General features: G+C 65.5%; 102 protein-coding genes, 2 tRNA genes, 1 pseudogene and 1 riboswitch (2 of these 106 only partly in view). Of the genes and pseudogenes, 55 read left to right on the forward strand and 50 right to left on the reverse strand.

All coding sequences use genetic code 11. From position 1 onward, the window contains the following. From ACAD63_RS04045 to ACAD63_RS04080, 8 genes are all read left to right on the forward strand, one after another. Nucleotides 1-2,938: the 3' portion of a molybdopterin-dependent oxidoreductase gene (locus ACAD63_RS04045; RefSeq protein ID WP_195427250.1), read on the forward strand. 101 nt of this gene lie to the left of the window's left edge; the window shows 2,938 of its 3,039 coding nt (coding positions 102-3,039); the start codon falls outside the window, past its left edge; it ends in the stop codon at nt 2,936-2,938. A 26-nt stretch (nt 2,939-2,964) separates the two neighbouring features. Continuing rightward, nucleotides 2,965-3,690, forward strand: a complete 726-nt coding sequence (fdh3B, locus tag ACAD63_RS04050; RefSeq protein WP_133092492.1) for a formate dehydrogenase FDH3 subunit beta — start codon at nt 2,965-2,967, stop codon at nt 3,688-3,690. Then, a complete protein-coding gene (locus ACAD63_RS04055) occupies nt 3,687-3,923 on the forward strand; it encodes a hypothetical protein (protein ID WP_133092491.1) in 237 nt (78 codons plus the stop codon). Before fdh3B ends, ACAD63_RS04055 begins: the two co-directional genes overlap by 4 nt. A 64-nt stretch (nt 3,924-3,987) precedes the next feature. Further along, a complete protein-coding gene (locus ACAD63_RS04060) occupies nt 3,988-5,220 on the forward strand; it encodes a formate dehydrogenase subunit gamma (protein ID WP_135705789.1) in 1,233 nt (410 codons plus the stop codon). A gap of 36 nt (nt 5,221-5,256) precedes the next feature. Then, nucleotides 5,257-5,643 carry a hypothetical protein gene (locus tag ACAD63_RS04065; protein WP_434033450.1) on the forward strand — a complete coding sequence of 129 codons (387 nt, stop codon included), beginning with the start codon at nt 5,257-5,259 and terminating at the stop codon, nt 5,641-5,643. Nucleotides 5,644-5,707: 64 nt separating this feature from the next. Then, nucleotides 5,708-6,538: a formate dehydrogenase accessory sulfurtransferase FdhD gene (locus ACAD63_RS04070; protein WP_195427252.1), complete on the forward strand. Its 831-nt coding sequence runs from the start codon at nt 5,708-5,710 to the stop codon at nt 6,536-6,538. A 122-nt stretch (nt 6,539-6,660) separates the two neighbouring features. Then, the gene (dcd, locus tag ACAD63_RS04075; protein ID WP_029046089.1) at nt 6,661-7,227 is read left to right on the forward strand and encodes a dCTP deaminase; all 567 of its coding nucleotides are present in this window, start codon (nt 6,661-6,663) and stop codon (nt 7,225-7,227) included. 159 nt (nt 7,228-7,386) lie between these two features. Continuing rightward, nucleotides 7,387-9,657 (forward strand): arginine/lysine/ornithine decarboxylase, encoded by a 2,271-nt coding sequence (locus tag ACAD63_RS04080; protein WP_135705784.1) that lies wholly within the window; start codon nt 7,387-7,389, stop codon nt 9,655-9,657. Between the two features lie 53 nt (nt 9,658-9,710). Here the strand turns inward: ACAD63_RS04080 and ACAD63_RS04085 are convergent, their stop codons facing one another. The 6 genes from ACAD63_RS04085 to ACAD63_RS04110 form a co-directional block, all read right to left on the reverse strand. After that, nucleotides 9,711-10,094 (reverse strand): type II toxin-antitoxin system VapC family toxin, encoded by a 384-nt coding sequence (locus ACAD63_RS04085; RefSeq protein WP_434033962.1) that lies wholly within the window; start codon nt 10,092-10,094, stop codon nt 9,711-9,713. Between the two features lie 132 nt (nt 10,095-10,226). Continuing rightward, nucleotides 10,227-11,948: a TRAP transporter large permease gene (locus ACAD63_RS04090; protein ID WP_195427255.1), complete on the reverse strand. Its 1,722-nt coding sequence runs from the start codon at nt 11,946-11,948 to the stop codon at nt 10,227-10,229. A 12-nt stretch (nt 11,949-11,960) separates the two neighbouring features. Then, complete coding sequence (locus tag ACAD63_RS04095; RefSeq protein ID WP_133092484.1) at nt 11,961-12,560, reverse strand: TRAP transporter small permease subunit; 600 nt, start codon at nt 12,558-12,560, stop codon at nt 11,961-11,963. 283 nt (nt 12,561-12,843) lie between these two features. Continuing rightward, nucleotides 12,844-14,262 (reverse strand): argininosuccinate lyase, encoded by a 1,419-nt coding sequence (argH, locus tag ACAD63_RS04100; protein WP_135705779.1) that lies wholly within the window; start codon nt 14,260-14,262, stop codon nt 12,844-12,846. A gap of 120 nt (nt 14,263-14,382) precedes the next feature. Then, nucleotides 14,383-15,129 (reverse strand): anti-sigma factor, encoded by a 747-nt coding sequence (locus ACAD63_RS04105; protein ID WP_434033451.1) that lies wholly within the window; start codon nt 15,127-15,129, stop codon nt 14,383-14,385. Next, nucleotides 15,126-15,725, reverse strand: coding sequence for an RNA polymerase sigma factor (locus ACAD63_RS04110; RefSeq protein ID WP_135706304.1), 600 nt, complete (start codon nt 15,723-15,725; stop codon nt 15,126-15,128). Before ACAD63_RS04110 ends, ACAD63_RS04105 begins: the two co-directional genes overlap by 4 nt. Nucleotides 15,726-15,869: 144 nt before the next feature. On the opposite strand from ACAD63_RS04110, the gene ACAD63_RS04115 reads away from it, so the two are divergent. Continuing rightward, nucleotides 15,870-16,481, forward strand: a complete 612-nt coding sequence (locus tag ACAD63_RS04115; RefSeq protein ID WP_205751635.1) for a ferritin-like domain-containing protein — start codon at nt 15,870-15,872, stop codon at nt 16,479-16,481. 81 nt (nt 16,482-16,562) lie between these two features. Here ACAD63_RS04115 and ppc read toward each other — a convergent pair whose 3' ends face one another. Further along, nucleotides 16,563-19,661, reverse strand: coding sequence for a phosphoenolpyruvate carboxylase (gene ppc / locus ACAD63_RS04120; protein ID WP_434033452.1), 3,099 nt, complete (start codon nt 19,659-19,661; stop codon nt 16,563-16,565). A gap of 68 nt (nt 19,662-19,729) precedes the next feature. Between ppc and hemC the strand changes: the two genes are divergently transcribed. From hemC to ACAD63_RS04135, 3 genes are read left to right on the forward strand one after another with little or no spacing between them, the layout of a single operon-like run. Further along, complete coding sequence (gene hemC / locus ACAD63_RS04125; protein ID WP_135705773.1) at nt 19,730-20,758, forward strand: hydroxymethylbilane synthase; 1,029 nt, start codon at nt 19,730-19,732, stop codon at nt 20,756-20,758. Nucleotides 20,759-20,767: 9 nt separating this feature from the next. Next, nucleotides 20,768-22,948, forward strand: coding sequence for a fused uroporphyrinogen-III synthase HemD/membrane protein HemX (gene hemDX / locus ACAD63_RS04130; RefSeq protein WP_434033453.1), 2,181 nt, complete (start codon nt 20,768-20,770; stop codon nt 22,946-22,948). A 5-nt stretch (nt 22,949-22,953) separates the two neighbouring features. Continuing rightward, nucleotides 22,954-24,144, forward strand: a complete 1,191-nt coding sequence (locus ACAD63_RS04135) for a heme biosynthesis protein HemY (protein ID WP_133092477.1) — start codon at nt 22,954-22,956, stop codon at nt 24,142-24,144. 17 nt (nt 24,145-24,161) lie between these two features. On the opposite strand, the gene ACAD63_RS04140 is transcribed toward ACAD63_RS04135, so the two are convergent. Next, nucleotides 24,162-25,730, reverse strand: a complete 1,569-nt coding sequence (locus ACAD63_RS04140; RefSeq protein WP_434033454.1) for a cryptochrome/photolyase family protein — start codon at nt 25,728-25,730, stop codon at nt 24,162-24,164. A 141-nt stretch (nt 25,731-25,871) separates the two neighbouring features. Here ACAD63_RS04140 and ACAD63_RS04145 point away from each other — a divergent pair, with 141 nt between their 5' ends. The 7 genes from ACAD63_RS04145 to ACAD63_RS04175 all read left to right on the forward strand — a co-directional run bounded on the left by ACAD63_RS04145 (nt 25,872) and on the right by ACAD63_RS04175 (nt 31,503). Continuing rightward, the gene (locus ACAD63_RS04145; protein WP_195427263.1) at nt 25,872-26,579 is read left to right on the forward strand and encodes a 16S rRNA pseudouridine(516) synthase; all 708 of its coding nucleotides are present in this window, start codon (nt 25,872-25,874) and stop codon (nt 26,577-26,579) included. 124 nt (nt 26,580-26,703) lie between these two features. After that, on the forward strand, nt 26,704-27,276 hold the full coding sequence (locus ACAD63_RS04150) for a YqgE/AlgH family protein (RefSeq protein ID WP_041681585.1): 573 nt from the start codon (nt 26,704-26,706) through the stop codon (nt 27,274-27,276). Beyond that, nucleotides 27,269-27,694, forward strand: a complete 426-nt coding sequence (gene ruvX, locus ACAD63_RS04155; protein ID WP_133092474.1) for a Holliday junction resolvase RuvX — start codon at nt 27,269-27,271, stop codon at nt 27,692-27,694. The genes ACAD63_RS04150 and ruvX overlap by 8 nt, the downstream gene beginning before the upstream one ends. After that, complete coding sequence (pyrR, locus tag ACAD63_RS04160) at nt 27,691-28,227, forward strand: bifunctional pyr operon transcriptional regulator/uracil phosphoribosyltransferase PyrR (protein ID WP_434033455.1); 537 nt, start codon at nt 27,691-27,693, stop codon at nt 28,225-28,227. The genes ruvX and pyrR overlap by 4 nt, the downstream gene beginning before the upstream one ends. Before the next feature lie 98 nt (nt 28,228-28,325). Further along, nucleotides 28,326-29,297: an aspartate carbamoyltransferase catalytic subunit gene (locus tag ACAD63_RS04165; protein WP_135705764.1), complete on the forward strand. Its 972-nt coding sequence runs from the start codon at nt 28,326-28,328 to the stop codon at nt 29,295-29,297. Nucleotides 29,298-29,365: 68 nt separating this feature from the next. Then, nucleotides 29,366-30,673: a dihydroorotase gene (locus tag ACAD63_RS04170; RefSeq protein WP_434033456.1), complete on the forward strand. Its 1,308-nt coding sequence runs from the start codon at nt 29,366-29,368 to the stop codon at nt 30,671-30,673. After that, on the forward strand, nt 30,670-31,503 hold the full coding sequence (locus ACAD63_RS04175; RefSeq protein WP_195427267.1) for a lysophospholipid acyltransferase family protein: 834 nt from the start codon (nt 30,670-30,672) through the stop codon (nt 31,501-31,503). Before ACAD63_RS04170 ends, ACAD63_RS04175 begins: the two co-directional genes overlap by 4 nt. Before the next feature lie 35 nt (nt 31,504-31,538). Here ACAD63_RS04175 and ACAD63_RS04180 read toward each other — a convergent pair whose 3' ends face one another. Then, the gene (locus ACAD63_RS04180; protein WP_434033457.1) at nt 31,539-32,387 is read right to left on the reverse strand and encodes a symmetrical bis(5'-nucleosyl)-tetraphosphatase; all 849 of its coding nucleotides are present in this window, start codon (nt 32,385-32,387) and stop codon (nt 31,539-31,541) included. Nucleotides 32,388-32,617: 230 nt separating this feature from the next. On the opposite strand from ACAD63_RS04180, the gene rfbB reads away from it, so the two are divergent. The 14 genes from rfbB (at nt 32,618) to ACAD63_RS04250 (ending at nt 48,434) form a co-directional block, all read left to right on the forward strand. Next, on the forward strand, nt 32,618-33,682 hold the full coding sequence (rfbB, locus tag ACAD63_RS04185) for a dTDP-glucose 4,6-dehydratase (RefSeq protein WP_434033458.1): 1,065 nt from the start codon (nt 32,618-32,620) through the stop codon (nt 33,680-33,682). Further along, nucleotides 33,672-34,586 (forward strand): dTDP-4-dehydrorhamnose reductase, encoded by a 915-nt coding sequence (gene rfbD, locus ACAD63_RS04190; protein ID WP_434033459.1) that lies wholly within the window; start codon nt 33,672-33,674, stop codon nt 34,584-34,586. The genes rfbB and rfbD overlap by 11 nt, the downstream gene beginning before the upstream one ends. A 10-nt stretch (nt 34,587-34,596) precedes the next feature. Continuing rightward, entirely contained in the window at nt 34,597-35,475 is an 879-nt protein-coding gene (gene rfbA, locus ACAD63_RS04195; RefSeq protein ID WP_434033460.1) for a glucose-1-phosphate thymidylyltransferase RfbA, read from the forward strand. Continuing rightward, a complete protein-coding gene (rfbC, locus tag ACAD63_RS04200) occupies nt 35,472-36,023 on the forward strand; it encodes a dTDP-4-dehydrorhamnose 3,5-epimerase (protein ID WP_434033461.1) in 552 nt (183 codons plus the stop codon). Before rfbA ends, rfbC begins: the two co-directional genes overlap by 4 nt. A 56-nt stretch (nt 36,024-36,079) precedes the next feature. Further along, nucleotides 36,080-36,913 carry a glycosyltransferase gene (locus ACAD63_RS04205; protein WP_434033462.1) on the forward strand — a complete coding sequence of 278 codons (834 nt, stop codon included), beginning with the start codon at nt 36,080-36,082 and terminating at the stop codon, nt 36,911-36,913. Beyond that, the gene (locus tag ACAD63_RS04210) at nt 36,910-38,310 is read left to right on the forward strand and encodes a rhamnosyltransferase WsaF family glycosyltransferase (protein ID WP_434033463.1); all 1,401 of its coding nucleotides are present in this window, start codon (nt 36,910-36,912) and stop codon (nt 38,308-38,310) included. The genes ACAD63_RS04205 and ACAD63_RS04210 overlap by 4 nt, the downstream gene beginning before the upstream one ends. A 111-nt stretch (nt 38,311-38,421) precedes the next feature. After that, nucleotides 38,422-39,462, forward strand: coding sequence for a glycosyltransferase family 2 protein (locus ACAD63_RS04215; protein ID WP_434033464.1), 1,041 nt, complete (start codon nt 38,422-38,424; stop codon nt 39,460-39,462). Between the two features lie 10 nt (nt 39,463-39,472). Then, nucleotides 39,473-40,270, forward strand: coding sequence for a glycosyltransferase (locus ACAD63_RS04220; protein ID WP_434033465.1), 798 nt, complete (start codon nt 39,473-39,475; stop codon nt 40,268-40,270). Next, nucleotides 40,263-41,348, forward strand: a complete 1,086-nt coding sequence (locus ACAD63_RS04225; protein WP_434033466.1) for an undecaprenyl/decaprenyl-phosphate alpha-N-acetylglucosaminyl 1-phosphate transferase — start codon at nt 40,263-40,265, stop codon at nt 41,346-41,348. The genes ACAD63_RS04220 and ACAD63_RS04225 overlap by 8 nt, the downstream gene beginning before the upstream one ends. Nucleotides 41,349-41,460: 112 nt before the next feature. Next, nucleotides 41,461-42,243 (forward strand): ABC transporter permease, encoded by a 783-nt coding sequence (locus ACAD63_RS04230; RefSeq protein WP_434033963.1) that lies wholly within the window; start codon nt 41,461-41,463, stop codon nt 42,241-42,243. Nucleotides 42,244-42,260: 17 nt separating this feature from the next. Further along, the gene (locus tag ACAD63_RS04235; RefSeq protein WP_434033467.1) at nt 42,261-43,007 is read left to right on the forward strand and encodes an ABC transporter ATP-binding protein; all 747 of its coding nucleotides are present in this window, start codon (nt 42,261-42,263) and stop codon (nt 43,005-43,007) included. A 113-nt stretch (nt 43,008-43,120) separates the two neighbouring features. Continuing rightward, the gene (locus ACAD63_RS04240) at nt 43,121-45,451 is read left to right on the forward strand and encodes a glycosyltransferase (protein ID WP_434033468.1); all 2,331 of its coding nucleotides are present in this window, start codon (nt 43,121-43,123) and stop codon (nt 45,449-45,451) included. A 94-nt stretch (nt 45,452-45,545) separates the two neighbouring features. Then, a complete protein-coding gene (locus tag ACAD63_RS04245; RefSeq protein WP_434033469.1) occupies nt 45,546-47,177 on the forward strand; it encodes a hypothetical protein in 1,632 nt (543 codons plus the stop codon). A gap of 18 nt (nt 47,178-47,195) precedes the next feature. Further along, entirely contained in the window at nt 47,196-48,434 is a 1,239-nt protein-coding gene (locus ACAD63_RS04250) for a glycosyltransferase (RefSeq protein WP_434033470.1), read from the forward strand. 7 nt (nt 48,435-48,441) lie between these two features. Here ACAD63_RS04250 and ACAD63_RS04255 read toward each other — a convergent pair whose 3' ends face one another. The 12 genes from ACAD63_RS04255 to ACAD63_RS04310 form a co-directional block, all read right to left on the reverse strand. Further along, nucleotides 48,442-49,527: a glycosyltransferase family 4 protein gene (locus ACAD63_RS04255; RefSeq protein ID WP_434033471.1), complete on the reverse strand. Its 1,086-nt coding sequence runs from the start codon at nt 49,525-49,527 to the stop codon at nt 48,442-48,444. Continuing rightward, nucleotides 49,520-50,506, reverse strand: a complete 987-nt coding sequence (locus tag ACAD63_RS04260) for a class I SAM-dependent methyltransferase (RefSeq protein WP_434033472.1) — start codon at nt 50,504-50,506, stop codon at nt 49,520-49,522. The genes ACAD63_RS04255 and ACAD63_RS04260 overlap by 8 nt, the downstream gene beginning before the upstream one ends. 130 nt (nt 50,507-50,636) lie before the next feature. Beyond that, nucleotides 50,637-51,803: a glycosyltransferase family 2 protein gene (locus ACAD63_RS04265; protein ID WP_434033473.1), complete on the reverse strand. Its 1,167-nt coding sequence runs from the start codon at nt 51,801-51,803 to the stop codon at nt 50,637-50,639. After that, the gene (locus tag ACAD63_RS04270; protein ID WP_434033474.1) at nt 51,791-52,891 is read right to left on the reverse strand and encodes a DegT/DnrJ/EryC1/StrS family aminotransferase; all 1,101 of its coding nucleotides are present in this window, start codon (nt 52,889-52,891) and stop codon (nt 51,791-51,793) included. The genes ACAD63_RS04265 and ACAD63_RS04270 overlap by 13 nt, the downstream gene beginning before the upstream one ends. Before the next feature lie 65 nt (nt 52,892-52,956). Beyond that, nucleotides 52,957-53,589: a NeuD/PglB/VioB family sugar acetyltransferase gene (locus ACAD63_RS04275; RefSeq protein WP_434033475.1), complete on the reverse strand. Its 633-nt coding sequence runs from the start codon at nt 53,587-53,589 to the stop codon at nt 52,957-52,959. Nucleotides 53,590-53,816: 227 nt separating this feature from the next. Then, complete coding sequence (locus ACAD63_RS04280) at nt 53,817-54,233, reverse strand: GtrA family protein (RefSeq protein ID WP_434033476.1); 417 nt, start codon at nt 54,231-54,233, stop codon at nt 53,817-53,819. Continuing rightward, nucleotides 54,230-55,180 (reverse strand): glycosyltransferase, encoded by a 951-nt coding sequence (locus ACAD63_RS04285; RefSeq protein WP_434033477.1) that lies wholly within the window; start codon nt 55,178-55,180, stop codon nt 54,230-54,232. Before ACAD63_RS04285 ends, ACAD63_RS04280 begins: the two co-directional genes overlap by 4 nt. A 35-nt stretch (nt 55,181-55,215) precedes the next feature. After that, nucleotides 55,216-57,003: a DUF7657 domain-containing protein gene (locus ACAD63_RS04290; protein WP_434033478.1), complete on the reverse strand. Its 1,788-nt coding sequence runs from the start codon at nt 57,001-57,003 to the stop codon at nt 55,216-55,218. A gap of 79 nt (nt 57,004-57,082) precedes the next feature. Then, a complete protein-coding gene (locus tag ACAD63_RS04295) occupies nt 57,083-58,339 on the reverse strand; it encodes an oligosaccharide flippase family protein (protein WP_434033479.1) in 1,257 nt (418 codons plus the stop codon). After that, nucleotides 58,339-59,472 (reverse strand): glycosyltransferase, encoded by a 1,134-nt coding sequence (locus ACAD63_RS04300; RefSeq protein WP_434033480.1) that lies wholly within the window; start codon nt 59,470-59,472, stop codon nt 58,339-58,341. The genes ACAD63_RS04295 and ACAD63_RS04300 overlap by 1 nt, the downstream gene beginning before the upstream one ends. Next, entirely contained in the window at nt 59,472-60,794 is a 1,323-nt protein-coding gene (locus ACAD63_RS04305) for a sugar transferase (RefSeq protein WP_434033481.1), read from the reverse strand. The genes ACAD63_RS04300 and ACAD63_RS04305 overlap by 1 nt, the downstream gene beginning before the upstream one ends. Then, complete coding sequence (locus tag ACAD63_RS04310) at nt 60,791-61,930, reverse strand: glycosyltransferase family 4 protein (protein ID WP_434033482.1); 1,140 nt, start codon at nt 61,928-61,930, stop codon at nt 60,791-60,793. Before ACAD63_RS04310 ends, ACAD63_RS04305 begins: the two co-directional genes overlap by 4 nt. 331 nt (nt 61,931-62,261) lie before the next feature. On the opposite strand from ACAD63_RS04310, the gene ACAD63_RS04315 reads away from it, so the two are divergent. The 3 genes from ACAD63_RS04315 to waaA are packed head-to-tail and all read left to right on the forward strand — an operon-like array spanning nt 62,262 to nt 66,041. Beyond that, nucleotides 62,262-63,647, forward strand: coding sequence for a phosphomannomutase/phosphoglucomutase (locus ACAD63_RS04315; protein WP_434033483.1), 1,386 nt, complete (start codon nt 62,262-62,264; stop codon nt 63,645-63,647). Next, nucleotides 63,628-64,752, forward strand: a complete 1,125-nt coding sequence (gene waaC, locus ACAD63_RS04320) for a lipopolysaccharide heptosyltransferase I (RefSeq protein WP_434033484.1) — start codon at nt 63,628-63,630, stop codon at nt 64,750-64,752. The genes ACAD63_RS04315 and waaC overlap by 20 nt, the downstream gene beginning before the upstream one ends. Further along, nucleotides 64,752-66,041 carry a lipid IV(A) 3-deoxy-D-manno-octulosonic acid transferase gene (gene waaA, locus ACAD63_RS04325; RefSeq protein ID WP_434033485.1) on the forward strand — a complete coding sequence of 430 codons (1,290 nt, stop codon included), beginning with the start codon at nt 64,752-64,754 and terminating at the stop codon, nt 66,039-66,041. The genes waaC and waaA overlap by 1 nt, the downstream gene beginning before the upstream one ends. An 8-nt stretch (nt 66,042-66,049) precedes the next feature. Here the strand turns inward: waaA and ACAD63_RS04330 are convergent, their stop codons facing one another. Beyond that, entirely contained in the window at nt 66,050-67,093 is a 1,044-nt protein-coding gene (locus ACAD63_RS04330) for a glycosyltransferase family 4 protein (protein WP_434033964.1), read from the reverse strand. A gap of 311 nt (nt 67,094-67,404) precedes the next feature. Here ACAD63_RS04330 and ACAD63_RS04335 point away from each other — a divergent pair, with 311 nt between their 5' ends. Beyond that, on the forward strand, nt 67,405-68,235 hold the full coding sequence (locus ACAD63_RS04335; protein ID WP_434033486.1) for a DUF4377 domain-containing protein: 831 nt from the start codon (nt 67,405-67,407) through the stop codon (nt 68,233-68,235). A gap of 116 nt (nt 68,236-68,351) precedes the next feature. Here ACAD63_RS04335 and ACAD63_RS04340 read toward each other — a convergent pair whose 3' ends face one another. The 6 genes from ACAD63_RS04340 to ACAD63_RS04365 all read right to left on the reverse strand — a co-directional run bounded on the left by ACAD63_RS04340 (nt 68,352) and on the right by ACAD63_RS04365 (nt 76,328). Further along, nucleotides 68,352-69,857 carry a TolC family outer membrane protein gene (locus ACAD63_RS04340; protein WP_133092448.1) on the reverse strand — a complete coding sequence of 502 codons (1,506 nt, stop codon included), beginning with the start codon at nt 69,855-69,857 and terminating at the stop codon, nt 68,352-68,354. 114 nt (nt 69,858-69,971) lie between these two features. Then, a complete protein-coding gene (locus tag ACAD63_RS04345) occupies nt 69,972-70,295 on the reverse strand; it encodes a rhodanese-like domain-containing protein (RefSeq protein WP_063240539.1) in 324 nt (107 codons plus the stop codon). A 13-nt stretch (nt 70,296-70,308) separates the two neighbouring features. Continuing rightward, a complete protein-coding gene (locus ACAD63_RS04350) occupies nt 70,309-70,962 on the reverse strand; it encodes a protein-L-isoaspartate O-methyltransferase family protein (protein WP_135705722.1) in 654 nt (217 codons plus the stop codon). A 114-nt stretch (nt 70,963-71,076) separates the two neighbouring features. Continuing rightward, nucleotides 71,077-74,322: an efflux RND transporter permease subunit gene (locus ACAD63_RS04355; RefSeq protein ID WP_434033487.1), complete on the reverse strand. Its 3,246-nt coding sequence runs from the start codon at nt 74,320-74,322 to the stop codon at nt 71,077-71,079. A 36-nt stretch (nt 74,323-74,358) separates the two neighbouring features. Further along, complete coding sequence (locus tag ACAD63_RS04360; protein ID WP_434033488.1) at nt 74,359-75,480, reverse strand: efflux RND transporter periplasmic adaptor subunit; 1,122 nt, start codon at nt 75,478-75,480, stop codon at nt 74,359-74,361. Continuing rightward, entirely contained in the window at nt 75,477-76,328 is an 852-nt protein-coding gene (locus ACAD63_RS04365) for a TetR/AcrR family transcriptional regulator (protein WP_240745895.1), read from the reverse strand. The genes ACAD63_RS04360 and ACAD63_RS04365 overlap by 4 nt, the downstream gene beginning before the upstream one ends. Nucleotides 76,329-76,612: 284 nt before the next feature. Here ACAD63_RS04365 and ACAD63_RS04370 point away from each other — a divergent pair, with 284 nt between their 5' ends. The 3 genes from ACAD63_RS04370 to ACAD63_RS04380 all read left to right on the forward strand — a co-directional run bounded on the left by ACAD63_RS04370 (nt 76,613) and on the right by ACAD63_RS04380 (nt 78,501). After that, nucleotides 76,613-76,918 carry a YkgJ family cysteine cluster protein gene (locus ACAD63_RS04370; protein ID WP_434033489.1) on the forward strand — a complete coding sequence of 102 codons (306 nt, stop codon included), beginning with the start codon at nt 76,613-76,615 and terminating at the stop codon, nt 76,916-76,918. Nucleotides 76,919-76,969: 51 nt separating this feature from the next. Then, nucleotides 76,970-77,530, forward strand: coding sequence for a DUF1439 domain-containing protein (locus tag ACAD63_RS04375; RefSeq protein WP_133092442.1), 561 nt, complete (start codon nt 76,970-76,972; stop codon nt 77,528-77,530). Nucleotides 77,531-77,619: 89 nt separating this feature from the next. Then, on the forward strand, nt 77,620-78,501 hold the full coding sequence (locus ACAD63_RS04380; RefSeq protein WP_135706301.1) for an undecaprenyl-diphosphate phosphatase: 882 nt from the start codon (nt 77,620-77,622) through the stop codon (nt 78,499-78,501). 82 nt (nt 78,502-78,583) lie between these two features. On the opposite strand, the gene trmB is transcribed toward ACAD63_RS04380, so the two are convergent. After that, the gene (gene trmB, locus ACAD63_RS04385) at nt 78,584-79,372 is read right to left on the reverse strand and encodes a tRNA (guanosine(46)-N7)-methyltransferase TrmB (RefSeq protein WP_135705715.1); all 789 of its coding nucleotides are present in this window, start codon (nt 79,370-79,372) and stop codon (nt 78,584-78,586) included. 75 nt (nt 79,373-79,447) lie between these two features. Beyond that, nucleotides 79,448-79,522 (reverse strand) — tRNA-Gly (locus ACAD63_RS04390). 195 nt (nt 79,523-79,717) lie between these two features. On the opposite strand from ACAD63_RS04390, the gene ACAD63_RS04395 reads away from it, so the two are divergent. Further along, the gene (locus ACAD63_RS04395; protein WP_133092440.1) at nt 79,718-80,095 is read left to right on the forward strand and encodes a DUF5594 family protein; all 378 of its coding nucleotides are present in this window, start codon (nt 79,718-79,720) and stop codon (nt 80,093-80,095) included. 54 nt (nt 80,096-80,149) lie between these two features. Here ACAD63_RS04395 and ACAD63_RS04400 read toward each other — a convergent pair whose 3' ends face one another. Both ACAD63_RS04400 and ACAD63_RS04405 read right to left on the reverse strand, forming a co-directional pair. Continuing rightward, nucleotides 80,150-81,052 (reverse strand): aldose epimerase, encoded by a 903-nt coding sequence (locus tag ACAD63_RS04400; protein ID WP_135705713.1) that lies wholly within the window; start codon nt 81,050-81,052, stop codon nt 80,150-80,152. An 80-nt stretch (nt 81,053-81,132) separates the two neighbouring features. Beyond that, entirely contained in the window at nt 81,133-82,347 is a 1,215-nt protein-coding gene (locus ACAD63_RS04405; RefSeq protein ID WP_135705711.1) for a polyhydroxyalkanoate depolymerase, read from the reverse strand. 260 nt (nt 82,348-82,607) lie between these two features. Here ACAD63_RS04405 and ACAD63_RS04410 point away from each other — a divergent pair, with 260 nt between their 5' ends. Continuing rightward, entirely contained in the window at nt 82,608-83,261 is a 654-nt protein-coding gene (locus tag ACAD63_RS04410; RefSeq protein ID WP_133092437.1) for a glutathione S-transferase family protein, read from the forward strand. A gap of 13 nt (nt 83,262-83,274) precedes the next feature. Here ACAD63_RS04410 and ACAD63_RS04415 read toward each other — a convergent pair whose 3' ends face one another. Both ACAD63_RS04415 and ubiD read right to left on the reverse strand, forming a co-directional pair. Then, a complete protein-coding gene (locus tag ACAD63_RS04415) occupies nt 83,275-85,299 on the reverse strand; it encodes an acetoacetate--CoA ligase (protein WP_434033490.1) in 2,025 nt (674 codons plus the stop codon). Between the two features lie 121 nt (nt 85,300-85,420). After that, nucleotides 85,421-86,950, reverse strand: a complete 1,530-nt coding sequence (ubiD, locus tag ACAD63_RS04420) for a 4-hydroxy-3-polyprenylbenzoate decarboxylase (protein ID WP_434033491.1) — start codon at nt 86,948-86,950, stop codon at nt 85,421-85,423. A gap of 671 nt (nt 86,951-87,621) precedes the next feature. Here ubiD and ACAD63_RS04425 point away from each other — a divergent pair. Then, on the forward strand, nt 87,622-88,692 hold the full coding sequence (locus tag ACAD63_RS04425; protein WP_195427290.1) for a lytic transglycosylase domain-containing protein: 1,071 nt from the start codon (nt 87,622-87,624) through the stop codon (nt 88,690-88,692). Between the two features lie 85 nt (nt 88,693-88,777). Here ACAD63_RS04425 and ACAD63_RS04430 read toward each other — a convergent pair whose 3' ends face one another. The 12 genes from ACAD63_RS04430 to ACAD63_RS04485 all read right to left on the reverse strand — a co-directional run bounded on the left by ACAD63_RS04430 (nt 88,778) and on the right by ACAD63_RS04485 (nt 99,012). Then, nucleotides 88,778-89,962, reverse strand: coding sequence for a pyridoxal phosphate-dependent aminotransferase (locus tag ACAD63_RS04430; protein WP_135705705.1), 1,185 nt, complete (start codon nt 89,960-89,962; stop codon nt 88,778-88,780). Nucleotides 89,963-90,086: 124 nt separating this feature from the next. After that, nucleotides 90,087-90,614: a transcription antitermination factor NusB gene (gene nusB / locus ACAD63_RS04435; RefSeq protein WP_133092509.1), complete on the reverse strand. Its 528-nt coding sequence runs from the start codon at nt 90,612-90,614 to the stop codon at nt 90,087-90,089. Further along, nucleotides 90,607-91,104, reverse strand: a complete 498-nt coding sequence (ribH, locus tag ACAD63_RS04440; RefSeq protein WP_029045447.1) for a 6,7-dimethyl-8-ribityllumazine synthase — start codon at nt 91,102-91,104, stop codon at nt 90,607-90,609. The genes nusB and ribH overlap by 8 nt, the downstream gene beginning before the upstream one ends. A 97-nt stretch (nt 91,105-91,201) precedes the next feature. Next, nucleotides 91,202-92,311: a bifunctional 3,4-dihydroxy-2-butanone-4-phosphate synthase/GTP cyclohydrolase II gene (ribBA, locus tag ACAD63_RS04445; RefSeq protein WP_133092432.1), complete on the reverse strand. Its 1,110-nt coding sequence runs from the start codon at nt 92,309-92,311 to the stop codon at nt 91,202-91,204. 222 nt (nt 92,312-92,533) lie between these two features. Next, nucleotides 92,534-93,154 (reverse strand): riboflavin synthase, encoded by a 621-nt coding sequence (locus ACAD63_RS04450; protein ID WP_135705704.1) that lies wholly within the window; start codon nt 93,152-93,154, stop codon nt 92,534-92,536. Between the two features lie 143 nt (nt 93,155-93,297). Continuing rightward, nucleotides 93,298-94,413, reverse strand: a complete 1,116-nt coding sequence (gene ribD / locus ACAD63_RS04455; protein ID WP_133092430.1) for a bifunctional diaminohydroxyphosphoribosylaminopyrimidine deaminase/5-amino-6-(5-phosphoribosylamino)uracil reductase RibD — start codon at nt 94,411-94,413, stop codon at nt 93,298-93,300. Nucleotides 94,414-94,476: 63 nt separating this feature from the next. Next, nucleotides 94,477-95,013 (reverse strand): GspH/FimT family pseudopilin, encoded by a 537-nt coding sequence (locus tag ACAD63_RS04460; RefSeq protein ID WP_135705702.1) that lies wholly within the window; start codon nt 95,011-95,013, stop codon nt 94,477-94,479. Between the two features lies 1 nt (nt 95,014). Beyond that, on the reverse strand, nt 95,015-95,449 hold the full coding sequence (locus ACAD63_RS04465; protein ID WP_195427292.1) for a type IV pilin protein: 435 nt from the start codon (nt 95,447-95,449) through the stop codon (nt 95,015-95,017). Further along, a complete protein-coding gene (locus ACAD63_RS04470) occupies nt 95,446-97,251 on the reverse strand; it encodes a PilC/PilY family type IV pilus protein (protein ID WP_195427293.1) in 1,806 nt (601 codons plus the stop codon). The genes ACAD63_RS04465 and ACAD63_RS04470 overlap by 4 nt, the downstream gene beginning before the upstream one ends. Continuing rightward, nucleotides 97,248-97,790: a pilus assembly protein gene (locus ACAD63_RS04475; RefSeq protein ID WP_240745894.1), complete on the reverse strand. Its 543-nt coding sequence runs from the start codon at nt 97,788-97,790 to the stop codon at nt 97,248-97,250. Before ACAD63_RS04475 ends, ACAD63_RS04470 begins: the two co-directional genes overlap by 4 nt. 11 nt (nt 97,791-97,801) lie before the next feature. Then, a complete protein-coding gene (locus ACAD63_RS04480; protein WP_133092425.1) occupies nt 97,802-98,689 on the reverse strand; it encodes a PilW family protein in 888 nt (295 codons plus the stop codon). Between the two features lie 26 nt (nt 98,690-98,715). Beyond that, on the reverse strand, nt 98,716-99,012 hold the full coding sequence (locus ACAD63_RS04485) for a hypothetical protein (protein WP_434033492.1): 297 nt from the start codon (nt 99,010-99,012) through the stop codon (nt 98,716-98,718). A 201-nt stretch (nt 99,013-99,213) separates the two neighbouring features. Between ACAD63_RS04485 and ACAD63_RS04490 the strand changes: the two genes are divergently transcribed. After that, nucleotides 99,214-99,582, forward strand: a complete 369-nt coding sequence (locus ACAD63_RS04490; protein WP_195427294.1) for a type IV pilin protein — start codon at nt 99,214-99,216, stop codon at nt 99,580-99,582. 69 nt (nt 99,583-99,651) lie between these two features. Here the strand turns inward: ACAD63_RS04490 and nrdR are convergent, their stop codons facing one another. Both nrdR and glyA read right to left on the reverse strand, forming a co-directional pair. Then, the gene (gene nrdR, locus ACAD63_RS04495) at nt 99,652-100,116 is read right to left on the reverse strand and encodes a transcriptional regulator NrdR (RefSeq protein WP_133092423.1); all 465 of its coding nucleotides are present in this window, start codon (nt 100,114-100,116) and stop codon (nt 99,652-99,654) included. Nucleotides 100,117-100,269: 153 nt separating this feature from the next. Then, entirely contained in the window at nt 100,270-101,517 is a 1,248-nt protein-coding gene (gene glyA / locus ACAD63_RS04500; RefSeq protein ID WP_133092422.1) for a serine hydroxymethyltransferase, read from the reverse strand. Between the two features lie 133 nt (nt 101,518-101,650). Beyond that, a riboswitch (ZMP/ZTP riboswitch) is annotated at nt 101,651-101,752 on the reverse strand. A gap of 154 nt (nt 101,753-101,906) precedes the next feature. On the opposite strand from glyA, the gene ybgC reads away from it, so the two are divergent. The 11 genes and pseudogenes from ybgC to ACAD63_RS04555 form a co-directional block, all read left to right on the forward strand. Further along, a complete protein-coding gene (gene ybgC, locus ACAD63_RS04505; RefSeq protein WP_029045460.1) occupies nt 101,907-102,311 on the forward strand; it encodes a tol-pal system-associated acyl-CoA thioesterase in 405 nt (134 codons plus the stop codon). Next, nucleotides 102,308-102,991: a protein TolQ gene (gene tolQ / locus ACAD63_RS04510; RefSeq protein WP_195427295.1), complete on the forward strand. Its 684-nt coding sequence runs from the start codon at nt 102,308-102,310 to the stop codon at nt 102,989-102,991. The genes ybgC and tolQ overlap by 4 nt, the downstream gene beginning before the upstream one ends. Nucleotides 102,992-103,055: 64 nt before the next feature. Beyond that, nucleotides 103,056-103,499: a protein TolR gene (gene tolR / locus ACAD63_RS04515; protein WP_029045462.1), complete on the forward strand. Its 444-nt coding sequence runs from the start codon at nt 103,056-103,058 to the stop codon at nt 103,497-103,499. A gap of 92 nt (nt 103,500-103,591) precedes the next feature. Continuing rightward, nucleotides 103,592-104,680 (forward strand): cell envelope integrity protein TolA, encoded by a 1,089-nt coding sequence (gene tolA / locus ACAD63_RS04520; RefSeq protein ID WP_434033493.1) that lies wholly within the window; start codon nt 103,592-103,594, stop codon nt 104,678-104,680. Nucleotides 104,681-104,886: 206 nt separating this feature from the next. Continuing rightward, on the forward strand, nt 104,887-106,239 hold the full coding sequence (tolB, locus tag ACAD63_RS04525; protein ID WP_133092420.1) for a Tol-Pal system beta propeller repeat protein TolB: 1,353 nt from the start codon (nt 104,887-104,889) through the stop codon (nt 106,237-106,239). Nucleotides 106,240-106,254: 15 nt separating this feature from the next. After that, nucleotides 106,255-106,761, forward strand: coding sequence for a peptidoglycan-associated lipoprotein Pal (gene pal, locus ACAD63_RS04530; protein ID WP_135705691.1), 507 nt, complete (start codon nt 106,255-106,257; stop codon nt 106,759-106,761). A gap of 18 nt (nt 106,762-106,779) precedes the next feature. Continuing rightward, on the forward strand, nt 106,780-107,538 hold the full coding sequence (gene ybgF, locus ACAD63_RS04535; protein WP_135705690.1) for a tol-pal system protein YbgF: 759 nt from the start codon (nt 106,780-106,782) through the stop codon (nt 107,536-107,538). A 136-nt stretch (nt 107,539-107,674) separates the two neighbouring features. Continuing rightward, nucleotides 107,675-108,358, forward strand: a complete 684-nt coding sequence (gene queC, locus ACAD63_RS04540; protein WP_434033494.1) for a 7-cyano-7-deazaguanine synthase QueC — start codon at nt 107,675-107,677, stop codon at nt 108,356-108,358. Nucleotides 108,359-108,403: 45 nt separating this feature from the next. Then, nucleotides 108,404-109,519, forward strand: coding sequence for a YeeE/YedE family protein (locus ACAD63_RS04545; RefSeq protein WP_133092416.1), 1,116 nt, complete (start codon nt 108,404-108,406; stop codon nt 109,517-109,519). A 58-nt stretch (nt 109,520-109,577) separates the two neighbouring features. Beyond that, a tRNA-Lys gene (locus ACAD63_RS04550) sits at nt 109,578-109,653 on the forward strand. 304 nt (nt 109,654-109,957) lie between these two features. Further along, a pseudogene (locus tag ACAD63_RS04555) lies at nt 109,958-111,543 on the forward strand (EAL domain-containing protein); the annotation flags it as partial. Nucleotides 111,544-111,558: 15 nt separating this feature from the next. Here ACAD63_RS04555 and ACAD63_RS04560 read toward each other — a convergent pair. Both ACAD63_RS04560 and ACAD63_RS04565 read right to left on the reverse strand, forming a co-directional pair. Next, nucleotides 111,559-112,095, reverse strand: a complete 537-nt coding sequence (locus ACAD63_RS04560; RefSeq protein WP_133092415.1) for a DUF3318 domain-containing protein — start codon at nt 112,093-112,095, stop codon at nt 111,559-111,561. Further along, nucleotides 112,092-112,228, reverse strand: the 3' portion of a protein-coding gene (locus ACAD63_RS04565; protein ID WP_133092414.1) for a phage holin family protein. It continues 244 nt past the right edge of the window; only the last 137 of its 381 coding nucleotides appear in the window; its start codon lies beyond the right edge, outside the window — the gene reads right to left on this strand; its stop codon occupies nt 112,092-112,094. Before ACAD63_RS04565 ends, ACAD63_RS04560 begins: the two co-directional genes overlap by 4 nt.

Consider the following 112,228-nt stretch of genomic DNA (forward strand, 5'->3'; position numbering starts at 1 on the left):
ACGCCTCTCACAGCGGCTCGCCGCAAGCCTGGCCGGCGCCATGCCGACCATGGACCGCCGCAGCTTCCTCAAGCGCTCGGGCATCGGCGTCGGTGCCGGCCTGGCGGCGTCGCAACTGACGCTGCTGCGCAAGGCCGATGCCGCCGACGACAAGAAGGGCGCCGCCGATGGCAAGAGCGGCATCGTCGTGCGCCGCACCGTATGCGGCCACTGCTCGGTCGGCTGCGCGGTCGACGCGGTGGTGCAGAACGGCGTGTGGATTCGCCAGGAACCGGTGTTCGATTCGCCCATCAACCTGGGCGCGCACTGCGCCAAGGGCGCTGCGCTGCGCGAGCACGGCCACGGGGAATACCGGCTGAAGTACCCGATGAAGCTGGTCAACGGCAAGTACCAGCGTATCAGTTGGGACCAGGCGCTCGACGAGATCACCGCGAAGATGAAGGAGATCCGCCAGCAGACTGGCCCGGACTCGCTGTTCTTCGTCGGCTCGTCCAAGCACAGCAACGAGCAGGCGTACCTGCTGCGCAAGTGGGTTTCGTTCTTCGGCACCAACAACACCGACCACCAGGCGCGCATCTGCCACTCCACCACGGTGGCGGGCGTCGCCAATACCTGGGGCTACGGTGCGATGACGAACTCGTACAACGATATGCAGAACTCGAAGGCAGCGCTGTATATCGGTTCGAACGCGGCCGAGGCGCATCCCGTGTCGATGCTGCACCTGCTGCACGCCAAGGAAAACGGCTGCAAGGTGATCGTGGTCGACCCGCGCTACACGCGCACCGCGGCCAAGGCGCATCACTATGTGCGCATTCGCTCGGGTACCGACATCGCCTTCCTGTTCGGCATGCTGTACCACATCTTCAAGAACGGCTGGGAAGACCAGAAGTACCTGCACGACCGCGTCTACGGCATGGACAAGGTCAAGGAAGAGGTGCTGGCCAAGTGGACGCCCGACAAGGTCGAGGAAGTGACCGGCGTGCCCGAGGCGCAGGTCTACCTGGTTGCCGAGACCATGGCCAAGAACCGCCCCAGCACGCTGGTGTGGTGCATGGGCCAGACCCAGCACACCATCGGCAACGCGATCGTGCGCGCGTCGTGCCTGGTGCAGCTGGCGCTGGGCAATATCGGCGTGGCGGGCGGCGGCGCCAACATCTTCCGCGGCCATGACAATGTGCAGGGCGCCACCGACGTCGGGCCCAACCCCGACTCGCTGCCTGGCTACTACGGCCTGGCCACCGGGGCATGGAAGCACTACGCGGCGGTGTGGGGCGTGGACTATGAATGGATCAAGAAGCAGTTCGCCTCGCAGACGATGATGGAGAAGTCCGGCACCACGGTGTCGCGCTGGATCGATATCGTCACCGAGAAGAACGAGCTGATCGACCAGGACAACAACGTGCGCGGCGTGTTCTTCTGGGGCCATGCCCCGAACTCGCAGACGCGCGGCCTGGAGATGAAGAAGGCGCTGGACAAGCTCGACCTGCTGGTGGTGATCGACCCGTATCCGTCAGCGACCGCGGCCATGGCAAACATGCCGCCGGCCGAGGGCGACAAGGTCAACCCGAACCGCGCCGTGTACCTGCTGCCGGCGGCCACGCAGTTCGAGACCTCGGGCACGTGCACGGCCTCCAACCGCTCGCTGCAATGGCGCGAGAAGGTGATCGAGCCGCTGTTCGAATCGATGCCCGACCAAACCATCATGCAGGCGTTCGCCGACAAGCTTGGCTTTGGCAAGGAGCTGTCGAAGAACATGAAGCTGATCGAGGTCAAGCGCGCCGGCCGCACCTGGATGGAGCCGGAGCCGGAATCGATCCTGCGCGAAATCAACGCCAGCAACTGGACCATCGGCTACACCGGCCAGTCGCCCGAACGGCTGAAAGCGCATATGCGCAATATGCAGATGTTCGACGTCAAGACGCTGCGCTGCAAGCAAGGGAAGGACCCCGTCACGGGCTACGACCTGACCGGCGACTACTTTGGCCTGCCGTGGCCGTGCTACGGCACGCCGGAGCTGAAGCACCCGGGTTCGCCCAACCTGTATGACACCAGCAAGCACGTGATGGACGGCGGCGGCAACTTCCGCGCCAACTTCGGCGTGGAGCGCGACGGCGTCAACCTGCTGGCCGAGGACGGTTCGTACTCGCTGGGCGCGGAGATCACCACCGGCTATCCCGAGTTCGACCACGTGCTGCTGAAGAAGCTGGGCTGGTGGGACGAGCTGACCGATGCCGAGAAGGCCAAGGCCGAGGGCAAGAACTGGAAGACCGACCTGTCTGGCGGCATCCAGCGCGTGGTGCTGAAGAACCATGGCTGCCACCCATTCGGCAATGCCAAGGCGCGGGCGGTGGTGTGGAACTTCCCGGACCCGATCCCGCAGCACCGCGAGCCGCTGTACTCCACGCGGCCCGACATGGTCGCCAAGTACCCGACCCACGACGACAAGATGGCGTTCTGGCGGCTGCCGACGCTGTACAAGTCGGTGCAGCAGCGCAATATCGAGAACAAGGTCTACGAGAAGTTCCCGATCATCCTGACCTCCGGGCGGCTGGTCGAGTACGAGGGCGGCGGCGAGGAAACCCGCTCCAACCCGTGGCTGGCCGAGCTGCAGCAGGAGAACTTTGTCGAGATCAACCCGCGCGCGGCTTCCGATCGCGGCATCCGCAATGGCGACTTCTGCTGGGTCAGGACGCCGACCGGCGCCGCGCTGAAGGTGCGCGCGCTGGTGACCGAGCGGGTCGGGCCGGATACCGCCTTCATCCCGTTCCACTTCTCGGGCTGGTGGCAGGGCAAGGACCTGAAGGACTACTACCCGGAAGGCGCGATGCCGGTGGTGCGGGGCGAAGCCGTCAACACCGCCACCACGTATGGCTATGACTCGGTGACGATGATGCAGGAGACCAAGACCACCGTTTGCCAGATCGAGCGGTTTGCATAAGCCACAGGACAGAGCAGAGGAACATCATGGCACGCATGAAATTCATCTGTGACGCCGAGCGCTGCATCGAGTGCAACAGCTGCGTCACGGCCTGCAAGAACGAGCACGAGGTGCCCTGGGGTGTGAACCGGCGCCGCGTGGTGACCGTCAACGACGGCGTGGTCGGCGCCGAGAAGTCGATCTCGGTGGCCTGCATGCATTGCTCCGACGCACCGTGCATGGCGGTGTGCCCGGTCGACTGCTTCTACCGCACCGACGACGGCGTGGTGCTGCACGACAAGGACGTCTGCATCGGCTGCGGCTACTGCTCGTATGCCTGCCCGTTCGGTGCGCCGCAGTTCCCGTCGACCGGCACCTTCGGCGTGCGCGGCAAGATGGACAAGTGCACGTTCTGCGCCGGCGGCCCGGAGAAGAATGGCAGCGAGGCCGAATTCGAGAAGTACGGACGCAACCGGCTGGCCGAAGGCAAGCTGCCCCTGTGCGCGGAGATGTGCTCGACCAAGGCGCTGCTGGGCGGCGATGGCGATGTGATTGCCGACATCCTGCGCAACCGCGTGATCAAGCGCGGTACCGGCGGCGACGTGTTCGGCTGGGGCACCGCCTATGGCGTGCCCAAGGCCGCGCCAGGGGCGCCGGCAGCGCCGGCTGGTCCCGCCGCGCCGGATGCGCCCGGGGCCCGCTCCACGCCAGCCGCACCGGCTGCACCGGCTACCCCCGCCGCAACCGGCGTTCAGGGAGGGCAGACATCATGAGCCGCGCCTGCGCCATCGTCCTGCTGACACTGTGCGGCGCGCTGCTGGCCGCGTGCGGCGAAAAGCCGCAGACCATCAACCAGTCGCACCGCAAGGCCGACGCCCAGGCGTACCAGGGCGCGCCCGACGACCCCTTCGTGGCCAAGGGCTGGACCGCGGGCGACAAGACCAGCTGGCATAACCAGATCCGCCAGCGCAACCAGTACCAGAACGAGTACAACCGCGTGCAATGAATGCGCCGCAGTGGGCAGGCGCCGCGATCCGCGCGCATGCTCCCGATGACCTGAAGGAGGGCGTATGACGCCGTCGCACAATGCATGCCGCAGCGGGCAGGGCGCCGGGTGGCGCCGCTGGCTGGCGGCCGGCGCGCTGGCACTGATGGCCGTGGCCGGAAGCGCCGCGGCCCAGGCTCCCGCACCGGGGCCGTCGACCGGCCCGGCCACCGCCTCGGGCAGCGCCGATGCCAACAACCCGGCCACGCATCCGGCCCAGCCACTGGCCGGCATCGCATCGGAAAACATCTTCAACGTGCCGCGCCGCGACATCGCCGCCGAGGCCCAGTCGCAGCAGCAACGCACCGTCACGCAGCCCGGCAACAACGCGCCGGTCTGGCGCGAGGTCAACTCCGACCAGCGTCACTACAGCAGCCTGCCCGACAAGGAAGCCGGCGTGCTGATCCAGCGCACCGGCCAGCAATGGCGCCTGTTCCGCAACGGCGTGATCACCGTCTGGGGCGGCTGGCTGCTGCTGGTGGTGCCGCTGGCCATCCTGGGCTTCTACCTGTGGCGCGGCACCATCCCGCTGCGCGAGCCGCGCACCGGCCGCATGATCGAACGCTTCACGCCGCTGGAGCGCATCGTCCACTGGACCATGGCGATCTCGTTCGTGGTGCTGGCGGTGTCGGGCATCATCATGCTGCTGGGCAAGCATTTCCTCCTGCCGCTGATGGGGCACATGCTGTTCGGCTGGCTCAGCTACATCCTGAAGAACCTGCACAACGTGGTCGGGCCCATCTTCACGCTGTCGGTGATCGTCGCCTTCGTGGTGTTCGTGCGCGATAACCTGCCGGGCCGCGACGACGTGCGCTGGGTCACCAGCCTGGGCGGACTGGCATCCGGCAAGCACGTGCCGAGCGGGCGCTTCAACGCCGGCGAGAAGATGTGGTTCTGGGTCGGCGTGTTTATCTTCGGCATCGTGCTGTCGGCCTCGGGCTGGGTGCTCGACATGATCGTGCCGGGCATGGACTACTACCGCGCGACCATGCAGATCGCCAACGTGATCCACGGCATTTCCGCCGTGCTGATGATCGCGATGGCGTGCGGCCATATCTACATGGGCACGGTCGGCATGGAAGGCGCGTACCGCGCCATGCGCGACGGGTGGGTCGACGAAGCCTGGGCCAAGGAGCATCACGAGCTTTGGTACGACGACATCCAGTCCGGCAAGATTCCCGCGCAGCGTTCGACCGGTCCCGCCAGTCCGGATGCGGCGGCCGGGCGGGCCGCGCGGCATACCCCCGGCGAAGCTTGATCACGCAGGACACCAATACTTCGGGAAGCATCGACCATGACACGCACCCTGACGCTGATCGCCCTGGCCGCCGGGGCCACTTTGAGTGCCGGCGCGCTGGCCAAGCTGCCGCCACCCAGCGAAGCCCAGCAGGCCAAGGCCGCGGAGACCAAGGCCCGCGCCGCGTGGTCGGACAAGGTCGCTGCCTTCCAGCTGTGCCGTGCGCAGGACAAGATCGCGACACGCTACTACGCCGAACGCCAGGCACAGGGCAAGGACGCGCGCGCGGCGGTGCAGACCCCGCCGTGTACCGATCCGGGACCGTTCGTTGCGCCCGTGGCGGCGTCGGCCCCAGCGGCGCCGGCGCCCGCGGTCGCAAGCACCGGTGCCGACGCCAAACCGGTTGCGCCCGGCGCAGTACAATCTCCCGCAAAGGCACCATAACCGCAGCCCCGATGCTCGCCTGGACGGCACGGGGCACCTTCCAGCAGCCCTGAGCCTTCCTGTCATGACCCTGCGTCCCGAGCTTACCCAGGCAGCCGTTCCGCTGATCGAAGAGGTCGAAGTCGTCGACGAGCAGGGCCGCGTGCGCGCGGCCTACCTGCCGGGCGAGCGCCCGCTGACGGTCTACCTGGACAAGCGCGAACTGGTCACGCTGATGACGCTGGGCGGCGCGCCCGAGCACCTCGTGCTGGGCTACCTGCGCAACCAGCGGCTGGTCGAATCGATCGAGGACATCGCCGCGGTACAGGTCGACTGGGAAACCGAATCCGCCGCCGTCACCACCCGCACCGGCGTCGACCGCATCGAGGAGCGCACCGCGCGCCGCGTGGTGACCACCGGCTGCGGGCAGGGGACGGTGTTCGGCTCGCTGCTGGACGAGGTCGACAGCATCCGCCTGCCGGTCGATACGATCCTCGACCAGGACACCCTGTACGGCATCATCGACACTATCCGGCTGCAGCAGTCGGTGTACAAGCAGGCCGGCTCGGTCCATGGCTGCGCGCTGTTCAAGGGGACCGAGCTGTTGATGTTTGTCGAGGACGTCGGCCGCCACAACGCGGTCGATGCCATTGCCGGCCGCATGTGGCTGGAAGACATGAGCGGCGCCGACAAGATCTTCTACACCACCGGCCGCCTGACCTCGGAAATGGTCATCAAGGGCGCGCAGATGGGCATCCCGTTCCTGCTGTCGCGCTCGGGCGTGACGCAGATGGGATACCAGATGGCCACACGGGTCAACCTGACCCTGTTCGCGCGCTGCACCGGCAAGCATTTTCTGCTCTACACCGGGCGCGAACGGTTCCGTCATCGGATTCCCGAGGACGCCGTTGCTTGATTGTGGCTCAAGGGCCACTTCATCGCCTGTCGACGGATGCGGCGTTGTCTCAACGGAACGCGGGCGGAATGGTTGTACAATGCGGCGCACTCCGAGCCAGTGTGTCTACCTCCCCAACCTCTATGAGCATCAAATCCGACAAATGGATCCGCCGCATGGCGGAGCAGCACGGCATGATCGAGCCGTTCGAGCCAGGCCAGGTCCGGGAGGCCGACGGGCGCAAGATCGTGTCGTACGGCACCTCGAGCTACGGCTACGACATCCGCTGCGCCGATGAATTCAAGATATTCACCAATATCAACAGCACCATCGTCGACCCGAAGAACTTCGACGAGAAGTCCTTCGTGGACTTCAAGGGTGATGTCTGCATCATTCCGCCGAATTCCTTCGCGCTGGCGCGGACGATGGAATATTTCCGCATCCCGCGCAGCGTGCTGACCATCTGCCTGGGCAAGAGCACCTACGCGCGCTGCGGCATTATCGTCAATGTGACCCCGTTCGAGCCGGAATGGGAAGGCTATGTGACGCTGGAGTTCTCCAACACCACGCCGCTGCCCGCCAAGATCTACGCCGGTGAAGGCTGTGCGCAGGTGCTGTTCTTCGAGAGCGACGAAGTCTGCGAGACCTCGTACGCCGACCGGGGCGGCAAGTACCAGGGCCAGCATGGTGTCACACTGCCGAAGACCTGATCGCATTACAATGCCGGCGTTTGCCGGAACGGCCGCTCCGCGATAGCCGCGCGGGGTGCCAAGACCTGACGTGAGAGCCACATGTCGCCGTCGCAGGGGAACCCCTGCCGGCCATGTGGCTCAAGTCCTTTATGTCCTGCTTTCCATCAAGGATGCCCGATGAAATTCCGCTTCCCCGTCATCATCATTGACGAAGACTTCCGCTCCGAGAACATCTCCGGCTCGGGCATCCGCGCGCTGGCCGAGGCGATCGAGAAAGAGGGCATGGAGGTCATGGGGCTGACCAGCTACGGCGACCTGACGTCGTTCGCGCAGCAGTCCAGCCGCGCCTCGACCTTTATCGTGTCGATCGACGACGATGAGTTCGTGAGCAGCGACGATCAGCCGGAAGCTGCCGCGATCGAAAAGCTGCGCGCCTTCGTTGCCGAAGTGCGCCGCCGCAACTCGGACCTGCCGATCTTCCTGTACGGCGAAACCCGCACCTCGCGCCATATCCCCAACGATATCCTGCGCGAGCTGCACGGCTTCATCCACATGTTCGAGGACACCCCCGAGTTCGTGGCGCGCCACATCATCCGCGAAGCCAAGGTGTACCTCGATACGCTGGCGCCGCCGTTCTTCAAGGCGCTGATCGACTACGCGCAGGACAGCTCGTATTCGTGGCACTGCCCCGGCCACTCGGGCGGCGTGGCGTTCCTGAAAAGCCCGGTGGGCCAGGTGTTCCACCAGTTCTTCGGCGAGAACATGCTGCGCGCCGACGTCTGCAATGCGGTGGACGAACTCGGCCAGCTGCTCGACCACACCGGTCCGGTGGCCGCGTCCGAGCGCAATGCCGCGCGTATCTTCAACTCGGACCACATGTTCTTCGTCACCAACGGCACCTCGACGTCGAACAAGATGGTGTGGCACGCCAACGTGGCGCCGGGCGACATCGTGGTGGTGGACCGCAACTGCCACAAGTCGATCCTGCACGCGATCATGATGACGGGCGCGATCCCCGTGTTCCTGATGCCGACGCGCAACCACTACGGCATCATCGGCCCGATCCCGAAGAGCGAGTTCGATCCGGAAACGATCCGGCGCAAGATCGCCGCGCACCCCTTCGCCAGCAAGGCCAAGAACCAGAAGCCGCGCATCCTGACGATCACGCAGGGCACCTACGACGGCGTGCTGTACAACGCCGAGCAGATCAAGGAAATGCTGGCGGCCGAGATCGACACGCTGCATTTCGACGAAGCCTGGCTGCCGCACGCGGCGTTCCACGACTTCTATCACAACATGCACGCGATCGGTCGCGATCGCCCGCGCAGCAAGGACGCCCTGGTGTTCGCCACGCAGTCCACGCACAAGCTGCTGGCGGGCCTGTCGCAGGCTTCGCAGATCCTCGTGCAAGACTCCGAGACGCGCAAGCTGGACCGCTACCGCTTCAACGAGGCGTACCTGATGCACACCTCGACCAGCCCGCAGTACTCGATCATCGCCTCGTGCGACGTGGCGGCGGCGATGATGGAAGCACCGGGCGGCACCGCGCTGGTGGAAGAGAGCATCCAGGAGGCGATGGACTTCCGCCGCGCCATGCGCAAGGTCGAGGGCGACTACGATGCCGGCAACAACGGCGACTGGTGGTTCAAGGTGTGGGGCCCGGAGGCCCTGATCGAAGACGGCATCGGCGACCGCGAAGAGTGGATGCTCAAGGCCAACGAGCGCTGGCACGGCTTCGGCGACCTGGCCGATGGCTTCAACCTGCTCGACCCGATCAAGGCCACCATCATCACCCCGGGCCTGGACGTTGATGGCGAGTTCAGCGAGCGCGGCATCCCGGCGGCCATCGTCACCAAGTACCTGGCCGAGCACGGCATCATCATCGAGAAGACGGGCCTGTACTCGTTCTTCATCATGTTCACCATCGGCATCACCAAGGGCCGCTGGAACTCGCTGGTGACCGAGCTGCAGCAGTTCAAGGACGACTACGACCAGAACCAGCCGCTGTGGCGCGTGCTGCCGGAGTTCGTCGGCAAGTATCCGCAGTACGAGCGCATGGGCCTGCGTGACCTGTGCGATGCGATCCACAGCGTGTACAAGGCCAACGACGTGGCGCGCGTGACCACCGAGATGTACCTGTCGGACATGGAACCGGCGATGAAGCCGTCGGATGCGTGGGCCATGATGGCGCACCGCGAGATCGAGCGCGTGCCGGTCGATGACCTCGAAGGCCGCGTCACCGCGATCCTGCTGACGCCGTACCCGCCGGGCATCCCGCTGCTGATCCCGGGCGAGCGCTTCAACCGCACCATCGTGCAGTACCTGAAGTTCGCACGCGAGTTCAACAAGCTGTTCCCGGGGTTCGAAACCGATATCCACGGTCTGGTGGAGGACGAGGTCGACGGCAAGAAGGCTTACTTCGTCGACTGCGTGAAGCAGGTGGCCTGAAGCAAGCGAGTCCGGCACAGGAATGAGCCCCGCGCATGCGGGGCGTTTTCTTTCTAGCTGAACGGATTCAGCAACTCCACCCCCGTCCCGCTGAAATCCCCCACATTCCGCGTGATGATCGTCAGGTCATGGATCAGCGCCGTCGCGGCAATGAACTTGTCCAGCGCATGCTTCGGGCGCGGCACGCGTAGCCGCCCCCATATCTGGGCGACATCGGCATCGACCGGCAATACATGCCGGCCGAAGTCCTGCAGCACGGCCGTCAGCCATTGCTCCAGCGCCTCGGCCTGCGCCATGTCGCCGCGATGGCGGATCAGCGCAATGCCGCGCCGCAACTCCCCCACGGTCAGCGCGGACAGGTAGAGCGTCGAACCATCGCGCGCCGCCTGCCGGAAGAACGCAAGGCAATGATGTCCATGGGCACGGCTCCCTTGCAGGTGGGTGGAGGTGAGAGCAGTCTGCGCCGTGCCGGCATGCTGGTCGATAAGCCGATTCGCAATGCGCGAAAGAAAAAAGCCCCGCAGCGCTTGCGGGGCTTTTGGGCCTTGCGGATCCGAACGATGCCGGCTCTAGTTCTTCTTTTTCTCGAACTCGAACTGGGGCGCCGACGGCTCGCTCTCCGTAGCTGGCTGGGCCGGCAACTCCAGACCTTCGCCGCCGCCCGCTTGCCCGGCCGGGGCCGGCACCGACAGGCTCGGCGCCGATGGCCTGGGGCTGGCGCTGTCCAGGTCGATGCTCAGGTCGCGCGTCACGCTGCGGTCCTGGGCCTTGTGGCCGCCGGTGGTGACCAGGCCCGGGAAGACGATGATCAACGCCACCATGATCAACTGGATGACCACGAACGGCACCGCGCCCCAGTAGATATCGGCGGTCTTTACCTCGCGCGGCGCCACCGAGCGCAGGTAGAACAGCGAAAAGCCGAACGGCGGGTGCATGAACGAAGTCTGCATGTTCACCGCCAGCAGCACGCCGAACCAGATCAGGTCGATGCCAAGCTTGTCCGCCACAGGGCCAACCAGGGGCACGAGGATAAAAGCCAGTTCGAAGAAGTCGAGGAAGAACGCCAGCAGGAAGAACAGTACGTTCACCGCAACCAGGAAGCCGGCCTGGCCGCCGGGCAAGGCGGTCAGCAGGTGCTCCACCCAGACATGGCCGTCCACGCCGTAGAAGGTCAGCGAGAACACCCGCGCACCGATCAGGATAAAGATCACGAAGGCCGACAGTTTCAGCGTCGCCTCCATTGCCTGTCGTGTCAGCCCGAGGTCCAGGCGGCGCTTGAGCAGGGCGAGGATCAGCGCACCCAGTGCGCCCATGCCGCCGCCTTCGGTCGGCGTAGCGACGCCGATGAAGATCGTGCCGAGCACCAGGAAGATCAGCGCCAGCGGCGGAATCAGCACGAAGGTGACCTTTTCCGCCATCTGTGACAGCAGGTTCAGCTTGAGCGCCTTGTTGATGACCGCGAGCACGAAGGCGAACAGGATCGCAGCGCCCACCGAGATCACCAGGCGCTCGTCCAGCGGTGCCTCGGGCTTGTACAGCATGTCAACGGCCACGCCCACCGCGACGGACAGTGCGGTCAGCACCAGTACCGAAGCCGCGCCGCTCTTGCCGCTGGGCTCGCGGAAGGTGCGGGCCTCGATCGGCAGCGCGGGCACTGCGGCCGGCTTGATCAGCGAGATCAGCAGCACATAGCCCATGTACAGGCCGGTCAGCACCAGTCCCGGTACGAAGGCGCCCTTGTACATGTCGCCGACCGAGCGGCCCAGCTGGTCGGCCAGCACGATCAGCACCAGCGACGGCGGGATGATCTGCGCCAGCGTGCCCGACGCGGCGATCACGCCCGAGGCCAGCCGCTTGTCGTATTTGTACTTGAGCATCAGCGGCAGCGAGATCAGGCCCATCGAGATCACCGAAGCAGCCACCACGCCGGTGGTTGCCGCCAGCAGCGCACCGACGAAGATCACCGCATAGGCGAGACCGCCGCGGATCGGGCCGAACAGCTGGCCGATGGTGTCGAGCAGGTCCTCGGCCATGCCTGAGCGTTCCAGGATCAGGCCCATGAAGGTGAAGAACGGGATCGCCAGCAGCGTATCGTTCTCGATGATGCCGAACAGTCGACTGGGCAGCGCCTGCAGCAGTTCGGGAGGCAGCATGCCCAGCTCGATGCCGATGAAGGCGAAGAGCAGGCCATTGGCGGCAAGCGCGAACGCGATCGGGAAGCCCGACAGCAGGAATACGACCAGGGAGGCGAACATGATCGGGGCCATGTTCGCGATCAGGAATTGCGTCATCGTGCGCGCCTCTTATTGTTTTTCAGACGGGCCGGTCTGGTTGGCTTGCGCGATTGCGGCGATCTCCAGCGCCGGATCGACCGCGTGCTTGCGGAAGGCGGAGAACGGCAGTTCGCCCTTCAGGTAGGCAAAGCGCTTGATCAGCTCGGACAGACCCTGCAGGATCAGCAGGAAAAAGCCCGCTACGATGAGGAACTTGGCGGGCCAGCGGATCAGCCCGCCGGCGTTGCCGGACATCTCATGCCCGGCATACGACAGCCAGAAGTAAGGGATCGACAGCCACAGGATGATCAGTGAGATCGGCAGCAGGAACAGCAGGAAGCCGAAAATGTCGATCCAGACCTGAGTGCGTTCGGAGAAGCGACCGGCGATGACGTCGATGCGCACATGCTCGTCGCGCATCAGCGTGTAAGGGGCACCCAGCAGGAACACCCCCGCGAACATGTACCACTGCAGTTCAAGCCATGCATTGGAGCTGACGCTGAAGGTGTAGCGAATGATGGCGTTGCCTGCACAGACCAGTACGGCAAGCAGGATCAGCCATTTCGCCCAATGCCCGAAGAATTCGTTCACGGCGTCGATAAGCCGCGAGATCCTCATAAGGAAAGACATGTGATCGTCCTAGGGATTTTTGGGATACAGGGGTGGCGCGATAGTCTACGGCGCTACCCGCCCTGCATCTTTAGGGTGAATCCCCAGTGAATCACATTTTTCGGTGTTTTTGCACCAATCTTGTGCAAAAACGGCCCGAATTCGCCCTTTATGGCATGTCGAACGTAGCCTGTCGTTCCCTGCTTTGCGCAATAAACAACAGAAGTCGGTGCGTTGGCACACACAAACAAAAAAACGGGAGTTGTGCTCCCGTTTCGGCTTGCCGGTGCCCCCTCCGAAGTGGTTAGCCTTTCAGTGCCGTACGTGCGTCGGCAATGGCAGCGCGCACTTGGTCCGGCGCGGTGCCGCCGACATGGTTGCGCGCGGCGACCGAGCCCTCGAGCGTCAGCACGGCATGCACATCGTCGCCGATCAGCGCGGCTTTGTCGCCCAGGCCCGACACGTCGCGCAGCTCGGCCACGGTCAGGTCGGCCAGGTCGCACTGGCGGCTGTCGCAGGCACGCACGGCGTGGGCCACGGCTTCGTGGGCGTCGCGGAAGGGCAGGCCCTTCTTGACCAGGTAGTCGGCCAGGTCGGTGGCGGTGGCGTAGCCCTGCAGCGCGGCGGCGCGCATCGCTTCCGGCTTGACGGTGATACCCGGCACCATGTCGGCGAAGATGCGCAGCGTGTCCACCACGGTGTCGACCGTGTCGAACAGCGGCTCCTTGTCTTCCTGGTTGTCCTTGTTGTAAGCCAGCGGCTGGCCCTTCATCAGCGTCAGCAGGCCGATCAGGTGGCCATTGACGCGGCCGGTCTTGCCGCGCGCCAGCTCGGGCACGTCGGGGTTCTTCTTCTGCGGCATGATCGAGCTGCCGGTGCAGAAGCGGTCGGCGATGTCGATAAAGCCCACGCGCGGGCTCATCCACAGCACCAGTTCTTCCGAGAAGCGCGACACGTGCGTCATCACCAGCGCGGCGGCGGCGCAGAATTCGATGGCGAAGTCGCGGTCCGACACGGCGTCCAGCGAATTGCGGCAGACGCCGTCAAAGCCCAGCTGCTGCGCCACGAACTCGCGGTCGATCGGGTAGCTGGTGCCGGCCAGCGCGGCGGCGCCCAGCGGCAGGCGGTTGACGCGCTTGCGGCAGTCGGCCATGCGCTCGGCATCGCGGGTGAACATTTCCACGTAGGCCAGCAGGTGGTGGCCGAAGGTGACCGGCTGCGCCACCTGCAGGTGGGTGAAGCCCGGCAGGATGGTGTCGGCGTTCTTGTCTGCCAGGTCCAGCAGCGACACGCGCAGCGCGCCGAGCAGCGCGATGATGTTGTCGATCTCGCTGCGCAGCCACAGGCGGATGTCGGTCGCGACCTGGTCATTGCGCGAGCGGCCGGTGTGCAGGCGCTTGCCGGCATCGCCGACCAGCGCGGTCAGGCGCGCCTCGATATTCAGGTGGACGTCTTCCAGGTCCAGCTTCCATTCGAAGCTGCCGGCCTCGATCTCGCCCTTGATCTGGGCCATGCCGCGCTCGATCTCGGCGCGGTCGGCCTCGGCGATGATGCCCTGCTTGGCCAGCATGGCCGCGTGGGCCAGCGAACCCTGGATGTCGAACAGGGCCAGGCGCTTGTCGAAGAACACCGAGGCGGTGTAGCGCTTCACCAGGTCGGACATCGGTTCGGAGAAGCGGGCGGACCAGGCTTCGCCTTTCTTGGCAAGTTGGGAGGTGGACATGGACGTCGGCTGCATTTGGCTCGCGGCTGGCGGGCGCCGGGGCGCGAGGCAGTTGGAGAATTTGGGAAAAACGGGATTATATCGTCCGCCAGGGGCATGGCGGCGCCGGCCGGCCGCCGGTTACAGCGGGCTGTGGAGCACAGGCCCCTTGAACACCACCGGGCCGCTCGGCCCGTCGGCATTGGGCGAGCCGCCAGTCGGCTCGATGCTGACCGCCAGGGCCGGCACTGCGGCGGGGGGGGCTGCCATCGCCAGGCGGACCTGCGGCGCCCGGCCGATCACGCCGAGCGAGCGCGGCTTGCCGCCGGCGGGCAGGGCCCACAATTGCAGCACCTGTTGCTCGCTCAGCTTTACGTGATCCAGGCGCCTCACGATCAGGCTGCGCGCGCCCGCATCCCAGGACACCAGCATGGCGGGCTGGGCCTGGTCGTCGTTGAGCACGGCGATGACCGCGGCCGGCGCGGCCTCGCGCTGTTGCGCCACCTGCATGCCGATCCCGATCGACAGCACTGTCACCACGGCCATTGCCGCCGCGGCGCCGCGCCAGAACACCGGAGCCGACCACAGCCGCTGCCACCAGCCGGCCGCCGCGACTTCAGCGGGCCTGGCAGGCTTGAGGGCCTCAACGGGCGGCTTCCAGCCCAGCCGGGCTTCGATGCCGCACCAGACCTTGTCGACCGGTTCCGCTGTGGCCTGCAACTCGGACACGCCGGCCAGCCGGTCCTGCCAGCGCAGGATGGCGGCGTGCACCGCCGGCTCTTCACGCGCGAGGTGTTCCATGCGCCGGCGCGCGCCACCGCGCAGCACGCCAAGCGCGTACTGGGCGGCAAGGCGATCGAGCAGCTCGGGATGGGCGGCCAGTTTCATGTCGCCGCCTCCAGGCAGTGGCGCAGCCGCTCCAGGCCGCGGCGCACCCAGGACTTGACTGTGCCCAGCGGCACGCGCAGCCGTGCCGCCAGCTCGGCATGGCTCAGATCGTGCAGGTACGCGAGCACGATCGCCTGCCGCTGCGCCTGCTCCAGCCGTTGCAGGCAGCGGTTCAGCGCGCGCGCCTGCTGGCTGGCATCGGCCAGCTCGGCGGGGCCGGCGGCGTCATCGGCCAGCCACTCGCCCAGGTCTTCTTCCAGCTCGACGGTCTGCGCAACGCGCGCGGCGGCGGCGCGGCGCAGGCTGTCGAGCGCCCGGTTGCGCACGATCGCTGTCATCCAGGTCATCGGCGCGGCCAGATGCGGCCGATAGTCGCCGGCGTGGTGCCAGATGCTGACAAAGCTTTCCTGCACGACATCCTCCGCCCAATCGCGCCTGCCAGTGATACGCAGCGCGAGGCCAAACAGTTTCGTTGCGGTGAGGTCATAGAGGCCGCGCAGTGCCTGGCGGTCGCCCACGGCCACGGCCTGCAGCAGCGCCTCCAGCCGGTCGGGACCGGCGGGCGCGGCATAAGACGGCTGGGGGGAGGGCGGCACCGGGACGGGTCCTTGCAAGGGAGCTTTGCCGGATTATAGGTAGCGCCGCATCCAAACGCGCGGCGCGTGCGTAGAAGTGACAGGCGCAAGCCAGGCACCCCCGCCAACGGGGCGCCACGTTGTCATCCGTCACAGGAGAACACCATGGACCGCATGTCACAGAAACCCGCGCGCGAGGCCGGGACCATCGTCACGCTGCCGGATGCGCGCCGGCGGGGCTTGCTCAAGGCGCCCGGCCTGTTCGCGCTCGGCTCGCTGGCCGTCATCACGCTCGGCGAGTCGATGCCGGCGTGGGCGCAGACGCAGTCGGGCAGCACCAAGGACGACATCAATATCCTGAATACCGCTCTGGGGCTGGAGTACCAGGCGATTGCCGCCTACCAGGTCGGCGCCGAGAGCGGGCTGCTGCAGAAGCCGGTGCTCGCCACCGCGGTCAAGTTCCAGGACCACCACAAGGCCCATGCGCAGGTGCTGGCCGGGACGGTGTCGAAGCTGGGTGGCACGCCGGTGATGGCGAAGAAGGCGTCGGAATACAAGTTCCCGACCGAGAGCCTGAAGAACCAGGCCGATGTGCTGCGCTTTGCCGCGGGGCTGGAGAAGGGCGCGACCGCGGCCTACCTGGGCGTGCTGCCGAACTTCCACAACCGCGAGCTGACCAGGGCCGCTGGCAGCATCCTCGGGGACGAGGCAATGCACTGGGCGGTGCTGCTGCATGCGCTGGGTGAGGATCCGGTGCCGGGGGCGTTTGTCGGCTGAAGCGGGCAACGCTCGCCGATTGTTTGCTCCCCTCTCCCGCGAGCGGGAGAGGGGAGCAAACCGGCGGTCCCGCGATTGCCGTCAGCCAGTATTGCGCAACCCAGCCGCCACCCCATTGATCGTCAGGTGGATCCCCCGCCGTACGCGGATATCATCCCCGTCCTTGCCGGCCCGGTAGCGCTTGAGCAGTTCCACCTGCAAGTGGTTCAGCGGATCCAGGTAGGCAAACCGGTTCTTGATCGACCGCGCCAGCAGCGGGTTGTCCGCCAGCCGGTCCTGGTGCCCGGTGATCAGCGCCAGCATCTCGCTGGTCAGGTGCCATTCCTTGCTGATGCGGTTGAACACATTGCGGCGCAGCGCCGCGTCGTCGCACAGCTGCGCATAGCGCGAAGCCACCGCCAGGTCGGTCTTGGCCAGCACCATGTCCATGTTGGACAGCAGCGTGGAGAAGAACGGCCAGGTCTTGACCATGCGGCGCAGCGTGGTGACGGCGGACTTGCGTGCCTTGTCGTCCGGCGCGCGGTCCAGCAGCGACTTCACCGCGCTGCCAAAGCCGTACCAGCCCGGCAGCAGCAGCCGGCACTGGCCCCATGAGAAGCCCCACGGGATCGCGCGCAGGTCTTCGATGCGGCGGTGCTTCTTGTCCATCAGCTTGCGCGAGGCCGGACGCGAGCCCAGGTTCAGGTCGGCGATCTCGGTGATCGGCGTGGTGGCGAAGAAGTAGTCCTTGAAGCCCGGGGTCTCGTAGACCAGGTCGCGGTAGGCCGTGAAGGCGCGGTCGGACAGCTGCTGCATCACCGCCTCGAACATGTCGAGGTCCCTGGGCGCGTTCTGCTGCGGCAGCAGCGATGCTTCCAGCGTGGCCGCGACCACCGTCTCCAGGTTGCGCCGGCCGATCTCGGCGTTGGCGAACTTGCTGTTGATGATCTCGCCCTGCTCGGTCAGGCGGATCTGGCCGTTGACCGTGCCCGGCGGCTGCGACAGGATGGCGTCGTAGGTCGGGCCGCCGCCGCGGCCGACGGTGCCGCCGCGGCCGTGGAACAGGCGCAGCTTGACCTTGCGCTCCTCGAACAGCTGCACCAGCGCCAGCTCGGCCTTGTACAGCTCCCAGTTGGAGGTCAGGAAGCCGCCGTCCTTGTTGGAGTCCGAGTAGCCGAGCATCACTTCCTGCTCGACGCCATGGTGCGCAATCACCGAATCGAAGCCGGGCAGGTCCAGCAGCGACTGCATGATGCCGGCGGCGTTGCGCAAGTCCTCGATGGTCTCGAACAGCGGGATCACCATCAGTTCCATGCGCGCCGGATCGGTCTTGCTGCCCAGCGTGCCTTGCAGCATGCCGGATTCCTTCTGCAGCAGCATGACCTCGACCAGGTCGGACAGCGTCTCGGTGTGCGAGATGATGTAGTTGCGCGCGATGCGCTTGCCGTAGCGCTTGCGCAGCTCGCGCGCGGCGGCAAAGATCGCCAGTTCCTTGCGGGTCTGCTCGGAGTACTCGTGCCAAGGCAGCGTCAGCAGGCGCGGCTGGCGCAGCTCGGCCAGCAGCAGCTCCAGCTTGCGCTGCTCGGGCAGCGCGGCGTAGTCGGGGGCGATGCCGGCGGCGGCGAACAGCTCGGCGATGACGGCTTCGTGCACGTCCGACACCTGGCGCATGTCGACTGACGCCAGGTGGAAGCCGAACACGCCGATGGCACGCGCCAGCGCGTCGATGCGCGCACCTGCGAGCGCCTGGCCGTGGTTCTCGCGCAGCGAGTCGATCACCACCTGCACGTCGGCGGCGAAGGCTTCGGCGCTGTCATAGGGCTCGGCCGGCGCCACCGGGCGGCGCGGCGCGGCGTGGCCGGTCAGCGTCTTGCAGGTGGCGGCCAGGCGCGCGTAGATGCCGATCAGCGCGCGGCGATACGGTTCATCGGCGCGATGCTCGGAAATATCGGGCGAGCGCTCGGCCAGCGCCAGCAGTTCGGGGCTGGCATCGACCATCAGCGTCGACATCGACAGCTCGGCGCCCAGCGCATGGACTTCATCCAGGTACCAGTCCAGGATCATCTGGGCCTGCTGGCTGGAGGCGTGTTCCAGGGTCTCGGCGGTCACGTTGGGATTGCCGTCGCGGTCGCCACCGATCCACGAGCCCATCTGCAGGAACGGCGCCAGCGGCGTGGGCTGCGTGCCCGGGGTGCCCTTGCGCTTGCGCGTGGTCGGGAACACTGCGGCGATGTCTTCTTCCAGCTCCGTCATCAGCTGCGGGATACCGCGCAGGAAGCAGGTGCGGTAGTAAGACAGCGCGTTGTCGATCTCGTCGCCGACCGTCAGGCGCGCGTCGCGCAGCATGCGGGTCTGCCACAGCGTGGTGACCTTGGCGCGCAGCTGGGCGGTGTTGTGCTCGCGCTCGCGCGCGGTCGTCGGCAGGTCGCGCTCGGCCAGCAGGCGGGCGATCTCGCGCTCGGCGTCCAGGATGCTCTTGCGCTGGACTTCGGTCGGGTGCGCGGTCAGCACCGGCACGATCAGCGCCTCGTCCAGGAAGTTGCGCAGCTGCTTTCCAGTAACGCCGGCGGCGTCGATCTTCTCCAGCGCGTGCTGCAGGCTGCCGGCCTGCGGCGGCGAGCCGGCCAGCGCATGCACGCGACGGCGGCGGTTGTGGTGCTGGTCCTCGGCGATATTGGCCAGGTGCGAGAAATAGCTGAACGCGCGCACCACCTGGTTGGTCTGGTCGCGCGACAGGCGCTTGAGCAGGCGGTCCAGCTCGGCGCCGGCGGCACGGTCGTTCTCGCGGCGGAAGCGCACCGCGGTCTGGCGGATGGTTTCGACCACCTCGAAGGCGGCGTCGCCTTCCTGCTCGCGCAGGCATTCGCCCAGCAGGCGGCCCAGGAAGCGGATGTCCTCGCGCAGCGGCAGGTCTTTGTCAGGGGTGCGGCGGCCGACGGCGGCCGCGATGGTGGTTCCGTTGCTCGACACGATGGAAAGCTGGGGTTTGGAGACGCGCTTCGCGGTGCGTGAGGTGGCGCCGCTGCTGCCTTCGGTGCCGCTGCGGCGGCGGGCCGTGCGGGTCGGTTTGGTGGCGGATGCGCCGTTTGCTTCACCCAAGCCGGCGGCCGGATCCTTCGCGGCCGAAGCGCCGGCGGATGTGCCCGAAGCGCCCGAAGCGGCGGTCTTGCGGCCAGTGGGGCGCGCAGCGTGCTGCGTCATGCAATCTCCTCGTCTGCTTATCTATATTGGTGCGGAGCGGCTATTGGGTCGCGTGCTAACATTCACGGATGCAAGCATCCGCCATCCCGTCTTCCTCTACCGCTGTCGTGTCTAGCAACCTTCCGCAAAAGCTCGTCATTGCCTCCCGCGAGAGCCGTCTGGCCATGTGGCAGGCTGAACATGTGCGTGCTGCATTGCAACAATACTATCCCGCGTGTGACGTGTCCATTCTTGGCATGACCACGCGCGGAGACCAGATTCTAGACCGTACGCTGTCGAAAGTCGGCGGCAAGGGTCTGTTTGTCAAAGAACTGGAGTTCGCGATGGACGAAGGCCGCGCGGACCTGGCGGTGCATTCGCTCAAGGATGTGCCGATGGAACTGCCTCCCGGCTTCGCGCTGACCGCGGTGATGGAGCGCGAGGACCCGCGCGACGCACTGGTTTCGAACAGCTTTGCCTCGCTCGACGAGATGCCGCCCGGCACCGTGGTCGGCACCTCCAGCCTGCGCCGCGAGGCCTTGCTGCGCACCCGCTATCCGCACCTGGTGGTCAAGCCGCTGCGCGGCAACCTCGACACGCGGCTCGGCAAGCTTGACCGGGGCGAATATGGCGCCATCATTCTGGCCGCCGCGGGGCTCAAGCGCCTGGGCCTGAATGACCGCATCCGCGCGGTGATCCCCGTTGAGTCGTCGCTGCCCGCGGCCGGGCAGGGTGCGCTTGGCATCGAGATCCCGTCCAATCGCCCCGAGCTCGCCGCCTGGCTGGCTCCGCTCAACCACCAGCCGACGCTGCTGGCCGTGGCCGCTGAGCGCGCCGTGGCGCGCATGCTGAACGGTTCGTGCCAGGTACCGCTGGCGGCCCACGCATACTGGGACGGCGACCAGCTCAGGCTCGACGCCTTTGTCGGCATGCCCGACGGCACGCGCGGCCTGCGCGCCGCCGTTGCCGGCCCGGCCACCGACCTGCGCGCCGCGGAAGCCCTTGGCCAGGCCTGCGCGCGCGACCTGCTGGCGCAGGGCGCCGAAGCGATCCTCGCCGCGCTCGCCGATCCCGCCGCCGCCTCGCCCGGCACGCCCGGCACGCAACCTCCCGCCTGAGGCTGACCGATGCCCCGCCCGACCGTCGTTGTCACACGACCCGCCGGGCAGTCCCGGCAACTGACCGAGGCGCTGCAGGCCGCGGGTCTGGACGTGCTCAGCTTTCCGCTGCTGGCGATCGGCCCGGCCGCCGACGACGCGCCGCTGCGCGCGGCCCTGGCGCGGCTCGATCAGTTTGCGCTGGTGGTCTTTGTCAGTCCCAACGCCATTGCCCATGCGCTGGATGCGCTGGCCGGCGTGCAGGGTGCCGCCACGGCGCAATGGCCGGCGCAGGTGCCGGCCGCCGTGGTTGGTCCGGCCAGCGTGGCCGCATTGGCCGAGCGTGGCATCGCGCCGCCCACCTGCCGGGTGATCGCGCCGGCCGGCGCCGCAGGGAACGGGCAGGGCGCCGATGACGCCAGCGAAAGCGGCCATCACAACCACGACCCGAACCACGACGCCGAAGGCCCGCGCTTCGATTCCGAGGCGCTGTGGGCCCAGCTCGATCCCGCCACGCTCGCCGGCAAGCCCGTCCTGATCGTCCGCGGCAACGGCGGCCGCGACTGGCTCGGCGACCGCCTGCGCGAAGCCGGTGCCCAGGTCGAGGCCGTCGAGGCCTACCGGCGCACGCTGCCGGAGCCCGGCGCGATGCAATGGCAGGCCGTGCGCGACAGCGTGCAGGCCGGCGCGCCGCCCCATGTATGGCTGCTGACCAGCTCAGAGGCCGTGCGTAACCTCGACACGCTCGCGCGTCAACACCTTTCGCCGCGGGAAAATGCCGGCCTGCGGCAGGTGCAGTGCATCGCGCCGCATGCGAGAATCGCCGAACAAGCGCTGGCACTGGGCTTCAGCCATATCCTGCGTGCCGCGCCGGGCGATGCCGGCCTGCTCGCGGCGTGCCTGCAATGGGCCGATGCCCACGCCGGTCCGGTGCCGGTGGCGGCTGCGCCGGAAGCTGCCGGTGTATCGGGTGCATCCGGCCGCGCTGGCGCGATAACAGACACCAGCCCGGTGCGCGCCGGGGCACCGGCGCCAGCGCCGGCTGTCGCAGTCCCCGCAACGTCAACGAAGGTCGAACGCGTGACGCAAGAAACCACGTCCTCCTCCGCTACACCGCCGCCCGCTGCGGCCTCGGCGGCCTCCGCGCCCGCTCCGGGCCCCGGCGCCCCCGCTTCCTCCGCCGGCCAGCACGCTGCCGCGCGCAAGCCCGCGGCGCTGTGGGCCCTGGTGGCCGTGCTGGTGGTTGCCACCGCCGGCGGCTTCTGGTGGCTGCAGCAGCGCGTGGACCACCTGACCGGCGAACTGGCCCGGCGCCAGCAAAGCAACGACGCGCTGGTGCAGGAGTCGCGCGTGCTGACGCGCAATGCGCAAGACACCGTCAAGGAGCTGCAGGCCAAGGTCGGCGCGCTCGAAAACCAGGTCGGCGAGACCCGCGACAAGCAGGTGGCGCTGGAGCAGGTCTACCAGGATCTGATGCGCAACCGCGACGACTGGGAAATCGCCGAGATCCAGCAACTGCTGACCAACGCCGGCCAGCAGTTGCAGCTGACCGGTAACGTGCAGGTTGCGCTGGCCGCGCTGCAAAGCGCCGACGCGCGCCTGGCGCGCACCGACAAGCCGCAGTACAACCTGCTGCGCCGAGCCATTGCCCGCGACATCGCGCGCATGAAGGCCGTGCCCGACACCGACCTGACCGGCGCCGCGATCAAGCTGGACGAAGCCATCAACCAGGTCGACGCGCTGCCGCTGCTGTCCAGCGAACGCATGCTCGAACGCACCGAGGCCGATGCCCGCAAGGAGGGCGCGGCCGGCAAGGGCGGCGCCAGCGCCCCGGCGGCGGCTGCCACCAACGGCTGGTTCTCCCGCCTGTGGACCTACCTGCGCGACGAAATGGCGCAGGTAGTCCGCATCCGCAAGGTCGACGATGCGGAAGCGCTGCTGCTGTCCGGCGACCAGGGCTGGTTCCTGCGCGAGAACGTCAAGCTGCGCCTGCTCAATGCGCGGCTGGCACTGCTGTCGCGCAACGAGCCGGTGTTCCGCAACGACCTCGCCGCCGCGCAGGCGATGATCGGCCGCTACTTCGACACCAAGTCGCGCCGCGTGCAGGGCGTGCTGACCCTGCTCAGGCAGGCACAGGCAGGCGCGGTGACGGTGCAGCTGCCGACCATGTCCGAGAGCCTGGGCGCGTTGAACGCCCTGAAGAAGGAGTAAGCCCAATGCGCCTTCTGTTCTGGGTTGCGGTCCTGTTCGGCGGCGCCGTCGGGCTGGCGCTGTTCACGCAGTTCAACCACAGCAATGTGGTGCTGTTCTATCCGCCGTACCGCGTCGAGCTGTCGCTGAACCTGGCGCTGGCCTTGCTGCTGCTGGTGTTCTTCGTGGTCTGGACGGTGATGTCCACCATCCGACATCTGTCCGAAATGCCGCGCCGCGCCGCCGCCTACCGCGAGCGCAGCCGTATGAACAAGGCGCAGGCGGCGCTGCGCGAGTCGATCGAGAACCTGTTCGCCGGCCGCTTCGCCCGCGCCGAGCGCTGCGCGCGCGAGGCCCAGTCCTGGGAAGACCAGGCCCAGACCGCCGCGCTGATCGGCGCGCGCGCCGCGCACCGCATGCAGGAGACCGAGCGGCGCGATGCCTGGATGTCGCAGGTCACCGATCCCGAGCGCGAGCAGGCACGCCTGGTGTCGATGGCCGAACTGCTGGTCGATGCCCGCGACGCCGACGGCGCGCTGGAAACGATCGCCCAGCTGCAGGCACAGGGCGCGCGCCAGATCCATGTGCAGCGTATCGCGCTGCGCGCGCACCAGCACCTGAAGAACTGGTCCGAAGTGCTGCGCCTGGCGCGCTCGCTGGAGAAGCGCAACGCGCTGCATCCGGTGCTGGCGCTGCGGCTCAAGCAGATGGCGGTCGAGGCCATGCTTGACGAGCGCCGCCACGATGCCGACGCCCTCGGCGAATTCTGGCGCTCGCTGTCCGCCGACGAGCGCCGCGCCACGCGCATCGCCGAGCCCGCCGCGCGCTACTTTGCCGCGCTGGGCCGCCAGAACGAAGCCCGCCGCATCATCGAGGACGCGCTCAAGTTCAACTGGGACAGCCGCCTGGTGCTGCGCTACGCCGACTGCGCGGTGCCCGGCCATGCGCTGCCGCAGATCCAGCAGGCCGAGAAATGGCTGGCCGGGCATCCCGCCGATGCCGACCTCTACTACACGCTGGGCGTGCTGTGCCTGGGCGAGAAGCTGTGGGGCAAGGCCCAGTCCAGCTTCGAGCGAGCGCTGAAGTATGCCGATATCGACCAGCAGCGCCGGCTGCGCGTGCGCACGCACCTGGCGCTGGCGCGGCTGTTCGAGGAAACCGAGCGTTTCGAGGACGCGCAGCGGCACTATCGCGAAAGCGCGATGCTGGCGGCCTGAGCGGTCGCCTCCGGCGTTCACTCGTCCGGGTCGTCCTGTTCCATGCCGGCGGCGCTGCGCTTGCCGCCTTCCTTCACCACCCCATACCGCGCCAGCGTTTCCTTGCGCGCCACGTCATGCTGCACCAGCGGGCGCGGGTAGTCCTCGCCCAGTCGCACGCCGGCATCCGCCAGCACATGGTCGGGGGCGGTCCACGGCGCATGCAGGTACTTGTCGGGCAACGCCGCCAGCTGTGGCAGGTACTTGCGGATAAAGCGCCCCTGCGGGTCAAACTTCTCCGACTGAGTCACCGGGTTGAAGATGCGGAACCACGGCTGCGCGTCGCAGCCGGTCGACGCCGCCCATTGCCAGCCGCCGTTGTTGGCGGACAAGTCGAAATCATTGAGCAGGTCGGCAAAGTACTGCTCCCCGCGGTGCCAGTCCACGCCCAGGTCCTTGACCAGGAAGCTGGCCGTGACCATGCGCAGCCGGTTGTGCATATAGCCGCTCTGCCGGATTTGCAGCATGGCGGCATCGACCAGCGGATAGCCGGTGGCGGCATCGCACCAGGCGTGGAAATAGCGCTCACCGGTTTCGCCGTCCTGCCAGCGGATTTGGTCGTAGGCCGGGTGGAAGGCCGCGCCGCCGGCCACGCGCGGATGATGGTGCAGGATCATGAAGTAAAAATCGCGCCAGATCAGCTCGGACAGCCACACCGCCGCGCCCGCGCTGTCCGCGCCGCCGCGCAGCACCGCTTCATGCGCGGTACGCGCCAGCGTGCGGATCGAGATGGTGCCGAAGCGCAGGTGCACCGACAGGTAGCTGGGACCGCGCAGGGCAGGGTAGTCGCGGCGGCGGCCGTAGTCGCCGATGCGCCCGGTGAATTCCTCGAACAGCGCTTGCGCACCGGCGGCGCCGGTCGGCATGGCGATCTCGGCGAGGTTGCTGGTGCGGAAGCCAAGCTGTTCGAGCGTCGGCAACGGCTGGCGATATGCTGCCGGCGCGGGCGCCAGCGCATGCAGGTACGGGTCGATCGGATACGGGCGCAGGTCAAACGGCTGCACGGTCCGCAGCCAGGCATTCTTGTAGGGCGTGAACACCGAGAAGGGCTTGCGCTGCCCGTTCAGGATCTCGTCGCGCTCGAAGATGGCCTGGTCCTTGAACGTGAACAGCGCGCGCGCCTGCGCCGCCAGCGCCTGGCGCACGCTGTCATCGCGTGCCATGGCGGCAGGCTCGTAGTCGTGGTTGGCAAAGACCGCCTGGACGTCCAATGCTTGCGCCAGCGCGGGAACGGCGTCGACGGCGCGATCGTCCAGCACGATCAGCCCGCCGCCAGCCGCTGTCAGCGTCTCGGCCAGTTCCCGCAATGACTCGAGGATGAATTCGATGCGCCGGTCGGCCTGCAGGCCGCGCGCCAGAAGCGGGTCGAGGATGTCGCGGTCGAATACGAAGACGCACCACACCCGGGCACAATGCCTGAGGGCATAATGCAGCGCCGCGTGGTCGCTGGCGCGCAGGTCGCGCCGGAACCAGACCAGCCCGCGCTCGAAATCCTGGCCGATACGGTAATGTCTGCGGCCCGATGCCGAAGGGTCTGCTGGCTGCATGCGCGCTGCCTGACGGAGTCGAAGGAATGCGCGCAATGATGCCGGCAAATGGCTTGTCGCGGAGATGCGTCGCGCCAATACCCTAACATAGCGGTTCGGCACCGATCTGCCACCCAAACAACGATTACAGCAACAAAGCACATGACACTCGACCGTATTCTCCAATCCCAGGGCTTCGGCACCCGCCGCTACTGCGGCGACCTGGTCGCCGCCGGGCTGGTCGAAGTCAACGGCGCGCTGTGCGAGGATCCGCGCGCCCAGTTCGAGGTGGACGGCCTGCGCCTGACCGTCGATGGCGAGGAGTGGATCGCCTGCACCAAGGCCTACCTGATGCTGAACAAGCCCGCCGGCTATGAGTGCTCGCAGCGACCGCGCCACCATCCCAGCGTGTACAACCTGCTGCCGGTGCCGCTGCGCCAGCGCGAGGTCCAGGCCGTGGGGCGGCTCGACCACGACACCACCGGCCTGCTGCTGCTGACCGATGACGGCCAGTTCATCCACGCCCAGACCTCGCCCAAGCGCAAGGTGCCCAAGGTCTATGAAGTGACGACTGCTGAGCCGGTCACGCCGGAACAGGCCCAGGCACTGGTCACAGGCGTGCAGCTGCTGGACGAACCCGCGCCGATCGCCGCAGAAGCCTGCGAGATCACCGGCGAACGCAGCCTGCGCCTGACCCTCCTGCAGGGCAAGTACCATCAGGTCAAGCGCATGGTGGCCGCCGCGGGCAATCACGTCAGCGCCCTGCATCGCAGCGCGCTCGGCAGCCTGCAACTGGATCCGGAACTGGCGCAAGGGGAATGGCGCTGGCTGACGGCGGACGAACTCGCGGCGCTCACCCGCAAGGCATGACCAAAGGGCCGTATCATCGGTCCGTAATTCCCGGCAAGCGGCCCTGCGCGGGCGCCCATTGCTGCACTGCAACGCCCGCCAATCTTTTCCGGAAGACCCCCGGCGATTTGATAAAATGCAAGGCATGGCGAAGCCCGAAGCACCCATCAATCTGACCAATCAGTTCCTGATTGCCATGCCTGGCATGGCCGATCCGACCTTTTCGGGTTCCGTCGTCTATATCTGCGAACACAACGAGCGTGGCGCGCTCGGGCTGGTGATCAACCGGCCCATCGACATCGACATGGCCACGCTGTTCGACAAGATCGACCTCAAGCTTGAAATCCAGCCAGTGGCGCACCAGCCGGTCTATTTCGGCGGCCCGGTGCAGACCGAGCGCGGCTTCGTGCTGCACGACCCGGTCGGCGTCTATGTCTCGTCGCTGGCGGTGCCGGGCGGGCTGGAAATGACCACCTCCAAGGATGTGCTGGAAGCCGTGGCGAACGGCAGCGGCCCGCACCGCTTCCTGCTGACGCTGGGCTATTCCGGCTGGGGTGCCGGCCAGCTGGAAGAAGAACTCAGCCGCAACGGCTGGCTGACCGTCCAGGCCGATCCCGAGATCATCTTCAGCGTGCCGCCCGAAGGGCGCTTTGCCGCGGCCATCGGCCTGCTGGGCGTCGACGTCAACATGCTGTCGGGCGAGGCCGGGCATGCCTGACGCCGTGGGGCGCGAACTGCCCCGCGACGGCACGGTCCTGGCATTCGACTACGGCGAGAAAAAGATCGGCGTCGCGCTGGGCAACTTCATCACGCGCGAGGCGCGTGCGCTGACCATCCTGCCCAATATTACCGTTGAAGGCCGCTTCGAGGCCGTGGGCGCGCTGATCCAGGAATGGAGCCCGGTGCAGCTGATCGTCGGCATGCCGGTCAACCCGGACGGCGAAGAGCAGCCGATGATGCGGTTGGCGCGGCGCTTCGGCAACCAGCTCAACGGGCGCTTCAACCTGCCGGTGGAATGGGTGGACGAGCGCTATTCCTCGCGCGCCGCCTCGATGGCCGGCGCGCGCCGCGGCGAACTCGACGCCGAAGCCGCGCGCATCATCCTGCAACAGTATTTCGACCAATTCCCGCTATGACGCAGATTTCCGCACCCGACGCCGAGGCGCTGTACCGCAAGCTGCTGGACCAGGCCCGCGCCCTGATCCCCGACGCCGAGCGTGAACGCTGGTCTGTGGCAGGCATCCATTCCGGCGGCGCATGGATCGCCGCGCGCCTGGCCGCGGACCTGAACCTGCCCGAGCATGGCGTGATCAACGTCGCCTTCCATCGCGACGACTACGCCAAGAAGGGCCTGCACAGCCAGGCCCAGCCGACCACGCTGCCGTTTGCCGTGGAAGACCGCAACATCCTGCTGATCGACGACGTGCTGGCCACCGGCCGCACCATCCGCGCCGCCGTCAACGAACTGTTCGACTACGGCCGTCCGGCGCGCGTTGCGCTGGGCGTGCTGGCCGACCGCGGCGGGCGCCAGCTGCCGATCGCCGCCGACCTGGTGGCCGCCGAGATCGAACTGCCGCGCGGCAAGACGCTGGTGCTGTCGCGCCAGGGCGAGGGCGCCGACGCGCGCTTTGCCTTCGCCACCGAACCTACCGACACTGCCGCCGGCTGAGCCGGCGTTTGCCTGCCAGGCGCTGCATTGCACTGTAGCGCGCCTGGCGCCTGCCACGAGACCAGACCACCCCGTTTTTTGCCCGCGCCCGACCTGCCATGACCAAGACGTTCCGCAACCCGCAGCTCACCAAGAACGGCGAACTGAAGCATTTGCTGTCGATCGAGGGGTTGTCGCGTGACATGATCACGCACATCCTCGATACCGCCAGCCAGTTCGTATCGCTGTCCGACTCAGACCGCGATGTCAAGAAGGTGCCGCTGCTGCGCGGCAAGAGCGTGTTCAACCTGTTCTTCGAGAACTCCACCCGCACCCGCACCACCTTCGAAATCGCGGCCAAGCGGCTGTCGGCGGACGTACTCAACCTGAACATCAATGCGTCGTCGACCAGCAAGGGCGAGTCGCTGCTCGACACCATCAACAACCTGTCGGCCATGTCCGCAGACATGTTCGTGGTGCGCCATGCCAGTTCAGGCGCGCCCTACCTGATCGCCGAGCACGTCGCGCCGCATGTGCACGTGATCAACGCCGGCGACGGCCGCCATGCGCACCCGACGCAGGGTCTGCTGGATATGTTCACGATCCGGCACTTCAAAAAGGACTTCACCAACCTGACCGTTGCCATCGTCGGCGACATCCTGCACTCGCGCGTGGCGCGTTCGGATATCCACGCGCTGACCACGCTGGGCGTGCCCGAAGTGCGCGCCATCGGCCCGCGCACGCTGCTGCCGTCTGCCCTGGAGCAGATGGGCGTGCGCGTCTTCCACAACATGGAAGAGGGGCTCAAGGGCGTCGACGTGGTCATCATGCTGCGGCTGCAGAACGAACGCATGAGCGGCGCGCTGCTGCCGTCCGCGCAGGAATACTTCAAGGCGTACGGCCTGACACCGGAACGCCTGGCGCTGGCCAGGCCCGATGCCATCGTGATGCACCCGGGCCCGATGAACCGCGGCGTGGAGATCGACTCCGCCGTGGCCGACGGCCCGCAATCGGTGATCCTGAACCAGGTGACCTTCGGCATCGCCGTGCGCATGGCCGTAATGGGCATCGTGGCAGGGAACAACGACTGATGACGATGCGGCATAGCCAAGACCTACCGAACACGCCAAGCGACACGACCGATACGACAAGCCACGCTATGAAGATTCACATCCAGGGCGGCCGCCTGATCGACCCGGCCAGCAACACCGATGCCGTGCAGGACCTCTACCTCGCCGCCGGCAAGATCGTCGGCGTCGGCAACGCCCCGGCGGACTTCACCGCCAACAAGGTGATCGACGCCAAGGGCCTGATCGTGTGCCCCGGCCTGGTCGACCTGTCCGCGCGCCTGCGCGAGCCCGGCTACGAATACAAGGCCACCCTCGAATCCGAAGTCGCCGCGGCCGCCGCCGGCGGCGTCACCAGCCTGATCTGTCCGCCCGATACCGACCCCGTGCTGGACGAGCCGGGCCTGGTCGAGATGCTCAAGTTCCGCGCCCGCACGCTGAACCAGACCCACGTCTACCCGCTGGGCGCGCTGACACTGGGGCTGAAGGGCGAAGTCCTGACCGAAATGAACCAGCTGACCGAGGCCGGCTGCGTCGGCTTCAGCCAGGCCGAGCAGCCGGTGCGCAACACCCAGGTGCTGCTGCGCGCGCTGCAATATGCGCAGACCTTCGGCTTCACCGTCTGGCTGCGCCCGGAAGACCCGTTCCTGGGCGGCGGCGTGGCCGCCAGCGGCCCCGTGGCGTCGCGCCTCGGCCTGTCCGGCGTATCCGTGATCGCCGAGACCGTGCGGCTGCACACCATCTTCGAACTGATGCGCTCCACCGGCGCCCGCGTGCACCTGTGCCGCCTGTCCTCCGCCGCCGGGCTGGAGCTGGTGCGCCAGGCCAAGCGCGAAGGCCTGCCGGTCAGCTGCGACGTCAATATCCACCACGTCTCGCTGACCGACATGGATATCGGCTACTTCAATTCGCAAATGCGCTTCTCGCCGCCGCTGCGCAGCACCCGCGACCGCGACGCCATCGTCGCGGCGCTGGCCGACGGCACCATCGACGCGCTGTGCTCCGACCACACCCCGGTGGACGACGACGAGAAACTGCTGCCCTTCGCCGAAGCCACTCCCGGCGCCACCGGCCTGGAACTGCTGCTGCCGCTGACCCTGCGCTGGGCCGCCGAACACAAGGTGCCGCTGGCACAGGCGCTGGCCCGCATCACCTCCGAGCCCGCGCGCCTGAGCGGCCTGAAGGCCGGCACGCTGGCCGCCGGCGCCCCCGCCGATGTCTGCGTGTTCAATCCGAAGCAGGTGTGGAAGGTCGAGCGCCGCTCGCTCAAGAGCCAGGGCAAGAACACGCCGTGGCTCGGCTACGAGATGGAAGGCAAGGTGCGGATGACGCTGGTCGGCGGCCAGATCGTCTACGGCAACGGCGGCGGCAACGGTAACGGCAACCACGCCAACGCATGATCTGGCTGCGCAAGACCGCGCTGGTGCTGCACCTGCTGCGCGGGCTGCTAACCTGCGCGGTGCTGTTCCCGTGGCTGGGCGCGCGTTCGCGCGCCTGGCACATCCGGCGCTGGTCGCGGCGGTTGCTGCGCATCTGCGGGGTGGAGGTCGAGGTCGTCGATGTCCGCGGCGCGGCCCCGCACGGCGCCGCGCGCCAGGGCGCGCTGGTGGTGTCCAACCATATCTCGTGGCTGGATATCTATGTGATTCATAGCTGGCAGCCGGTACGGTTCGTTGCCAAGTCCGAGATCCGGAGCTGGCCGCTGATCGGCTGGCTATGTGACAAGACCGGCACCATCTTCATCGAACGCGCGCGCAAGCGCGACGCGCACCGCGTCCTGCACGACATCACCGACGTCATGCTGCAGGGCGACCTCGTCGGCGTGTTCCCCGAAGGGACCACCACCGACGGTACCGGGGTGCTGCCGTTTCACGCCAACCTGATGCAAGCCCCGATCTCCGGGGGCCTGCCGGTGCAGCCGGTCGGACTGAACTACCTGGACGCGGCCACCGGCCAGCCGACGCTGGCGGCTGCCTACATCGACGACACCACGCTGCTGCAGTCGCTGAACGCCGTCCTGCGCGCCCCGCGCATCAAGGCGCGGGTGGTCATTGGCCCGCCGCTGGCACCGGCGTCCGCCGACCGCCGCGAGCTGGCAGGCGCCGCCCGCGAGGTCGTGCAGCATCTCGCGCAAGGGGCCGGTGACGAGGCAGTGGCAACGGCCGAGCGCCTGAACCAGCCGACCCAGCCTGCCGCCGAGCCCGTCGCAGCCTCCGCTGCCATCAGCTAGCGCGATTGCCCTCCCCGCCAAGGCGGGATTGCGCCTCAGGCCAGCGGATCACAATATTGCGGGCAATCGACCTGGACCACGGTCCGCTCGGCCGGATCCGCCGCCATGCGCGCTGCGGTCAGCTTGCCACCCCAGACGCAGCCGGTATCCAGCGCCATCAGGTCCGGCCGCATCACCAGGCCCAGCGTCGACCAGTGCCCGCACACCACGGTCACATCCCCGGTGCGGCGTCCCGGCACATCGAACCACGGCATAAAGCCGTCCGGCGCCTTGCCGAGCCCTTCCTTGGTCTTGAAGTCCATCACGCCATCGACGGTGCAATAGCGCAGTCGGGTAAGGGCATTCACCACCACGCGATGCCGCTCGATGCCACGCAGGCCGTCGTGCCAGCGGTCGGGGGTATTGCCGAAGATGTCGGCGAGGAAGCCTTGCCAGTTGGGGCCCTGGAGTTGGGCTTCGACTTCCTGGGCGAGGTCGATGACCTGGGTGGCGGTCCATTGGGGGAGGACGCCGGCGTGGACTAGGAGGAAGTTGTTTTCCAGCAGGGCCAATGGGCGGTGGCGGAGCCAGGTGAGCAAGTCCTCACAATCAGGGGCGGCGAGGATGTCGTCGAGGGTGTCGGATTTGCCTTTCTTGCGGACGCCGGCGGCTACGGCAAGGAGGTGGATGTCGTGGTTGCCGAGGACGGTTTCGGCGCGGGGAGCCATGGCATGGATGGTGCGCAGAGTTTGAAGGGATTTGGGGCCGCGGTTGACGAGGTCGCCGACGAAGCGGAGGGTAGGCTGCTCGCCGAGCCTGGGAAGCAGGGTAGAGAGGGACGGCGCGCAGCCCTGCAGGTCGCCGATGGCGAAATGTGGTGTAAAGGATACGTTGGGTTTGGTCATCAAGGATCTGAGCAACTATTTCGCTTCTATTTGTAGTTTTGTGACCGATATACCGTCGCTCGGTTACATGAGGCAACAAAAAGAGGGGGGGAGCAGGTAAGTTGGTGCATTCAGTCAGATAGAATACCGCCACTTCTGCAGGCACTTAACGCCCCGCCGTCCCTGAGAGGACAAGGTGGGCGCTCGGCTTTTGTCGGGTCATCGAAACATATCGACGCAAGGAGCAAGTTTTGTCCCATATTTTGGTCACTGGGGGCGCTGGTTTCATTGGCGCCAATTTCGTTCTGGCATGGCTGGGCGACAAATCGGCGGATGGGGTCATCAACGTCGACAAGCTCACCTATGCGGGAAATCGGAAGACGCTGGCGTCGGTAGAGGATGATCCCCGCCACGTGTTCTCGCAAACGGATATCTGCGACCGCTCCGCCCTGGACGAGCTTTTCGCTACCTACAAACCGCGCGCAGTCGTGCACTTTGCGGCGGAGAGCCATGTCGACCGGTCCATTCACGGCCCGGGCGAATTCATCCAGACGAATATCGTCGGTACCTTTACGCTGCTGGAAGCTGCGCGCGCCTATTGGGGTAGCCTGGAAGAACCGGCCAAGTCCGGATTCCGCTTCCTCCACGTCTCCACTGACGAGGTGTTCGGCTCGCTGAGCGAAACCGATCCCCAGTTCTCGGAAACCACGCCGTACGCGCCCAATAGCCCGTACTCGGCGTCCAAGGCAGCCTCGGATCATCTGGTGCGCGCGTATCACCATACGTACGGCTTGCCAGTCCTAACGACGAACTGTTCCAACAACTATGGCCCGTATCATTTCCCTGAAAAGCTGATCCCGCTAATTATCGCCAATGCGCTTGCGGGCAAGCCGCTGCCGATTTATGGCGATGGCCTGAACGTGCGCGACTGGCTTTATGTGCGCGATCACTGTTCGGCAATTCGCGAAGTACTGGGCCGCGGCCGCCTCGGCGAAACTTACAACGTCGGCGGCTGGAACGAGAAAACCAACCTCGACGTCGTGCACACGCTGTGCGATCTGCTGGACGAGTTGCGTCCGAAGGCCGCCGGCTCGTACCGCGACCAGATTACCTTCGTCAAGGACCGTCCCGGCCACGATCGCCGCTACGCTATCGACGCCCGCAAGCTAGAGCGTGAGTTGGGGTGGAAGCCGGCGGAGACGTTTGAGTCCGGAATGCGCAAGACGGTGCAGTGGTATCTGGATAACCAGGCTTGGGTGCAGGACGTGATGTCGGGGGAGTATCGGCATTGGGTGGCGAAGCAGTATGCAGCGTAACGCCGTCACTCCCACTTTTCTCATCACCGGCAGTAACGGTCAGGTCGGTTTCGAACTGCGGCGTAGCCTAGCGCCACTGGGTAAGGTTGTGGCGCTCGACCGTTCGGGCTGCGACCTGTCACGCCCCGATGATATCCGTCGCGTGGTGCGCGAATGCCGGCCTGATGTCATCGTCAATCCTGCTGCTTATACGGCGGTTGACAAAGCGGAGTCGGAAGCAGAGCTGGCTTATGCCGTCAATGGCACAGCTGTAGGCCTGCTGGCGGAAGAGGCCAAGGCGCTTGGCAGCCTGCTGGTGCACTATTCGACCGATTATGTCTTTGACGGCACTAAGGTGGGCGCCTACGTCGAAACCGATGCGGTGAACCCTCAATCGGTGTACGGCAAGAGCAAGCTCACCGGAGAGAAGGCCATCGCCGCTGCCGGAGGACCGAACCTCGTCTTCCGGACCTGCTGGGTAGCCGGTGCTCACGGTGGCAACTTCGCAAAAACCATGCTGCGGCTTGGCCGCGAGCGCGACAGTCTGCGTGTGATCGCAGATCAGTTCGGTGCGCCTACCACGGCCGCGTTGATTGCTGATGTGACCGCGCAAATTGTGGCGCGGCACTGGTGGTTTGGTGACAAGCAGGCCTTCGCCTCCGGCATCTACCATCTCGCCGCTGCCGGCGAGACCACCTGGCACGCCTATGCCACCGAAGTGCTGCGCTATGCCGCCGCCAAAGGCATCGCGCTGAAGGTAGATCCGGCGCGCATCGAAGCGATCCCGACCACGGCATATCCGCTGCCAGCACCGCGCCCCGCCAACTCTCGCCTGAGCACTGCCAAGCTGCGCCAGAGCTTCGGCATCCATCTTCCAGACTGGCAGCAGGGTGTGCACCACCTGCTGGACCAGATCTTTTCCTGAGCTAGACATCATGCGCAAGGGCATCATTCTCGCCGGAGGCTCCGGCACTCGGCTTTATCCGATCACGCGATCGGTCTCCAAGCAGCTGCTGCCGGTCTATGACAAGCCGATGATCTACTATCCGCTGTCCACGCTCATGCTGGCAGGGATTCGTGACATCCTGATTATCTCGACGCCGGAAGACACGCCGCGCTTTGCCGACATGCTTGGCGATGGCAGCAAGTGGGGGATCAATCTGCAGTATGCGGTGCAGCCTTCGCCGGATGGGCTGGCGCAGGCCTTCATCATCGGCCGCGAGTTCATTGGCAATGATCCGTCCACGCTGATTCTGGGCGACAACATCTTCCATGGCCATGACCTGGTCAGCCAGCTCACGCGTTCCGCCAAGCAACAGGAAGGTGCGACCGTCTTCGCCTATCACGTCCATGATCCGGAGCGTTATGGCGTAGTGGAGTTTGACGAGAACTTTCGCGCGCTGTCGCTGGAAGAAAAGCCGGCCAAGCCGCGTTCCCACTATGCCGTGACCGGCCTGTACTTCTACGACAACCAGGTCTGTAACATTGCTGCCGATATCAAGCCTTCGGCGCGTGGCGAACTGGAGATCACCGACGTCAACAAGCGTTATCTGGAGATGACGCAGCTGGAAGTGGAAATCATGGGCCGCGGTTATGCATGGCTGGATACCGGCACGCACGACTCGCTGCTGGAGGCCGCCAGCTTCATCGCCACGCTGCAGAACCGGCAGGGGCTGATGGTGGCGTGCCCGGAGGAAATTGCCTACCGCAGCAAGTGGATCGACGCGGAGCAGGTAGTCGCGCTGGCAGCGCCGCTGGCGAAGAATGGTTACGGCAAATATCTGCAGCAAATTATTTCGGAAGCGATCAAATGAGTCTTACCGTCATTCCTACTGCACTGCCGGAAGTCTTGATCATCGAGCCAAAAGTCTTTGGCGACGCACGAGGCTTCTTTTTCGAGAGCTACAACGAGCGAGCGTTCGAAGAGGCAACTGGAATCAAACGCAGCTTCGTCCAGGATAACCACTCACGCTCGGCGCGCAATGTGCTACGCGGCCTGCACTATCAGATCCAGAATCCGCAGGGCAAGCTGGTGCGTGTGACAGCCGGTGAGGTATTTGATGTGGCGGTGGATATCCGGCGGAGCTCCCCCAATTTTGGGAAATGGGTCGGCGTCACCCTGTCGGCAGAGAACAAGCGCCAGCTCTGGATCCCGGAGGGATTCGCGCATGGTTTCCTGGTGGTTTCAGACTCGGCAGAGTTTCTCTATAAGACGACTGACTACTATGCGCCGGAATTCGAGCGGAGCCTGCTTTGGAATGATCCGGGCATTGGTATCCAGTGGCCGCTTGACGCTACCCCGCTGCTTGCAGCGAAGGACCAAGCCGCGAGCCCGCTGAGCCACGCCGAAGTGTTCGCTTGAGGCGGTGACTGAGAGGAGGGGGCGGCAGGTTAGTGAAAGGGCATTCAGGAGTGCAAATGCAGTGTGATCTATCTGTTCTGATTCCGTTCAAAGACAAGGCGGAAATGACACTGCAGTGTGTCGACTCGCTTTACAAGTTTGGCCCGGACTGCCGGGAGGTTCTGCTGGTCAGCAATAATTCCTGCAAGTCTGAACTCGACGCAGTCAGGGCTGGATTGGCAAAGTACGACAATGCGAGCGTGCTTGTGTACGACGAGCCGTTCAACTACCAGAAACTGAACAACTGGGCAGTTGATCATTCGTGCGGCAGTGATCTGCTCTTCCTGAACAACGATACCGAACTGGTAGAGCGATCCAGGGGGCTACTGGAAACCATGGTGACGCGAGCCCATGACCCCGCGGTGGGCGCTGTGGGCTGTGTACTACTGTACGGTGATGCCAAGACGATCCAGCATGGCGGCGTGTATCTGGTGTCGGGCGGGCTTGCCGATCATCTTTTTGTCGGCCAACGCCTCTCAGATGTGGTCAAGAGCTGCGCCGATGGCTCACTACACCCGGACATTCGCAGCGAACTTGGTCTGAGTGCGGTGACCGGCGCGGTAACTGTCGTGCAACGGGACAAGTTTGCTGCCGTGGGTGGATTTGACGAGAGATTCATCATTTGCGGCGGCGACGTGGATCTGTGCATCCGACTGGAGAAGGCCGGTTACGCAACCGTGATGGCGGGTGCCGATTCTGGTTTCATCCTTCACAAGGAGAGCCAGTCGCGGGCGCATAAGCCAATCCCCTATAACGATTTCTACCGCTCGTACCTGTCATACCTGGAAAGCTATGACACGGAAAGAGGGGATCGCTTCGTCCACGTAGATTCAAAGATTTCTCATCAATGAGCAAAAAGACATTCCTGCTGCGTGTCGTACGACGCCTGGTTTTTATCGGCCGTAAAGGGCTGCACAAGCTCTATCAGGCGGCGTCCGACACGGAGCATCGGCTGAGTGCCGTGATCGAGGGACGCCCTGTGGTGGCAGGGGACAAGAGCGTCACCCGAGCCAGGCAATTTGCCGAGGTCTACTACTCAGCCAATCCCTCCGTGACCCCGGTAATGCCCGCCCTGCCGCAGGCCGGGCGCCGGCCAGCCGTGGTAGTCCTAGTGCCGACGCTATCGGATTCTTCGCTGTTCGGCGGCATTGCTACAGCATTGATCTTTGGCGCGCTGCTGAGCCAGAAGACTTCGCGGGGCCTGCGCATTGTGCAGACGGTGGTGAATGGCAAGGCTACGCGGTTGCAGGGGCTATTCGATAAGTACAACATCAGTATCGATGCTTCTGCCATTGAAGTTCTGAGTGTGGCCGAGCGTCGCCATAACTACTATGGCTATCTGGACCTGCATCCTGCCGACCAGCTTGTCGTCAGTGCCTGGTGGGACGCGGCACTCGCCGCCGAATTTCCGCTGCGCCGCAAGTTTATCTACCTTGTGCAGGACTACGAGCCGATCTTCTATGCGAATAGTGATGCGCGCCTGCTTGCAGAGCAAAGTTACCAGTCCGCCAACTTCGTCGCGGTCTGCAATACCGAGTTGATGGCGCAGTGCATCACCGAAAGCGGAATGCTTTCGCCCGATACGCCTGTCCTGCACTTCGAGCCCGCAGTGGCTCGCATGGCAGGCCGTCGCTCCCCTGGTTCGCCCGGCAAGGCAAAGCGGACGCTATTTTTCTATGGTCGCCCCAACGTCGAGAGAAACCTGTTCCATTTCGGCTTGCGAATCCTTAACGAAGTCTTTGCGCGCAATCTGCTCAGCGGGGCTGAGTGGGATGTTGTGATGGCCGGCGAGACGACGGCTCCGAACATTCAGCTCGAATCTGGCGTGGTCATTCGTAATCTGGGTAAGCTTTCGCTCGATGAGTACGACGAAGTCAAGTTGAAGACAGACGTCGCCTTGTCTCTGATGATGGCTCCCCATCCTAGCTACCCGCCTCTCGAACTCGCTTTGGCGGGGGCTGCGGTCGTTACTTCAAGATATGGTCCGAAGCAGGACCTGACTCGTTATTCCGAAAACATTCTTTGCGTGGCCCCGGACCTGGAGTCGATGATTGACGCCATCGTCCACGCAGCGCAAATGACTGAGGCGCAGCGGGTCGGGAATGCTGCGCGCACGGTCCTTCCGGTCGACTGGCAAAGTGCGTTCGCACGATGCCTTGATCAACTCGATCCGTTGCTCGACGGCAAGAGCCTCGCCCTGCCAGCTGCAAAGGCCGAGTCACCTGTTGCGGCCACACCGACTTCGTAAGTCTCCGATGGCATGGGGCACGGCTACCTGAACTGCACGCAGCAGCAAGAGCATCACTACCGGGGATACCGGTAATTCCAACCCGAACCAACACGATCCGTCATTCAACCCATGCCTCCAGAATTTTCCGCCCTGGCATCGCTTTCGGGCACCAGGCCCGAAGGCAACCGCCTCAGCAGCGGGGTAGCCATGTGCACCTGCAATGGAGGCAGGTTTCTCATCCCCCAACTCGAATCCATCGTTGCTCAGACACGGAAGCCTGATCACATCGTGGTCAGCGACGACCATTCGACTGATGATACCTGGACGAAGCTGCAGGACTGGGCGTCGGCGGTGCGAGCCGAGCACGGCATCCGCGTCACCCTGGTCCAGAATGTTGTCAGGTTGGGGGTCACCAAGAATTTCGAGCAGGCGATTCGGGCGCTCGATACTGATATCGTGTTTTTGGCTGACCAGGATGATGTCTGGTTGCCGAACAAGATCGAACTGCTGCTTGCCCGTTTTGCGGATCCAGCGACGATGCTGGCACATTCCGATGCGACCCTGATTGACGAGAACGGCAAGGATCTAGGTAAATCCTTGTTCGAGGCATTGCGTTTGTCCGACCGTGAGAAGGCGTTGGTTCAGCGCCAGCACTTTTTCGAGATCTATTGCCGCAGGAATCTCGTTACCGGTACCACTGCGGCGTTCCGCCGGGAATTGCTTGGCATGGCGCTGCCGTTTCCGGAAGACTGGATCCACGATGAGTGGCTTGCCGCTTGCGCGGCGGCCGAATCCAAAGTGGCCATGCTGACGGACAAGCTGACGCAGTATCGCCAGCATGGGACCAATGCGATCGGTGTACCTGTTACCGCCGTGTCGCGCCTGACTCTGTACGCGATGCGCGTCGCCCGTACCCCCCGCGACGAACACCTGCGGTATAAGTTGCGCCGCCTGGATGCCTTGCGCGAACGGCTGGTGAACGCGAATGCAGTCGACGGCGACAAGCTTGCGCTGCTTGACGAAGCGAGGGCTCATTTTGAGCGTCGCATACGATTCGGGCGTTCGCCCACCTCCCGGGTCACCAGCATCCTGCGGGAATACAAGGCGAGCGGATATCATCGGTTCGCCGATGGCTTCGCGGGGATGGTGCGTGATGTCATCCACCTCTGAGGAGGCGCGCATGCTCGCCTCCCCCCTCCGGGGCCCGCGCCTTACCGTGTCGGTGGTCAGTCATGGCCAAGGACAACTGCTGGCGCCTTTGCTGTTGCAATTGCAAGAGGCCTCCGCCTTGCTGCCGATGCAGGTTATTGTCACGCTCAATCTGCCAGAGGCTGCGCCACTGATCGATGGGGACGACAATTTCCAGCTCACCTTGATCGTCAACAAGTCGCCGCAAGGGTTCGCAGAAAACCACAACGCTGCCTTTCGCCATGCGTCTGCCCCGTTTTTCTGCGTGATCAATCCGGACGTCAGGATAGAGCCTGAAAGCTTGCTGCCCTTGCTCGATTGTGTGGAACGTCTGCCGGGCGTCGCAGGTCCGCGCGTACTGGCGCCGGATGGCGATGTCGAGGACAGTGCGAGACGCGTTCCATCTGTACTTCGGCTGGTGGGACGGCGCTGGCGCAGGCGATCGACACCGGACTATTCGACCAGACGGATGATCCAGCGGGTGGATTGGATGGCAGGCATGTGCCTGGTCTTCCAGGCGCAGACATTTCGGGATATCGGCGGCTTCGATGAACGATTTCATATGTACTGCGAAGACGTCGACATCTGCCTGAAAATACATCTTGCTGGCGGTCACGTTTCGTGGGTGCAGGATTCCGTGATCATCCATGATGCGCAGCGCGCCAGCCACCGCAACTGGCGATACCTCGCCTGGCACATTACCAGCCTCCTTCGCCTGTTTGGGTCGGGTACATATTGGCGCTTCAGGCTTTCCGGCTCAGGTCACGATAAGAAGGTCATGCATGTTTGATTTCTTCTGGGTACCCTCCTTCGTGTTCATCGTGAGCGCGCTGAGCATCGTGATGCTGCGACCCGTGGCCAGGACCATAGGACTGGTCGATCGCCCCGATGCCCGCAAGCGACATCTGGGGGACGTCCCGCTCGTGGGCGGCATTGCCATCACGCTGGCCGTGTGGACCGGTGCGCTACTTTTCATGCGAAGCCAGGGCTACTACGTTGCATTGCTGGCCGGCCTCACCGTGCTGGCGGTGGTTGGCATGGTGGATGATCTGAAGGGAATGTCGCCCCTTACGAAACTGATCGTGCAACTGCTCGCCGCCATCCTGATGACCTCCTGGGGGGGCGTCTATCTTTCCTCACTCGGCGACCTGTTCGGTCGCCGCGAGATCGAACTGGCCAACTGGGGTATTCCGCTGACGCTTTTTGCGGTCGTCGCCGTGGTCAATGCCATGAACATGTGTGATGGCATGGACGGCCTCGCAGGCGGGCTTGCGTTGATCATCTTTGGATGGCTGGCCGTGGTCGCCGGTGAATTGGGGAACAATGCGGCGCAACGGATCTGCGTGATCCTTTGCGGTGCGATTCTGGGTTTCCTCGTGTTCAATATGCGCAATCCGCTGCGGGGCAAACGGCGCGTCTTTCTCGGCGATGCCGGCAGCCTTATGCTCGGCTTCGGCATCGTCTGGTTTGCGGTGGAGTTGACGCAGCCGGTCTACAATGCCGGCCGCAACGCACCGCCAGTCATCATGCTGTGGATCGCCGGATTCCTGCTGATCGACCTGCTCGCCGTGGTGATTCGGCGAACACTTCAGGGCAAGAACCCGCTTTCCGCCGACCGGACCCACCTGCATCACATATTGCTTAGGCTGAATCTTGGTCATGGCTCCATCGTGTGGATTCTCCTGCTCAGTAACGCGCTGATGGGCATGGTGGGGGTTATCGGTTGGAAAATGGGGGTCTCGGAGCAGGTGCTGTTCCTGACGTTCCTCGCAGTAACGGCGGTCCATTTGCTGGTAATGCGCAATGCGTGGCGCTTTATCCGCTTCGGCCGGCGTGTGTTGAAAGTGCGGAGGTTAAAGCGTGGCTGAGCGGTATAGGTACACCCGGCGGACGCCGGTGCGCTCTTTGTCATATTAACTGGATCATTCTCGCCGCATGCTCAAAGGCGGTCGCGGCGGCTCACCCTTGCTGAAAGTTTTTATGTTATCGATTGCTATTACAGACCTCAGAGAGAGCCTTTCATCGTGGCGCCTCTGGTCCTTACTCGGATGGATTGAAATCCGCCAACGTTATGCCCGCTCGGCCGTAGGGCCGTTCTGGCTGACTATCAGCATGGCGGTGATGATCGCCTCCATCGGCGCCGTGTACGGCACCCTGTTCGGCCAGGAGCTGCGCGAATATCTGCCGTTCCTGAGTGTCGGGTTGGTCATGTGGTTTCTGCTCGCCCAGATTGTCAATGAGGGGTCGACGGTCTACATCCACAGCGCGCATTACATCAGGCAGGCGGCAACACCGAAGCTTCTTTATGTGCTGCAGGTGGTCTGGCGCAATCTGATCATCCTCGCCCACAATTTCGTCATCGTGATTGCGCTGCTGGCGATTTTTGGTGTGAAGAACTGGGCAGTGCTGCCTCTGTTCATACCGGCGTTCATTCTGTTTGTCCTCAATGCAATGTGGATGGCAATGATCGCGGGTCTTCTTTCAGCCCGATTTCGCGACCTGCCGCAGATTATTGCGTCCCTGTTCCAGGTGGCGTTCTATGTCACGCCGATCATGTACCGGCCGGATTCGCTCGTCAGATTCTCCTGGATTGTCGATCTCAACCCGTTGTCCTATCTGTTGCACCTGGTACGGGGGCCGCTGATGGGCGAGGTACCCACGCTGCTGACCTGGGGCGTCAGCGCCGGCATGGCTGCGATTGGCTGGGCCGCGGCCATGTGGCTGACCGGTCGCTACCTCAAACGTATCCCGTATTGGGTCTGACGGAAGGGAATTAAAGCATGGCGTACATTGAACTGCGGAATGTCGGCCTTGAGTTGCCGATCTATGATGTGCAGGGGCGGTCTCTGAAGAAGCGAGTCCTTCGCCTTGGGCGCAAGAACAAGCTCGCGGAGGAAGCGAACGGCGTGGTGGTGGTGAAGGCGCTGGATGGAATCGATCTGCGCCTAGAGGCTGGCGATCGCATCGGCCTGATCGGACACAACGGCGCCGGCAAGTCGACCCTGCTGCGGCTGCTCGCCGGCATCTATGCCCCGACTTCGGGAACCTATGAACGGCAAGGAAAGGCCGTGCCGCTGCTGGATATCAGCCTCGGCATGGACGAGAACTCGACGGGTTACCAGAACATCCGGTTGCGGGGCCTCCTGCTCGGGATGAGCGATGAAGAGGTACGCAGGAAGGAAAGGGACATTGCCGAGTTTGCCGACCTTGGCGATGCGCTCGACCTGCCGCTACGTACTTATTCGAGCGGCATGCGCATGCGGCTGGCGTTCGCGGTGTCGACGGCAATCGATGCGGATATTCTCTTGCTGGACGAGGTGATTGGCGTTGGCGATGCCTCGTTTCAGGATAAGGCGAATGAACGTCTGCATGATTTGCACAATCGTGCCCAGATCGTGGTGTTGGCGATTCACTCGAACGAAGTGATTCGCCGGATGTGCAACAAGGTGATCTGGCTGGAGCACGGGCGAATTCGAATGGCCGGCACGGTCGAGGAAGTGCTCCCGGTTTACGAGGCAAACCACTGATTCGAATCGTCGGGGAGGGGAGAGCGCCAGGCGGTGCCGGAGGCAGGACGCGATGCCTGGCTTCCGTTCCCCGTGTGGCCACCATACTTAAGAGCGGAACGTAGAAGCGGGTCATGACAGTTGATATCTCGTGCGTAGTCACCTTTCATGCGGAAGGCCTGCTTGCCCACAAGACCCTGGCAAGTATCGCCCGGGCGATCCGATTTGCCAGCGATGCCAGCATCAAGGTTGAACTGGTGGTGGTGGCTGACCGGGCCAATCATGAAACCCTGAGCTACCTTGAGCGATCCAAATGGCTGCCCGCTGGCACCCGGATTCTGCATACGGAGCATGGCGATCCCGGACTGGCGCGCAATGAGGGGATTCAGGCCGCGTGCGGCGAATATGTCGCGATCCTGGATGGCGACGATCTCTATTCGGAAGACTGGTTGCTTGAGGCACTGCGGCTCAATCGCACCAATCCGTCTTTCGTCGTTCATCCCGATTACAACGTCTATTTCGGTGCCGAGCGTACGATTTCACGGCATCCCGATCAGCGCGACGCGTCCTTCCGCTCCTGGCAATTGCTGACCGAGAACGCCTGGACCGCACTTTGTTTTGCACGTCGCGAGGTATTCATTAGCAATTCGTACGCGCCCACACCGCCATCGTCCGGTTTCGGATATGAGGACTGGCACTGGAACTGCGACGCGATTGCAGCGGGTCTGGTCCATGTGGTTGCGCCCGGTACTGCGCACTTCATCCGGCTGAAAGCGTCGGGAAGCCGGAATGCTGAAGCCCTTGAGCGAGGCAGGGTGATTCGGCACTCCAGTTTGTTCGACAGCGAAGACTTGATGGCGCTCGATCGACCGCTCGGTCTGCCAGTTGCATCGCAGGAATCTCAAGCGGACCGGGACTGGGACGAAGAGGCCTATCTGGCGGTGCATGCGGACGTTCGGGCTGCGGTCCGCGGCCGGCAACTCCGATCCGGCAAATTCCACTGGGAACGATTCGGCCGCGCCGAGGGACGGCTATTGCCGACGGCTGAACAACGCGCGGTCGTGCGTGCCTGGGACGAAGAGGCATACCTGGCTTGCAACGACGATGTGAGAGACTCTGTCAGTCGCGGCCTGGTCGAGTCAGGTCTCCACCATTGGCTGCTCCATGGGCAGGCCGAGCGCCGCGAACTACGTCCGCAACCCTTCCCATCGGGGATCGTGAGCGAGATGCGCGCGCTTTCGGCTTACGAGTTGCAACTGTTCCCTTCGCGCCAGTTTTTCAAGGATGCCCGCCGGCATACGTACCGTGCATCGTCGTCTCTTGGCGACGCCTACCGGGATATGCTGCATGCCGTGGGGGGAGACGAAGTCTCCCATGTCTTTCTACTCCCGTGGCTAAAGCGAGGCGGGGCCGATCTCGTGGCTCTGCACCATATTTCGCACCTGGTCGGGGAATTTGGCGCAAAGGTGCTCGTGATCACTACGGAGAGCTCCGACTCGCCGTGGTTGTCCCGCCTTCCTGAGCAGGTGCGGCTGATCGACTTCGGCAAATTCGCGCCGCGCCTCAGCGCTGACGCGCAGAGAATCCTGTTGACGCGGTTGCTGCTCAAATTGGCCCCGCGGGTCATTCACAATGTCAACAGTCCTGTCGGCTGGGAGATCTATGCGCGGTACGGGCGCGCCCTGTCGCAAGGATCGGGACTATACGCTTCGTTGTTCGGCTTCGACTACACGGACGAACTGGAGCCATATGGCTACGGAGGTGCCCTGGAACGGTCCTATCGCTACCTTTCGAAGGTGATCACAGACACCGAGGTCTTCATAGAGCGGCTGGTTGACATGTTTGGCTTCGAACGCGAGTTGTTTGAGCGTTTCCATTATCCGAAGCCTTGCAATCCGCGCTTTGAGTTCGATAGCCAGGGGGCGAAGAAGATACTTTGGGCAGGGCGCTTTGATCGCGAAAAACGTCCCGACCTATTGCTTGCCATTGCAGCGCGAATGCCGGATTGTCATTTCGACGTCTATGGTGTCCCCACGCTCTCCACGCCGCCGGAAATCCTCGACATCAAGGACAAGCTGGGGGCCATGAGAAACGTATCGCTGCGGGGCGCATATGACGGTTTCGAGAACCTGCCGGTGGCCAACTATGCGTTGATGTTGTACACCACGCAATGGGACGGACTGCCCAACGTGATACTTGAAGCCCAGGCTTCGGGTCTTCCGGTCCTGGCCCCCGATATTGGGGGAATCAAGGAGGTCATCCCCGCGGAAAGCGGGTTCCTGCTCGAGCGCTTTGATGATATCGACGGCTATGTGACGCGTATCCGCGTCCTGCTGCAGAATCCCGATGCCCTTTCCCGGGAGCGCGTGCGGGGGTTGGACATCATGGGGCAAGTGCATACCCCGGAAGCCTTCACGATGCAGCTTCTGCGTTTTCCCCAATATACTGCGGCGGCACGGGCATGAATCGAAAAAATGCCTGGGAGGAGCCCTCGGTAGCCAAACCTGCGGAATTGGCCACCAGCCTTTCCTGCTAATCCGCCACGCTGGACCCGCAAATATGAATGCCAGCGCCGGTCTCGTTGCAGTTCAGTCCATGGACACGGGCAAGATGCATTCCTATCCTCCACACGAGTACTGCGATTTGCTGATCATCGACGAGATGCTGCCATGCGACTTCTCGCCGTTCCGATCCCTAGAGTACTCGCATTACCTCAGCTACTTCGGTTCGTCCTTGCTGCTATCCACTGAAGGATGGCATGGCGCATTCTCGAATTTGAGTTTCGAGGACCAGCTATTGGAAAGCATCTTACCTGAGGCGATCAAGCGGAAAATCAGGCCATTCTCGCAATTCTCTGCGATCGTCCCGAAACTTGCGTACATCACGTTTCTGCACAACGCATGGCAGATGTTCCCGTACCTGGTAGATCGGCAAATACCGTTCGTGCTTCAACTCTACCCGGGCGGCCGGTTCGAGATCGGGAATAAAGAGAGTGACAATCACCTCAAGACGATTGTGGAATCCCCGTTATGCCGCAAGGTCATTGTCACTCAGAACCTGTCAAGAGATTACTTGCTCGATCGTATTGGTTGCGACCCCGTTAAAATTCAGTTCATTTATGGCGGTGTTTATGACACCAACAATGGATTCGATTTCCTGAGGGACAAGAAATTCTACAGGAAAAGCAAGGACACGCTGGATATCTGTTTTGTCGCTCATCGTTACGGTGATGACACGAAGAAGAAGGGTTACGACCAGTTCGTAGCCGTAGCGAAAAAGCTGGCCGAACGATTTCCAGACCTGCGGTTCCACGTCGTGGGCGACTACACACCTGATCAGATTCCACTGGAAGGTGCTGCGGATAGATTCCTCTTCCACGGCAAGAGGCCTGGCAGCTTTTTCAGAGAATTCTATCCATCGATGGATATCATTCTATCTGCCAATCGTCCTTCCACCGATGGGGTGGGTGCATTTGATGGGTTTCCCACCGGCGCCTGCATGGAAGCTGGCTTTTGGGGAGTGCTGAACTGTATCAGCGATCCGCTGAAAATGAATGTTGCGTTCACTGATGACGTGGATGTTGTGTTTGTCGATTTTGACTCCGGCGGGACAGCCGACAAACTTGCGGTGCTTTTCAATGACACCGACAGGCTCTACCGGTTGGCGTATGAAAACTGGCATAAGTTCATTCAGGTGTTCGATGCGAACCGGCAACTGTGGGACCGCTGCAGGTTGATCACTGAGGAATTGCTGAAAACCGAGGCATTGATAATCAGGCCAGCGCCGAGGATGAGTTCCATGGATATTTCGGTGCTTTCGGGGTATAAGGAGGAGGTGCGGCAACTTACGGCCAACTACGAGGATGCCGAGATGCGACACGATAATTTGCTCGCGGAATACCGTCAGCTCGCCAGCGGTTTCCATGGGCTGCAATCGGAAAATGCCCGATTATTGGATGGCAACGCCAATTTGCTCGCGGAATACCGTCAGCTCGCCAGTGGTTTCCTTAGTCTGCAATCGGAAAATGCTCGCCTGGTTGCTGACAACGCCAGCTTGGCGACAACCCTGGCGGATGCGCCGGCGTTGGGCCGAGCGGAACTTCTCATGCTTCGCTTCACGCAATCACGCCTAGCGATGTTCCTGAGAAAAAGCGTGTTCCGGATAAGGCGACGCTTTGGCAAGTCTGCTTAAGAGGCACCAGGTACGCCCATGAACGATTCTGATCATATCCTTGATGCGACCGCCCGGAGACTGGCCTTGAAAGAAGGCTACGCGGTGATATTCACGAACGCCAGCAAGGACACGCACAACCACAACGCAACCTTCGCCGATGAGATTTCGCCCGAACTGCTCTCCTATGGAATTTCGGTGCGCTGCCTGGACTACATCAACGATGTCCGGCAAGTGTCCGAAGCATTGCGGGATCCCCATTGCCTGTTTTTTCTCTGTTTCAATGGATTCGGTTCTGAGCTAAAGATTTCATATGCTCCCGGGAATCTCGGATCCGCATTCGAATATTATCAAAAGCCGCTTTTCGATCTGATGCATGATTGCCCCATCCATGAGACGATGGCGCACCAGGTCGGTTCGACAGGGCAGTACCGCAAGTTACTGATGACCGACTACTCGTATGCACACCTGGCTCGCCTGCTTGGCGTAAAAAATGTGCATGCGGTTTCCAGCATTACTTTTCCAAGAACGATTGGTCAGACCAGCCTTCCTTTGAGCGCTCGTCCCATTGATGTGCTGCTCCCCGTCGGACTTTCCAGCTTTCACCAGACGAGAGAGCGCTATGCAGCGCCCAAGGACTACAAGGAACGCATATTCAGGCAGATTTTTGAGGGCGTTACAGAATATGCTGTCGCCAATCTCGAGGTCGATCCATTAATTCAAACCCTCCTGGCGTTCCAAGAGCTGCAAATGCCCGTGAATCTACAGGATGCGCACGTTCGGTTTCTATTCACATCCATTGTTGATTACGTTAAATTTGCACGGCGCGACCAGTTGGTGCGGAGTATTCAGCATCTACCGATCACGGTTATCGCTGACCGTGATGTCAGGGAAGTTTACAAAAACACGAACTTCAGATTCCTTGGGGCGAAATCTTTTCCTGAGCTGGTGAGGACGATGGGCGAGGCAAAATCCGTAATTTGTCCACTGCCACATCACACAGGATTCCATGAGCGCGCACTCGCTGCCTTCAGTGCAGAGTCCGTTGTCATTGCTGCACCCAATGACATACTTGAAACAAATTTTGTCGTTGGGCGGGATATGATTACCTACAGCAGCGTGGAGCAACTGGCGACGCTGTTGGAGAGTGTCGTGGAAGGGCGGATTGAGTTACAGAGCATCGCCTCAAATGGCAAGAGAAAGGCGCTGGACCGTTTCCCGCCAGAACGGATCGCCGACATCATCGTGTCGCTCTGGTCATCCGTATCTCGCCACTGACACGACATTAGCCAATGGCCTTCGCTCCGAACTCGCGGAACACATCGGCGTAAGCGTCCATCATCTGCTTCCGGTCAAAATGGTGTTCGGCGTACTGGCGTGCCTTTTTCTTTGCGTGCGCCAGGTCAGCTCGATTCCCCTGCCAGGTGGCAACAATGTCTGCAATCCGGTCTGCGTCCAGTGGACTGACAAGAAATCCGTTCTCGCCGTCGTTGATCAATTCGGGAACGCCTCCCACTGGGGCGCCGATGACGGGAACGCCACAGGCATTGGCCTCCATAACGATATTCGGGCGCCCATCGAGTTTTGACGGCACCACCAACACGTCCAGCGTCTGGAGCACCGCTTTTACATCGGAAGCATAGCCATGGTAGTGCAGACGGCTACCCACCGGGCTTTCCTGCACTCGGCGCCGAACCTCGTCCGTCTGGCCGCCGTCGCCGGCAAGCAGGAACTTGGTGTCGGGCAGCCTATGGTGGATTTTCTCGACAAGGTCGATAAATCCCAGGGGGTTCTTCTCCTGTGACATCCGGCCCACGTAACCCACCAGCAATCCGCGCTTGGGCGGGGCATCGTCTGCTGCCGGCATCAGCCATTCCGTGTCGATGCCATTACGTACAACCCGAACCCTTGGATCTTGTTTGACAGAGTTCCGCTCTACGAATCGCTTCATGTGCTCGGTTTCGACGATGACGCCGTCCATGCACCGCTCGTAGAGGAAGTGATTCAGGGTGTGCCCGATCTCGTTGTACAGCGTATCCACGATCCGGAGAGAGGGATTGCGCTCCTTCCAGTACGGGAGATGGTGGTAAAGGAGCGGCGCGCCGATCTGCAGGACAAGGTCGGTTTCGCGCCGGCGCATCTCCTTCCAAACCGCCTCCAGGGTGTCGTGATGCGGGACACGTGTCAGATCGATTAGCTGCTTATCTGCACGAAAGTCGTCCATGTCGTCCGGCGTGTAGACGCTGGATGCGTCCGTGCAGAATGCAACGGTTACGTCGAAATCGCGGCGGCGCATTTCGCGTAGCACTTGAAGTGAAAGTGCCCCTTTTACGAGAAATGGAAGAAGAGCGAGGATCCTCGGGTTACTCATCTAATTTTTTGCTCTCTGCTGGTGCGCTCGCGCACGAGGTCTGCTTTGAATAGACCGCATGCAAGTTGTCAAAAGAATTCTTCCAGTTGCTGGCCTGCGTCTTATACCATTCGGCGCTCGCTGCTTCAGTGCTGTCGGCATGCCAAAGCTGCATCAGGTGCGTGAACAGGCGGGTGCTGAAGTTATCCTCGATGAGTGAAGGCAAGGCCAGAATTCGTTCCGGCGTTGGCCGAAACGAGTGGACCACGCTGTAAGCAAGGTTTACGTTGCTCTCTTCCCGGTTCAGTCCGGCGAGGTCCTCCTGCTTCATGCATTTGAACAGATGCTCGATTCTGGCGAAGGTCTCGGGGTCGCTTGCCAAGGCGCCAATATAAGTCGAACTATAGCCTTTGATATCGGACTCGAAGCCGGTAAAGGAATAGCCAGCAAAACCGCCAAGCAGGGTTTCGATGCCCTGAACGGTGGGGTAGTAGATATGCTCATAGGAGCCTTCGAGCCAATCCTTGTTGTCGCGCGTTTCCGACATCAAGGGAATCTCGAAAATCAATGCGCCTTCTACTTTCAGGGCATTCAGGCAGGCGCTGAAGGCCCCTCGGAGATCCAGTACGTGCTCGAACGTCGCTATCGCGGTGATGACGTCGAAGTAGCCATGGAACTCATCGCGCTCAAGATCCGTGAGCACATCGGCTCCGATGACCCTTATTCCGCCCGCGCGCGCATGCTCGGCCGCGTGCACATTGACTTCAATGCCATAGCCTTCATACGATGCGCCCAGGGTGCGCAGCATGAAGCCGTCAGCGCAGCCGACGTCCAGTACACGACCGCCCGTGATCAGCGCCTGCACCAGCAGTCTTACCCATAGCAGCGAATGCTCGGCAGTGAACGCATAGTCGACATAGCCGACTTCCGCGTGTGCCGCGCCGCCATAATAGCCATCCTCGTAAAAGACGCTGGTGTCGGCCGGCGGATTCTCAATCATTCCCATGCCACAGTTGGCACAAAAAAGAACGCGTTGGCCATCACCCCGCATCGCGGCATGGGCGTAGTGCGTGTGACCACACACGTTGCAGCTAAAGGTGCCAACTTTCTCGCCTGGCATTGGTTCAGTTTCAAGACCCGTTGAGCTTCCTGAGAAGTGCAGGCGCCCGCTTTACCCGCCGGAGCACCGCCGAGGCAAGCCGCCGGGGCGTGTACCTGGTGTGGCGCAACTGATACATGCGTTCCCAGTGCTCGGCCTGCGCCTGCCAGTAGTTTCGCGCATGGACAAATTCGCCAATATCTCGCTCGAGCTTGGCCGCATAAGCAAAACCAGGCGAGCCCTCGCGGTAGGTGGTCAACGCGCGCCGTCCCGCGCGCTCCAGGTTGCTGTCACCTTCGCTCGCCGTGACTGCGCTGCGGAAGCTCGCGAAGTCTGCGAATTCGGGCGTGGCCATCATGATGCCAAGCAGGCGATAGGCATGCCTGGGCTCCAGCTTGCAGAGTTCTCCATGGCGTGCCACCCAGCTAATGATGGTTTCGACCGTTGGATGCAGCGCGCGCGCTTCTGCCAGAGGGATCAGGTTACGCATCATTGCATAGCTGAGTTCCAGGAACTGGCCAAGCGGGTCAGCGTGAGTGACGCCTCGCTTGTGCAAGCGCATGAAAGTGAGTTGTTGCGGCACCACGGCAAACTTGCAACCCATGCGCAGCGCCCTGGTCCACAGTTCATAGTCCGGAGCGCGTACCATCCCGGCGTCGTCCAGGCCGATGCGGAGATGCGCGGCCCGGCGCACCATGCTAGAGGAACGGCACAGCCAATTCATGCCAATCCACATCTGGACCAGATTGAGTTCATGCGGCTTGTTGATGCCCGACTCAAGTGACGGCGCGTCCGGATGTGGTGCACCTTCATGGTCTAGTATCGTGACATAGGTGCCGACAATGTCGAGGCTGGGATCCGCTTCAACCGCGCGTAACTGGAGTTCTGCCTTGTCGGGCGCGATCCAGTCGTCGGCATCCAGATTGACCAACCAGGTCCCGCGAGCGGCCTGCACCGCGCGGTTATAACTGCCTGCGCCACCGAGATTGGTTTCATTGACGATCAGCCGGATGCGCGGATCGTTGAAACTGCGTATGACTGCAACAGAGTTATCCCGCGAACAATCGTCCACCACAACGATTTCAAAGTCCTGAACGGTCTGCTCCAGAATGGATCGCAGCGTCGTCCCGATGTACTCCTCGTAGTTGTACGACAGGACGATATAGGACAGGAGTGGCTGGTGGCTTAGTTCAGGCATGCTGCAATTCGGTCAAGATCGGCGTCGGTCAGATTGTCGTGGAAAGGCAATCCGATTACGCGCGCAGCCAATTTGTCAGTGCCGGAGAGGTCCGCGCGCGGGACATCGGCAAAGGCGGGGTGCCGGTGGCAACCGAGTCCCCACCAGCGACGCCACTCGATGCCTGCCGCATCGAGGCGTTCGAGCGTGCCGGTGACATCGGCCTCCGGAACAAACACGTTCAGCGTCATAGTTACCCATTCGTCTCCGACGCCTCGCTGGAGGCGCACGGCTTTACCTTCGAGGCGCTGACTATAAGCATCCGTCAGATCGCGCAGCGCCTGGAGTCGTGCCGGGAGTGCGTCGAGGGCGGCAAGGCCGACTGCTGCGGCATACTCGGAAATCCGATAGTTGCCGCCTCGAATCGTGGCGAGGCGCTCTGCGCCCAGAAAGCCGAAGCCAGTCATGGCAGTCGTGCGCTCCGCCAATTCCGTGTCAGAGGTCAGAATGGCACCGCCTTCACCGATGCCAAGCACCTTTGTGGCGTGCAGGCTCACGCACGCCGGTTGCTTGCCGACGTCCGAAAGCGCCGTCACTGCTGCTGCAGCATCGAAAACGACCGGGATACCGTGATGGGCTTCGAACGCAGCCCATGCCGGGAGATCGGGTGGTGCACCGAACGCGCTGACCACGAGAACCGCAGCAGGTTTTTCAGGCAATGCTGCCAGCGCCGCCTCTGCAATCTCAGGTGTCAAAGCAAGGGTGTCGGGACAGACCTCAAGAAGATACGGAGTGAGACCGGCATTGCAAACGGCGTGTGCACTGGCGATAAACGTGTAAGACGGCATCAGGCAATTGCGTTTTCCTGGCGTTGCACGTGACCGGAGGGCAAGCTCGATTGCAGTTGTGCCATTGCTTGTCAGCGTGACACCCTTCGCGCCAGTCAGTGCACTAAGCCGAGCAACGAATTCCCGATTGAGCGGACCATAATTGCTGTAGGTTCGATTCGCATCGATGCGTTGCAGGTAGGGCAGCAATGCGGCTGCTTCCGGCAGGCGCGGAATCAGTACTTTGATCGGTGCTGGCGAAGTGATGGCGGTGATAGTCATAGGTTGACGCAAAAAAGCTGATCGATGTTTGTTCGGTTGATGCGCAGAGTTGCTCAGGTGCGGTGTTACAGGGTGTCCCGAGACGCTTCCCGTCGCACGATCGGGCGGGCAGGCACGCCGACTACGGTGGCACCAGGCTCGACGTCGCGGATGACGACAGCACCGGCTCCAACAATTGCCCCCGCGCCGATCCTGCATCTTGGAGCAACCACGGCGCCGACACCGAGGTCCGCACCTTCTTCGACAGTGACCCAGCCAGCCAGCGAGACTCCTGGGCCGAGGTTGACGAAGTCGCCAATCCTGCAGTCGTGGGAGATGACGCAACCCGGATTGATCAGGGCATGCTTGCCGATCTCGATATCCGTAGTCATGCTCGCCGGTCCGAGAAAGACCGCCCCTGCGCCAATCTTCACGTGCTGTCCCTTGGCAACGGAGGGATGCATCAGCGTGGTGAAGTGCTTGCCATGCAACATCCGGGCAATGCGAGCCCGCGACGGGCAATCTCCCACCGCAAGGACAAAGGAAACATCCGACTCGGCGAGCCACGGCTCGATGTCATCAAAAACCGGTACACCGTGGATCGGCTCTGCCGCATAGCCAGGCTCTACGACGAATGCCCTTACCTTGTGTCCGGTCAGGGTCAGCGTCGCAAGTACCTCGCGACCAAGGCCGCCGGCCCCAAAGATCACAATCGACATAGCTCTTATGGCGCCATCTGGCGGATTGTTGGGAAGGGCAAGTATCGCATACCGCCCGCATGTCATGGCGGCAACGACAGTATCCCCGGCGCTGCGAGGGTATCAGCCTCCTGGCCGATATTGCGGCCCGTGCAAAGGCCGGCGCCTGGTGGGCCGCGAAGGGAGCCACTTTTGACATCCCTCAGTGCGCACGCACTGAATCGAGGCTGTAGTTCACGAACTGCATGTTACCGAGTAGGCTTGCGCTCGGGGCCAGGCTTGTTTTTTCGAAACAAAAGAAACTTCGAGGAAACAAAATTAACAGTTATTCCGGCCACGCTTCCGATCGCAACTCCGATGATGGGGTGCGTGGCGACGGTTGAGCTGACCAGTATTCCGGCGGCATAGGCGCAGTAGTTTACAATTCCCCCACCCAGCATCAAGAATATGTAGCTCAGGTACTCATGGAGAAGTGTCTTGCCAGAATCGTGGCCGGCGAAGGTCAGGGTTCTGTTTATGAGCCAGGTTGTAGATGCGGCACACACAAATGAAATCGCCCGTCCGCCATATAAGCCGAACTGTGCTTTAGTCAGGTATAGAATCGCCGCATCTACCAGAAAGCCCACGGCTCCAGCAAGCACAAAGATGCAAATCTCCTTTCTCACTGGATTATCTTCCGCGTTGCCGGTATCGACAGGTAAATAAGTCTCTTATATTCATGGCGTCCTCGTGTAACGGTGTCCAGCACGAACCCGCACACGAATGAAAGCAGCCCCGCAAGCATAATGCCGGTGGACAGCACGGCCAGCGGCAAATGCGTCACCTTGCTGGTCGCGAGATATTCAAGAATCACCGGTGTCGCGCAAAGCAGGGACAATAGTACAGATATGGTTCCTATCAACCCGAAGAACGAAAAAGGGCGCTCGCTCATATAAAGCTTGATGATGGTTTTCAGAATCCTGAAGCCGTCGCGATAGGTAGAGAGCTTGCTGGTGGAGCCTTCAGGCCGTTCGCCATAACCGGTGCTGACCTCGCCATACGGCATCCTGAGTTCAAGTGCGTGCACCGTGAGCTCGGTCTCAGTTTCGAACCCGACCGCCAGCGCGGGGAAGGACTTGGCGTAGCGCCGTGAGAATGCCCGGTATCCGGACAGCATATCGGTAAAGCGACCATTGAAAATCCGCATTACCGTGCGCGTCAGCAGCCAGTTCCCGAAGCGGTGACCCTGGCGATAGGCCCCCTTGCACTGATCGAGGCGGCAGCCCACCACCATGTCGAGCCCCTCGTCGAGGAGCTTCGCTACCAACTGAGGCGCGGCAGCGGCATCGTAGGTGGCGTCTCCGTCGGCCATCACATAAACGTCGGCTTCGATATCCGCGAAAATCCGGCGGACCACATTTCCTTTGCCTTGCAGCCCGACGTAGAACACCTCCGCTCCGGCATTTGCCGCGACCTCCGCAGTCCGGTCAGAAGAGTTGTTGTCGAACACGCAGATGCGCGCGTGCGGCAGCGCGGCCCGGAATGATGAGACCACGCTGCCAATGGCGACCTCTTCGTTATAGCAGGGGAGCACAACAGCAATCTTGAGGGCGGGCGGCGCTGTGGAATACATGTTTGGCGGTTCCGACATCGGTCGGAAGCATTCAGTTACGGTTTAGCGTGGATTGGAAAGTGCGCGGAAGCGGTGCCGCTGTAATCGAACAAATGTCGGGGTACGCCGACATTGTCCGGGCCCAGTAATTTTGGCGTATCGGATTCTATCAAAGTGATATGGGAATACCGGTTGAATATGCCGTCCACTTCGCTGCCGGGGAGATTGGCGAAGCATTGTCGCCAGAAATCCAGTGCGGGTACTGGCGTGACATGCGAAGCGGAGCGGTAACCTAGTCCGTTCAGCGTGGCGCCGGGGAAACCTTCAGCGGCGAGGACGCCGCCATTGGCCAGCGCCTGTTGAGAGAGCCGCTGCAGCACCGCCGTATCCGGAAGGTTGAAAATTGGCCAGGCCGATTGCACGGGATTGAACGGAAGGAACGTCACGGCGCCACCAAGTGCCGCCAGGCCGGAAATGCTGGTCAGCGGATGCAGGCTGCGGGCCTGCTGTATCAGGATGCACAGCGCGACAGCGGGAACGATGTACAAGTCATTCCAGTACCTGGGGCGGTAGCCGTATTTCGACGCCTTGAACAGCAGCCACGCTGCAACCACGACGCCCATGAAAACCAGTGCGCGCCTGGTTGACCAGGCCAGGCCCACGACGCGCACAACGGCCAGCGCGAACATCAGCAGCAGCACGCCGGCAGCGAACACCATTCGCTCGGGTTGGACGTGGTTCCAGAGCAATAGCTTGCCAATGGCAGCCGGCACCGGAAGCATCATCCACGCTGTCACCAACACCAGGGCGGCCAGGAAGATGGCCGGCTGCATCCACTGGCGTTTCGCGGCAAGAGAAGTGCGCGCATTGCGGTAATCAAGGAAGCACAGGCAAAGCAAGACGAACCACGTTCCCGCTACACCGATCTCGGAAATATTTGCTCCGATCAGGGAGTTGTATGACCGGTCGAACGTGCTTGCAGGAAAAAGCTGCGAGAGCCAGCGCTCCACAGGCAGCGCCCCGCCCGAGAAGTTGCGCTGGCCCGGATAGAGGGTCTGCATGGTGTTCAGCAGGTAGTCCTTCAGGTAAAGGACCGCTGTCGCCGCAGCCAGCACCGCAGCGCCGGCAAGACCGGCCAGACGGGCCGGGCGCCACCATTCCCGGCCGTAGCAGAGGAAGAATACGGCCCCCACGAATGCCAGCGATATGAACAGTGGCGGATAGAAATCGGTTACCAGCCAGCTTGCCGCCAGCCAATAGAAGAGAACCAGCCGCAGTGCGATCGGGGCCTCGATGAAGAGCACGGCCAGGGTGCCTGCGAACAGCGCGATGATCGGCCCTTTTTCATTCCACCAGAATTGCGAGAAACCGGTGAAATAGAGAGACAGCGCAAGCAGCAAGGATTGTGGCTGCGATGCCCCGGCCACGCGGAACAGCTTGGCGTACCCGACAATGAAGATCGCGAATATCGCAAACCAGTGAAACGAATACGCGTACGCCGCATTCACGAACGGGTACAGCCACATGGTCGGCTTGAACAGCAACCCCCAGTCCGCGATCGGCAGGCCATAGTTGATGCGCAGGTCCTCGCCGTACAGCGATGTGGAATTGAAGCGTTGCAAGCCATTGCGCACGGTGGCCTGGGTGAGTGGCGTGACCACCGACCACTCATCGCTGCGAATCGGGCGCGGCGTGCCAAAGTGCAGCCCGTCGCCCTTTGCGCCGATGCGTTCCAGCACCACGCCATACGAGGATGGCGACCAGGTATTGCCGACATAGATCAGGCCCAGCAACAACAGTATGAAACTGACCAGGTGTTTTCGCATCAGCGCGGATAAACGCATATTTGGCTTGTGACGTTTGCGGCGAGCAAAGGCTGGATTTTACCTGCCGCCCCGCGTCAGGCGCAGCGCGTCGGCTGACTCAGGCGGAGGCGGTGGCGGCTGCCGTTTTCCGGCTGGAGAGAAGCACAAGGGTGATTCCGAAAACGACGGCAACCGCATTTCCCACCGCGTATCCCAGGACTGCGCCTCGGGTGCCAAGGCGTGGCACGGCGATGGCGTCGACAACCACCGTCGTGGCGAGTACAAGGGCCCACTTTGCCGCGACCCAGCGTGGCTTGCGCAAGTAGATCGGCAGCAGGCCCAGGCCGACGTCCGCAAAGATCAGGGCCGATGCCAGGGCGGCGAGTTGCAGCAGGACAACCGTTTCCCCGAATGCCTGGCCATAGAGAAAGTGGACGATCCATTTGGAACAAAGCGCAATGAGAATGGCGCCGCAAAGTCCGACTGCGGCCATCCAGCCGGTGACGCGCAGCACGTTGCGGCGCGCGGCCGCGGCGGATTCCTGTGCAAACACGTAAATCGGCGCCACGCCCGCCGCCAGGATGGTCGCGATGGTGGTGAAGTTGTCGAGCACCTGCATGGTGGCCGCATAGGCGCCCAGCTCGGCAAGCGGTACGGCGGGCTTGAGGATCAGCTGATCGACGCGGCGCGCGGCGACCATCAGCATGAAGCTGAGCCAGAACAGTGCGCCGTCGCGGATCAGTTCGCGCCTGAGCGACGCATCGCGTGCCGGCACGGCGCGCGGGGCGCGAGACAGGTAATACCAGCTCAGCAATACCGCGGCGATGAGCGGCTCGATGGCGAAGGCGGCGGCATACGCAGGCAGGCGCTGGGTGCCTGAAATGAACAGGGCCGTGACAAGACCGGCCTTTGCCGTCAGCCCGACCAGATTGAAGACGACATTTGGCCGGTTGTGGGTGCGGGCCTGCATCCACGCGATGACAATGCCGAACGGCTCGCGCAGCACGACCGCGGTTCCCAGTATGGCTGCCGGAACCCAGGTGTCAGCAGGCTGTTGCGTCAGGGCCAGGTAGGCGCACATCAGCGCATAGCCCCCGAGCCCGGCCGACAGCCGGATCGCGAACGCATGGGCTATCAGCTTGTGACTGGCCTCGGGCGTTGGCAGGGCGACCAGGCGCGGCACCAGCACCTCGGCGGCGCAGATAAGCGGGACCGATGCCGCGATGAAGACCAGCGACTGCGCGTACTGGAAATGCCCGAAGCCTTCGGCCCCAAGCGCACGCGCCAGCATGCCAACAATGACGATGCCGATCACCACCTGCAAGCCACGATCGGCGAGCATCCACAGCAAGTTGCCGGCCACTCTGCGCCGCATCAGTGGCTGTCCCTCAGTTGTTGGTAATTGACCAGCCATTGCCGTGCGACGGCAGACACGTCGAAGCGGCTGACAATCTGCTGCCTGCGCCGGTCCCGTTGGGCCTGCGTGCCAGGCAGTTGGCGGATTGCTTTCTCCAGCGCGGATGCCAGTGCTGCGGCGTCGCCGATGGGGGTAATGGTGGCCGTGTCACCCGCCAACTCGGCCACGCCTGCGGCGGCGGTCGCCACCACGGGCAGTCCGGTCGCCAGCGCTTCGCCAACGGCGAGCGGCATGCCTTCAATCCGCGACGAGAGCGCGAATACATCGGCTGCGCGCAGCAAGTCCGGAATATCGCTTCGTGCGCCGGTGAGGGTCGCCAGCGTTGCCAGACCGCCCTGTACGATCCGGTCTTGCAGCGCCGGACGCAGCGGACCTTCGCCAGCGATCACCAGCTTGGCATTTGGCACAGTCCTGGCAACAAGCCGGAAAGCCTCAATCAGCGTGGCCTGGTCTTTCTCGGATACCAGCCTGCCCACATTCAATACCAGTATGTCGTGCGCATCGAGGCCAAGATCGCGCCGCGCTCGCTCGCGCACCGCGTCATCCGGCCGGAATCGGGTGGTATCGATGCCGTTGGGCATCACGATCACGCGCTGGGCCGGCGCGGCCCCGCTTTCCACCATCGCCTGCCGGCCGGCCTCGCTGACATGGGTAGTCAGCGCGCACCAGCGGTCTGTCAGGCGATAGGCGAGGGCGCGCAGCGTGCCGCCTTCCCGTGCGCTATGCGCGGAGCAGACGACAGGTGGCATGCGGCCGGTCCGGGTCAGTGCCCGTGCAAACAGGTTGCCGTGGACCATATGCGAATGGATGACGTCCGGGCGCCATTGGCGGACGACGTGCCGGGTCTTTCGAAGCGCTGCCAGCATCGACAGCGGTGTTTTGCGCATTCCCAGTTCGGTGATCGGGATGCCGGCAGGAAGATCGATCTCCTGTCCTTCGGTCAGGCTCACGATGGCCACGCTGTTGCCCAGCGCGACAAAGGCGCGGGCGAGTGCGGCAATCTGCTGTTCCGCGCCGCCGAGCCTGAGGCCAGTGGTGATGACAAGGATGCGCAAAGGCTGTGCCACGGTGGCCGGTTCCTCGGCCGCCATCAGCGCGCCCCGTAACCGGTTGCCAGCGTCCGCAGCGTCTTCACCGCAATCAGCAGATCCAGCGCCAGCGAGCAATGCTTGACGTAATACAGGTCATAGCTGAGCTTGGTCACGGTCTCTGCATGGCTGCCGGCATAGCCCTGTTGGACCTGCGCCCACCCGGACAGGCCGGGCCGCACTAGGTGCCGGTAAGGGTAGTACGGGATCGATGCCGAGAATTGGTCGACCATTGGCGCCTGTTCTGGCCGCGGGCCAATCAGGCTCATGTGGCCGGCCAGCACATTCCAGAGTTGCGGGATTTCGTCGAGGCGGTACTTGCGGATAACGCGTCCGACACGCGTCACGCGCGGGTCTCGCCGTACAGCGAACTGGGCCGGCGCGCTGGCGTCGACGCCCATGCTGCGGAATTTGACCATGATGAACGGCTTGCCGAAGAGGCCGACGCGTTCCTGACGGAAGATTGCGCCGCCGGGCGTTTCCATGCGGATGGCGAGTGTCACGGCAAGACCCACGGGCACGGCAATCGGTGCCAGGCACAGCACTGCCACGATATCGATTATGCGTTTCAGATACCCATACAGGTAGTGGGCGGCATAGTCATCCAAAAAATTCTCATCGATATGCGCCAACCCCACCCGCCCAGTCAGCATTTCCCCAACCCGCTCAACCGAATACATCCGCACATGGCTCATCTTGTAATGCGCAAGCAGCCGGGTGCGCTCAGGATCGCCAGTCGCACTCCGATCCACCATCAGGCCGTCGAAATGCCCGGCATCCTCCAGCGATCCAACCGGCTCAAACCGCATGCGTGCCGCCGGCGCCGCGCCAGGCATGGCAAGAATCCCTTCGAGCTGGGCCAGGGTGTGTGGATCGGTGTATCCAAACAACGGCACGTAGTTATGCACATAGCGGCGATAACCCGCCCAGATCCAGCCAAGCGTAATGAGATACGACAGCAGCAGGGCGCCACGCGAATACTCAATATGGAAGGCCGCAAAACCAAACAGCAAACCGGCAAAGGGCAGTGTCACGGCCAGCCCGACCAGGCTGTTGCCCTCCATCGCCGGCAGGTGCAGGGAGCGGTGGAGCAGCATGAACGCCGCCAGGTACGGCGCCACCGACCACAACAGCGTGCGCGTGAAGACGTAGGTGACCAGGCCGGCGCGGTGTGCGGCTTCGGCAAATACCGCGCTGAGCGCGAACAGCGATAGCCCGAGCACTGCCCAGGCGAGCATCCGGCTGACCCGGCGCATGGTTTCGGAACCGCCTACGCGGCCACGCAAGGCGTGGCGGCGCAGGTTGTCGGTCTTGGTGTTGATCATGTCGGCACCCGCGCTGTGGCGGGGAGTCTGGGCAAGGCATCGCGATAAACTTGCCATGTTGCCTCGGTCATGCGTTCCAACCCATAGCACTGTTCCCACCGGCGGCGCGCGGCGATGCCGAGTTCGGCCCGCAATGCGCCGTCGCCCGCAAGGCGCGCCAGCGCAGCGGAGAACGCGTCGGCGTCGTTGGCGGCGACCAGCAGGCCATGCCGTGGGTCCTGGATCTGTTCCCGGATGCCGGGCAGGTCCGACGCGATCACCGGCAGGCCGGCCCGCATCGCTTCGAGCACCGACAACGGAAAGCCTTCGTGGTCCGAAACCAGCACGAATGCCTGCGCCGACGCCAGCAAGCCGGCGATGTCGGCGACATTGCCCGGAAAGGCCACGCGTCCAGGTGCAAGTTGCGTGGCGAGTACCTCCATCGCAGCCAGTTGCGGTCCGTCTCCGGCCAGCACCAGTTCGCAGCCGGGGAGGTTCGCGTGTGCGAAGGCGCGGATCAGGATATCGGGCCGTTTTGGCGCCGCGAAGCGGGCGACCATGACGATGCGGCGCATCGGGTCGGCAGGCGAGGCGCGATCTGCGGTGTCGGCAATCCCGTTGGGAATGGCGGCGATACGACGGGCAGGGATCGGAAGTGCCTGCGCCAACCGCCGTTCGGCTTCGGCCACGCAGATCAGTCGGCTGGTCAGCGGTGCGAGCAGCCATTCCGCAAAGCGTGCTGCCAGTCGCTGGCGCTTCGGTACCTGTGGCTTGAAGGCAAAACCGTGCACGGTGTAGACCACCGGAATGCCAAGGAGCGCCCCCGCGATCCGTCCCAGTGCGCCAGCCTTGGCGCTGTGCGCATGGATCAGGTCCGGGCGCGCCTGCTTCAGGGCTTGCAGCAGTTCCCGCAACGCACTCACCGCGCGCAAGGGCGAGAGGGCGTTGTCCAGCCGCGTCAGCCGGATGACTTGCGCGCCGGCGTGCCTGGCGATGTCCAGCAGCGGTCCATCGCCGCCAGCCAGCAGGATGATGTCGGCATCGGCCGGCGCCGCCTGCAACAGATCGGCAACATGCGACTGCGCTCCGCCGATCTCCGAGTTGGTGATCAGATAGGCAATGCGCAGGCGCGGCGAGGACTGTGCGGCGGTCGTCAAGTTTGCTTACGAAATTTGTCATGCCGCAACCGCCACAGGACCCAAATATGCCGATGACTTATGGCAAATTCAGAGTGGTCGGGCGATCGCTTCCGTGGCCGATGGGCCCGGAGGGCGCAAGGCGCGGCCGGGCGGGCGGCAATGTGTAGTCTCAGGTGTAGGACAGACGCTGAAAATTGCGCCTGTCCGGTATATTGCCGCGATTATACCGCCCGCCAGCCGCGCAATCCGGCAAAATACCCCCCTTTGGTTCTTTCCAAGAGCCCTATCCGGTATCGCCGGCGCACCCTTGCGGTGTGCGGCGTGCCCGACGAGACCGACAGGAAGCCACATGCAAATCGATCCCTCTATCTTCAAAGCCTATGACATCCGCGGCATCGTGGGCAAAACGCTCACCGCCGAGGTCGCACGCCAGATCGGGCTGTCGTTCGGCTCTGCGGCTGTGGAGCTGGGTGAGAAGTCCATCGTGGTCGGCCGCGACGGGCGGCTTTCGGGGCCTGACCTGATCGGTGGCCTGGTTGAGGGGCTGCGCGCCGCCGGCCTGGACGTCATTGACCTCGGCATGGTCGCCACCCCCATGGTCTACTTCGGTACCAACATCGAGCTCAATGGCGTCCGTGCCACGTCCGGCATCATGGTCACCGGCAGCCACAACCCCCCCGACTACAACGGCTTCAAGATGGTCCTCGCCGGCCAGGCCATCTATGGCGAGCAGATCCAGGGCCTGCGCCTGCGCATCGAGGCGGGCGACTTCACCAGCGGTGCAGGCATCTACCAGAAGGTCGATGTGCGCCAGAAGTACCTCGACCGCATCATCAGCGACGTCAAGCTCGCCCGCCCGATGAAGATCGCGCTCGATGCCGGCAATGGCGTGGCCGGCGCGTTCGTCGGCGACCTGTTCCGCGGCCTGGGCTGCGAAGTGACCGAGCTGTTCTGCGACGTCGACGGCAATTTCCCCAACCACCACCCCGATCCGGCGCATATCGAGAACCTGCAGGACCTGATGAAGACCCTGCGCGAGACCGATTGCGAGCTGGGCCTGGCCTTCGACGGCGACGGCGACCGCCTGGGCGTGGTGACCAAGGACGGGCAGGTAATCTTCCCGGACCGCCAGCTGATGCTGTTTGCCGAGGAAATCCTGTCGCGCAATCCGGGTGCGCAGGTGATCTACGACGTGAAGTGCACCGGCAAGCTGGCCCCGTGGATCCGCGAGCACGGTGGCGAGCCGCTGATGTGGAAGACCGGCCATTCGCTGGTCAAGGCCAAGCTGAAGGAGACCGGCGCGCCGATCGCCGGCGAGATGAGTGGCCACGTGTTTTTCAAGGACCGCTGGTATGGCTTTGACGACGGCCTGTACACCGGCGCGCGCCTGCTGGAGATCCTGTCGCGCCACGCCGACCCGAGCGCGGTGCTGAACGCGCTGCCGAACGCCAACAATACGCCGGAGCTGCAGCTCAAGTGCGCGGAAGGCGAGCCCTTCACGCTGCTCGACAAGATCAAGGCGAACGCCACGTTCGAGGGCGCGCGCGAGGTGAACAAGATCGATGGCGTGCGCGTGGAATACGCCGATGGCTTCGGCCTGGCGCGTCCGTCGAACACCACGCCGGTGGTGGTGATGCGTTTCGAAGCGGACAATGACGCCGCGCTGGCGCGCATCCAGGCCGAGTTCAAGCGTGTGATCCTGGCCGAGAAACCGGATGCTCAACTCCCGTTCTGAGCGCACGGCGGTGCCGCCGGCATCGCCACCTTCGCCCGATGCAGTCGGCGCGGCCGGCGTGGTGCAGCCCATGCCGGCCGCAGTGCCGTTCACGCTGCCAGAGCGGCCGCGCATCCTGCTGGTCAAGGTGTCGTCGCTCGGCGACGTGGTGCACAACATGCCGCTGGTGCACGACCTGCGCGCGCGCTGGCCCGGTGCGGAGATCGACTGGGTGGTGGAAGAGGGCTATGTGGAACTGGTGCGCCTGTTGCCCGAGGTGCGGCGGGTGATTCCGTTCGCGCTGAGGCGCTGGCGCAAGCGCATCCTGCAGGGCGCGACCTGGCAGGAGATCGGTGCCGTGCGCAATGCCTTGCGCCGGGAGCGCTACGACGCCGTGATCGAAAGCCAGGGTCTGCTCAAGACCGCGGTGGTGGCGCGCGTGGCGACGCGTGCGCAGGGTGCGCCGATCATCGGGCTGGGCAATGCGACGCAGGGTTCGGGCTATGAGCCTGCGGCGCGCCTGTTGTACACGGACTCGGTGCGCGTGCCGCGCCAGACCCATTCGGTGCAGCGCTCGCGCCTTCTGGGCGCGGCGCTGACGGGGATCGCGCCAGTGGAGCCGCCACGGTTTTTCGGGCCGGCGGCGCAGTCATTGCATGTCGACGACCCGCTATGGGCGGACTTGCCGGCGCGCTATGCCGTCTGCTTCCACGCGACGGCGGGAGCGCGCAAGAAATGGGCGGTGCAGAACTGGCACGCGCTGGGCAACCGCCTGGCCGCCGAAGGCCTGACCATGCTGCTGCCGTGGGGCAACGACAAGGAGCGCCAGGCCGCCGAAGAGATTGCCGCGGGCGTGTCGCAGGCACGCGTGCTGCCGAAGTTCTCGGTGATGCAGGGCTTTGGCCTGATCAACTGTGCCGAAGTGGTGATCGGAGTCGATACGGGCCTGGTCCATATCGCGGCGGCGCTGTGCCGGCCGACGGTGGAAATCTATACCGCGACATGGCGCTGGAAGACGGAAGGGTATTGGTCCGACCGCATCGCCAACGTCGGCGACGACGGCGTGGTGCCATCGGTCGATGAAGTCTACGAGGCCGCCTGCCGCGTGCGCGGGGTCGCTGCCTGATGCTGCGCCTGATCTATAGCTTGTTGTGGGTGGCGGTGCTGCCGCTGGCGCTGTTGCGGCTGGCATGGCGCGCGCGCAAGGAGCCCGGCTACCTGCACCATGTCGGCGAGCGGCTGGGTATCTATGGCAGCCTGCCGAACCAGGGGCCGTGGCTGTGGGTCCACGCCGTGTCCGTGGGCGAGACCCGTGCCGCGCAGCCGCTGATCGAGTCCTTGCTCGGCGCCTATCCGCGCCATCGGCTGCTGCTGACGCATATGACGCCGACCGGCCGCCAGACCGGCGCGCAGCTGTTCGGCAACGAGCCGCGCATCCTGCAGTGCTACCTGCCATACGACTTGCCATGGCTGGTGCGGCGGTTCTTGCGGTATTTCCGGCCCGAGGCGGGGCTGCTGATGGAAACCGAGGTGTGGCCGAATGTGGTGCACGGCGCGCGCAAGGCGGGCGTGCCGTTGTACCTGGTCAATGCGCGCCTGTCGCCCCGCAGCTTCCGGCGCACGGCGCGCTTCGGGCGCGCGGCTTCGGCGATGTACCGCGACTTCGCGGGCGTGCTGGCGCAGACCGCCGGCGATGCTGAGCGCTTTCGCCAGCTGGGCGTGCCGGCCGTGCAAATCACGGGCAACCTCAAGTTCGACATGCAGCCGGCGCCGGCGGGCATGGCGCTGGGCGAGCGGCTGCGCAAAACCTTCAACGGCCGCCAGGTGCTGGCCGCCGCCAGTACCCGCGAAGGCGAGGAGCCGCTGTTGCTCGATGCCTTCTCGCGCTGGCAGGCGCTGGCCGGCGACGTGCCGCGCCCGGCTTTGCTGCTGATCCCGCGCCATCCGCAGCGCTTCGATGAAGTGGCGGCGATGGCGGCGCGCACGGGATTCTCGGTGGCACGCCGCAGTGCGCTGGATCTGGATGCCGAGACGGCGCCCGTGGACGCGGATATCCTGCTGGGCGATTCGATGGGCGAGATGGCGATGTACTTCGCCGCATCGGACCTCGCCTTTATCGGCGGCAGCCTGTTGCCGCTGGGCGGGCAGAACCTGATCGAGGCGTGCGCGGTCGGCACGCCGGTGCTGATCGGCCCGCACACCTTCAACTTTGCGCAGGCGACCGAAGACGCCATTGCCGCGGGCGCGTGCCTGCGCGTGGACAATGCGGATGAGCTGGTGCGCGCCGCCGGCAGCGTGCTGGCGGACCGCGCGCGGCTGGCGGATATGCGGGCGCATGCGCAGACCTTCGCCGGGCTGCATCGCGGCGCTACCGTACGCACGCTGGCGGCGCTGGCGCCAGCCCTGGAACACTAAGCGGCAGGTCAGGGCTCCGCGGGAGCCTTGACCAGTGCATCCCACTGCAGCGCGATCCGTTCGAGCGCAAAGCCGGCTGCCTTGCGACGCCCGGCGTCTGCGAGCCGGGTGGCGGTCGCCGGTTCGCCGATCACGGTCAGCAGCGCTTGCGCCAGCGCATCCGCATTGCCTGTCGCGACCACCAGCGCGTCTTGCCCGGGCGTCAGCAGTTCGCGCGGACCGGTCTCGCAATCGGTCGACACGATAGGCAGGCCAAACGCCATGGCTTCGATCAGCACCAGCCCGAAGCCTTCGTATCGCGAACTCAGGCAGAACACCGACGCGCGCCCGTACGCCTGCTCCGGATCGTGGCAAATGCCCGGCATGCTGACGCTGTCCTGCAAGCCCAGTTCAACGGTCAGCGCGGTCAGCGCCGGGCGCTCCTCGCCCTCGCCGTGAATCAGCAAATGCCATCCCGGCGCCTGCGCGGCGACTTGCTGCCAGGCATGCAGCAGCACATCGAAGCCCTTGGCCGCAACCAGACGGCCCATGGCGAGCACCGTCTTCTGCGCGCGCGGCGCAGGTTCGGGTGGCATCGGGAATGGCAGGGGGTTTGGCAGGCAGACGATATCGCTGCGTGGCCGCAGCGCTTCGCGCCAGCGCTGGCGGTCGCGCTCCGTCAGGACCACGACCTGCCGGCAGAAGCGTGCATCCAGGCGCCGCGCCAGCTTGCGCGCCGGCTTGCCGAGGTCCTCGTCGAAGTGGCAATGCTCCCAGGCGATATGGTGCAGGCCCAGACCGGCGGTGGCGGGCAGCACGAACAGCGCGAGCATGGTGTCGACCTGCACCAGCACGTCGGTCCGGTGCGCACGGCAATGGCGGTGGATGCCGGCCACGGTGGCCAGGTAAGCCCGCTTGAACGAAGGCCGCTGCGCAAACAGCGCTTCATGCCGGATACGCGGATCCAGCGCGAACTGGCTGGCCGGGTCCCACAGGCTCAGAATGGTCACGTTATGGCCGAGCGCGGCCAGCGCATTGGCGACTGTCGCCGTCATGCGCTCGGCGCCGGCCATGGCGTTCAGCGTGCCGGTCAGGAAGCAGATGTTGCGGCCGGAAGGCGAGGGATGCGTGGTGGTGGGCAAGGCGTTCTGGGCGATCCGAGGTGTTCTAAGGCACCCGGAGACACGAAAGGCCGCGACCGGCATCCGGCCGCGGCGAGACATGGGGCGCACGTTACACTAGACGGCAGCATTGTGCAGCCGGCAATGCTGAAACTTGCATGAATCCGCCACGCTCTAAGCCAGCATGAAGCGCGGACGCTGCCATGCGATCGTCAATCGCTTGCACAGCGGCGTTCCCGCCCAAGTTACAGGAGCTTACTGAGATGCAGACACCCCTTCGCGGCACCTGCCGGAGCATCGGCCTGCGCAGCGCGGCCATTGCGCTTGCCACCGCAGCCGCCACACTCGCCGCCTGCACCACCGCGCCGGCACCAGGGCTGCCCAGCGCCGGCGCCAATCTCAACCAGGCGCAGCCGTCCGGTCCCAGCCGTTGGGAACTGGTGCGCTGGCAGCTGGCCGACGGCACGCTGCGCGACATCCCGCATGGCGACAACGGCGAGCCCATCATCTTCGAGTTCAGCGATGGCATCGATGCCGCGCAGGGCACGGTCAGCGGCACCAGCGGCTGCAACCGCTTTACTGGCAGCTATGGCAAGACCGACACCGGGGTGCGCTTTGACCGCGTGGCTGGCACGCGCATGGCTTGCCCGCCACCGCGCATGGAACTGGAGTCGGCGTTGCTCAAGGCGATGCAGGCATCGTTCACCACCGTCGGCACGCAGCCGTCGGCGGCCAGCATCGGGCGGCAGATTGTCTGGAAAACCGCCAGCGGCGACCTGCTGCAGTTTGCCGAGCGCGAAGGCGTGGGCAGGCGCGGCGCGAGTGCCGCGGCGGGTGGCGTGGAGAAGATCGTTTATATCGATTCGCAGCGCGTGGAATGTTCGGGCGTCGGCAAGATGATGTGCTATCGCTGGCGCGAGTCGCCGGACGCGCCGTGGCAGCTCTGGTACGGGCCGATCGAAGGGCTGGATTTCGAGCAGGGGGTGGCGTACAAGCTGCGCGTGCGCGAATACCAGGTGCCGAACCCGCCGGCCGATGCGTCGTCGATACGGTGGCAGTTGCTGAAGGTGGAGTCGCGGACGCGGGCGCAATAGCTGCTGGTTTGCTCCCCTCTACCGCGTGCGGGAGAGGGGAGCAAACCAGCGCATCTCCGGCATCACCAAGGAAAAAAGGGCCGCAGTTGCGGCCCGTTTGCATCGTGTCAGTGGGATCAGGAGCGCGGCGTCCCGCCATCGCGCCGCACACCGCGGCGATCCGCGGTGGCAGCCTTTGCCGCCGCCTTGCCGCCAGCCTGCCCCGGCACCGGCAGCTTGTACATCGACCCCGGCACCGAAGTCAGCAGCGTATTGATCTGCACCACATCCTCTTCCTGCAGCACGCCGGTCGACGCCTTCAGCCGCAAGCCGTTCATGATGGTGTCATAGCGCGCCTTGGCCAGGTCGCGCCGCGTGGAGAACAGCTGCGCCTCGGCGTTCAGCACATCGATATTGATGCGCACGCCGACCTCATAGCCGAGCTGGTTCGATTCCACCGCGCTCTGCGCCGAACGCTCCGCAGCCTCCAGCGCCTTGACCTGCGCCAGCCCGTTGGAGACGCCGGAGTAGGTCTGCCGCGCCGTCTGCGCCGCCGTGCGGCGCGCGAATTCGAGGTCGCTCGCGGCCTTGTCCGCCAGCGCGATGGTCTCGCGCACGCGCGACTGGATCTGGCCGCCGGAGAAGATCGGCATGGTCAGCTGCACGCCGATCTGCGACGCGTTGTAGTGGGTCGAGATGACCTGCGTGGCGCTGCCGGTCTGGTTGTTGAAGCCGTACGACGCCACCAGGTCGACCGAGGGCAGGTGCCCGGCCTTGGCCTTGTTGGTCTCGCGCTGCGCGGTTTCCAGGTTGTAGCCGGCCAGGTTGACCTGCGGGTTGCTGGTTTCGGCCTGCGCTGCCCAGGCGTTCACGTCCGGCGGTTGCGGTCCGGGAATCAACGCCTCGGAGCGCAGGCCCATCAGTTCGTCGACCGGCTTGCCGGTGATCTGCTGCAAGGTGGCGCGCCGGATTTCCAGGTCGTTTTGCGAGGCGATCTCGGTCGAGGTGGCCAGGTCGAAGCGCGCCTGCGCGTCGTTGGCGTCGACGATGGTGGCGGTGCCGACCTCGAAGTTGCGCTTGGCCTGTTCCAGCTGCTCGCCGATGGCCTTTTTCTGCGCGCGCGCCAGGTACAGGTTGTCCTGCGCGGCGAGCACGTCGAAGTAGGCCTGCGCGCTGCGCGTGATCAGGTCGAGCTCGGCCTGGTGGAAGGTGACTTCACCGGCCAGCGCGGCCAGTTCGCCCTGCTTGTAGGTTTCCCAGCGGTCCCAGCGGAACAGCGGCTGGCTCAGCTGCAACTGCCAGTTGTTGTTGTTGAAGAAACGCGTGCCCGAGGCGCTGGGCGAGCCGCCGATCGGCAGCGAGGCAGTCTGGTCGAGCTTGGTGCGGTTGGCGCCGGCGGTGCCGACGACCTGCGGCAGCAGTCCGGCGCGGCCTTGCGGCAGCCGCTCGCGCGTGGCGAGCAGTTGCGAGCGGGCGCTGGCGAACTGGGCGTCATTGGATTGCGCATCGCGATAGACCTGCAGCAGGTCGGCCGCGCCTGCCGGTGCCGCGGGCAGCATGGCAAGCAGCGGGGCGAGCAGGGTAGCCGCGATCGCCAGGCGTGTCCGGATCGCTCCGGGCAGGGCGTTGGGCGCAAACTTCATGACAGCTCCAGTTTGCCGGGCGCGGGGCCGCGGCCTGTGGTTGTTTCTTCTTCGGAATGCTGCTTGCGGCGCGAACGAAAGCGGCCGGCCCGCGCGGCCAGGCCGTGCCTCGCTTCAGTACTTCGGCATCGCCGGATCCACTTCGCTGGCCCAGGCGTCGACGCCGCCGGTCAGGTTGTAGACCCTGGCGTAGCCCTGGCGCTCCAGGAACGCCGCCACCTGCATGCTGCGCATGCCGTGGTGGCAGATGCAGACGATGTCTGCGTCCTCGTCCAGTTCGGCGGCGCGCGCCGGGATGTCGCGCATGGGGATATGGGTGATGCCGGGCATGGCGCAGGTCTGCACTTCCCAGCCTTCACGCACGTCCAGCAGGACCGGCCTGGCGCGGCTGGCATCGGCCAGCCACTGGGCCAGTTCGGTCGGCTTGATTACCTGCATGATGAAACCGTCCTCAGAACTGGAACTGCGACGGACGGGCCGCGCCCTGCAGGGGCTTGACCGCGGTCTCGAACAGGTTGACGACCTGGTACTCGGTTTCGGACACGCGCGTGATCAGGCGCGCTTCCATCACCGGCAGTTCGCCCACGATGGCGGCGATGCGGCCGCCCACCTTGACCTGCGACAGGATCGACTGCGGCAGAGCCGGCAGCGAGCCGGAGATGCAGATCACATCGTACGGCGCCGCGGCGGCCCAGCCGTCGGCGGCATTGCCTTCGGCGACATCGACGTTGGTGATGCCGGCGTTGGCCAGGTTGGTGCGGGCCAGCTCGACCAGCTCGGGCACGATGTCCACGGTCAGCACATGGCGCGCGCGGTTGGCCAGCAGGGCGGCCATGTAGCCGGAGCCGGCGCCGATTTCCAGCACGTTTTCATGCTTGCGCACGGCCAGGTCCTGCAGGATGCGGGCTTCGACCCGCGGCGGCAGCATATTCTGCCCGGCGGGCAGCGGGATCTCCATGTCGACGAACGCCAGCGAGGCGTACGCGGCCGGGACGAACTGCTCCCGCTTGACCACCGCCAGCAGGTCCAGGATTTCCTGGTCCAGCACGTCCCACGGGCGGATTTGCTGTTCGATCATGTTGAATCGGGCTTTTTCGAGATCCATCTTGCCATTCCTTACCAAGGCCAACCGCTGTCGTTCTGTGCGCCGGCCGCGCGGTGCCCACGGCCGGACAGTCTTGTCTAACCCGCTATTTTAACCTTGCGGGCGCCGTCGGGTTCATTCCGCGCTGGCCTCCGTGGGCCCCGGCAATTCCTGCGTGGCCGGACGGGCGGGCGCGGCCGCGGCGTGGCTTGGTGACGGCGCGGCTGCCTTGCCTTGCCACAGCCGGCGCAACCACGCCCCGAAATCATCAAGATACGTATAGATCACAGGCACCACCACCAGCGTCAGGATCGACGAGGTAATGATCCCGCCGATCACCGTCTGGCCCATCGGCGCGCGCTGCTCGGCGCCTTCGCCCAGGCTGAAGGCCAGCGGCACCATGCCGAAGATCATCGCCAGCGTGGTCATCAGGATCGGGCGCAGGCGCACGCGCGCCGCTTCCACCAGCGCGGCCTCGCGCGACAACGGCTGGCGGCCCTCGCTGCCGTCAGTTCCATCGACGTGACCCTGCCGCGCCTGGTTGGCAAAGTCCACCAGCAAGATCGCATTCTTGGTCACCAGCCCCATCAGCATGATGAAGCCGATGATCGAGAACATATTCAGCGTCGAGCGGAACAGCAGCAGTGCCGCGAACACGCCGACCAGCGTGAGCGGCAGCGAGGTCATGATCGCGATCGGCTGGAAGAAGCTGGCGAACTGCGACGCCAGGATCATGTAGATGAAGATCACCGCCAGCGCCAGCGCCGACACGGCGTAGCCGAAGGACTCGTTCATCGACTTGGTCGAGCCGCCGAAACGGTACTTGTAGCCCGCCGGCCAGTTCATGCCGTCCAGCGTGGCCTTGACGTCGCGCGCCACCTCGCCGGCCGAGCGGCCGGCGACGTTGGCGGTCAGCTCGACCTCGCGGTTCAGGTCGCGCCGGCTGATTTGGTTGGCGCCGGTGGTCGGCACCAGCTCGGCGATCTGGCGCAGCGGCACCATCTTCGGCGAGCCGTCGGCGTTGGCCTGGCTGCTGGCGATCATCAGCGCGCTCAGGTCGGCCATGCCGGTGCGGGCGTCCCGGGGCAGGCGCACGCGCACGTCGTAGTTCTCGTCATCGGGCGCGCGCCACGAGCTGATGGCATCGCCCGCCAGCAGCGGGCGCAGGGCGTTGCCGATCTGCGCCACGCCCACGCCCAGGTCCGAGGCCAGTTCGCGGCGGATGCGGATCTCGATGGTGGGACGGTCGTCCTTCATGCTCGAATCCAGGTCGGCCAGGCTGGGGATCGCCCGCATGCGCTTGCCGGCTTCCTGCGACAGCCGGCGCAGTTCGTTGAGGTCGTCGCCCTGGATCGACACCTGGATCGCCTTCTGGCCGCCCGCGCCGTCGGGCATGCCGACCATGGTCAGCGTGATGCCCGCGATGCCGGCCAGCCGCTCGCGGATCAGCGGGTTGAGCTGCGCGGTCGAGAGCTTGCGTGCGCGCCGCTCGGTCAGGCGCACCGAGACCAGCGCGTTGTTGCGGCCCGAGGCGTTGCCCGAGTTGATGGTGGCGTAGGTGTAGGCGACTTCCGGGAAGGATTTCAGCGCGGTTTCCACCTGCCGCACCTTGGCCTCGGTGATTTCGATTGACGTGCCCACCGGCGTGGTGAACCCGACCTGCGTCTCGCCCAGGTCCGCGTTGGGCACGAATTCCGTGCCGATCAGCGGCACCAGCGCAAAGCTGCCGAAGAACGTCACCGCCGCGATGATCGCGGTCGCCAGCCGGTGCTTGAGCGCCCAGCCCAGCATCGCGGCATAGCCGTCGCCGAGGCGGTCCATGCGCGCCGAGAACCAGTCGAGCATCCGGCCGATGGTGCGTCCGTACCAGCTCTTCTTGTTGCCGGTGCCGTGCAGGTCGGGATCGTGCCAGACCGACGACAGCATCGGGTCCAGCGTGAACGAGACGAACATCGAGATCAGCACGGCAGCCACCACCGTAATGCCGAACTGGTGGAAGAAGCGCCCGATGATCCCGCCCATGAAGCCCACCGGCAGGAACACCGCCACGATCGAGAAGGTGGTGGCCAGCACCGCCAGCCCGATCTCGTTGGTGCCGTCCAGCGCCGCGCTGCGGTGGTCCTTGCCCATCAGGTTGTGGCGCACGATGTTCTCGCGCACCACGATGGCATCGTCGATCAGCAGGCCCACGCACAGCGACAGCGCCATCAGCGTGATCACATTGAGCGTGAAGCCGCACATGTACATCACGCCGAAAGTGCCGATCAGCGCGATCGGCAGCGTCAGGCCGGTGATGACCGTGCTGCGCCAAGAGCCGAGGAACAGGAACACGATCGCCACCGTCAGGAACGCGCCTTCCAGCAGCGTGGAGCGCACCTCCTTCACGCTGCTGCGGATGCCGCGCGCGGTGTCGTTGACCACGTTGAGCTGCACGTCGGCAGGCACCAGCTTGCGCACCTCATCGGTCATGCGCACCAGGCCGTCGACGGTATCGACGGTGTTCTGGCCCTGCGCCTTCACCACCGACAGGAAGAGGGCGCGCTTGCCATCGAGCAGCGCCAGGCTTTCCTGTTCTTCCTGCCCGTCGCGCACGTCGGCGATCTCGCCCAGCGTGACCGGCTGGCCGGCGCGGCGCGCCACGATGATCTTGCGGAAGGCGTCGGGCGTGGGCACGCGGCCCTTGATCTGCACCACGGTCTCGGTGGACGAGGACCGCAACTCGCCCGCGGGCAGCTCCTGGTTCTCGTTGCGGATCGCGTTCATTACCTGGTCGACGCCGATACCCAGCGCTTCCAGCTGCGCGGGACGGATGCGGATCTCGACCTCGCGCTTGGTGCCGCCGACGAGATTGATCGCACCCACGCCGCGCACCGTTTCCAGCCGCTTGCGCACGATCTGGTCTGCGATGGTGGTCAGCTCGCGCTGGCTGCGGTTGGCGCCCGGGGCATTGGACACCGACAGGTAGAAGATCGGCGCGTCGGACGGGTCGTAGCGCAGCACGCGCGGGTCCTTGACCTCGTCGCGGAACTGCGGCCGGATCAGCGCGATCTTGTCGCGCACGTCCTGCGCGGCCTGGCCGACATCGACGCTGAGGTCGAACTTGATGACGACGACCGAGGTGCCCTGGTACGAGTGCGAGAAGATCTCGTCGATGCCGGAGATGGTGTTGACGATCTCCTCGACCTTGCGGGTGACGTCGGATTCCACCGATTCCGGCGCGGCGCCCGGGTATTCGGTCTGTACCACCACCACCGGGAAGGTGATATCGGGGAACTGGTCGACCGGCAGGCGCTGGTAGGAGAACAGCCCGACCACGATGAAGGCCATCATCATCATGGTGGCCAGCACCGGGTTGCGGATGGACAGGCGAGTGAACCACATGGGGCGCGTTCCGGTTCGTGGCTAAGCGTCAGGCCTTCACGCTTTCACGTCATTCACGCGCCGCACCTGGCTGCCGCTGCGCAGCGTGCCGAGGTTGGTGCGCACGATCTCGGTGCCGGCGTCGAGACCGGAGACGATCTCCACCATCCCGCTGCCTTCGTCGCGCACGCCCAGCTGCACCGGGCGCTCGGCCAGCACGTCCTTGTCGATGGCATAGACGAAGGCACGCTCGCCTTCCATGCGCAGGGCCGAGGCCGGCACCGCCACCACGCCGGACCGCTGCCCCAGCACCAGCGCGCCGCGCGCGAACATGCCGGCGCGCAGCTTCGCGTTGGCATTCTCCACGCGCACGTAGACCATGATGCTGCGGGTGCCCTGCATGACGGCCGGGTTGATCCGCACTAGCTTGCCGGTAAAGCGCCCGGCGCCTTCCACGTCGAGTTCGACCGCCTGGCCGGCGCTGGCGCGCGCCACGTCGGCCATCGGCACCGGCGCCTCCAGTTCCAGCACGCGCAGGTCGACCACATCGACCAGGCGCGTATCCGGCGACACCTTCTCGCCCGGCTGCACCGCGCGCGCGGCGACCATGCCGTCGAGCGGGGCCTTGACCACGGTGTCGGCCAGCGCCTTCTGCGCCACCGCCAGGGCGCCCTGGGCGGCATCGAGATTAGCGCGGGCCACGTCGAGGTCGGACTGGAACTTGTCGAACGCGGTCTTCGAGATAAAGCCCTTGCCGACCAGTTCGCGGTTGCGCTCCCAGGTCTGGCGCGAGTTCTGGAACTGCCCTTGCATGGCCAGCATCTGCCCGCGCGCCTGCGCCACCCTGGCCTCGTACTCGGTCGGGTCGATGCGCGCGATCACCTGTCCGGCGCGCACCGGCTCGCCTTCGCGCACCAGCACCTGCTGCACCTCGCCCGAGACCTTGGCCTTGACCGATGCCTGGTTCAGCGCGCGCAGGCTGCCCGACAGCGGCAGCGACACCTGCAGGTTCTGGCGGCCCACGTTGAAGAGGTCGGCCTGCAGGAACTCCACCACGTTCGCGGCGGCTTGTACTGGCGCTTGCGGCTGGCGCGCGCTGCCGGCCTTGCGCACGGCGGCCACGGCGCTCAGCACCACGATGACGCAGGCTACAGCGATGAGCAGGGTCTTTCGTTTCATGTCGGCTTTCGCGGGCGCGTGCCCGGGTCGTTGGCGGCATCGCCGTCCGCACTGCCGTCAGCACCGTCAGCACCGCCGTCCGTATCCCCGCCGCTTTGCGCCAGCATCTCGTCGCGGATGCGCTCCCACACGTAGGGGCCTTGCTGCGGCGGCAGCGGGCGCTCGCGCGCCTCGCCGGTGGTCAAGCCGAACAGCAGCGTGTCGAGCAGATGGTCGAGGAAGACCTCGGGGTCGATGTCCTTTTCAGAGGTGGCGCGCAGCGCGCGCTGCCACAGCATCAGGAACACCAGCGGGGCGCAGATCAGCGTGGTGGTGGGGTTGGCCGGCACCGGGCGGAACTCGCCGCGCGCCACGCCGCGCGCCAGCACCCTGGCGAACAGCTCGTCGCCCGGCATCATCACCTCTTTGTTATAGAAGCGGGCGATGTCGGGGAAGTTGGCCGACTCGGCCATGATCAGCTTCGTGATCCCGGCCACCCGCGTGGCGCCGATCAGGCCCCACCAGCCGCGCAGCAGCTCGCGCAGCAGTTCCGGGGTGCTGCCCTCGTAGCGGTCGACCAGCTCGGTGCCGCGCGACAGGGCCGGGACCAGGTTCTCACGCACCACGGACTTGAACAGTTCTTCCTTGTTGGCGAAGTACAGGTAGACCGTGCCCTTGGACACCCCGGCGGCCGCCGCCACGTCTTCCAGGCGCGTGGCCGCGTAGCCGCGCTCCACGAACAGGTCGAGCGCCGCCGCGACCAGCTCCTGCGGGCGCGCGGCCTTGCGCCGGCTCCAGCGCGGCGCATCGGCATCCTTGTGCGGTTCGACGGGTGTTTTCACGGGTGTCTTGCGAGGACTGCGGGGCACGGTGGGGCGGGGTGGGATGTTAATAACTTGTGGGTCAGTAATGTAGAGTAGCGCCATGTGAGGGTCAAGCGCGGCCGGGGCGGGCTAGGGTACGCACCGAGGCGAATCCGAGACATGTGATGCCGGGGGCGCGCATGGCGGCCCTTACGGGGCCAGCCGGTTCGATCGCGCACATGGCGTTTTCCTTTTCTTACAGGAGGATGGCGGCGCTTCGGGCACAATGGCGCCTTGATGTCAGCCGCCTGGCTTGCCATGCCCTGCCGCGGCCTCCCTGAACCATTGCGATGAGTTGCCGGTCACACCTTTCCTGCCGCGCTGGCTGCGGCGCCTGTTGCATTGCCCCGTCGATTGCCTCGGCCCTGCCGGGCATGCCCGAGGGCAAGCCAGCGGGCGTGCCGTGCGCGCAGTTGCTGCCCGACATGCGCTGCGCGGTGTTCGGCCGCCCTGACCGGCCGGCGTTCTGCGCCGGCCTGAAGCCCGCGGCGGAAATGTGCGGCGACTCGCGCGAAGCCGCGCTGCGCTGGCTGACCCGACTCGAAATCCTGACCGCGCCACAGGCCACGCCTGCACGGCCCGGCTCGCGCAGGTGACGCCTGCCATAGTGCCGGCACGCCCGCCCAACTCCTGAACTCGGAGGCAACATGATCCGGACTTCCCGACGGCGCTGGCTGGCCGTCGCTGGCGCCACCGCGCTGGCCGCCGGCCTCGCCGCCTGCGGCGCGTTCCGCAACGAGTACACGTTCTCGCAAAGCCAGCTGCAGGCCGCGCTGGAGCGCAAGTTCCCGTTTAACAAGCGCTATATGGAGCTGTTCGACATCCAGCTCACCAATCCGCAACTGACGCTGGACCCGGTGCGCAACCGCGTCAACGTGCAATTCGACGCCGTCATCGACAACAAGCTGTTCTTCCGCCAGGCGCTGACGGGGCGCTTCGCGCTGGACAGCGGGCTGCGCTATGACGCGCCGACGCGCTCGGTGGTACTGCAGGACCCTGAAGTGCGGCGTTTCGACGTGCAGGGCATGCCGGCGCAGTTCTCGCGCCAGCTCAATGCGCTGGGTGGCATCCTGGCCGAGCAGCTGCTGCAGGACTATCCGCTCTATACGTTCCGGGAAGACCAGCTGCGCGTTGCCGGCACGCAGGTCGAGCCCGGTACAATCACCGTTTTGCCTGACGGCATCAACGTCAAGGTCAACCGCCCCTGATCGCCCTCGGGTAGCCGGGCGCTCGAACAACAAACCAGGCGGTCCGGCGCATGCCGGGCAACGCCGATGACAACGTTTCTCCGTTCCGCATGGAAATCGCACTTGCCCTGAAAGCCGTGATCCTCGGCATTGTCGAAGGACTGACCGAGTTCCTTCCCATCTCGAGTACCGGCCACCTGATCCTGGCGGGCCAATTGCTCGACTTCAACGACGAAAAGGGCAAGATCTTCGAGATCGTGATCCAGTTCGGCGCCATCCTGGCAGTCTGCTGGGAATTCCGTGCCCGCATCGGCAGCGTGGTGCGCGGGCTGGGCTCGGAGCCGAAGGCGCAGCGCTTTGCCATCAACGTGGTGATCGCGACCGCGCCGGCGATCATCCTGGCCTTTATCTTCGGCAAATGGATCAAGGCCCACCTGTTCAACCCGATCTCGGTGGCGCTGGCCTTTATCGTCGGCGGCGTGGTGATCCTGCTGGCCGAATGGCGCGACGCGCGCCGCGGCACGGTCTCGCATCCGCAGGGCAATGCGCTGCTGGAGGCGGCCAAGGCGGGCGCGCCGCGCATCGAATCGGTCGACGACCTGAACTGGGGCGATGCCCTCAAGGTGGGCCTGGCGCAGTGCTTCGCGCTGGTGCCGGGCACCTCGCGCTCGGGTGCCACCATCATCGGTGGCATGCTGTTCGGGCTGTCGCGGCAGGTGGCGACGGAGTTTTCGTTCTTCCTCGCGATCCCGGTGATCTTTGGCGCGACGGTCTATGAGCTGTACAAGGCGCGTGCGCTGCTGGACGCGGACGACCTCGGCGTCTTCGCGGTCGGCTTTGTCTTCGCCTTCCTGTCTGCGTTCCTGTGCGTGCGCTGGCTGCTGCGTTTTGTCGCCACGCACGATTTCAAGCCGTTTGCGTGGTATCGCATTGCGTTCGGCATCGTGGTGCTGTTCACCGCCTACTCCGGCCTGGTGTCCTGGCACGCGTAAGCGGGGCGAACATCCGGACAACAAAAAAGCGTGGCACTTGCCACGCTTTTTGTTTGTGCCTTGCGGCTGCGCTCAGGCCCGCTTAGGCCCGCTTGCGGAACACCACGTCCCACACCCCGTGCCCGAGCCGCACGCCGCGGCGCTCGAACTTGGTCACCGGACGGTAGTCCGGCCGCTCGGAAAAGCCATCCGCCGCGCTGGAGGTGTTCTCCAGCAGCGGTTCACCCGCCAGCACCTCGACCATCTGGTGCGCGTACTCTTCCCAGTCGGTCGCGCAGTGGATATAGCCACCGGGCTTCAGCCGCGCCGCCAGCAGCTTCACCAGCGGCGGCTGCACCAGCCGGCGCTTGTTATGGCGCTTCTTGTGCCACGGGTCCGGGAAATAGATATGCACGCCGTCCAGGCTGTCGTCGGTCAGCATATGGGCGATGACCTCGACCGCGTCGTGCTGCAGGATGCGGATGTTCTCCAGCTCGCGCTCGTCGATCAGCTTGAGCAGGGCGCCCACGCCGGGCTCATGCACCTCGCAGCCCAGGAAATTGTCCTGCGGGCGCAACCCGGCGATATGCGCGGTGGTCTCGCCCATGCCGAAGCCGATCTCCAGGATCGACGGCGCCTTGCGGCCGAACGTGGCTTCCCAGTCCAGCGGCTGCGGCGCGTACGGCACCAGCATGCGCGGGCCGACCTCGTCGATGGCGCGCTGCTGACCGGTCGACGTCCGCCCGGCACGGCGCACGAACGAGCGGATGCGGCGCGGATGCGCAACGCCTTCGGGGTCGGCAGGGGAAGGGGCGGACGGCTGCTGGGCGTTGTCCACCGGCGTGGCGTCATCGGCCGGCGTCGGTCCGGTGCTGGGATCTTGGGGAAGCATGGCAACAAAAAAGCCGCCGGGCAGATCACCGTAACAGTGTTAACGGTGGCAATGGCGGCTTGTCTCGACTTGAGGTGGAGCGGGCGATGGGAATCGAACCCACGTCTTTAGCTTGGGAAGCTAAGGTAATGGCCATTATACGACGCCCGCGGAGCCGTGATTCTATTCGGGATCGGCAAGGGAGCGCAAGTCGGCGGCATGCCGGGCTGGAATCAAGGTGTCTTTTGTGCCACTCCCGCTTTGGGCGGTGCGTGGCGCCCGCGGCGGCGTATAGTGGCTGGCACGCTGGCCTGCCGCCATACGGCCTTCGATGACTACCACTCGCAACGTCAGGACGCCCCCACCTTGACCACGGACTTTTACGGCCGCTTTGAAGCGGAATGCCTGCCCCGCATCGTCGATGCCATCGGCAAGCAGCACCGGCGCGTGCAGCTGCATGCCTTGCCCGCCGAGGCCCCGAACCGCCCGCCGCGTCTGCGCATGACGGGCGACGGGCCGGCTGAATTGCGGCGCCATGCGCATCCGCTCGACGTCACGCTGGCGTGGGATGGGCTGGAGGTGCAGCGGCTGTTTGGCGCCGGAGGCGAGGCGCGCTTTGCCGGTTATCTGGCGGCGCTGCCGGGCAAGCTGCGCGCGTGGCAGGAGCCGCGCGGCATCGATTTTGGCTCGCTGTCGCAGACGGATCCGGCCATCCTGATCGGCGGGCTGGATTTCGAGCGCTGAGCTGCCGCCCGGGCGTTACGGCGTTACGGCGTTACGGCGTTACGGCGTTACGGCTCAGCCAGTCACGCGCAGCCGGCACACGGCGCTTTCCGACTGGCCCGGTGCCAGCCAGCGCAGTCCCTGTCCGTGGTGGATCGCGTCGGGCAGTCCCACCCACGGTTCCACGCAATAGAAATCAGACTGTTCGCTTTCGGACCACGTCGTAACGGCGTGCCAGCGCACGCTGCCAGCAACCTCGAGTTCGAAGGCGATGGTGCGCGCCGGCATCGACAGCATGGCGCCGGCAGCGCCGCGGAAGACGTGGTAGGTGTCCTGCAGGCGCGGGTCGTCGAGCCGGTAGGCCGGCTCGCCCGCGTCGGCCGGGCCCGGCGCGCCGTCGGGCAACTGGCGCACGCGATCGGCGGGCGGCAAGGCCACCTTCGACGCGGCACGCTGCGCATGCGGCAGCGCAAAGTAGAAGTGGTGGCCGGGATAGCAGGGCAGCGGCTGGTCCCCGGTGTTGGTGGTGCGCAGCGTCACCTCCAGCCCGTCGGGCAGCAGCGCGTACACCGCGTCGAACACGAAGGCATAGGGGTAGCCTTGCCGCGTCTGCGCGCTGTCGCGCAGCGTCATGGTGATCGACCCGGCTGCATCGGTGGCGCCGGCTTCGAATGGCAGGTCGCGCGCAAAGCCATGCTGCGCCAGCGCGTGCACGGTGCCTTGCCGGTCGCGCCACTGCCCGGCGACGCCGTCCACGAAGTGCCGGCCGATAAACGGGAACAGCAGCGGATTGCCCCCGCGCACCTTGGCCGGGCGGCTCCAGTCGGCGTTGTCGGGCCAGTAGAGAATGTCCTCGCCGCGGTGCACCCAGCGCACCAGGCGCCCGCCGTATTGCGGGGCGAGCAGCAGGAAGTTGTCGGCATCGCCGACCCGGACCAGCGTCTGGCCCTGGAAGTCTTGTGTCTGGAGCAATGGCATGGTGTTCCTGGGCGCCGTGGCGGCGCGAGCAGCCGCCATGATAAGCCAGCGCGATGCCAGGCCGTGAGCAGGGGCAAGGCTCAGCCACTCGTGTAGATGGTATTGCGCACCAGCGGGTACACCTGCGTTTCCCAGCGCTTGCCGTTGAACACGCCATAGTGGCCGACCCCGGTTTGCACGTGATGCATCCGCATGTAAGGCCGCAGGCTCGGGCAGAGGTCCTGCGCCGCCATGGTCTGGCCGATGGCGCAGATGTCGTCGCGCTCGCCCTCGACCGTGAGCAGCGCGGTGCGGCGGATGGCGCGCGTGCACACGCGGCGTCCGGCGACGTCGAGCAGCCCCTGCGCCAGCAGGAAGCGCTGGAATACCAGGCTGACGGTCTCCAGGTAGAACTCCGCCGTCAGGTCCATGGTGGCGAAGTATTCGACATAGAAGTCGCGGATGGCGTCGGCCTTGTCGTGCTCGCCGCGCTCGCGATAGGCGTAGAGGTCGCGCAACGCCTGCTCATGACGCTCCAGGTTCATGCTCATGAACGCCAGCAGCTGCACATGGCCAGGGTAGACGCGCCGCATGCCGCCGGCGAAGCGCAGCGGCACCATGCCGATCAGCGTGCGCTCGAACCAGTCGAGCGGCTGGCTGATGGCCAGTTCGTTGACCTTGGTCGGGTTGACGCGCGCGTCGATCGGGCCGGCCATCAGCGTCAGGCTGGGCGGCTGGGCGGGATCGCCGTCCTCGGCCATGATGGCCGCCGCCGCCAGTGCGGCCACGGTAGGCTGGCACACCGCCACGACGTGCGTGCCGCCGCCGAGCGCCTGCAGGAAGTGGATCAGGTGCTGCACGAATTCATCGAAGCCGAAGCGCCCGGCCACCAGCGGGATATCGCGCGGATTGTGCCAGTCGGTGATATAGACGTCGTGGTCGGCCAGCATGGTCTGCGCGGTGCCGCGCAACAAGGTGGCAAAGTGGCCGGACATCGGCGCCACCAGCAGCACGCGCGGCTGGCCGCCGATGCCCTGGCGGCGGAAGTGCAGCAGGGAGCAGAACGGCGTGCGCAGCACCACTTCCTCGGTGACCGGCACCGGCCGGCCGGCGACCATCGCGCTGTCGATGCCGAAGGCCGGGCGATGGTGGGTCAGGCGCCCGAGCGCGATGATCTCGCAGGCGGCGCGCAGCGTGCGTACGGTATCGAAGCCGCTCGTCCTGGGTTGGGCGGCCAGCGTTGCCGCGGCCAGTTCCGCCAGCGTGCATGCCGGCAGTATGATGTCCGCGTAGGTCTGGTACGCGTAATACAGCATGACTGGGCCCCCGTGGTTCTGGTGTCCCCAACCCGCAATATATATGCCATTTGCGCGCGCTTGGCATGCGCTTTGCGCGGTGCCACGCGCAAGGCAGCGATGCCTGCGCAAAGTTGTGCAAGCTGCGCCCGCCGCAGCGGCCAAGCATCGTTTCATGATGGTTGCCGGGGGCGCAGGCATCAGACTGGTGCCCAATGGTACGAACGGTACGAACGGTGCCGCACCAGTGCACCGTCCCAGTGCGCCGCTAAGGAGGCGTGATGAGCAAGACCACACTCACTATCAGCAGCAAGACCTATTCGTCGTGGTCGCTGCGCGGCTGGCTGCTGGCCCGCTTTGCCGGCCTGGAGTTCGAGGAAGTGCTGGTCCCGCCGGACGATGCCGCCGCCCGCGCCGAAATCCTGCTGCTGTCGCCGTCGATCCTGGTGCCCTGCCTGCGCCACCAGGGTGTGACGGTCTGGGACACGCTCGCCATCGCCGAATACCTGAACGAGATCCGTCCCAAGGCCGGCCTGCTGCCCGAGGACCGCGCCGCGCGCGCGCACTGCCGCGCCATCTGCGGCGAGATGCACTCCGGGTTTGCGGCGATGCGCTCGGCGCTGCCGATGAACCTGAAGGGGAATTTCCCGGGGATGAAGGTGTGGTCACGCGCGCAGGCGGACATCGACCGCATCACGGCCATCTGGACCGAGTGCCTGACGCGCTATGGCGGGCCTTACCTGTTTGGCTCGCGCACCATGGCCGATGCCATGTACGCGCCGGTGGTGACGCGCTTTGTGACCTACGGCGTGATGCTCGACCCGGAGCCGGTTTCCTACTGCAAGCAGATCCTGGCGATGCCGGAGCTGCAGGAGTGGATTGCGGCGGCGCGCGCGGAACCCGACGAGATCAGCGAGCTGGACGTCGAGTTCTAGCCGCCGCCGCTGCCTACGCCGTGGCGGACTCGGCTTGCCGCGCCTGCAGGAAACGCGCGGCGTAGTCGAAGTACCAGTCGAGCGTATCCGGGTTGGCCATGGCATCGCGGTTGGCGATGCTGGCCGGCGCGTGGCCGAGCAGCAGCTTCTTGATCGGCACTTCCATCTTCTTGCCCGACAGCGTGCGCGGCACGCCCGGCACCTGCACGATCTCGTTGGGCACGTGGCGCGACGACAGCGCCTCGCGGATGCGCGCGCGCAGGGTGTCGCGCAGTGCGTCGTCGAGCACCAGCCCTTCGCGCAGTACCACGAACAGCGGCATGTAGGACTCGCGGCCCAGGTATTCCAGGTCGACCACCATGCTGTCGAGCACTTCCGGCCGGTCTTCCACCACGCGGTACAGCTCGCTGGTGCCCATGCGGATGCCGTGGCGGTTGATGGTGGCGTCCGAACGCCCGTAGATCACCGCGCCCCCGCGCGGCGTGATCCTGATCCAGTCGCCATGCCGCCAGGCGCCGGGATAGGTGTCGAAATAGCTGTCGCGGTAGCGCTTGCCGTCGGCATCGCCCCACAGGAACAGCGGCATCGACGGCATCGGCTCGGTGCAGACCAGCTCGCCGACCTGGTCAGTCAGCGCCTGCCCGTTGTCGTCGAACGCCTGCACCTTGGCGCCCAGGCAGCGGCACTGCATCTCGCCCGAATAGACCGGCAGCAGCGGGCAGCCCGCCACGAACGAGCCGGCAAAGTCGGTGCCGCCCGACATCGGCACCAGCCAGATGTCTTCGCGCACGTGGCGGTAGATCCAGTCGTAGGCCTCGACCGGCAGCGGCGAGCCGGTCGAGCCCAGGCCGTGCAGCCGCGACAGGTCGGCGATGCGCGCCGGCTCGATGCCCGCCTTCATGCAGCTGGTGAAGAACGCCGCGCCGGCCCCGAACATGGTCACGCCGGCATCGTCGACAAAGCGCCACAGCACGCCGGCGTCGGGCCAGGCCGGGTTGCCGTCATAGAGTGCGATGGTGGTGCCGAGCAGCAGGCCGGCGACCTGCGCGTTCCACATGATCCAGCCGCTGCTGCTGTACCAGTGGAAGACGTCGTCCGGGCCGAGGTTGTTGTGGAACGCCATCAGCTTGAGCTGCTCGATGACGATGCCGCCGTGGCCATGCACGATCGGCTTGGGCATGCCGGTGGTGCCGGAGGAGTAGACGATCCACAGCGGATGGTCGAAGGGCACCGGCTCGATAGTCAGCGGCACGTCGTGCGCGAGCACGTCCGGCCACGCATGGGTGCGTATGCCGGACGGCGCGGGTACGCTCGCGCCGACTTGCGGCACCAGCACCAGGTCGGTCAGCGAGGGCAGGGCGGCTACCAGGTCCGCCAGCACCGGCCCGCGCTCGTAGAGCTTGCCGCCATAGCGGTAGCCGTCGACGGCGATCAGCACCTTCGGCCCTATCTGGCGGAAGCGGTCGATCACCGCCACCTGGCCCATGTCGGGCGCGCAGCCGGACCAGACCGCGCCCAGGCTGGCGGTGGCCAGGAAGGCGACGATGGTGGCGGGGATATTGGGCAGGTAGCCGGCAATGCGGTCGCCGCGCTGCACGCCCATCTGGCGCAGCGAATGCGCCAGCGAGGCGACCTGGGCTTCGAGGGTAGCCCAGCTGATATCCGTCAGTGGCTGCGCTTCGCCGGCATAGCGGATGGCGGTGCGCTCGCGGGCAGCGCCTGTGCCTGCGTGGCGGAACACCTGCTGCACATAGTTCAGCGTGGCGCCCTCGAACCAGCGCGCGCCCGGCATGGTGCGCCGGTCCAGCACCTGCGCCGCGGGCGTGTCGAAATGGACGTCGAAGTAGGCGCGCACCGCGTCCCAGAAGGCTTCCAGCTCGGTGACGGACCACTGCCACAGGCTGTCGTAGTCGTCAAAGGCGAGACCGCGCTCGGCGCGCAGCCAGCGCATGAAGGCGGCGATCTGGCTGCTGTCGCGGAACGCCCCGGACGGCGTCCACATCAGGTTCCCTTCGGTCAAAGGGGCAGTGCTGCTCATGTCTCCTCCTTGGGCCCGTCTGTCGCGGGTATCGGATGGTGGGTGATGGGGATCCCGGGCGCCTGTGGCGGCACCCGGGCATCAGCGTGACATGATAGCCGGGGATGGAGACGGTTGCCGGTCAGGTGCCCGCCGGCCGGTCGAACAGGCTTTCCCACATGGCGTCGACCCTGGCCTTGACCGCCGCCTCCATGGAGATCGGCGTACCCCATTCGCGCGTGGTCTCGCCGGGCCACTTGTCGGTGGCGTCGATGCCCATCTTGGAACCCAGGCCCGACACCGGGGAGGCGAAGTCCAGGTAGTCGATCGGCGTGTTGTCGACCAGCACCGTGTCGCGGCTGGGGTCGACGCGCGTGGTGATGGCCCAGATCACTTCCTTCCAGTCGCGCACGTCGACATCGTCGTCGACCACGACGATGAATTTCGTATACATGAACTGGCGCAGGAAGCTCCATACCCCGAACATCACGCGCTTGGCATGGCCGGCGTACTGCTTCTTCATGCGCACCAGCGCCATGCGGTAGCTGCAGCCTTCCGGCGGCAGGTAGAAGTCGGTGATTTCCGGGAACTGCTTTTGCAGCAGCGGCACGAACACCTCGTTCAGTGCCACGCCCAGCACGGCGGGCTCGTCGGGCGGCTTGCCGGTGTAGGTGGAGTGGTAGATCGGGTCGCGCCGCATGGTGATGCGGTCGATGGTGAACACCGGGAACCAGTCCTGCTCGTTGTAGTAGCCGGTGTGGTCGCCGAACGGGCCTTCCAGCGCATGCTGGTAGCCGGACGGGTGCTTCGGGTCCGGCTGGATATGGCCTTCCAGCACGATCTCGGCCGACGCCGGCACGCTTAGTTCGGACAGGGTCGGCGTCACGCAGCCGGCCAGCGCGGTGCGGCTGCCGCGCAGCAGGCCGGCGAACTGGTACTCGGACAGCGTATCGGGCACCGGCGTCACCGCGCCGAGGATGGTGGCGGGGTCGGCGCCCAGCGCCACCGCGATCGGGAACGGCTTGCCGGGGTTGGCCAACGCATGCTCGCGGAAGTCGAGCGCGCCGCCGCGATGCGCCAGCCAGCGCATGATGACCTGGTTGCGGCCGATCACCTGCTGGCGGTAGATGCCCAGGTTCTGGCGCTTCTTGTGCGGTCCCTTGGTGACGACCAGGCCCCAGGTGATCAGCGGCGCGGCGTCGCCGGGCCAGCAGGTCTGGATCGGCAGGCGCGCCAGGTCGACGTCATTGCCTTCCCAGACCACCTCCTGGCAGGCCGGGCTGCTGACGCGCTTTGGTGCCATATCCCACACAGATTTGGCGAGCGTAAACAGCTTGCCCGCTTCGCGCAGTCCGCGCGGCGGCTCGGGTTCCTTCAGGGCTGACAGCACGCGGCCGATGTCGCGCAGGTCTTCCATCGATTCGGCACCCATGCCGAGTGCGACCCTGTGTGTCGTACCGAACAGATTGGCCAGTACCGGGACGCTATAGATACCGTCACCGGCCGCCGCGCCGGCGGGCCGTTCGAACAGCACGGCGGGGCCGCCGGCACGCAGCAGCCGGTCGCAGACCTCGGTCATTTCCAGGTTGGGCGAGACCGGGCGGGAGATGCGGCGAAGTTCGCCCATCTGCTCGAGTTGGCCGATAAAGTCGCGCAAGTCTTTGTATTGCATAGTGAATTCGGTTTGGCGCGGGCCGTGTGCGGCCGGCGCAAGGCGGCATCCAAGTCGGTGACGATACACATACACCGGCGCCCCGGCAAAAAAATCAGCAAATCGGGGTGGGGGAAATTGTAAGTTTTTTGTCGTCACAGCCGTGGCGTCAAGGTCTGCGAGGCTAGGCCAGGACTATGTTTGCGGGTCCAAGAGTGATGCGGGCGCGACAAGATAAGGCTTGTTACAAATAACCAAAAGTAGTGTGAACCGTTATTCTTATGCTTGACGAGGTATAACACCGTTCCTACAATCCGGTCTTGCTGATGGAGTGTTGCGTTGCAACATAAATTTCACCCTTGTGTCAAGGGGTGCACATAGAAAAAGTGCGGGGGGATCGCACGATTCGCTCCAGTCAGATCGAACAGACCGAGGCTACCGGCCCGATGCAATAGCGGGCCGAGGCGGTTGCCTCCGGCAGGGAGCCGGAGCGTTTTACGGTTGTCGAGATAAGTCGTGGCAGGGTGGGCTCCCCCAGAGTCGACCCTGTTTCCAGTTGGGCGCATGGGGAGCGCCTGCCAACAGATGCTTGGCTGTCACTGCTAGACGGCGCGGCATCCTTACTTGAGTACGTTGAGATCGGGCGTATGCCGCAGTCTGGCATGCGAAGCGGGCAACGGATGGAGGTAAGCATGAGCGGTTGGAAAACCCTTCATCTTCCCGGCATCGGACGCGCCTTGCAGGTTCGCCTCCGACAGCCGGTACCCGGAGTGAGTCGGGCATTGCAGGTCCGTCTCGCGCATCCGGTCGCGGGCCGCGCCTTGCGCGGTGGCCGCACAACGCTGAAGTACGCGCTGAACAGCCTTGGCGTGGTTGCGGTCGTCTCGGCCGTGTCGCTGTGGCTGAGCCAGGAATGGCGCACCACGCTGGCGGCGCTGCTGGCTGGCGATGAGGCACCGGCGGTGCTGGTCGCCGCCGCCATGCCGACGGCGGAAGTGGCGCCGGCCGTGGCCAGCGCAGCCGTGCCGGCCCTGTCGGCCGACGCCGCTGCCGCCCGTCTGGCACGCGGCAAGGGCGGCCTGCCGACGGTTTCGGGCGTGGACGAATGGGGCCTGGCGGCGAACGCCAAGGTGCCGTCGGTCGCGCACCTGGCCGAGCGGATCCCGGTCACGCGCGTGGCGGCGGACGCCCGCAATACCGCCACGCTCGGCACCGCGCGCGAGCAGGCGGCCGTGGCCGACTACATCGCCCGCAAGTACCGCGTGGCGGCGCAGGCCACCGCGCAACTGGTCAAGGCAGCCTACCTGACCGGCCGCGAGGTCGGCATCGACCCGCTGCTGATCCTGGGCGTGATCGCGATCGAGTCCAGCTTCAACCCGTACGCCGAGAGCGGCGTGGGCGCGCAGGGCCTGATGCAGGTCATGACCAAGGTCCACCAGGACAAGTACGAGGCCGTGGGCGGCGTCGCCGCGGCGCTGAACCCGTACGCCAATATCAAGATCGGTGCGCTGGTGCTGAAGGACTGCATCGCCCGCGCCGGCTCGATCGAAGGCGGCCTGAAGTACTACGTCGGCGCCACCACGGCGACCGATGGCGGCTACGGCGCCAAGGTGCTGGCCGAGCGTGCCCGCCTGCGCCAGCTGATTGGCGTGCGCGCGGCGCCGGCTGACAACGGCAAGGCGGGTGGTAGCGGCAAGGCACCAGCCGAGCATGCCGCGCCGACCGAGAAGCTGGAAGCCAGCAACGGCTCGAACAACGCCTGAGGCTTTTGCGCCGGCTCTCCTAACAGAAAAAGCACCCCGCGGGGTGCTTTTTCTGTTTCCGGGGCCGCTGCGCTGTGCTGTCGGCTCAGCCGCGGAACAGCTTCGCCAGCCGTGCCATTGCCTCTTCGATGTTCTCGCGCGAGGTCGCATACGAGATGCGGATGTAGTCGCTTGCGGTATGCGGCCCGAAATCCTGCCCCGGCACCATCACCACGCCCGCATCGTGCAGCATCGCCTGCGTCAGCCGGTCGGCATCGCCGGCCGCCGGGTGGTTGACGCCGCGGCAGTCGGCATAGACGTAGAAGGCGCCGTCCGGGCGCACCGGCACGCGCAGGCCCAGCGCCTCCAGCGCCGGCACGACCAGGTCGCGGCGGCGGCGGAACTCGGCCTTGCGCTCGTCATAGATTGCCAGTGCCTCGGGGGTGAAGCAGGCGAGCGCCGCGTACTGCGCCACGGCGGAGGCGCAGATAAAGAGGTTCTGGGCGACCTTTTCGAAGGCCTCGACCAGCGCATCCGGCACCACCAGCCAGCCCAGCCGCCAGCCGGTCATGTTGAAGTACTTGGAGAAGCTGTTCACCGTGACCACGTTGTCGTCCAGGCTCAGCGCCGAGACCGGCGCGGCGTCGTACGACAGGCCCTGGTAGATCTCGTCGACGATGGCGAAGCCGTTGCGGGCACGCACCGCCTGCAGGATGCGGCCGAGCTCGTCGGGCAGGATCGAGGTGCCGGTCGGGTTGGATGGCGTGGCCAGCAGCACGCCGCAGGTCTGCTCGCGCCAGTTGGCCTCGACCTGTGCTGCGGTGAGCTGGAAGCGCTCCGCCGGGCCGCTCGGGATCATGCGCGCTGCGCCGTCGAAGGCGGCGACGAAGTGGCGGTTGCACGGGTAGCTGGGATCGGGCATCAGCACTTCGGCGCCAATCTCGACCAGCACCGCGCACGCCAGCAGCAGCGCGCCGGAAGCGCCCGCCGTGACGATCACGCGGCGTGCCGGGATGTCCAGGCCGTAGGCCGTCTTGTAGTAGCCGGCGATGGCCTCGCGCAGCGGATGGATGCCAAGCGCACCGGTGTATTGCGTGACGCCGCGGCGCATCGCCGCCTCGGCCGCGCGCACCACCGGCCCGGCGGCGGTGAAGTCCGGCTCGCCGATGCCCATGTGCACGATATGGCGGCCGGCGCGCTCGAGTTCGGCGGCCTGCTTGGCCAGTTCCATGACGTGGAAGGCATTGATGTTGGCGACGCGGGCGGCGGTGGCAAGACGTTGCATGTCCATGGCGATGGGGAGAGAGGCGGGCGGAGCCCGTTCAGCAAAAAGAATACGTATAAACGAAAACACCCGCCGCGGCGGGTGTTTCGTCAGGTCCTGGTGCCGGCGCAAGCGCCAGCCGGATGACCGCTCAACGGCGCGCCGCGACCTCGGCCGCGCGCACCTGGGCGGCGAGCTTGTCCAGCACGCCGTTGACGTACTTGTAGCCTTCGACGCCGCCAAAGGTCTTGGTCAGCTCGACCGCTTCGTTGATCACGACCTTGTATGGGATGTCGAGGCAGTGCACCAGCTCGTAGCTGCCGACCAGCAGCGCGGCGCGCTCCACCGGCGACAGCTCGTCCACGGTGCGGTCCAGGAACGGCTCGAACGCGGCGGTCAGGCGGGCCTCTTCACGCACGGTGCCGTTGAGCAGCGCGTCGAAGTGCTCGCGGTCGGCCTTGTTGAAGCCCTGGGCGTCATGCAGGTGGGCCTGGATCGCGCCGATGTCGTTGCGGTTCAGCAGCCATTGGTACAGGCCCTGCAGCGCCAGCTCGCGCGAGCGGCGGCGCGCGCTCTTGGGCGGTGCCTTGGCTTCGGTGCGGGCCGCGGGCTTGTTGCCGGCGGGCTTGCCGGCGTCATTGCCGCCCGCGTTCTCGGGGGCGTTGGACGTATTACTCATCATCGTCCTCATCGTCTTCCTGGCCGCGCAGCGAGTCCAGCGCATCGACCAGGTTGGCCATCTCCACCGCGGCGCGGGCGCAGTCGCGGCCCTTTTCGCGGGTGCGGGCATGGGCCTGCTCGTCAGTGTCGACGGTCAGGATGCCGTTGGCGACCGGCACGTTGAAATCCAGGCCGACGCGGGTGATGCCGGCGCCGGATTCGTTCGAGACCAGCTCGAAGTGGTAGGTCTCGCCGCGCACCACGGCGCCGAGCGCGACCAGCGCGTCGAACTGGCCGCTCTCGGCCATCTTCTGCAGTGCCAGCGGCACTTCCAGCGCGCCGGGGACGGTCACCACCAGGGTGTCCTCGCCTTCGACGCCGAGCTTTTCCAGCTCGGCCACGCAGGCTTCGAGCAGCTCGGCGCAGACCGGCTCGTTGAAGCGCGCCTGCACGATGCCGATACGCAGGCCTTCACCGTCGAGGTTGCTGGGGTAGAAGCCGTGATCCATTGTTCAAGTTCTCCAGTTTTCGGGGCGGCCGCGGCGGCTTGGCGCCGCGGCCGGGGTGTATTGGGGGAGGCTCAGGGGAAGCTTAGTCCGGGAAGGCTCAGTCGGCCTGGCCGTTCATGGGCTGGTAGCCGGTCACTTCCAGGTCGAAGCCGGTCATGCTGGGCATGCGCTGCCGGGCGGCCAGCACGCGCATCTTGCCGACGCCGACATCCTTCAGGATCTGCGCGCCCATGCCATAGGTGCGCAGGTCCGGCTTGCGGCGGGGGCGGGTCTGCGGTGCGTCGAGTGCGGTGAACTGCGTGAACAGCTGCTCGACGGTGTCGCCGCAGTTCAGCAGCACGATCACGCCGCTGTCGGCCTGGTCGATGGCCTGCATCGCCGCCGGGATGCTCCACGAATGCGTGGTCGACTTCACTTCCAGCAAGTCCAGCACGGAGAAGGGCTCGTGCACGCGCACCAGCGTTTCCTTGTCCGGCGTCGGCGCGCCGCGCACCAGTGCCAGGTGGGCCTGGCCGGTCGGCTTGTCGCGGTAGGCGATGCTGCGGAAGGTGCCGTACGGCGTCTGCATGTCGCGTTCGCCGACGCGCTCGATGATGCTCTCGGTGCGGCTGCGGTAGTGGATCAGGTCGGCAATGGTGCCGATCTTCAGGTCGTGTTCCCGGGCGAATTCGATCAGGTCCGGCAGGCGCGCCATGGTGCCGTCGTCCTTCATGATCTCGCAGATCACGGCGGCGGGCGTCAGGCCGGCCAGGGCGCCCAGGTCGCAACCGGCCTCGGTATGGCCGGCGCGGATCAGCACGCCGCCGGGCTGGGCCGTCAGCGGGAAGATATGGCCGGGCTGGACCAGGTCGGCCGGCCTGGCGTCGCGGGCCACCGCGGCCTGCACGGTGCGGGCACGGTCGGCGGCCGAGATGCCGGTGGTCACGCCTTCGGCGGCCTCGATCGACACCGTGAAGTTGGTGCCGTGCTGGGTGCCGTTGCGGGTGACCATCGGGTGCAGGTCCAGCTGGCGGCAGCGCTCGGCGGTCAGCGTCAGGCAGATCAGGCCGCGGCCGTGCTTGGCCATGAAGTTGATCGCCTCGGGAGTGACGAAGTCGGCAGCCAGCACCAGGTCGCCTTCATTCTCGCGGTCTTCCTCGTCAACAAGGATGACCATGCGGCCGGCACGGATGTCGGCAATGATGTCTTCGGTACGGGCGATTGTCATGGCGTGCAGGACGGCAAATTGAGGCGAAACGAGCGAAATGCCGCGAATAAGGCGGACGGGAACGGTGGCCGCGTCGGGAGGCGGCCGGACTGAGGCGGGGCGTCGGGCCTGGCGCGCCAGGGCATATACGCCCGGCAGGATGCCCAGTCAAGCCGGGTATTGTACGCCAAGGCAGGCGGCGCGGGCGGCCGCGCCGCGGGAAAGTGCGGCGGCGGCACGGGCCTACTTGCCGGTGTCAGTGGCCGACAGCATCCGCTCCACGTAGCGCGCGATCAGGTCGATTTCCAGGTTCACGCGGGCGCCGGGCTTGAGCTCCTGCAGCGTGGTCACCTCGACCGTGTGCGGGATCAGGTTGATCGAGAACACGCAGCCGTCGGCTTCGTCGCTGACGCGGTTGACCGTCAGCGAGACGCCATTGACCACCACCGAGCCCTTGTAGGCCAGGTAGCGGGCCAGCTCGCGCGGCGCGCGGATGCGCAGTTCATGCGATTCGCCGACGGGCGCGAAATGCACCACTTCGCCCAGTCCGTCGACGTGCCCGGAGACCAGGTGGCCGCCGAGGCGATCGGCCAGCCGCAGCGCCTTCTCCAGGTTGACGCGGCCGGCGCTCTCCAGGCCGACGGTCTTGTCGAGCGACTCGCGCGAGACCTCGACGTCGAAGCTGTCCTCGCCCATGGCGATCACCGTCATGCAGGCGCCCTGGATCGCGATGCTGTCGCCGACGATCACATCGGACAGGTCCAGGCCGCCGGCGGCGACATGCAGGCGCACGCCGGCATCGGCGGCACCCAGCGGGGTTACGGTTTCGATGCGGCCGACGGCCGCGACAATGCCTGTGAACATGGTGGTGTCTTCTGTCTTGGTCAATCTGGGATTGGGCGATTAGGCGATTAGGCGATTAGGCGATCATGCGATCAGGCGATCAGGCGATCAGGCGATCATGCGATCAGGCGATCAGGCGATCAGGCGATCAGGCGATCAGGCGATCAGGCGTCGTTGCGGCGCGCGATTAGCCGCAGGTCGTCGCCGATCTGCCGGATTTCATGCCAGCGGAACTGCGCGGCATCCTGCAGCCGCGCCAGCGGCGGCAGGTTGAACATGCCCTGCGCGTCGCCAAGCAGCTTGGGCGCCAGGTAGATCAGCAGCTCGTCGGCGCAGTGTTCGCGCACCAGCGAGCCATTGAGCTTGAAGCCCGCTTCGACGTGCAATTCGTTGATGCCGCGCCGGCCCAGCTCCTGCAGCATCCGGGGCAGCTCGACCTTTCCGTGCGGGTTGGGCAGGACCACCACTTCGGCGCCGCGCGCTTCCAGCGCCCGCTGGCGTTCGCGGTCTTCCACCGCGCAGAACACCAGCACCGGCTTGGCGAACTCGCCGGCGTCCGGCGCCAGGATCTTTGCGTCGAGCGGCACTTCCAGCCGCGAGTCGACCAAAACCCGCTGCGGCTGGCGTGGGGTGGCGAGCGCGCGCACGGTCAGCGCCGGGTCGTCGTCGCGGACCGTGCCGATGCCGGTCAGGATCGCGCAGGCGCGCGCGCGCCAGGCATGGCCGTCGTCGCGCGCCGCCTGGCCGGTGATCCACTGGCTGGTGCCGTCATGCAGCGCGGTGCCGCCGTCCATCGACGCCGCCACCTTGACCCGCACCCACGGCAGCCCGCGCGTCATGCGCGACACGAAACCGATGTTGAGATCGCGCGCTTCCTTTTCCAGCAGGCCGCAGCGGACGTCGATGCCGGCATCGCGCAGGCGCTGCAGGCCGCGTCCGGAGACCGAGGGGTTGGGGTCTTCCATTGCCGCTACCACCCGCGCCACGCCGGCGCGCACCAGCGCATCGGCGCATGGCGGCGTGCGGCCGAAGTGGCTGCACGGCTCGAGTGTGACGTAGGCGGTGGCGCCGTCCGGATCCAGCCCGCGCGACAGCGCGTCTTTTATCGCCTGGATTTCGGCATGGTCCTGTCCGGCCGGCTGGGTGTAACCCTGGCCGATGACCTGGCCGTCCTTGACCAGCACGCAGCCGACGCGCGGATTGGGCGTGGTGGTGAACATGCCCCGCGCGGCGAGCGCGAGGGCCTGTTGCATGGCGGCGTGGTCGGTATCGGAAAACATGGCGCCTGTAGCTCGTGGCCGGTTTGCTGTGGATGGGAGGAGAGTCTGTCCGGGGTTCCAGGGTTACAGCGGCTCGGGCCCGTCCGCTGCATCGCAATCGCTGTCGCGGCCCGGCGTGCAGAGCCGGATGCGGCCCTGGGCGCCAAGGCGCACCTGGCGCTGCGCGCCGCGGCAGCTGAGCGCGAAGGTGGCGGCCTGGAAGCCGCCTTGTTCAGACCGAGAGTATCCCACAGCTGTGAATCGCACCGTATGGCTGTCGCGGCCGGTCTGCCGCAGCGCCACGCGCAGGCAGGACGCGGCGGGCTCGACCACCGCCAGCGGCGTCGTAGCCGGGCCGGGTCCGGCCAGCAGTTGCCAGCCGCGGTCGAGGCCGGGCTGTCCGTCCAGAGGCTGTAGCGTCACTTCGATGCGGCGCGCCATCGCAGTGGAGCGCGCCAGCGCCAGCGACGCGGCAAGCCGGTCGGCGGCCTGGTCCACCGCCTGGCGCGCCAGCAGTGCGCTGAAGGATGGCCAGGCCGTGGCGGCCAGCACCGCCAGGATGGCGAGGCAGGCCAGCAGCTCGGCCAGGCTCACGCCGGCGCAGCGAGGAACGCGTGGCATCTCAGCACTCTGCCGGCAACGGGCCCGGCCGGTCCGCGTTCTCCGGCCAGGACAGCCACTGGCCGGTGCTGCGCAGGATCAGGACGCCGCACTGCTGGTCGGGCTGGCGCGGCGTGGCGCGCAGTTCGACGCAGGTGTCCAGGCTCGCCGCCGGGCAGGGCGCTGCCGAAATGACATGCCGTGCCAGGCCGGTTGCCGGCACCGGGCGCGGCCAGTCGCCGGCCACGGTGTCGCCTCCGGGCTGCGTGGCGAAGCTCATGGCTCCCGCGGCGTGCCGTTCCAGCTCCAGCAAGGCAGAGGCCAGTTCGGCGCGTGCCTGGGCGCGCCAGCCGCGCCGGAGATGCTCGTGCCAGGCGGGCACGGCAAGCGAAGCCAGCAGCGCGGCGATCACCACCACGGCCATGAGCTCGATCAGGGAAAAGCCGCGCGGACTCATGGTGCCGTCTCCTTGGCCGGACCCGCCAGTTCGCGCCATGCCAGCCGGCCGGTGCGACGGCTTGCCACCACGTGTGCAAGGCGCGTTGCCACGCCGTTCTCCACTGCCCATAGCGCCAGCGCGTGGACCTCGCGGCCGGCACTGCCGGCCTGGGGTGTCATCCCCGGCAGGGTTTCACGGGTGAAGATCGGCGGGCCTTCGCTGACTTGCCCGGTGACAAAGGGAAGCACCGGCGCGCCGTCCGTCTTGCGGCCGACTGACTCGCCAGTGGCACCCAGCACGAGGTAGCTCCGCTGCCTGCCGTCCGGCAGCCGTGTCACGACGACGAGGTAGCCCGGCGAGGCCAAGCTGACGCGCTCGATCTGTTCGTCGGCATCGGGCAGGACAAGGTGCCAGCCAACCGTTTGCGCCGACGGCCTCTGGCCCGGTGCGGCCTGGAGGACAAAGCCGGCGCCTTGTGCTCGCACTTCGATGCTGGCGGGCTGGCTGGCGGCATGGGTGCCATCGGCTACGGCGGCCAGTTCGTTGCCGGCCGCATAGACCACCAGCGGTTGCGCCGGCGTGCCCAGCACCACCGGCGGGGCCGGCTCGGCAAGGCCGACCCCGCCGCGCAGGCGATACAGGCAGGTGGCCGGCGGCGCAGGCTGCTGCCGCAGGACATCGCCCAGCGCAAAACGCCACAGCTGGCCGTCAGCATCGGTGGCGTACGCAGCCAGCGCAGTGCCGTCGAACGCCTTTGCCACGGTCACGGCGCGCAGCGCGGCCGCCGATGGCGTGCCGTCGCAGCCTTGCCCGGCCACGCGCAGCATGCGCCATGGCGCCGCTGGCGTGTCGAGCGGCAGCAGCGCAAGCCCGGGCTCCGCCGGTGGTGCCAGCAGTGCGATGGCATGCCAGCGCGGCGCCTGGCTGTCGCTTAGCGCGGCCACGCGAACCGGCCCGATGCCGGCAAGCGGCAAGGCCGGCGTGGCCGCCTGTTCCCACAGCAACCGCAATGGCAGCGCGGCGTCTGGTTCGGTGATGTCTAGTGCAAACACCCCGGCAATGTCCTCCGGCCCGCCGCGGAACGCGCACAGCAGCAGCGTGCGCCAGGCACCGCCGACGACGGCGTCGGTGCTTTCGGGGCGGGGGCAGGGATTGGGCGCGACCGGGGCCCTGGACTCGGCCATGGCGGCGGCCAGCGGCAGCAACGTGCGGGGCAGGTAGACGGCACGCTCCTCGCCGTTGACGGCATCGAAGCCGTGCAGCTGGCCATCGACGGTGCCGAGCCATGCCATGTGTGGCCGCTGTGCATGGCGCACGCGGAAGGGAGCATGGCCAGGCTGTCCCGGCTGCCACGCCGGCGGCGCGACCACCAGCACGCGCGCGCCGCGCGCGCTGGCCAGCCGCGTCTCGCGCGGGCGCAGCGCGGGATTGGCATTGTCGCCGCGCAGCCAGGCCAGTTGCTGGACGTCGAGTCGCTCGCGCGTGGCATCGTCCAGGTCGGGCCATTGGAGCGCCACCAGCCGCTCCGGCTGGAGCATGGACGCCGGCAGCGAGGTGTAGATCCTGCGCGATGGGAGTTGCCTGGCATCCAGCAAGGCACCCGCTTCCCACAGGCCCGACAGTGGCTGGCGATCGTCGGTGCCGACGAGCGACGCTTGCCAGCCGACTGCGCGCAACCGGCCAGTCCAGGATTTTGCGCCGGGTTCGATCTGGTAAGCGAGCGGGAGCTGGCCGGCAGTGCTGTCATTGCCGGCCGCAACCGCCAGGACAGGCAGCAGCGGGAGCACGCAGGCAAGCATAAGGGCGGCGCGTAGGTTCATGGCTGCACGATGCTCTGCACGACGGCCCGTACCGCGGGCGAGCGGCCGAAGCCGACGGCGGTGATGCGCAGCCGCGGCAAGGCCGGCCGGCCTTCGTCAGGCATGGGGCCGTAGTCGAGCAGCTCGGCAACGTAACGCGGCGCCGTAAAAGAACCTGCAAAGGCTTCCGGCACGATGGCAACGCCGCTTGCCGGCACGCCAATCGCCAGGTCCGTAGCCAGGCCATGCAGCCACGGCTGCCATACCGGCGTGCGCGCGTGCGCAGTGTTGCACAGCGCCGCCTGCGCGCCGCGACCGCATTCGCCCGCGGCGGGCCACTGGCCGAAGCGGTCGTCACTGCCACCGGCGGCGGCGAGCAGTTCCGCCTCCGCCTCGAGCAGGGCGGCTTCTGCTGCCCGGAACGCGATCTCGCGATCGCGGCCGGCGGCCGCCAGTTGCCGGCCTGCCAAAAGCATTTGCAGCATGGCCGCCGCGGTGGCGGCGACCAGCAGCAGCATCGTCGCCGCGAACAGCAGCGTGATGCCGCCGGCCTGCGTCATCGCGTGCGGCCTCAGCATAGTGTCTCCTCGCAGCGCAGGGCGTTGCGCAGGCGGACCGTCGTGGCGAACACGCGCCGGTTGGCGCGGTGCGTGTCGACCGGCGCTGCCTGCAGGTCGGCCAGGGCATCGTCAGCGCGCGCGCTCACGGCAGCGTCACGGGCAGCGCCGCGCTGCTCGCCCTGCAGCGCAAGCGCGATCTGCACCGCCAGTACGCGCTGCCATGCGTGCGCCCCCATGGCCTGGACCCGTGCCGCTGGCAGGAACGCATCTGGCTGACGGTCGCCATCCATGTCCACCCCGAAGCGCAGTTGCAGCGAGGCGACGCCACGGACCAGTGCCCCCGAAGTCCAGCCCTGTCCGTCGACCTGGCCATTGCGGCGGGACGGATAGCGGCACAGCAGTTGCGGCTCGCCGTCCGTGGCGGCGGCTATATAGAGCATGTTCGCCGCGACAAAACCCGTGGCGCCTTCGGCCCCCGCCATCCGTGCCGCCAGCGGATACCCGCTGCAATCGATCATCGTCTCGTCAGGCTGGCTCGGATCGCCGGGCTGGCCCTGGCCGCTGAACCGCACCAGCAGCACATCGCTGTTCGCGACGCCGTGGCGGGTGCACGTCGGCACTTCGGCGATGCCCGGCTGCCCGCAGTCGTCGGCGCCGCTGACGGCGGGCGGCGCCGACGCGTCGAGTGTGCCGGCATGCCAGCCGGCCTGGCGCAGCAGCGCGCTCAGGATGGCGAGCGCGCGCTGGCCGCGTTCTTCCAGCAGTACGCGCTCCGCCGCGCTGCGGTAGGCGGACAGTGCCACCTGCCACGCCGCCGTGGCGACGGCGGCGACAATGAGCCCGAGCGCCAGGCCGACCATGGCTTCGGTCAGCGAAAAGCCCTGGCCATGGCGGCGCATCGGAAGCGTTCGTATCGGAAGCGCTCTCATGGCAGCCCCGCGCCGGCACGGTTCAGAGGCAGTCCGGCCGGCCATGGCGCCAGTTCGGCCGACTCTGCCGTCCTGCGCGTGTCATGGCTAGCCTGATCCAGCGCTCGCTGCCAGCCGAGTCCCGTCGGCCCCAGGATTGCGAGCGATGCCAGGCCGGCGGTGAAGATCGCCAGCCCGCAGAGCGATTCGAACAGGATGTATCCGCGGATGGCGCCACGTGGAGGCAGGCAACGAGGAAGACAACGAAGCAGGCAACGAAGCAGGCGGCAGGGCAGGGCGAAGAGATGGTGCATGGCGCGCGGCGTCAGGGCATTTCGGGACCTCCACCGTATCCCGCCGCTGCCGTGCGCTTTGTAGACGCCTGATATGAATGCGCAAAATTTGGTAAGACCGCGATGAACCGGTCGCCAGCGCGACCACGGGCGATGTCATCAGCGTGATGGAAAAGGGCAATATCTGGGTTCCGTAGCCGCCGCGTCCGGACCATGGGCGGCATGACGCTGATCGGGCTGATGGTCGCGGTATCGATCCTCGGCATCCTCGCCGCGATCGCCATCCCCAACTGCACCGAGCATGTGCGGCGTCGCTACCGCACCGATGCGCGCGGCATGATGACCGAGGCGGCGCAGCAGCTGGAGCGCTTCCGCTCGGTCAACGGGCGCGATGACCAGGATACGGCCGGGGCGGCGTTTGCCTTGCCGGCAGCGTTGCGCACCTCGCCGCGCGACAGCAACCGGGTGCGCTACAACATCTCGCTGGTGGCCAGTTCGCTGACGGCGAACGGCTATGTGTGCAGGCCGTGCCAGTCAATGCGGCGGATGCCTGCGGCACCTCCTTGCCGGACCAGGCGGGCACGCGGCTGAACGCGGTCGGCGCGAATCCCGCCGCGTATCTGCAAGACTGCTGGGAACGTTGACGGTGGAGCAGGGCGCTCAGCGCTTGCTGTTGCCCGCGGTCACTTCGGCGAGCACATCGGAGAATTCGGAAACATCCTCGAAACTCCGGTACACCGACGCAAACCGGATATACGCGATCTTGTCGAGCTTGCGCAGCTCGCGCATCACCAGCTCGCCGACCTGGCTGCTGGGGATTTCCTTCTCGCCCAGCGACAGCAGTCTTTCCTCGATGCGGGTGATGGCTTCATCGATGGCCTCGGCCGAGACCGGGCGCTTGCGCAGCGCCAGGCGCATCGAATCCTTCAGCTTGGCGCGCGCGTAGTCGACGCGCGAACCGTTTTTCTTGACGATGGCGGGAAAGAACAGCTCGATCCGCTCATAGGTGGTGAAGCGGCGGTCGCAGGACTCGCAGCGCCGGCGCCGGCGCACGGCATCGCCGTCTTCCGACATGCGCGTGTCGAGCACCTGGGTATTGGAATGACCGCAAAAGGGGCATTTCATGCCGGACCACCTTCAGTTGAATTCCGTCGCCTGTTCCGCATGGATGTCCTGCGCAGGCGGGCGGGTTGGCGAGGCCCGCAAGCCGGACCGCCTGCGTGTGGCAGGGCGCGGCTTGCGGGGCTGCCGGCCACCCTCGCGGGTGGCCTGGAAGCATCAGCCGTAGACCGGGAAACGCTTGGTCAGGGCAGCCACCTGCTCGCGCACGCTGGCGATGTTGGCGGCGTCGTGCGGGTTCTCCAGCACGTCGGCGATCAGGTTGCCGACGATGCGGGCTTCTTCTTCCTTGAAGCCGCGCGTGGTCATGGCCGGCGAGCCCAGGCGCACGCCCGAGGTCACGAACGGCTTTTCCGGATCGTTCGGGATGGCGTTCTTGTTGACGGTGATGTGCGCCTCGCCCAGGATGCGTTCGGCGTCCTTGCCGGTGATGTGCTTGGCGCGCAGGTCGACCAGCATCACGTGGCTTTCGGTACGGCCAGAGACGATGCGCAGGCCGCGCGCGATCAGGGTCTCGGCCAGCACGGCGGCGTTCTTCACCACTTGCTGCTGGTATTCCTTGAACTCGGGGGTCAGTGCTTCCTTGAACGCCACCGCCTTGCCGGCGATCACGTGCATCAGCGGGCCGCCCTGGATGCCGGGGAAGATCGCCGAGTTGATGGCCTTCTCATGCTCGGCCTTCATCAGGATCACGCCGCCGCGCGGGCCGCGCAGGCTCTTGTGCGTGGTGGTGGTGACGAAGTCGGCGTGCGGCACCGGGTTCGGGTAGACGCCCGCGGCGATCAGGCCAGCGTAGTGGGCCATGTCGACCATGAAGTAGGCACCGATCGACTTGGCGACCTTGCTGATGCGCTCGAAGTCGATGCGCAGCGCGAAGGCCGAGGCGCCGGCGATGATCAGCTTGGGCTTCTTCTCTTGCGCGAGCTTTTCCAGCGCGTCGTAGTCGATGTCTTCCTGGGCGTTCAGGCCGTAGCTGACCACGTTGAACCACTTGCCGCTCATGTTGAGCGCCATGCCGTGGGTGAGGTGGCCGCCTTCGGCCAGGCTCATGCCCATGATGGTGTCGCCCGGCTTGAGCATGGCGAAGTACACGCCCTGGTTGGCCTGCGAGCCCGAGTTGGGCTGCACGTTGGCGGCCTCGGCGCCGAACAGCTGCTTGACGCGGTCGATGGCCAGCTGCTCGACCATGTCGACAAACTCGCAGCCACCGTAGTAGCGCTTGCCGGGATAGCCCTCGGCATACTTGTTGGTCAGTTGCGAACCCTGCGCGGCCATCACGGCCGGCGAGGTGTAGTTTTCGGAGGCGATCAGCTCGATGTGGTCTTCCTGGCGCTGGTTTTCCTTCTGGATGGCGGCAAAGACCTCAGGGTCGATCTGGTCGATCGTGAAACGGCTGCGTTCGAACATGGCGAGACTCGTCTGAAAAAAGGGAATCCGATTCAAGCATCGGGGGCATCGGTTAGGGCGCGCGGGGAAGGCTAGCGGCGACCGGCGCCGGCGGCGCTTTGCAGCCGTCGGCGCAGGGCGCACCCTGCTTCCCATTCGCTGCCCAGGCGAGCGGCAGGCGTGTGAAACAACACGCCAGAGAACTTGCGCTTCCTCGTGGTAGTGCCCACTGACTTCGCCAGTCGCGCAAGATGGAATGGTTGCGCGCAGTGTAGCGCGTAGAGTGCGCCCGCCGCAAGCCGTCAACCCGCCAGCCAAGGCTGGTCAAGGGCTGGCCAGCAACTTGCTGTTGCAAACTCGTACTGCGGGTTTACACGAAACCGCGTTCGCTCTCCGTTACAATCGCGGCCATGACAAACTTTGTCTGGACCCTGCGGGTGTACTGGGAAGACACCGACGCGGGCGGCGTAGTGTTCTACGCCAACTACCTCAAGTTCTTCGAACGGGCCCGCACCGAGTGGCTGCGTTCGCTCGGTATCGAGCAGCAGGCGCTGGCCGACGAGGCCGGCGTGGTCTTCATCGTCCGTAGCACGGCGGTGGACTACAATGCGCCCGCCCGCCTCGATGACCAGCTCGAGATCCGCACGCGCATCGACCGGGTCGGCCCGGCCTCGGTCCAGTTCACGCAGGAAGCCTGGCGTGACGAGCTGATGCTTGCATCCGGCGCCATCCGCGTCGGATGTGTTGATCGAAGCACTTTTCGTCCCGCCCCGATTCCGGCCCCCGTCCTAGCTACCATCAAGTCCGCCCGATGAATCCCGTGACCGTCACGCAAGACATGTCGATCGTAACGCTGGTGCTCCACGCCAGCCTGCTGGCACAGGCCGTCATGGCGCTGTTGCTCGTCATGTCGCTGTTTTCGTGGACCTATATCTTCCGCAAGCACCTGGCATTGCGCTCGGCGCGCACCCAGACCGAAGGGTTCGAGCGCGACTTCTGGGCCGGCGGCGACCTGCAGGCGCTCTATAACAGTGCCGTCAACAACCGCCACAACACCGGCGCGCTCGAGCGGATCTTTGAATCCGGCATGGGCGAGTTCCTGAAGGCGCGCGAGCGCGGCAACGATTCCGGCGCGCTGCTCGACGCGGCCCGCCGCGCCATGCGTGCCGCCTACCAGCGCGAGATGGACGTGCTCGAGTCGCACCTGCCGTTCCTGGCCTCGGTGGGCTCGGTCAGCCCGTATATCGGCCTGTTCGGCACCGTGTGGGGGATCATGAACGCATTCCGCGGCCTGTCGAATGTGCAGCAGGCCACGCTGGCATCGGTGGCCCCCGGCATTGCCGAAGCGCTGGTGGCCACCGCGATCGGCCTGTTCGCGGCGATCCCGGCGGTGATCGCGTATAACCGCTATGCCACCGAAATCGACCGCCTGGCGATCCGTTTCGAAAGCTTCATGGAAGAGTTCCTGAACATCCTGCAACGGCAGGCGCGCTAACCGAATCCAAGACGGGGAGTCCGGGTGAGCGGCCCGGGCTCCCGTCGTTTCCAGGAGTCCTGCAATGGCAGCCATTCAGCGCCGCGGCGGTTCGCGCCGCCGGGCAAGCGCCGACATCAACGTCGTGCCCTATATCGACGTCATGCTCGTGCTGCTGGTCATCTTCATGGTGGCAGCGCCGATCGTGAGCCCCGCCACCGTGGACCTGCCCACCGTGGCCAACGCCACGCCGCAGCAGAAGGCGCCGCCGATCGTCGTCACCGTGCACGAGAACGGCGACCTGACCGCGCGCGGCAAGGACAACGCCGGCAATGCCTTCGAGCGCAAGCTCGACAAGCAGGGCCTGCTCGATTTCGTGCACCAGCGCCAGAACGAGAACCCGGACCAGCCGGTGGTGATCGCCGCCGACCGTTCGGTGAAGTACGAAGCCGTGCTCGATGTCATGTCGGTCCTGAAGGCCGACGGCATCAAGCGCGTGGGCCTGATGGTCAAGTCCAAGACTTCCTGACGCGTTGAACCCGCGTTGAACCCGCGTTGAACCCGTATTGAAGCCGCATTGATGCGCCCGACTGACAGCCATTGCGATTGCCGTTGCGCCCGATGAATACCGTCGCCGCCTATCCCTACCAGCCGGTGAAAGAGCGGGGAACCATGCGTTCCTTCGTGCTCGCGCTCGTCATGCACCTGCTGCTGGGCATCGTGCTGTATTACGGCGTGCACTGGCAGAGCAGCACGCCGGTCGGCGCCGAGGCCGAGCTGTGGGAAGAGGTTCCCGCCGCCACCGCGCCGCCACCGCCGCCGCGCGAACCTGAGCCCGAGCCGGTGGTGCAGCCGCGCCCGGTGCCGGCACCGCCGGCGCCGCAGGTGAAGAGCAAGGTCGAGGAAGACGCCGACATCGCGCTCGAGAAGAAGAAGCGGCAGGCCGAGGCCGCAGCGCGCGAGGAAGCCGAGCGCAAGGAAACGGCCCGCAAGGAGGCCGAACGCAAGGAAGCGGCGCGCAAGGAAGAAGCCCGGAAGGAAGAAGCGCGGAAGGAAGAAGCGCGGAAGGAAGAAGCGCGGAAGGACGCGGCGCGCAAGGAAGCCGAGCGCAAGGAGGCTGAGCGCAAGGAAGCGCAGCGCAAGGAAGACGCGAAGAAAAAGGCCGCGCAGCAGGAGCAGGATCGCAAGGAACAGGCCGAGCGCGAGCGCAAGGAAGCCGCCGACGCCAAGGCCAGGGCCCAGGCGGACGCCAAGGCGAAAGCCCAGGCCGAGGCGAAGGCCAAGGCACAGGCCGATGCCAAGGCCAAGGCACAGTCCGAGGCGGCCGCCAATGCACAGCGCAAGAGCGAACTGGCGCGCCTGCAGGCGCTGGCCGGCGGCGGCGCCGGCGGTGGTGGCGTTGGCAGCACGACCGGCGCGGGCGCCGGCGGCGGCGGCAAGGCCTCGCCGGGCTATGCCGACCGCGTGCGCCGCCGGGTGAAGCCCAACATCGTGTTCACCGAAGACGTACCGGGCAACCCCAGCGCGGTGGTATCGGTGCGGCTGGCGCCGGATGGCTCGCTGATGTCGGCGCGGCTGTCCAAGTCCAGCGGCAATTCGTCGTGGGACAATGCCGTGCTGCGCGCGGTCGAACGTTCCGATCCGCTGCCGCGCGACGAGGACGGCAAGGCGCCGTCCAGCTTCACCATCACCTTCCGGCCGAAGGACTGAGTGACCGGCGCGCCATGATTTGCAACATAATGCAACCTTCATCGCCGGCTTTCAGTCCCATCGCTACGATGGCAGGTTGCCTGACGCAGCCGGCAGTGTGCAGACCGCACGCACAACGGGGATGCGCCATGCGCGGTCCTGCCCGTGTTGCCGTCTGCCTGATTCCTGCCGTGCCCGACGAATCTTGAAATCGACTGAGGAGCAGCATGCGAAAGCTTTGGGCCCCCAACTGGCTGTCCGAGAGGCGGCACCATGCAAACCAACGAGCCGCCCGCCGGGCGGGACGCCGCGCGCTGATGGCGTGGCTGGCCGCGGCACTGACCGTGGCCGCCGGCGCCGCGCACGCGCAGCTTAACGTTGAGATCTCCGGGGTTGGCTCGAGCCAGATCCCGGTTGCCACCGCCAATTTCCAGGGCGAGGCCCAGGCCCCGCAGAACCTGACCGCGATCATCCGCGCCGACCTGGCGCGCAGCGGCCGCCTGCGCAATGTCGACCCCGGCGGCGCCACGGTCGCGGAATCCGCCAATGTCGACCTGGGCAGCTGGAAGTCGCGCGGCGCCGACGCCTTCGTGGCCGGCAGCGTGACCCCCGCCGCGGGTGGCCAGTACGAGGTGCGTTTCCGCCTGTACGACACGGTCAAGGGCCAGAGCCTGGGCGGGCTGGCCTTCACGGTCAACCAGGGCCAGCTGCGCGTGACCGCTCACAAGATCGCCGACTACATCTACGAGAAGCTGCTGGGCGAGCGCGGCGTGTTTGCCACGCGCCTGTCGTACGTGTCCAAGGTGGGCGGCAAGTACCAGCTGCTGATCTCGGACTCGGACGGCCAGAACTCGCAGGTGGCGCTGACCAGCAACGAGCCGATCATCTCGCCGTCGTGGTCGCCGGACGGCCGCCGCGTGGCCTATGTCTCGTTCGAAGCCAAGAAGCCGGTGGTGTACGTGCACGACCTGGCCAGCGGCAAGCGCACGCTGGTATCGAACCAGAAGGGCAACAACAGCGCGCCGTCGTGGTCGCCTGACGGCCAGCGCCTGGCACTGGCGCTGTCGCGCGACGGCAATACCCAGATCTACCAGGTGAACGCCGACGGTTCAGGCATCCGCCGCCTGTCGCGCAGCAGCGCCATCGACACCGAGCCGCAGTACTCGCCCGACGGCCGCAGCATCTACTTCACCAGCGACCGCGGCGGTGCGCCGCAGGTCTATCGCATGCCCGCCGGCGGCGAAGAGGCCGGCGCGGCGCAGCGTGTCACCTTCAAGGGCAGCTACAACGTAAGCCCGCGCATCTCGCCGGACGGCAAGTACCTGGCGTACATCTCGCGCGCGGGCGGCTTCAAGCTGCAACTGCAGGACCTGAGCAACGGCGACGTGACGTCGCTGACGGATACGGCCAACGATGAGGCCCCGAGCTTCGCCGCCAACGGCAAGTACATTCTCTATGCCACCCGTGTGGGCGGTCGCGCGGTGCTGGCGGCCGTGTCCACTGACGGGCGTACCCGGCAGGTTCTGTCCCTCCAGTCCGGCGATGTTCGCGAGCCGTCCTGGGGTCCTTTCATGCAATAACAGGAGTCATTCACCATGCCTCAACTGATGACCAAAACCCTTGCCGTCGCTGCACTGCTGGCCCTGGGCGCCTGCAGCTCCGGCGTCAAGCTGGACGACACCGCCAACGGCGCCGGCAAGGCCGGCACGGGGGCGGACCCGCGCGCCGTCACGCCGGTGACCGCCGCCGATCCGCTGAACGACCCGAACAGCCCGCTGGCCAAGCGCAGCGTGTACTTCGACTTCGACAGCTACACGGTCAAGTCCGACTACCAGGGCATGCTGACCGAGCACGCCAAGTACCTGGGCAGCAACAAGGGCCGCAAGATCCTGATCCAGGGCAACACCGACGAGCGTGGCACCAGCGAGTACAACCTGGCGCTGGGCCAGAAGCGCGCGGAAGCCGTGCGCCGTTCGCTGGCCTCGATGGGCGTACCCGACGGCCAGATGGAAGCCGTGAGCCTGGGCAAGGAAAAGCCCAAGGCCACCGGCCACGATGAAGCCTCGTGGGCGGAAAACCGCCGCGCGGACATCAACTACTGATCTGCGGACTGACCCTCCATGAAAGCACGCGTTTCCACCCTGTTGTGGCTTGCCGCCGTCGCCGGCGGCGGCATGCTCCCGCTCGCGCAGGCGCATGCCGGTGTGTTCGACGATGACGAGGCACGCAAGGCGGTCATCGGCCTGCGCGACCAGTTCAACGGTTTCCAGGCGACCGCCACGCAGCGCATCGAGCAGAACAGCCGCACCACGCTCGAGATGCAGAACCAGCTCGAGGGCATGCGCCAGGAAGTGGCGCGGCTGCGCGGCCAGAATGAAGTGCTGCAGAACACGGTGGACACGCTGCAGAAGCAGCAGAAGGACTACTACGCCGACCTCGATGCGCGCCTGAAGAAATTCGAGCCGCAACAGGTCACGGTCGAGGGCCGCGAAGGCGTGTCGCAGCCGGGCGAAAAGCCCGAATACGATGCCGCGCTCAAGCAGTTCCAGGCGGGCGACTTCAAGAGCGCCGGGAATTCGTTCTCGGCGTTCGTGAAGAAGTACCCACAGAGCCCGTACCTGCCGCTGGCGCAGTACTGGCTCGGTAACTCGCTGTATGCGCAGCGCGACTACAAGGGGTCCACCTTCGTGCTGCAGAACATGGTCAACGCCAACCCGACGCACCCCAAGGTGCCGGACGCGATGATCGCCATTGCCAACAACCAGCTCGAGTCCGGCCAGAAGGCGGCCGCGCGCAAGACGCTGGAGCAGGTGGTGGCAAAGTACCCGGGCACCGAAGGCGCGCAGGCGGCGAGCAACCGGCTGAAGACGCTCAAGTAAGCGTCGTCGGCGGCGCGCCGACCGCTGCTGCAAGGCTCGCCAAGGTTCGCTCTGGCGGGCCTTTTTCGTTTGTCGCGCTAGAATATGCGATTCGCCTGAATGTTCTTGCGCGCCGCCCCCGGTGCGCCCCCGCACCATGACCAAACGCGCCATCGTCCTGCTTTCCGGCGGACTCGACTCCGCCACCGTACTTGCCATGGCCCGCGCCCAGGGTTTCGAGACCTATGCGCTGTCGATGCGCTATGGCCAGCGTCATTCTTCCGAGCTGGAGGCCGCGAAGCGCGTGGCCGCGGCGCTGGGCGCTCCCCGCCACGAAATCGTCGACCTCGACCTGCGCCGCTTCGGCGGTTCGGCGCTGACCGACGACGCGCTGGAAGTGCCGACCGACGGCGCCACCGGCGGCATCCCCGTCACCTATGTGCCGGCGCGCAATACCATCATGCTGTCGCTGGCGCTCGGCTGGGCCGAGGCCGTCGGCGGGCGCGACCTGTTCTTCGGCGCCAATGCGGTGGACTACTCCGGCTATCCCGATTGCCGGCCCGAGTACGTCGCCGCCTACGAAACCCTGGCCAACCTTGCCACCAAGGCGGGCGTCGAGGGCGACCGCTTCCGCGTGCACGCACCCATCATCGACATGACCAAGGCCGAGATCATCCGCGCCGGCATCGGCCTGGGCGTCGACTACAGCCTGACGGTGTCGTGCTACCAGGCCGACGACGACGGCCGGGCCTGCGGCGTGTGCGACTCGTGCCGCATTCGCCGCGCCGGCTTCGAGGCCGCCGGCGTGCCCGACCCGACCCGCTACCAGGGCGCCACCTGAACATTCCGACCCGAACGCCGCCAGAAGCCGTCCCCTCCCAACGACATGCCTGAAATCGACCTTGCCGCGCTCTCGCGCACCGTGCTGCTGAGCACGTTCGTCCTGACCTTCCTGTTCGGCGCGGTGCTGCAGCGCACGCACTTCTGCACCATGGGCGCGGTCTCCGACGTGGTCAACATGGGCGACTGGACCCGCGCGCGCATGTGGGGCCTGGCGATCGGCGTGGCCATGATCGGCACCGGCGTGCTGGCCTGGACCGGTGCGGTCGATCCGACCAAGACCATCTACGCCGCCAGCAAGCTGGGCTGGCTGTCGGCGCTGGCCGGCGGGCTGATGTTCGGCTTCGGCATGGTGCTGGCATCGGGCTGCGGCAGCAAGACGCTGGTGCGCATCGGCGCGGGCAACCTGAAGTCGCTGGTGGTGTTCGTGTTCCTTGGGCTGTCGGCGTACATGACGCTGCGCGGCCTGTTCGGCGTGGTGCGCGTCAATACCGTCGACGCGGTGGCGCTCACGCTGCCGACCACGCAGGACCTGCCGTCGGTGCTGGCGCAGGGCACAGGCGTGGCGCGCGGCGCGCTGCAGCTTGGGCTCGGGCTGCTGCTGGGCGGCGTGCTGGTGGTGTGGGCGCTGGCGGGCCGCGGCTTCCGCTCGTTTGACAACCTGCTCGGCGGCATCGGCGTCGGCCTGATCATCGTGGCAATGTGGTACGTGTCCGGCCAACTGGGCTACGTCGCCGAGGATCCGAATACGCTCGAAGAACTGTTTGTGTCGACCAACTCTGGCCGCATGGAAAGCCTGAGCTTCGTCGCGCCTTACGCCTATACGCTCGACTGGCTGATGATGTTCAGCGACAAGAGCAAGGTGCTGACCATCGGCATCGTCAGCGTGTTCGGCGTGATCGCCGGCGCGGCGGTCTATGCACTGGCCACGCGCACGTTCCGCTGGGAAGGCTTCGGCAATGCCGAGGACGTGGCCAACCATATGGTCGGCGGCATTCTGATGGGCGCGGGCGGCGTGACTGCGCTGGGCTGCACGGTGGGGCAGGGGCTGTCGGGGGTGTCGACGCTGGCAATCGGGTCTTTTATCGCGCTGGCCGGGATCCTTCTGGGTGCGGTGCTGGCGTTCCGCTACCAGATGTGGCGGCTGGAACGCATGGTTTGAATCGCGAACGCTTGACAGTTTGTAATCTGCCTCACTATAATCGCGGTTCTGTTTTTTCGGGTCGTTAGCTCAGTCGGTAGAGCAGCGGACTTTTAATCCGTTGGTCGCGTGTTCGAGTCACGCACGACCCACCAGCATTCGATGACCACAAAGGCCTGCGCATTGCGTAGGCCTTTGTCGTTTTCGGGGCGCAAAACGCATCCTCCAGCTCGCCATGCCGCCGCAGCCGTCGGTGCGCAGAGCCCAGCGCAAAAACCCGGCGACACCATTGGTTTAACCAAATCGAGTTAGAGACTTGTTGTCTTATCCACACGACAATGAGCGGCGGGGACACAGGATGAACCAAGCCGGGCCAGCACCCGGCAGGATTCGATATGCGGCAAGCGGGTGAGTCGTTACCGGCCAGCGCACACGTGCTGCGCATCATCTGGCCGTTCGCATCTGCTGCGCTATGGCGAGGACCGCAACCCCGAAGATTTCGCTTTCTATCTCGCTGCCATTGCCATCCCGCTGGGGGACCAGCGCGCCCGGCTGGAACTCGACCGCGGCAAGCCGGACCTCGAGCGCGTGCGCGAAGGACTGCTCGCCGGCGGCAACCACCCGGACGATATCCCGCGGATGGTCCGGCTGTACCGCAATTTCCGCCATATCCACGAGGTTGATGCCGCGATTCGCGTGTGGGCCGCCGGCGACGAGGAGATCGCCGCGTTGCACGAGCAGGCGCTGGCACTGCGCCGGCTGGTCGAACGGCCGGGCTGCGACGACGATTGCGTGGCGCCCGTGCTGCGCCGGATCGCCCAGATCGATTCGCGGCTGACCCCGCTGGAACGGGCCTTTTCGGAACACCTTGGGCAGGCGTCGCGCCGGGTGACGCGGCTGCTGACCACCGGCAGCGCGGTGGTGGCGACCTTGCTGCTGATGTCGGCGATCCTGCGGTCGCACGGGCCGCTGCGGCGCGAGCGGCGGCTGCGCGAGGCGCTGTCCCAGCGCGAGGAGCAGCTGCAACTGGCGGTGGAGGGCAGCAACGACGGCCTGTGGGACTGGCATCTCGGCAGCGGCGAGCTGTATTTTTCCGCGCGATGCGCGCAGATGCTGGGCTACGGCGCCAGCGAGCTGCCGCATGCGCGCGAGACCGTGCTCGGCCTGCTGCATCCGTCGGACCTGGAAGCCTTCGAAGCCAAGCTTGCGCGGCACCTGCGCAGCGGCGAGCCGTATGACGCCGAGTTCCGGCTGCGCAAGCGCGACGGCGACTACCTGTGGGTGCGCGCACGCGGCCGGCTGGTGCGCCCCGCCGCGCGGCGGCGCGCGCGCATGGCGGGCTCGCTGACGGATATCTCGGACAACAAGCGCTACGAGGCGCAGTTGTTTGCGGAAAAGGAGCCGGCCCAGGTCGCGCTGCAGGCAATCGGCGACGCGGTGGTGACCACCGACGTATGGGGCCGCGTGCAGTCGCGCATGCGCAAGGCGTCTCCCATACGCTGATGTACCTGGACCTCGACCAGTTCAAGGTGGTCAACGACACCTGCGGCCACGCGGCCGGCGACGAGCTGATCCGCCAGATGGCCGAGGTCATGGGCAGCCAGCTGCGCCGCAGCGATACGCTGGCCATCTGCTTCGAGATCACGGAAACGGCGGCGATCGCCAACCTCGCGCAGGCGGGATCATTCATCCAGCAGTTGCAGCAGCTCGGCTGCAGTTTCGCATTGGACGATTTCGGCGCAGGCATGTCGTCGTTCGCGTACCTCAAACACTTGCCGGCGGCGTACCTGAAGATCGACGGCAGCTTCGTGCGCGAGATGCTGGCCGACCCGGTCAACCTGGTGATGGTGGAGGTGATCCAGCGCATCGGCCATGCCATGGGCAAGAAGACCATCGCCGAATTCGTCGAGAGCGAGGCCATGCTGGGACGGTTGCGCGAGCTCGGCGTCGACCTGGTGCAGGGATTCCATATCGGCCCGCCGCAGCCGTTCGCCCCATCCGGCCTGGCCGCGATGGAGCCGTCCGCGGCGGCGCGGATGGCCTGAGCGCAAACGCGAGGTTCAGGGAACGAGCGGGTCGCGGAAGCCGGTGTCGGTGGGAGGCGCGCCCGGCGTGGCGGCCGCGCCGGTGTCCGGCACGGAGGCAGGTGCGGGGGTAGGTGCGGTGGCAGGAGGGATGGCCTGCTGCTTGGCCTCACGCCAGGTGTTGTAGGCCCAGTACGCCGCGCCGGCCGCCAGGCCGACCTTGGACAGCTTCCAGGTCCAGCGCAGCACCGGCGTGCGCCGCAGCAGCGGCAGCGCCAGCGTGACGGCGGTGCTCAGAAGCGGATATTCCTTGGTGATGCCCGCCACCTTCATCCACGAGCCGGGCCGCGCGATACGCGGCAGCCAGCTGGCAATGCTGCCCAGCCGGCGCGCGCCGCCGCGTACCTGGTGCAGTGCCTGCAAGCAGTCGTGGCGTTCCAGCGCCGCGCGCGTGAGCAGCAACTCCTTGCGCACGTCGAGCGGCAAACGGACTTCCTGCGTGAAGCGGACGGGCCGCGCGTGCTCGCGGCGGTTGCGCTCGGTCGCGCCTTCGTCGGGTTCCAGGGTGGTCATCGGCGCAGGATCTCCCGGTCTTTGTCGATTTCGGCGAGCGTGGCCTCGAACATCGGCGGGGCGTTGCGCACCAGGTTGCGCGCGTACGCCAGGCAGCCGGCGCACAGCAGCAGGTAGACGACCACCAGCACGC

The organism is Cupriavidus sp. a3 (assembly GCF_051015765.1).
Classification (GTDB): Bacteria; Pseudomonadota; Gammaproteobacteria; order Burkholderiales; family Burkholderiaceae; genus Cupriavidus; species Cupriavidus oxalaticus_A.

Excerpts from the sequence above, each read along its gene's own strand:
- fdh3B (WP_133092492.1), top strand. The coding sequence starts at position 2,965 with ATGGCACGCATGAAATTCATCTGTGACGCCGAGCGCTGCATCGAGTGC.
- ACAD63_RS04055 (WP_133092491.1), top strand. The coding sequence starts at position 3,687 with ATGAGCCGCGCCTGCGCCATCGTCCTGCTGACACTGTGCGGCGCGCTG.
- ACAD63_RS04060 (WP_135705789.1), top strand. The coding sequence starts at position 3,988 with ATGACGCCGTCGCACAATGCATGCCGCAGCGGGCAGGGCGCCGGGTGG.
- ACAD63_RS04065 (WP_434033450.1), top strand. The coding sequence starts at position 5,257 with ATGACACGCACCCTGACGCTGATCGCCCTGGCCGCCGGGGCCACTTTG.
- ACAD63_RS04070 (WP_195427252.1), top strand. The coding sequence starts at position 5,708 with ATGACCCTGCGTCCCGAGCTTACCCAGGCAGCCGTTCCGCTGATCGAA.
- dcd (WP_029046089.1), top strand. The coding sequence starts at position 6,661 with ATGAGCATCAAATCCGACAAATGGATCCGCCGCATGGCGGAGCAGCAC.
- ACAD63_RS04080 (WP_135705784.1), top strand. The coding sequence starts at position 7,387 with ATGAAATTCCGCTTCCCCGTCATCATCATTGACGAAGACTTCCGCTCC.
- ACAD63_RS04090 (WP_195427255.1), bottom strand. The coding sequence starts at position 11,948 with ATGACGCAATTCCTGATCGCGAACATGGCCCCGATCATGTTCGCCTCC.
- ACAD63_RS04095 (WP_133092484.1), bottom strand. The coding sequence starts at position 12,560 with ATGTCTTTCCTTATGAGGATCTCGCGGCTTATCGACGCCGTGAACGAA.
- argH (WP_135705779.1), bottom strand. The coding sequence starts at position 14,262 with ATGTCCACCTCCCAACTTGCCAAGAAAGGCGAAGCCTGGTCCGCCCGC.
- ACAD63_RS04105 (WP_434033451.1), bottom strand. The coding sequence starts at position 15,129 with ATGAAACTGGCCGCCCATCCCGAGCTGCTCGATCGCCTTGCCGCCCAG.
- ACAD63_RS04115 (WP_205751635.1), top strand. The coding sequence starts at position 15,870 with ATGGACCGCATGTCACAGAAACCCGCGCGCGAGGCCGGGACCATCGTC.
- ppc (WP_434033452.1), bottom strand. The coding sequence starts at position 19,661 with ATGACGCAGCACGCTGCGCGCCCCACTGGCCGCAAGACCGCCGCTTCG.
- hemC (WP_135705773.1), top strand. The coding sequence starts at position 19,730 with ATGCAAGCATCCGCCATCCCGTCTTCCTCTACCGCTGTCGTGTCTAGC.
- hemDX (WP_434033453.1), top strand. The coding sequence starts at position 20,768 with ATGCCCCGCCCGACCGTCGTTGTCACACGACCCGCCGGGCAGTCCCGG.
- ACAD63_RS04135 (WP_133092477.1), top strand. The coding sequence starts at position 22,954 with ATGCGCCTTCTGTTCTGGGTTGCGGTCCTGTTCGGCGGCGCCGTCGGG.
- ACAD63_RS04140 (WP_434033454.1), bottom strand. The coding sequence starts at position 25,730 with ATGCAGCCAGCAGACCCTTCGGCATCGGGCCGCAGACATTACCGTATC.
- ACAD63_RS04145 (WP_195427263.1), top strand. The coding sequence starts at position 25,872 with ATGACACTCGACCGTATTCTCCAATCCCAGGGCTTCGGCACCCGCCGC.
- ACAD63_RS04150 (WP_041681585.1), top strand. The coding sequence starts at position 26,704 with ATGGCGAAGCCCGAAGCACCCATCAATCTGACCAATCAGTTCCTGATT.
- ruvX (WP_133092474.1), top strand. The coding sequence starts at position 27,269 with ATGCCTGACGCCGTGGGGCGCGAACTGCCCCGCGACGGCACGGTCCTG.
- pyrR (WP_434033455.1), top strand. The coding sequence starts at position 27,691 with ATGACGCAGATTTCCGCACCCGACGCCGAGGCGCTGTACCGCAAGCTG.
- ACAD63_RS04165 (WP_135705764.1), top strand. The coding sequence starts at position 28,326 with ATGACCAAGACGTTCCGCAACCCGCAGCTCACCAAGAACGGCGAACTG.
- ACAD63_RS04170 (WP_434033456.1), top strand. The coding sequence starts at position 29,366 with ATGAAGATTCACATCCAGGGCGGCCGCCTGATCGACCCGGCCAGCAAC.
- ACAD63_RS04175 (WP_195427267.1), top strand. The coding sequence starts at position 30,670 with ATGATCTGGCTGCGCAAGACCGCGCTGGTGCTGCACCTGCTGCGCGGG.
- ACAD63_RS04180 (WP_434033457.1), bottom strand. The coding sequence starts at position 32,387 with ATGACCAAACCCAACGTATCCTTTACACCACATTTCGCCATCGGCGAC.
- rfbD (WP_434033459.1), top strand. The coding sequence starts at position 33,672 with ATGCAGCGTAACGCCGTCACTCCCACTTTTCTCATCACCGGCAGTAAC.
- rfbA (WP_434033460.1), top strand. The coding sequence starts at position 34,597 with ATGCGCAAGGGCATCATTCTCGCCGGAGGCTCCGGCACTCGGCTTTAT.
- rfbC (WP_434033461.1), top strand. The coding sequence starts at position 35,472 with ATGAGTCTTACCGTCATTCCTACTGCACTGCCGGAAGTCTTGATCATC.
- ACAD63_RS04205 (WP_434033462.1), top strand. The coding sequence starts at position 36,080 with ATGCAGTGTGATCTATCTGTTCTGATTCCGTTCAAAGACAAGGCGGAA.
- ACAD63_RS04210 (WP_434033463.1), top strand. The coding sequence starts at position 36,910 with ATGAGCAAAAAGACATTCCTGCTGCGTGTCGTACGACGCCTGGTTTTT.
- ACAD63_RS04215 (WP_434033464.1), top strand. The coding sequence starts at position 38,422 with ATGCCTCCAGAATTTTCCGCCCTGGCATCGCTTTCGGGCACCAGGCCC.
- ACAD63_RS04220 (WP_434033465.1), top strand. The coding sequence starts at position 39,473 with ATGCTCGCCTCCCCCCTCCGGGGCCCGCGCCTTACCGTGTCGGTGGTC.
- ACAD63_RS04225 (WP_434033466.1), top strand. The coding sequence starts at position 40,263 with ATGTTTGATTTCTTCTGGGTACCCTCCTTCGTGTTCATCGTGAGCGCG.
- ACAD63_RS04230 (WP_434033963.1), top strand. The coding sequence starts at position 41,461 with ATGTTATCGATTGCTATTACAGACCTCAGAGAGAGCCTTTCATCGTGG.
- ACAD63_RS04235 (WP_434033467.1), top strand. The coding sequence starts at position 42,261 with ATGGCGTACATTGAACTGCGGAATGTCGGCCTTGAGTTGCCGATCTAT.
- ACAD63_RS04240 (WP_434033468.1), top strand. The coding sequence starts at position 43,121 with ATGACAGTTGATATCTCGTGCGTAGTCACCTTTCATGCGGAAGGCCTG.
- ACAD63_RS04245 (WP_434033469.1), top strand. The coding sequence starts at position 45,546 with ATGAATGCCAGCGCCGGTCTCGTTGCAGTTCAGTCCATGGACACGGGC.
- ACAD63_RS04250 (WP_434033470.1), top strand. The coding sequence starts at position 47,196 with ATGAACGATTCTGATCATATCCTTGATGCGACCGCCCGGAGACTGGCC.
- ACAD63_RS04255 (WP_434033471.1), bottom strand. The coding sequence starts at position 49,527 with ATGAGTAACCCGAGGATCCTCGCTCTTCTTCCATTTCTCGTAAAAGGG.
- ACAD63_RS04260 (WP_434033472.1), bottom strand. The coding sequence starts at position 50,506 with ATGATTGAGAATCCGCCGGCCGACACCAGCGTCTTTTACGAGGATGGC.
- ACAD63_RS04265 (WP_434033473.1), bottom strand. The coding sequence starts at position 51,803 with ATGCCTGAACTAAGCCACCAGCCACTCCTGTCCTATATCGTCCTGTCG.
- ACAD63_RS04270 (WP_434033474.1), bottom strand. The coding sequence starts at position 52,891 with ATGACTATCACCGCCATCACTTCGCCAGCACCGATCAAAGTACTGATT.
- ACAD63_RS04275 (WP_434033475.1), bottom strand. The coding sequence starts at position 53,589 with ATGTCGATTGTGATCTTTGGGGCCGGCGGCCTTGGTCGCGAGGTACTT.
- ACAD63_RS04285 (WP_434033477.1), bottom strand. The coding sequence starts at position 55,180 with ATGTATTCCACAGCGCCGCCCGCCCTCAAGATTGCTGTTGTGCTCCCC.
- ACAD63_RS04290 (WP_434033478.1), bottom strand. The coding sequence starts at position 57,003 with ATGCGTTTATCCGCGCTGATGCGAAAACACCTGGTCAGTTTCATACTG.
- ACAD63_RS04295 (WP_434033479.1), bottom strand. The coding sequence starts at position 58,339 with ATGCGGCGCAGAGTGGCCGGCAACTTGCTGTGGATGCTCGCCGATCGT.
- ACAD63_RS04300 (WP_434033480.1), bottom strand. The coding sequence starts at position 59,472 with ATGGCGGCCGAGGAACCGGCCACCGTGGCACAGCCTTTGCGCATCCTT.
- ACAD63_RS04305 (WP_434033481.1), bottom strand. The coding sequence starts at position 60,794 with ATGATCAACACCAAGACCGACAACCTGCGCCGCCACGCCTTGCGTGGC.
- ACAD63_RS04315 (WP_434033483.1), top strand. The coding sequence starts at position 62,262 with ATGCAAATCGATCCCTCTATCTTCAAAGCCTATGACATCCGCGGCATC.
- waaC (WP_434033484.1), top strand. The coding sequence starts at position 63,628 with ATGCTCAACTCCCGTTCTGAGCGCACGGCGGTGCCGCCGGCATCGCCA.
- waaA (WP_434033485.1), top strand. The coding sequence starts at position 64,752 with ATGCTGCGCCTGATCTATAGCTTGTTGTGGGTGGCGGTGCTGCCGCTG.
- ACAD63_RS04330 (WP_434033964.1), bottom strand. The coding sequence starts at position 67,093 with ATGGCCGGCGCCGAGCGCATGACGGCGACAGTCGCCAATGCGCTGGCC.
- ACAD63_RS04335 (WP_434033486.1), top strand. The coding sequence starts at position 67,405 with ATGCAGACACCCCTTCGCGGCACCTGCCGGAGCATCGGCCTGCGCAGC.
- ACAD63_RS04340 (WP_133092448.1), bottom strand. The coding sequence starts at position 69,857 with ATGAAGTTTGCGCCCAACGCCCTGCCCGGAGCGATCCGGACACGCCTG.
- ACAD63_RS04345 (WP_063240539.1), bottom strand. The coding sequence starts at position 70,295 with ATGCAGGTAATCAAGCCGACCGAACTGGCCCAGTGGCTGGCCGATGCC.
- ACAD63_RS04350 (WP_135705722.1), bottom strand. The coding sequence starts at position 70,962 with ATGGATCTCGAAAAAGCCCGATTCAACATGATCGAACAGCAAATCCGC.
- ACAD63_RS04355 (WP_434033487.1), bottom strand. The coding sequence starts at position 74,322 with ATGTGGTTCACTCGCCTGTCCATCCGCAACCCGGTGCTGGCCACCATG.
- ACAD63_RS04360 (WP_434033488.1), bottom strand. The coding sequence starts at position 75,480 with ATGAAACGAAAGACCCTGCTCATCGCTGTAGCCTGCGTCATCGTGGTG.
- ACAD63_RS04370 (WP_434033489.1), top strand. The coding sequence starts at position 76,613 with ATGAGTTGCCGGTCACACCTTTCCTGCCGCGCTGGCTGCGGCGCCTGT.
- ACAD63_RS04375 (WP_133092442.1), top strand. The coding sequence starts at position 76,970 with ATGATCCGGACTTCCCGACGGCGCTGGCTGGCCGTCGCTGGCGCCACC.
- ACAD63_RS04380 (WP_135706301.1), top strand. The coding sequence starts at position 77,620 with ATGGAAATCGCACTTGCCCTGAAAGCCGTGATCCTCGGCATTGTCGAA.
- trmB (WP_135705715.1), bottom strand. The coding sequence starts at position 79,372 with ATGCTTCCCCAAGATCCCAGCACCGGACCGACGCCGGCCGATGACGCC.
- ACAD63_RS04400 (WP_135705713.1), bottom strand. The coding sequence starts at position 81,052 with ATGCCATTGCTCCAGACACAAGACTTCCAGGGCCAGACGCTGGTCCGG.
- ACAD63_RS04405 (WP_135705711.1), bottom strand. The coding sequence starts at position 82,347 with ATGCTGTATTACGCGTACCAGACCTACGCGGACATCATACTGCCGGCA.
- ACAD63_RS04410 (WP_133092437.1), top strand. The coding sequence starts at position 82,608 with ATGAGCAAGACCACACTCACTATCAGCAGCAAGACCTATTCGTCGTGG.
- ACAD63_RS04415 (WP_434033490.1), bottom strand. The coding sequence starts at position 85,299 with ATGAGCAGCACTGCCCCTTTGACCGAAGGGAACCTGATGTGGACGCCG.
- ubiD (WP_434033491.1), bottom strand. The coding sequence starts at position 86,950 with ATGCAATACAAAGACTTGCGCGACTTTATCGGCCAACTCGAGCAGATG.
- ACAD63_RS04425 (WP_195427290.1), top strand. The coding sequence starts at position 87,622 with ATGAGCGGTTGGAAAACCCTTCATCTTCCCGGCATCGGACGCGCCTTG.
- ACAD63_RS04430 (WP_135705705.1), bottom strand. The coding sequence starts at position 89,962 with ATGGACATGCAACGTCTTGCCACCGCCGCCCGCGTCGCCAACATCAAT.
- nusB (WP_133092509.1), bottom strand. The coding sequence starts at position 90,614 with ATGAGTAATACGTCCAACGCCCCCGAGAACGCGGGCGGCAATGACGCC.
- ribH (WP_029045447.1), bottom strand. The coding sequence starts at position 91,104 with ATGGATCACGGCTTCTACCCCAGCAACCTCGACGGTGAAGGCCTGCGT.
- ribBA (WP_133092432.1), bottom strand. The coding sequence starts at position 92,311 with ATGACAATCGCCCGTACCGAAGACATCATTGCCGACATCCGTGCCGGC.
- ACAD63_RS04450 (WP_135705704.1), bottom strand. The coding sequence starts at position 93,154 with ATGTTCACAGGCATTGTCGCGGCCGTCGGCCGCATCGAAACCGTAACC.
- ribD (WP_133092430.1), bottom strand. The coding sequence starts at position 94,413 with ATGTTTTCCGATACCGACCACGCCGCCATGCAACAGGCCCTCGCGCTC.
- ACAD63_RS04460 (WP_135705702.1), bottom strand. The coding sequence starts at position 95,013 with ATGCCACGCGTTCCTCGCTGCGCCGGCGTGAGCCTGGCCGAGCTGCTG.
- ACAD63_RS04465 (WP_195427292.1), bottom strand. The coding sequence starts at position 95,449 with ATGAGTCCGCGCGGCTTTTCCCTGATCGAGCTCATGGCCGTGGTGGTG.
- ACAD63_RS04470 (WP_195427293.1), bottom strand. The coding sequence starts at position 97,251 with ATGAACCTACGCGCCGCCCTTATGCTTGCCTGCGTGCTCCCGCTGCTG.
- ACAD63_RS04475 (WP_240745894.1), bottom strand. The coding sequence starts at position 97,790 with ATGACGCAGGCCGGCGGCATCACGCTGCTGTTCGCGGCGACGATGCTG.
- ACAD63_RS04480 (WP_133092425.1), bottom strand. The coding sequence starts at position 98,689 with ATGCGCCGCCATGGCCAGGGCTTTTCGCTGACCGAAGCCATGGTCGGC.
- ACAD63_RS04485 (WP_434033492.1), bottom strand. The coding sequence starts at position 99,012 with ATGCACCATCTCTTCGCCCTGCCCTGCCGCCTGCTTCGTTGCCTGCTT.
- ACAD63_RS04490 (WP_195427294.1), top strand. The coding sequence starts at position 99,214 with ATGACGCTGATCGGGCTGATGGTCGCGGTATCGATCCTCGGCATCCTC.
- nrdR (WP_133092423.1), bottom strand. The coding sequence starts at position 100,116 with ATGAAATGCCCCTTTTGCGGTCATTCCAATACCCAGGTGCTCGACACG.
- glyA (WP_133092422.1), bottom strand. The coding sequence starts at position 101,517 with ATGTTCGAACGCAGCCGTTTCACGATCGACCAGATCGACCCTGAGGTC.
- ybgC (WP_029045460.1), top strand. The coding sequence starts at position 101,907 with ATGACAAACTTTGTCTGGACCCTGCGGGTGTACTGGGAAGACACCGAC.
- tolQ (WP_195427295.1), top strand. The coding sequence starts at position 102,308 with ATGAATCCCGTGACCGTCACGCAAGACATGTCGATCGTAACGCTGGTG.
- tolR (WP_029045462.1), top strand. The coding sequence starts at position 103,056 with ATGGCAGCCATTCAGCGCCGCGGCGGTTCGCGCCGCCGGGCAAGCGCC.
- tolA (WP_434033493.1), top strand. The coding sequence starts at position 103,592 with ATGAATACCGTCGCCGCCTATCCCTACCAGCCGGTGAAAGAGCGGGGA.
- tolB (WP_133092420.1), top strand. The coding sequence starts at position 104,887 with ATGCGAAAGCTTTGGGCCCCCAACTGGCTGTCCGAGAGGCGGCACCAT.
- pal (WP_135705691.1), top strand. The coding sequence starts at position 106,255 with ATGCCTCAACTGATGACCAAAACCCTTGCCGTCGCTGCACTGCTGGCC.
- ybgF (WP_135705690.1), top strand. The coding sequence starts at position 106,780 with ATGAAAGCACGCGTTTCCACCCTGTTGTGGCTTGCCGCCGTCGCCGGC.
- queC (WP_434033494.1), top strand. The coding sequence starts at position 107,675 with ATGACCAAACGCGCCATCGTCCTGCTTTCCGGCGGACTCGACTCCGCC.
- ACAD63_RS04545 (WP_133092416.1), top strand. The coding sequence starts at position 108,404 with ATGCCTGAAATCGACCTTGCCGCGCTCTCGCGCACCGTGCTGCTGAGC.
- ACAD63_RS04560 (WP_133092415.1), bottom strand. The coding sequence starts at position 112,095 with ATGACCACCCTGGAACCCGACGAAGGCGCGACCGAGCGCAACCGCCGC.